This is a genomic window from Geobacillus lituanicus, from assembly GCF_050994965.1.
Taxonomy (GTDB): Bacteria; Bacillota; Bacilli; order Bacillales; family Anoxybacillaceae; genus Geobacillus; species Geobacillus stearothermophilus.
The window spans coordinates 2493762-2604979 of sequence record NZ_CP194773.1; the positions used below are offsets into that span (position 1 = coordinate 2493762).

120 protein-coding genes, 5 pseudogenes and 1 riboswitch (2 of these 126 cut by a window edge) are annotated in these 111218 nt (G+C 54.5%); of the genes and pseudogenes, 26 read left to right on the forward strand and 99 right to left on the reverse strand.

Annotated elements, in window-relative coordinates; all coding sequences use genetic code 11:
* The 3 genes in view from ACR1UW_RS12725 to mce are tightly spaced (at most 58 nt apart) and all read right to left on the reverse strand, a layout consistent with a single transcriptional unit that may run on beyond the window.
* Nucleotides 1–126, reverse strand: partial view of a hypothetical protein gene (locus ACR1UW_RS12725; protein WP_164977985.1) — the 5' portion only. The gene continues 45 nt to the left of window position 1, outside the view; 126 of the gene's 171 nt are visible here — the first part of the coding sequence; the start codon lies at nucleotides 124–126; the stop codon falls past the left edge of the window.
* A 58-nt stretch (nucleotides 127–184) separates the two neighbouring features.
* Entirely contained in the window at nucleotides 185–1735 is a 1551-nt protein-coding gene (locus tag ACR1UW_RS12730) for an acyl-CoA carboxylase subunit beta (protein WP_044741235.1), read from the reverse strand.
* A complete protein-coding gene (gene mce, locus ACR1UW_RS12735) occupies nucleotides 1732–2154 on the reverse strand; it encodes a methylmalonyl-CoA epimerase (RefSeq protein ID WP_044741234.1) in 423 nt (140 codons plus the stop codon). The genes ACR1UW_RS12730 and mce overlap by 4 nt, the downstream gene beginning before the upstream one ends.
* A 207-nt stretch (nucleotides 2155–2361) precedes the next feature.
* Here mce and prli42 point away from each other — a divergent pair, with 207 nt between their 5' ends.
* On the forward strand, nucleotides 2362–2454 hold the full coding sequence (prli42, locus tag ACR1UW_RS12740; protein ID WP_020755294.1) for a stressosome-associated protein Prli42: 93 nt from the start codon (nucleotides 2362–2364) through the stop codon (nucleotides 2452–2454).
* A 44-nt stretch (nucleotides 2455–2498) separates the two neighbouring features.
* On the opposite strand, the gene ACR1UW_RS12745 is transcribed toward prli42, so the two are convergent.
* The 8 genes and pseudogenes from ACR1UW_RS12745 to ACR1UW_RS12780 all read right to left on the reverse strand — a co-directional run bounded on the left by ACR1UW_RS12745 (nucleotide 2499) and on the right by ACR1UW_RS12780 (nucleotide 8316).
* On the reverse strand, nucleotides 2499–3005 hold the full coding sequence (locus ACR1UW_RS12745) for a L,D-transpeptidase (RefSeq protein WP_394606786.1): 507 nt from the start codon (nucleotides 3003–3005) through the stop codon (nucleotides 2499–2501).
* A 68-nt stretch (nucleotides 3006–3073) separates the two neighbouring features.
* Entirely contained in the window at nucleotides 3074–4048 is a 975-nt protein-coding gene (locus ACR1UW_RS12750; protein WP_081132528.1) for an aromatic acid exporter family protein, read from the reverse strand.
* Nucleotides 4049–4217: 169 nt separating this feature from the next.
* Nucleotides 4218–4505 (reverse strand): type VII toxin-antitoxin system MntA family adenylyltransferase antitoxin, encoded by a 288-nt coding sequence (mntA, locus tag ACR1UW_RS12755; RefSeq protein ID WP_081132527.1) that lies wholly within the window; start codon nucleotides 4503–4505, stop codon nucleotides 4218–4220.
* Complete coding sequence (locus tag ACR1UW_RS12760) at nucleotides 4486–4941, reverse strand: HI0074 family nucleotidyltransferase substrate-binding subunit (RefSeq protein WP_498933591.1); 456 nt, start codon at nucleotides 4939–4941, stop codon at nucleotides 4486–4488. Before ACR1UW_RS12760 ends, mntA begins: the two co-directional genes overlap by 20 nt.
* A gap of 42 nt (nucleotides 4942–4983) precedes the next feature.
* A complete protein-coding gene (locus ACR1UW_RS12765; RefSeq protein WP_050437062.1) occupies nucleotides 4984–5322 on the reverse strand; it encodes a type II toxin-antitoxin system RelE/ParE family toxin in 339 nt (112 codons plus the stop codon).
* Nucleotides 5309–5716: an AbrB/MazE/SpoVT family DNA-binding domain-containing protein gene (locus ACR1UW_RS12770; protein WP_429878915.1), complete on the reverse strand. Its 408-nt coding sequence runs from the start codon at nucleotides 5714–5716 to the stop codon at nucleotides 5309–5311. The genes ACR1UW_RS12765 and ACR1UW_RS12770 overlap by 14 nt, the downstream gene beginning before the upstream one ends.
* 470 nt (nucleotides 5717–6186) lie before the next feature.
* Nucleotides 6187–7844 (reverse strand): annotated as a pseudogene (locus ACR1UW_RS12775) (IS1634 family transposase).
* 219 nt (nucleotides 7845–8063) lie between these two features.
* Nucleotides 8064–8316: pseudogene (locus tag ACR1UW_RS12780) on the reverse strand (nucleotidyltransferase domain-containing protein).
* Between the two features lie 341 nt (nucleotides 8317–8657).
* Between ACR1UW_RS12780 and ACR1UW_RS12785 the strand changes: the two are divergent.
* The 3 genes from ACR1UW_RS12785 to ACR1UW_RS12795 all read left to right on the forward strand — a co-directional run bounded on the left by ACR1UW_RS12785 (nucleotide 8658) and on the right by ACR1UW_RS12795 (nucleotide 11402).
* Nucleotides 8658–9203 (forward strand): DUF6431 domain-containing protein, encoded by a 546-nt coding sequence (locus ACR1UW_RS12785; RefSeq protein WP_498933593.1) that lies wholly within the window; start codon nucleotides 8658–8660, stop codon nucleotides 9201–9203.
* 152 nt (nucleotides 9204–9355) lie between these two features.
* A complete protein-coding gene (locus ACR1UW_RS12790) occupies nucleotides 9356–10609 on the forward strand; it encodes an IS481 family transposase (RefSeq protein ID WP_033011707.1) in 1254 nt (417 codons plus the stop codon).
* Nucleotides 10602–11402, forward strand: a complete 801-nt coding sequence (locus ACR1UW_RS12795) for an ExeA family protein (RefSeq protein ID WP_064213564.1) — start codon at nucleotides 10602–10604, stop codon at nucleotides 11400–11402. Before ACR1UW_RS12790 ends, ACR1UW_RS12795 begins: the two co-directional genes overlap by 8 nt.
* Before the next feature lie 202 nt (nucleotides 11403–11604).
* Here the strand turns inward: ACR1UW_RS12795 and ACR1UW_RS12800 are convergent, their stop codons facing one another.
* The 5 genes from ACR1UW_RS12800 to ACR1UW_RS12820 all read right to left on the reverse strand — a co-directional run bounded on the left by ACR1UW_RS12800 (nucleotide 11605) and on the right by ACR1UW_RS12820 (nucleotide 18398).
* Nucleotides 11605–12315, reverse strand: a complete 711-nt coding sequence (locus ACR1UW_RS12800; protein ID WP_498933595.1) for an HIRAN domain-containing protein — start codon at nucleotides 12313–12315, stop codon at nucleotides 11605–11607.
* A 240-nt stretch (nucleotides 12316–12555) separates the two neighbouring features.
* Nucleotides 12556–12993, reverse strand: a complete 438-nt coding sequence (locus ACR1UW_RS12805; RefSeq protein ID WP_011231850.1) for a BrxA/BrxB family bacilliredoxin — start codon at nucleotides 12991–12993, stop codon at nucleotides 12556–12558.
* Nucleotides 12994–13025: 32 nt separating this feature from the next.
* On the reverse strand, nucleotides 13026–14174 hold the full coding sequence (gene meaB / locus ACR1UW_RS12810; protein ID WP_498933598.1) for a methylmalonyl Co-A mutase-associated GTPase MeaB: 1149 nt from the start codon (nucleotides 14172–14174) through the stop codon (nucleotides 13026–13028).
* Nucleotides 14171–16366, reverse strand: coding sequence for a methylmalonyl-CoA mutase (scpA, locus tag ACR1UW_RS12815; RefSeq protein WP_498933600.1), 2196 nt, complete (start codon nucleotides 16364–16366; stop codon nucleotides 14171–14173). The genes meaB and scpA overlap by 4 nt, the downstream gene beginning before the upstream one ends.
* Nucleotides 16350–18398 carry a methylmalonyl-CoA mutase family protein gene (locus ACR1UW_RS12820; protein ID WP_498933602.1) on the reverse strand — a complete coding sequence of 683 codons (2049 nt, stop codon included), beginning with the start codon at nucleotides 18396–18398 and terminating at the stop codon, nucleotides 16350–16352. The genes scpA and ACR1UW_RS12820 overlap by 17 nt, the downstream gene beginning before the upstream one ends.
* A 186-nt stretch (nucleotides 18399–18584) precedes the next feature.
* Between ACR1UW_RS12820 and ACR1UW_RS12825 the strand changes: the two are divergent.
* A pseudogene (locus tag ACR1UW_RS12825) lies at nucleotides 18585–18723 on the forward strand (type II toxin-antitoxin system HicB family antitoxin); the annotation flags it as partial.
* A 94-nt stretch (nucleotides 18724–18817) separates the two neighbouring features.
* On the opposite strand, the gene ACR1UW_RS12830 reads toward ACR1UW_RS12825, so the two are convergent.
* The 12 genes from ACR1UW_RS12830 to ACR1UW_RS12885 all read right to left on the reverse strand — a co-directional run bounded on the left by ACR1UW_RS12830 (nucleotide 18818) and on the right by ACR1UW_RS12885 (nucleotide 33025).
* The gene (locus ACR1UW_RS12830; protein ID WP_011231854.1) at nucleotides 18818–19402 is read right to left on the reverse strand and encodes a Uma2 family endonuclease; all 585 of its coding nucleotides are present in this window, start codon (nucleotides 19400–19402) and stop codon (nucleotides 18818–18820) included.
* 66 nt (nucleotides 19403–19468) lie between these two features.
* Nucleotides 19469–20875: a sensor histidine kinase gene (locus ACR1UW_RS12835; RefSeq protein ID WP_498933605.1), complete on the reverse strand. Its 1407-nt coding sequence runs from the start codon at nucleotides 20873–20875 to the stop codon at nucleotides 19469–19471.
* A 2-nt stretch (nucleotides 20876–20877) separates the two neighbouring features.
* Nucleotides 20878–21552, reverse strand: a complete 675-nt coding sequence (locus tag ACR1UW_RS12840) for a response regulator transcription factor (RefSeq protein WP_289666814.1) — start codon at nucleotides 21550–21552, stop codon at nucleotides 20878–20880.
* Nucleotides 21549–22526 (reverse strand): YncE family protein, encoded by a 978-nt coding sequence (locus ACR1UW_RS12845; RefSeq protein WP_498933607.1) that lies wholly within the window; start codon nucleotides 22524–22526, stop codon nucleotides 21549–21551. The genes ACR1UW_RS12840 and ACR1UW_RS12845 overlap by 4 nt, the downstream gene beginning before the upstream one ends.
* A gap of 119 nt (nucleotides 22527–22645) precedes the next feature.
* Entirely contained in the window at nucleotides 22646–23989 is a 1344-nt protein-coding gene (locus tag ACR1UW_RS12850; RefSeq protein ID WP_498933609.1) for a dihydrolipoamide acetyltransferase family protein, read from the reverse strand.
* Between the two features lie 124 nt (nucleotides 23990–24113).
* Nucleotides 24114–25097, reverse strand: coding sequence for an alpha-ketoacid dehydrogenase subunit beta (locus ACR1UW_RS12855; RefSeq protein WP_021322378.1), 984 nt, complete (start codon nucleotides 25095–25097; stop codon nucleotides 24114–24116).
* Nucleotides 25098–25110: 13 nt separating this feature from the next.
* Complete coding sequence (locus tag ACR1UW_RS12860) at nucleotides 25111–26106, reverse strand: thiamine pyrophosphate-dependent dehydrogenase E1 component subunit alpha (protein ID WP_033009435.1); 996 nt, start codon at nucleotides 26104–26106, stop codon at nucleotides 25111–25113.
* Nucleotides 26107–26175: 69 nt separating this feature from the next.
* Nucleotides 26176–27597 carry a dihydrolipoyl dehydrogenase gene (gene lpdA, locus ACR1UW_RS12865; protein WP_150825811.1) on the reverse strand — a complete coding sequence of 474 codons (1422 nt, stop codon included), beginning with the start codon at nucleotides 27595–27597 and terminating at the stop codon, nucleotides 26176–26178.
* 31 nt (nucleotides 27598–27628) lie between these two features.
* The gene (buk, locus tag ACR1UW_RS12870) at nucleotides 27629–28741 is read right to left on the reverse strand and encodes a butyrate kinase (protein WP_498933612.1); all 1113 of its coding nucleotides are present in this window, start codon (nucleotides 28739–28741) and stop codon (nucleotides 27629–27631) included.
* 55 nt (nucleotides 28742–28796) lie between these two features.
* A complete protein-coding gene (locus ACR1UW_RS12875; RefSeq protein WP_033009431.1) occupies nucleotides 28797–29900 on the reverse strand; it encodes a leucine dehydrogenase in 1104 nt (367 codons plus the stop codon).
* Nucleotides 29901–29920: 20 nt separating this feature from the next.
* Nucleotides 29921–30832 carry a phosphate butyryltransferase gene (gene yqiS / locus ACR1UW_RS12880; protein WP_498933614.1) on the reverse strand — a complete coding sequence of 304 codons (912 nt, stop codon included), beginning with the start codon at nucleotides 30830–30832 and terminating at the stop codon, nucleotides 29921–29923.
* A gap of 129 nt (nucleotides 30833–30961) precedes the next feature.
* On the reverse strand, nucleotides 30962–33025 hold the full coding sequence (locus ACR1UW_RS12885) for a sigma-54 interaction domain-containing protein (RefSeq protein WP_063329785.1): 2064 nt from the start codon (nucleotides 33023–33025) through the stop codon (nucleotides 30962–30964).
* Between the two features lie 139 nt (nucleotides 33026–33164).
* On the opposite strand from ACR1UW_RS12885, the gene ACR1UW_RS12890 reads away from it, so the two are divergent.
* Nucleotides 33165–33413: a DUF2627 domain-containing protein gene (locus tag ACR1UW_RS12890; protein ID WP_033009427.1), complete on the forward strand. Its 249-nt coding sequence runs from the start codon at nucleotides 33165–33167 to the stop codon at nucleotides 33411–33413.
* Between the two features lie 58 nt (nucleotides 33414–33471).
* Here ACR1UW_RS12890 and ACR1UW_RS12895 read toward each other — a convergent pair whose 3' ends face one another.
* On the reverse strand, nucleotides 33472–34200 hold the full coding sequence (locus ACR1UW_RS12895) for a glycerophosphodiester phosphodiesterase (RefSeq protein WP_033009425.1): 729 nt from the start codon (nucleotides 34198–34200) through the stop codon (nucleotides 33472–33474).
* 109 nt (nucleotides 34201–34309) lie between these two features.
* Between ACR1UW_RS12895 and ACR1UW_RS12900 the strand changes: the two genes are divergently transcribed.
* The gene (locus ACR1UW_RS12900) at nucleotides 34310–34462 is read left to right on the forward strand and encodes a YycC family protein (RefSeq protein ID WP_064502501.1); all 153 of its coding nucleotides are present in this window, start codon (nucleotides 34310–34312) and stop codon (nucleotides 34460–34462) included.
* Between the two features lie 128 nt (nucleotides 34463–34590).
* Here ACR1UW_RS12900 and spo0A read toward each other — a convergent pair whose 3' ends face one another.
* From spo0A to dxs, 6 genes are all read right to left on the reverse strand, one after another.
* Nucleotides 34591–35370 (reverse strand): sporulation transcription factor Spo0A, encoded by a 780-nt coding sequence (gene spo0A / locus ACR1UW_RS12905; protein WP_050367534.1) that lies wholly within the window; start codon nucleotides 35368–35370, stop codon nucleotides 34591–34593.
* Nucleotides 35371–35659: 289 nt separating this feature from the next.
* Nucleotides 35660–36955, reverse strand: coding sequence for a SpoIVB peptidase (gene spoIVB, locus ACR1UW_RS12910; protein WP_171698064.1), 1296 nt, complete (start codon nucleotides 36953–36955; stop codon nucleotides 35660–35662).
* A 188-nt stretch (nucleotides 36956–37143) separates the two neighbouring features.
* Entirely contained in the window at nucleotides 37144–38865 is a 1722-nt protein-coding gene (gene recN / locus ACR1UW_RS12915) for a DNA repair protein RecN (protein ID WP_033009423.1), read from the reverse strand.
* 141 nt (nucleotides 38866–39006) lie between these two features.
* Nucleotides 39007–39456, reverse strand: a complete 450-nt coding sequence (ahrC, locus tag ACR1UW_RS12920; protein WP_050367536.1) for a transcriptional regulator AhrC/ArgR — start codon at nucleotides 39454–39456, stop codon at nucleotides 39007–39009.
* Between the two features lie 80 nt (nucleotides 39457–39536).
* The gene (locus ACR1UW_RS12925) at nucleotides 39537–40385 is read right to left on the reverse strand and encodes a TlyA family RNA methyltransferase (protein ID WP_033009419.1); all 849 of its coding nucleotides are present in this window, start codon (nucleotides 40383–40385) and stop codon (nucleotides 39537–39539) included.
* 4 nt (nucleotides 40386–40389) lie between these two features.
* Nucleotides 40390–42282, reverse strand: coding sequence for a 1-deoxy-D-xylulose-5-phosphate synthase (gene dxs, locus ACR1UW_RS12930; RefSeq protein ID WP_498933619.1), 1893 nt, complete (start codon nucleotides 42280–42282; stop codon nucleotides 40390–40392).
* Between the two features lie 70 nt (nucleotides 42283–42352).
* On the opposite strand from dxs, the gene ACR1UW_RS12935 reads away from it, so the two are divergent.
* Nucleotides 42353–42508 carry a hypothetical protein gene (locus ACR1UW_RS12935; RefSeq protein ID WP_160331341.1) on the forward strand — a complete coding sequence of 52 codons (156 nt, stop codon included), beginning with the start codon at nucleotides 42353–42355 and terminating at the stop codon, nucleotides 42506–42508.
* On the opposite strand, the gene ACR1UW_RS12940 is transcribed toward ACR1UW_RS12935, so the two are convergent.
* The 20 genes from ACR1UW_RS12940 to ACR1UW_RS13035 form a co-directional block, all read right to left on the reverse strand.
* Nucleotides 42505–43398, reverse strand: coding sequence for a polyprenyl synthetase family protein (locus tag ACR1UW_RS12940; RefSeq protein ID WP_237420562.1), 894 nt, complete (start codon nucleotides 43396–43398; stop codon nucleotides 42505–42507). The genes ACR1UW_RS12935 and ACR1UW_RS12940 overlap by 4 nt on opposite strands.
* Nucleotides 43399–43401: 3 nt before the next feature.
* Nucleotides 43402–43632 (reverse strand): exodeoxyribonuclease VII small subunit, encoded by a 231-nt coding sequence (locus tag ACR1UW_RS12945; RefSeq protein WP_033009414.1) that lies wholly within the window; start codon nucleotides 43630–43632, stop codon nucleotides 43402–43404.
* Nucleotides 43629–44975 (reverse strand): exodeoxyribonuclease VII large subunit, encoded by a 1347-nt coding sequence (gene xseA, locus ACR1UW_RS12950; protein WP_498933622.1) that lies wholly within the window; start codon nucleotides 44973–44975, stop codon nucleotides 43629–43631. Before xseA ends, ACR1UW_RS12945 begins: the two co-directional genes overlap by 4 nt.
* Before the next feature lie 10 nt (nucleotides 44976–44985).
* Nucleotides 44986–45840: a bifunctional methylenetetrahydrofolate dehydrogenase/methenyltetrahydrofolate cyclohydrolase FolD gene (gene folD / locus ACR1UW_RS12955; RefSeq protein ID WP_498933624.1), complete on the reverse strand. Its 855-nt coding sequence runs from the start codon at nucleotides 45838–45840 to the stop codon at nucleotides 44986–44988.
* A gap of 86 nt (nucleotides 45841–45926) precedes the next feature.
* Nucleotides 45927–46319, reverse strand: coding sequence for a transcription antitermination factor NusB (nusB, locus tag ACR1UW_RS12960; protein WP_033016434.1), 393 nt, complete (start codon nucleotides 46317–46319; stop codon nucleotides 45927–45929).
* A gap of 201 nt (nucleotides 46320–46520) precedes the next feature.
* Complete coding sequence (locus ACR1UW_RS12965) at nucleotides 46521–46925, reverse strand: Asp23/Gls24 family envelope stress response protein (RefSeq protein ID WP_498933627.1); 405 nt, start codon at nucleotides 46923–46925, stop codon at nucleotides 46521–46523.
* Nucleotides 46926–46935: 10 nt separating this feature from the next.
* Nucleotides 46936–48291, reverse strand: a complete 1356-nt coding sequence (gene accC / locus ACR1UW_RS12970) for an acetyl-CoA carboxylase biotin carboxylase subunit (protein ID WP_094238955.1) — start codon at nucleotides 48289–48291, stop codon at nucleotides 46936–46938.
* A gap of 15 nt (nucleotides 48292–48306) precedes the next feature.
* Nucleotides 48307–48831 (reverse strand): acetyl-CoA carboxylase biotin carboxyl carrier protein, encoded by a 525-nt coding sequence (accB, locus tag ACR1UW_RS12975; RefSeq protein ID WP_033009403.1) that lies wholly within the window; start codon nucleotides 48829–48831, stop codon nucleotides 48307–48309.
* A gap of 141 nt (nucleotides 48832–48972) precedes the next feature.
* On the reverse strand, nucleotides 48973–49524 hold the full coding sequence (locus tag ACR1UW_RS12980) for a SpoIIIAH-like family protein (protein ID WP_160269852.1): 552 nt from the start codon (nucleotides 49522–49524) through the stop codon (nucleotides 48973–48975).
* 26 nt (nucleotides 49525–49550) lie between these two features.
* On the reverse strand, nucleotides 49551–50189 hold the full coding sequence (gene spoIIIAG, locus ACR1UW_RS12985; RefSeq protein ID WP_033009400.1) for a stage III sporulation protein AG: 639 nt from the start codon (nucleotides 50187–50189) through the stop codon (nucleotides 49551–49553).
* Between the two features lie 5 nt (nucleotides 50190–50194).
* Nucleotides 50195–50806 (reverse strand): stage III sporulation protein AF, encoded by a 612-nt coding sequence (gene spoIIIAF, locus ACR1UW_RS12990; protein ID WP_498933630.1) that lies wholly within the window; start codon nucleotides 50804–50806, stop codon nucleotides 50195–50197.
* A gap of 10 nt (nucleotides 50807–50816) precedes the next feature.
* Nucleotides 50817–51980, reverse strand: coding sequence for a stage III sporulation protein AE (gene spoIIIAE / locus ACR1UW_RS12995; protein ID WP_498933632.1), 1164 nt, complete (start codon nucleotides 51978–51980; stop codon nucleotides 50817–50819).
* A 12-nt stretch (nucleotides 51981–51992) separates the two neighbouring features.
* On the reverse strand, nucleotides 51993–52388 hold the full coding sequence (gene spoIIIAD / locus ACR1UW_RS13000) for a stage III sporulation protein AD (protein ID WP_236658894.1): 396 nt from the start codon (nucleotides 52386–52388) through the stop codon (nucleotides 51993–51995).
* Nucleotides 52389–52399: 11 nt separating this feature from the next.
* Nucleotides 52400–52606 carry a stage III sporulation protein AC gene (spoIIIAC, locus tag ACR1UW_RS13005; protein WP_020960538.1) on the reverse strand — a complete coding sequence of 69 codons (207 nt, stop codon included), beginning with the start codon at nucleotides 52604–52606 and terminating at the stop codon, nucleotides 52400–52402.
* A gap of 16 nt (nucleotides 52607–52622) precedes the next feature.
* A complete protein-coding gene (spoIIIAB, locus tag ACR1UW_RS13010; RefSeq protein ID WP_033009392.1) occupies nucleotides 52623–53135 on the reverse strand; it encodes a stage III sporulation protein SpoIIIAB in 513 nt (170 codons plus the stop codon).
* On the reverse strand, nucleotides 53132–54049 hold the full coding sequence (gene spoIIIAA, locus ACR1UW_RS13015) for a stage III sporulation protein AA (protein ID WP_033016424.1): 918 nt from the start codon (nucleotides 54047–54049) through the stop codon (nucleotides 53132–53134). The genes spoIIIAB and spoIIIAA overlap by 4 nt, the downstream gene beginning before the upstream one ends.
* Nucleotides 54050–54109: 60 nt before the next feature.
* Nucleotides 54110–54391 carry a YqhV family protein gene (locus ACR1UW_RS13020; RefSeq protein WP_033009388.1) on the reverse strand — a complete coding sequence of 94 codons (282 nt, stop codon included), beginning with the start codon at nucleotides 54389–54391 and terminating at the stop codon, nucleotides 54110–54112.
* A gap of 185 nt (nucleotides 54392–54576) precedes the next feature.
* The gene (gene efp, locus ACR1UW_RS13025) at nucleotides 54577–55134 is read right to left on the reverse strand and encodes an elongation factor P (RefSeq protein WP_033009386.1); all 558 of its coding nucleotides are present in this window, start codon (nucleotides 55132–55134) and stop codon (nucleotides 54577–54579) included.
* 27 nt (nucleotides 55135–55161) lie between these two features.
* Nucleotides 55162–56223 carry a M24 family metallopeptidase gene (locus tag ACR1UW_RS13030; RefSeq protein WP_033009385.1) on the reverse strand — a complete coding sequence of 354 codons (1062 nt, stop codon included), beginning with the start codon at nucleotides 56221–56223 and terminating at the stop codon, nucleotides 55162–55164.
* Nucleotides 56224–56386: 163 nt separating this feature from the next.
* On the reverse strand, nucleotides 56387–56917 hold the full coding sequence (locus ACR1UW_RS13035) for a YqhR family membrane protein (RefSeq protein WP_061580533.1): 531 nt from the start codon (nucleotides 56915–56917) through the stop codon (nucleotides 56387–56389).
* A 186-nt stretch (nucleotides 56918–57103) separates the two neighbouring features.
* Here ACR1UW_RS13035 and ACR1UW_RS13040 point away from each other — a divergent pair, with 186 nt between their 5' ends.
* Nucleotides 57104–58033 carry a DUF1385 domain-containing protein gene (locus ACR1UW_RS13040; RefSeq protein ID WP_033027765.1) on the forward strand — a complete coding sequence of 310 codons (930 nt, stop codon included), beginning with the start codon at nucleotides 57104–57106 and terminating at the stop codon, nucleotides 58031–58033.
* Nucleotides 58034–58053: 20 nt separating this feature from the next.
* The gene (locus ACR1UW_RS13045; RefSeq protein ID WP_033009672.1) at nucleotides 58054–58410 is read left to right on the forward strand and encodes an SA1362 family protein; all 357 of its coding nucleotides are present in this window, start codon (nucleotides 58054–58056) and stop codon (nucleotides 58408–58410) included.
* Between the two features lie 25 nt (nucleotides 58411–58435).
* On the opposite strand, the gene ACR1UW_RS13050 is transcribed toward ACR1UW_RS13045, so the two are convergent.
* The 5 genes and pseudogenes from ACR1UW_RS13050 to ACR1UW_RS13070 form a co-directional block, all read right to left on the reverse strand.
* Entirely contained in the window at nucleotides 58436–59317 is an 882-nt protein-coding gene (locus ACR1UW_RS13050) for a patatin-like phospholipase family protein (RefSeq protein ID WP_289651296.1), read from the reverse strand.
* 87 nt (nucleotides 59318–59404) lie between these two features.
* Entirely contained in the window at nucleotides 59405–59830 is a 426-nt protein-coding gene (gene mntR / locus ACR1UW_RS13055; RefSeq protein WP_033009676.1) for a transcriptional regulator MntR, read from the reverse strand.
* Nucleotides 59831–59957: 127 nt separating this feature from the next.
* Nucleotides 59958–60215 (reverse strand): annotated as a pseudogene (locus ACR1UW_RS13060) (spore photoproduct lyase family protein); the annotation flags it as partial.
* A 93-nt stretch (nucleotides 60216–60308) separates the two neighbouring features.
* On the reverse strand, nucleotides 60309–62882 hold the full coding sequence (locus tag ACR1UW_RS13065) for a vitamin B12-dependent ribonucleotide reductase (protein ID WP_237420571.1): 2574 nt from the start codon (nucleotides 62880–62882) through the stop codon (nucleotides 60309–60311).
* Nucleotides 62883–63135: 253 nt separating this feature from the next.
* Nucleotides 63136–63972, reverse strand: coding sequence for a lipoate--protein ligase family protein (locus ACR1UW_RS13070; RefSeq protein WP_061567612.1), 837 nt, complete (start codon nucleotides 63970–63972; stop codon nucleotides 63136–63138).
* Between the two features lie 209 nt (nucleotides 63973–64181).
* On the opposite strand from ACR1UW_RS13070, the gene ACR1UW_RS13075 reads away from it, so the two are divergent.
* Nucleotides 64182–64556: a rhodanese-like domain-containing protein gene (locus tag ACR1UW_RS13075; RefSeq protein WP_011231903.1), complete on the forward strand. Its 375-nt coding sequence runs from the start codon at nucleotides 64182–64184 to the stop codon at nucleotides 64554–64556.
* A 58-nt stretch (nucleotides 64557–64614) separates the two neighbouring features.
* Here the strand turns inward: ACR1UW_RS13075 and ACR1UW_RS13080 are convergent, their stop codons facing one another.
* From ACR1UW_RS13080 to gcvT, 4 genes are all read right to left on the reverse strand, one after another.
* Nucleotides 64615–65805, reverse strand: a complete 1191-nt coding sequence (locus ACR1UW_RS13080; RefSeq protein WP_498933640.1) for an ROK family protein — start codon at nucleotides 65803–65805, stop codon at nucleotides 64615–64617.
* A 422-nt stretch (nucleotides 65806–66227) separates the two neighbouring features.
* The gene (gene gcvPB / locus ACR1UW_RS13085; RefSeq protein WP_033010187.1) at nucleotides 66228–67694 is read right to left on the reverse strand and encodes an aminomethyl-transferring glycine dehydrogenase subunit GcvPB; all 1467 of its coding nucleotides are present in this window, start codon (nucleotides 67692–67694) and stop codon (nucleotides 66228–66230) included.
* Nucleotides 67687–69033: an aminomethyl-transferring glycine dehydrogenase subunit GcvPA gene (gcvPA, locus tag ACR1UW_RS13090; protein WP_033010188.1), complete on the reverse strand. Its 1347-nt coding sequence runs from the start codon at nucleotides 69031–69033 to the stop codon at nucleotides 67687–67689. Before gcvPA ends, gcvPB begins: the two co-directional genes overlap by 8 nt.
* Before the next feature lie 31 nt (nucleotides 69034–69064).
* On the reverse strand, nucleotides 69065–70162 hold the full coding sequence (gene gcvT / locus ACR1UW_RS13095) for a glycine cleavage system aminomethyltransferase GcvT (protein ID WP_498933643.1): 1098 nt from the start codon (nucleotides 70160–70162) through the stop codon (nucleotides 69065–69067).
* A 188-nt stretch (nucleotides 70163–70350) separates the two neighbouring features.
* Nucleotides 70351–70439: riboswitch (glycine riboswitch) on the reverse strand.
* 218 nt (nucleotides 70440–70657) lie between these two features.
* Between gcvT and ACR1UW_RS13100 the strand changes: the two genes are divergently transcribed.
* Both ACR1UW_RS13100 and ACR1UW_RS13105 read left to right on the forward strand, forming a co-directional pair.
* Complete coding sequence (locus ACR1UW_RS13100; RefSeq protein ID WP_055358002.1) at nucleotides 70658–72322, forward strand: DEAD/DEAH box helicase; 1665 nt, start codon at nucleotides 70658–70660, stop codon at nucleotides 72320–72322.
* Nucleotides 72309–73103: a YqhG family protein gene (locus ACR1UW_RS13105; protein WP_055358001.1), complete on the forward strand. Its 795-nt coding sequence runs from the start codon at nucleotides 72309–72311 to the stop codon at nucleotides 73101–73103. The genes ACR1UW_RS13100 and ACR1UW_RS13105 overlap by 14 nt, the downstream gene beginning before the upstream one ends.
* Before the next feature lie 96 nt (nucleotides 73104–73199).
* On the opposite strand, the gene ACR1UW_RS13110 is transcribed toward ACR1UW_RS13105, so the two are convergent.
* The 8 genes from ACR1UW_RS13110 to comGA all read right to left on the reverse strand — a co-directional run bounded on the left by ACR1UW_RS13110 (nucleotide 73200) and on the right by comGA (nucleotide 77603).
* The gene (locus tag ACR1UW_RS13110; protein ID WP_044743170.1) at nucleotides 73200–73379 is read right to left on the reverse strand and encodes a YqzE family protein; all 180 of its coding nucleotides are present in this window, start codon (nucleotides 73377–73379) and stop codon (nucleotides 73200–73202) included.
* Between the two features lie 139 nt (nucleotides 73380–73518).
* A complete protein-coding gene (gene comGG, locus ACR1UW_RS13115; protein WP_044743169.1) occupies nucleotides 73519–73908 on the reverse strand; it encodes a competence type IV pilus minor pilin ComGG in 390 nt (129 codons plus the stop codon).
* A gap of 108 nt (nucleotides 73909–74016) precedes the next feature.
* Nucleotides 74017–74418, reverse strand: coding sequence for a competence type IV pilus minor pilin ComGF (comGF, locus tag ACR1UW_RS13120; RefSeq protein WP_498933646.1), 402 nt, complete (start codon nucleotides 74416–74418; stop codon nucleotides 74017–74019).
* Nucleotides 74419–74441: 23 nt separating this feature from the next.
* Entirely contained in the window at nucleotides 74442–74768 is a 327-nt protein-coding gene (locus ACR1UW_RS13125) for a hypothetical protein (protein WP_047818694.1), read from the reverse strand.
* Nucleotides 74752–75189 carry a competence type IV pilus minor pilin ComGD gene (comGD, locus tag ACR1UW_RS13130; RefSeq protein WP_044743166.1) on the reverse strand — a complete coding sequence of 146 codons (438 nt, stop codon included), beginning with the start codon at nucleotides 75187–75189 and terminating at the stop codon, nucleotides 74752–74754. Before comGD ends, ACR1UW_RS13125 begins: the two co-directional genes overlap by 17 nt.
* On the reverse strand, nucleotides 75179–75475 hold the full coding sequence (gene comGC / locus ACR1UW_RS13135) for a competence type IV pilus major pilin ComGC (RefSeq protein WP_094238965.1): 297 nt from the start codon (nucleotides 75473–75475) through the stop codon (nucleotides 75179–75181). Before comGC ends, comGD begins: the two co-directional genes overlap by 11 nt.
* A 41-nt stretch (nucleotides 75476–75516) precedes the next feature.
* Complete coding sequence (gene comGB / locus ACR1UW_RS13140; protein ID WP_055357999.1) at nucleotides 75517–76545, reverse strand: competence type IV pilus assembly protein ComGB; 1029 nt, start codon at nucleotides 76543–76545, stop codon at nucleotides 75517–75519.
* A gap of 2 nt (nucleotides 76546–76547) precedes the next feature.
* Entirely contained in the window at nucleotides 76548–77603 is a 1056-nt protein-coding gene (comGA, locus tag ACR1UW_RS13145) for a competence type IV pilus ATPase ComGA (protein WP_498935313.1), read from the reverse strand.
* A 200-nt stretch (nucleotides 77604–77803) separates the two neighbouring features.
* On the opposite strand from comGA, the gene ACR1UW_RS13150 reads away from it, so the two are divergent.
* Both ACR1UW_RS13150 and ACR1UW_RS13155 read left to right on the forward strand, forming a co-directional pair.
* Nucleotides 77804–78502 carry a helix-turn-helix transcriptional regulator gene (locus tag ACR1UW_RS13150; protein WP_498933649.1) on the forward strand — a complete coding sequence of 233 codons (699 nt, stop codon included), beginning with the start codon at nucleotides 77804–77806 and terminating at the stop codon, nucleotides 78500–78502.
* A gap of 147 nt (nucleotides 78503–78649) precedes the next feature.
* Nucleotides 78650–78892 carry a DUF2626 domain-containing protein gene (locus ACR1UW_RS13155; RefSeq protein ID WP_033010198.1) on the forward strand — a complete coding sequence of 81 codons (243 nt, stop codon included), beginning with the start codon at nucleotides 78650–78652 and terminating at the stop codon, nucleotides 78890–78892.
* Between the two features lie 34 nt (nucleotides 78893–78926).
* On the opposite strand, the gene ACR1UW_RS13160 is transcribed toward ACR1UW_RS13155, so the two are convergent.
* Both ACR1UW_RS13160 and ACR1UW_RS13165 read right to left on the reverse strand, forming a co-directional pair.
* The gene (locus ACR1UW_RS13160; RefSeq protein WP_193442496.1) at nucleotides 78927–80054 is read right to left on the reverse strand and encodes a class I SAM-dependent methyltransferase; all 1128 of its coding nucleotides are present in this window, start codon (nucleotides 80052–80054) and stop codon (nucleotides 78927–78929) included.
* A gap of 241 nt (nucleotides 80055–80295) precedes the next feature.
* A complete protein-coding gene (locus ACR1UW_RS13165) occupies nucleotides 80296–80928 on the reverse strand; it encodes an MBL fold metallo-hydrolase (protein WP_094238969.1) in 633 nt (210 codons plus the stop codon).
* Between the two features lie 178 nt (nucleotides 80929–81106).
* On the opposite strand from ACR1UW_RS13165, the gene ACR1UW_RS13170 reads away from it, so the two are divergent.
* Entirely contained in the window at nucleotides 81107–81283 is a 177-nt protein-coding gene (locus ACR1UW_RS13170; RefSeq protein WP_033010201.1) for a DUF2759 domain-containing protein, read from the forward strand.
* 101 nt (nucleotides 81284–81384) lie between these two features.
* Here ACR1UW_RS13170 and ACR1UW_RS13175 read toward each other — a convergent pair whose 3' ends face one another.
* The 4 genes from ACR1UW_RS13175 to ACR1UW_RS13190 form a co-directional block, all read right to left on the reverse strand.
* A complete protein-coding gene (locus ACR1UW_RS13175; protein ID WP_094238970.1) occupies nucleotides 81385–82548 on the reverse strand; it encodes a M14 family metallopeptidase in 1164 nt (387 codons plus the stop codon).
* A 101-nt stretch (nucleotides 82549–82649) separates the two neighbouring features.
* Nucleotides 82650–83603, reverse strand: coding sequence for an ROK family glucokinase (locus tag ACR1UW_RS13180; RefSeq protein ID WP_498933653.1), 954 nt, complete (start codon nucleotides 83601–83603; stop codon nucleotides 82650–82652).
* A gap of 10 nt (nucleotides 83604–83613) precedes the next feature.
* Complete coding sequence (locus ACR1UW_RS13185) at nucleotides 83614–83826, reverse strand: YqgQ family protein (RefSeq protein ID WP_033010242.1); 213 nt, start codon at nucleotides 83824–83826, stop codon at nucleotides 83614–83616.
* Between the two features lie 96 nt (nucleotides 83827–83922).
* Nucleotides 83923–85386 carry a spore germination protein gene (locus tag ACR1UW_RS13190; RefSeq protein ID WP_094238971.1) on the reverse strand — a complete coding sequence of 488 codons (1464 nt, stop codon included), beginning with the start codon at nucleotides 85384–85386 and terminating at the stop codon, nucleotides 83923–83925.
* A gap of 125 nt (nucleotides 85387–85511) precedes the next feature.
* Between ACR1UW_RS13190 and ACR1UW_RS13195 the strand changes: the two genes are divergently transcribed.
* Nucleotides 85512–86381, forward strand: a complete 870-nt coding sequence (locus tag ACR1UW_RS13195; protein ID WP_033010205.1) for a hypothetical protein — start codon at nucleotides 85512–85514, stop codon at nucleotides 86379–86381.
* Here the strand turns inward: ACR1UW_RS13195 and ACR1UW_RS13200 are convergent.
* The 5 genes from ACR1UW_RS13200 to rpmG form a co-directional block, all read right to left on the reverse strand.
* Nucleotides 86378–87550 carry a rhomboid family intramembrane serine protease gene (locus tag ACR1UW_RS13200; protein WP_498933656.1) on the reverse strand — a complete coding sequence of 391 codons (1173 nt, stop codon included), beginning with the start codon at nucleotides 87548–87550 and terminating at the stop codon, nucleotides 86378–86380. The two genes, ACR1UW_RS13195 and ACR1UW_RS13200, sit on opposite strands and share 4 nt — an antisense overlap.
* Nucleotides 87551–87754: 204 nt before the next feature.
* Complete coding sequence (gene yqgO, locus ACR1UW_RS13205) at nucleotides 87755–87931, reverse strand: protein YqgO (protein WP_167438915.1); 177 nt, start codon at nucleotides 87929–87931, stop codon at nucleotides 87755–87757.
* 75 nt (nucleotides 87932–88006) lie between these two features.
* Nucleotides 88007–88783 carry a DUF92 domain-containing protein gene (locus tag ACR1UW_RS13210; protein WP_498933659.1) on the reverse strand — a complete coding sequence of 259 codons (777 nt, stop codon included), beginning with the start codon at nucleotides 88781–88783 and terminating at the stop codon, nucleotides 88007–88009.
* Nucleotides 88773–89342 carry a 5-formyltetrahydrofolate cyclo-ligase gene (locus ACR1UW_RS13215; protein ID WP_033010210.1) on the reverse strand — a complete coding sequence of 190 codons (570 nt, stop codon included), beginning with the start codon at nucleotides 89340–89342 and terminating at the stop codon, nucleotides 88773–88775. Before ACR1UW_RS13215 ends, ACR1UW_RS13210 begins: the two co-directional genes overlap by 11 nt.
* Nucleotides 89343–89400: 58 nt before the next feature.
* Entirely contained in the window at nucleotides 89401–89550 is a 150-nt protein-coding gene (rpmG, locus tag ACR1UW_RS13220) for a 50S ribosomal protein L33 (RefSeq protein ID WP_011231931.1), read from the reverse strand.
* 166 nt (nucleotides 89551–89716) lie between these two features.
* Between rpmG and ACR1UW_RS13225 the strand changes: the two genes are divergently transcribed.
* Both ACR1UW_RS13225 and ACR1UW_RS13230 read left to right on the forward strand, forming a co-directional pair.
* A complete protein-coding gene (locus tag ACR1UW_RS13225; protein ID WP_063330781.1) occupies nucleotides 89717–90058 on the forward strand; it encodes a hypothetical protein in 342 nt (113 codons plus the stop codon).
* Nucleotides 90055–90489 (forward strand): aminodeoxychorismate lyase, encoded by a 435-nt coding sequence (locus ACR1UW_RS13230; protein ID WP_498933662.1) that lies wholly within the window; start codon nucleotides 90055–90057, stop codon nucleotides 90487–90489. Before ACR1UW_RS13225 ends, ACR1UW_RS13230 begins: the two co-directional genes overlap by 4 nt.
* Nucleotides 90490–90541: 52 nt before the next feature.
* Here the strand turns inward: ACR1UW_RS13230 and phoU are convergent, their stop codons facing one another.
* From phoU to sodA, 8 genes are all read right to left on the reverse strand, one after another.
* Nucleotides 90542–91195: a phosphate signaling complex PhoU family protein gene (gene phoU / locus ACR1UW_RS13235; RefSeq protein WP_498933664.1), complete on the reverse strand. Its 654-nt coding sequence runs from the start codon at nucleotides 91193–91195 to the stop codon at nucleotides 90542–90544.
* 23 nt (nucleotides 91196–91218) lie between these two features.
* Nucleotides 91219–92061: a phosphate ABC transporter ATP-binding protein gene (gene pstB, locus ACR1UW_RS13240; RefSeq protein WP_498933666.1), complete on the reverse strand. Its 843-nt coding sequence runs from the start codon at nucleotides 92059–92061 to the stop codon at nucleotides 91219–91221.
* Between the two features lie 39 nt (nucleotides 92062–92100).
* Entirely contained in the window at nucleotides 92101–92982 is an 882-nt protein-coding gene (pstA, locus tag ACR1UW_RS13245) for a phosphate ABC transporter permease PstA (RefSeq protein WP_096224852.1), read from the reverse strand.
* 4 nt (nucleotides 92983–92986) lie between these two features.
* Complete coding sequence (gene pstC, locus ACR1UW_RS13250; protein WP_033014638.1) at nucleotides 92987–93940, reverse strand: phosphate ABC transporter permease subunit PstC; 954 nt, start codon at nucleotides 93938–93940, stop codon at nucleotides 92987–92989.
* Between the two features lie 85 nt (nucleotides 93941–94025).
* The gene (locus ACR1UW_RS13255; RefSeq protein ID WP_033010220.1) at nucleotides 94026–94991 is read right to left on the reverse strand and encodes a PstS family phosphate ABC transporter substrate-binding protein; all 966 of its coding nucleotides are present in this window, start codon (nucleotides 94989–94991) and stop codon (nucleotides 94026–94028) included.
* A gap of 221 nt (nucleotides 94992–95212) precedes the next feature.
* Nucleotides 95213–97324 carry a peptidoglycan D,D-transpeptidase FtsI family protein gene (locus ACR1UW_RS13260; protein ID WP_498933669.1) on the reverse strand — a complete coding sequence of 704 codons (2112 nt, stop codon included), beginning with the start codon at nucleotides 97322–97324 and terminating at the stop codon, nucleotides 95213–95215.
* Between the two features lie 72 nt (nucleotides 97325–97396).
* A complete protein-coding gene (locus ACR1UW_RS13265) occupies nucleotides 97397–98689 on the reverse strand; it encodes an MFS transporter (RefSeq protein ID WP_498933671.1) in 1293 nt (430 codons plus the stop codon).
* A gap of 141 nt (nucleotides 98690–98830) precedes the next feature.
* The gene (gene sodA / locus ACR1UW_RS13270) at nucleotides 98831–99445 is read right to left on the reverse strand and encodes a superoxide dismutase (RefSeq protein ID WP_498933673.1); all 615 of its coding nucleotides are present in this window, start codon (nucleotides 99443–99445) and stop codon (nucleotides 98831–98833) included.
* Between the two features lie 187 nt (nucleotides 99446–99632).
* On the opposite strand from sodA, the gene ACR1UW_RS13275 reads away from it, so the two are divergent.
* The gene (locus tag ACR1UW_RS13275; protein ID WP_498933675.1) at nucleotides 99633–100409 is read left to right on the forward strand and encodes a DUF1189 domain-containing protein; all 777 of its coding nucleotides are present in this window, start codon (nucleotides 99633–99635) and stop codon (nucleotides 100407–100409) included.
* Nucleotides 100410–100497: 88 nt separating this feature from the next.
* Here the strand turns inward: ACR1UW_RS13275 and ACR1UW_RS13280 are convergent.
* Nucleotides 100498–100752 (reverse strand): annotated as a pseudogene (locus tag ACR1UW_RS13280) (HAMP domain-containing protein); the annotation flags it as partial.
* Nucleotides 100753–101299: 547 nt separating this feature from the next.
* On the opposite strand from ACR1UW_RS13280, the gene yqfZ reads away from it, so the two are divergent.
* Together yqfZ and ispG are read left to right on the forward strand one after the other, a co-directional pair.
* The gene (gene yqfZ, locus ACR1UW_RS13285; RefSeq protein ID WP_033010227.1) at nucleotides 101300–101611 is read left to right on the forward strand and encodes a protein YqfZ; all 312 of its coding nucleotides are present in this window, start codon (nucleotides 101300–101302) and stop codon (nucleotides 101609–101611) included.
* An 83-nt stretch (nucleotides 101612–101694) separates the two neighbouring features.
* On the forward strand, nucleotides 101695–102819 hold the full coding sequence (gene ispG, locus ACR1UW_RS13290) for a flavodoxin-dependent (E)-4-hydroxy-3-methylbut-2-enyl-diphosphate synthase (RefSeq protein WP_498933677.1): 1125 nt from the start codon (nucleotides 101695–101697) through the stop codon (nucleotides 102817–102819).
* A gap of 67 nt (nucleotides 102820–102886) precedes the next feature.
* Here ispG and ACR1UW_RS13295 read toward each other — a convergent pair whose 3' ends face one another.
* Nucleotides 102887–103234, reverse strand: coding sequence for a hypothetical protein (locus ACR1UW_RS13295; protein WP_033010230.1), 348 nt, complete (start codon nucleotides 103232–103234; stop codon nucleotides 102887–102889).
* Nucleotides 103235–103331: 97 nt separating this feature from the next.
* Between ACR1UW_RS13295 and ACR1UW_RS13300 the strand changes: the two genes are divergently transcribed.
* The gene (locus tag ACR1UW_RS13300; protein ID WP_033010231.1) at nucleotides 103332–103898 is read left to right on the forward strand and encodes a nucleotidase; all 567 of its coding nucleotides are present in this window, start codon (nucleotides 103332–103334) and stop codon (nucleotides 103896–103898) included.
* Between the two features lie 17 nt (nucleotides 103899–103915).
* Here ACR1UW_RS13300 and ACR1UW_RS13305 read toward each other — a convergent pair whose 3' ends face one another.
* From ACR1UW_RS13305 to ACR1UW_RS13320, 4 genes are all read right to left on the reverse strand, one after another.
* Complete coding sequence (locus ACR1UW_RS13305) at nucleotides 103916–104341, reverse strand: Fur family transcriptional regulator (RefSeq protein ID WP_498933680.1); 426 nt, start codon at nucleotides 104339–104341, stop codon at nucleotides 103916–103918.
* Nucleotides 104338–105180, reverse strand: coding sequence for a metal ABC transporter permease (locus ACR1UW_RS13310; protein ID WP_033010233.1), 843 nt, complete (start codon nucleotides 105178–105180; stop codon nucleotides 104338–104340). The genes ACR1UW_RS13305 and ACR1UW_RS13310 overlap by 4 nt, the downstream gene beginning before the upstream one ends.
* A gap of 38 nt (nucleotides 105181–105218) precedes the next feature.
* Nucleotides 105219–105974: a metal ABC transporter ATP-binding protein gene (locus tag ACR1UW_RS13315; protein ID WP_498933682.1), complete on the reverse strand. Its 756-nt coding sequence runs from the start codon at nucleotides 105972–105974 to the stop codon at nucleotides 105219–105221.
* Nucleotides 105975–106056: 82 nt separating this feature from the next.
* Complete coding sequence (locus ACR1UW_RS13320) at nucleotides 106057–106938, reverse strand: YitT family protein (protein WP_094238977.1); 882 nt, start codon at nucleotides 106936–106938, stop codon at nucleotides 106057–106059.
* A 98-nt stretch (nucleotides 106939–107036) separates the two neighbouring features.
* Between ACR1UW_RS13320 and ACR1UW_RS13325 the strand changes: the two genes are divergently transcribed.
* On the forward strand, nucleotides 107037–107297 hold the full coding sequence (locus ACR1UW_RS13325; RefSeq protein WP_047818712.1) for a DUF2624 domain-containing protein: 261 nt from the start codon (nucleotides 107037–107039) through the stop codon (nucleotides 107295–107297).
* A gap of 21 nt (nucleotides 107298–107318) precedes the next feature.
* Here ACR1UW_RS13325 and ACR1UW_RS13330 read toward each other — a convergent pair whose 3' ends face one another.
* Nucleotides 107319–108218 (reverse strand): deoxyribonuclease IV, encoded by a 900-nt coding sequence (locus ACR1UW_RS13330; RefSeq protein WP_033014659.1) that lies wholly within the window; start codon nucleotides 108216–108218, stop codon nucleotides 107319–107321.
* A 37-nt stretch (nucleotides 108219–108255) separates the two neighbouring features.
* Complete coding sequence (locus ACR1UW_RS13335; RefSeq protein WP_033010238.1) at nucleotides 108256–109566, reverse strand: DEAD/DEAH box helicase; 1311 nt, start codon at nucleotides 109564–109566, stop codon at nucleotides 108256–108258.
* 175 nt (nucleotides 109567–109741) lie between these two features.
* On the opposite strand from ACR1UW_RS13335, the gene vrrA reads away from it, so the two are divergent.
* Both vrrA and ACR1UW_RS13345 read left to right on the forward strand, forming a co-directional pair.
* Nucleotides 109742–110290 carry a VrrA/YqfQ family protein gene (gene vrrA / locus ACR1UW_RS13340; RefSeq protein WP_289643047.1) on the forward strand — a complete coding sequence of 183 codons (549 nt, stop codon included), beginning with the start codon at nucleotides 109742–109744 and terminating at the stop codon, nucleotides 110288–110290.
* A 123-nt stretch (nucleotides 110291–110413) separates the two neighbouring features.
* On the forward strand, nucleotides 110414–111218 hold the 5' portion of the coding sequence (locus ACR1UW_RS13345; RefSeq protein ID WP_044743145.1) for a 4-hydroxy-3-methylbut-2-enyl diphosphate reductase. It continues 146 nt past the right edge of the window; only the first 805 of its 951 coding nucleotides appear in the window; the start codon lies at nucleotides 110414–110416; its stop codon lies off the right edge, out of view.

The window sequence follows — 111218 nt, forward strand, 5'->3', positions numbered from 1 at the left end:
AACGATCAAAACGCTGCAAACGTATAAGAACGCGCTTGAGATGTACCGATACGGGCTGCCTGACCGCCTCTCAACGAGCGAGCTTTCATCCGCTCCCGCTGCGGCAAACGGCCACGCCGCCCCCATCTAAAATATCGTTTGCCGCGAAAAAGGCTCCCGTTGCTTGCCGGACGCCTTCCATCGTTTACAGCGGAATGTTGCCATGTTTTTTCTTCGGCCGCTCCTCGTGCTTGTTTCGAAGCATCTCGAGCGCCTGAATGAGCTTGATTCTCGTATCGCGCGGGTCGATGACGTCATCGATCATGCCGTATTTGGCGGCGACGTACGGATTGGCGAATTTCTCGCGGTATTCGGCAATTTTTTGCGCCCGCGTTTCTTCCGGATTCGGACTTTTTTCAATTTCGCTCGCGAAAATGATGTTCGCCGCCCCTTGCGGCCCCATGACCGCCACTTCCGCGTTCGGCCACGCATAGACGACATCGGCGCCGATCGATTTGCTGTTTAAGGCGACATAGGCGCCGCCGTACGCTTTCCGCAAAATGACGGTGATTTTCGGCACGGTCGCTTCCGAGTAAGCGTACAAAATTTTCGCCCCATGGCGGATGATGCCGCCGTGCTCCTGCTTGACGCCTGGGAAAAAGCCGGTGACGTCCTCAAACGTAATGATCGGGATGTTGAACGAATCGCAAAAGCGGATAAACCGCGCCGCCTTATCGGACGAGTCGATGTCCAGCCCGCCGGCCATAAACTTCGGCTGGTTGCACACAAGCCCGACCACTTCGCCTTTAATGCGGGCAAAGCCGATCACGATGTTTTTCGCGAAATCTTTTTGCACCTCAAAAAACGACCCGTCATCGACGACTTGGGCGATGACGTGGCGCACATCGTACGGGCGGACGGCGTCAATCGGCACGACATCGGCCAAATCGGGGCGGTAGTCATCCCCATCCGGAATCGGGCCAAACGGCGGCTTTTCGTTGTTGTTGGACGGCAAATAGCCCAAGAGCCGCCGCACTTCAGCGAGCGCCTCCTCTTCATTCGCTGCCGCAAAGTGGGCGTTGCCGCTGATCGTGTTGTGCACGCGGGCGCCGCCTAAATCTTCAGCGCTGATTTTCTCCCCGGTCACCGCTTCAATCACTTTCGGACCGGTGATGAACATTTGGCTCGTTTTTTCGACCATGAACACAAAATCGGTGATGGCCGGCGAATAGACGGCCCCGCCGGCGCACGGCCCCATAATGACGGAAATTTGCGGGATGACGCCGGAATAAATGGCGTTGCGGTAAAAAATGTGTCCGTACCCGTCAAGCGACAAGACCCCTTCTTGAATGCGGGCGCCGCCCGAATCGTTCAAACCGATGACCGGCGCCCCGGTTTTCGCCGCTAAATCCATGATGTTCGCAATTTTTTTCGCGTGCATTTCCCCAAGCGCCCCGCCGAAGACGGTGAAATCTTGCGAAAACACAAACACGGTGCGGCCGTTGATCTTCCCGTAGCCGGTCACCACCCCGTCACCCGGCCCCTTCTTTTCCCCGAGGCCAAAATCGGTGCAGCGGTGCTCGATGAACGGATTGAGCTCGACAAACGTCCCTTCGTCCAAAAGCAAATCAATCCGCTCTCGCGCCGTCAGCTTCCCTTTCGCGTGCTGCTGTTCAATTTTCTCATCGCCCCCGCCCAGTTCAATCTCACGTCGGCGGTCATACAGTTCGTTGATTTTGTCGTACATGTCGCTCATTGGTGTCCCTCCGTTTTCGTCCGTTCACAAAGCTCATACAACACGCCGCCGGTCGATTTCGGGTGCATGAACGCGACCCATGCCCCGCCGGCGCCGCGTTTCGGCGCATCTTGAATCATACGGATGCCGTGCTCCTTCAGCTCGCGGATGCGCTCGGTGATGTCTTCCACCCCAAGCGCCACATGATGAATCCCTTCGCCGCGCTTCTCGATAAATATCGCCACCGCGCTCTCTGGCGACAGCGGCTCAAGAAGTTCAATTTTCGCCTCTCCCGCCTGCAAAAACGCCACTTTCACCTGTTCCGACTCGACTTCCTCGATGCCAAGAAACGGCAGGCCGAGCACATCCGTATAAAACGGAAGCGCTTTCTCGATCGAACGGACGGCAATGCCGATATGGTCGACTTTTTTCACTTCCATCGTCTGCATCCCCTTTGCCGCAAAATGATGAGGCCAACATTTTATCATTCGCCGTTTCGACAAAAAATCCTGCTTTTTTGTTTTTCTTTGTCCGCGCCACGGTCGAGCTTTGGATCGGTTCGCTTCGCATCGGGCATTTTTCCTTGTCCGCCCTGCGGTTTGCCGTTACAATAAACGTAGAACAGCGGACGGAAGGAGGACGGACCGTTGTCGCGGAAAACGCAAAAATTCATCGTGTACGTAATGCTTATTTGCATGCTGCTGACGACGCTCCTTGCCGGCATCAGCATGTGGTTTTAAACCTGCCCAAAAAAACGCAAGCTCCGAAACGGAGCTTGCGTTTTTCATCGGACAGCGCCGTGCCGTTTGGCGATGGCGTAAAACGATTCGTTGCTGCGGAGAATGAGCACGTTGGCGCCAATCGGCACCCGTTCATACAAATGCTCGACATCGCGGTTGTGCATGCGCACACAACCTTGCGACACATACCGGCCGATCGACGCCGGGTTGTTCGTGCCGTGAATGCCGTAGATGCGCCCGTCCGTCCCGCGCGCGTTAAAGCCGATCCACCTTGCGCCGAGCGGATTGTTCGGCGCCCCGCCTGGAATGTTCTTTTTCCGATAATACGGGTGTTTCGCCTTCACCGTCACCGTAAACATCCCCTCCGGCGTCAAATCGGCATTGACCCCGGTCGCCACCGGATAGACGGCTTCGATGCGGCCGTCGCGGACGAGCGCGAGCTTATTGATCGCTTTGTTCACAATGACAAGCGGCTTCGCCTCCGCCGCTGTCTGAAAAGGAGCCCCCAATACGGCGGCGATCACGAGACAAATGGCCAACCATACCCGCATATCCGTCCATCCTTTGCTTGAGCGTTTGGCTATAGTGTGCGCCAAAACGGATGGACATATGCCCTGCATCATGCCTTCAGCCGCTGCGGTTTTCGTTCGTTTCCGGGATGGAATTCGCTTTTGATGATTAAATATCGCTCCAATTCGCGCACTAAATGAAACAACGCCGCCCGCTCTTCAAACTGTTCGCGCGTCGTTGGCAGCGGCATCGCCTTAAACTGTTCGCGCATCTCGGCAAGGCGCCGCAAAAACCGATCGGCCGTATTTCCCGGGTGAATGGCGTCGCTTAATTCGTCGATAAAATCGGCGACCATCATCCGCTGCTCGACCGTGTAGACAAGCGATGTCACAAGCGGAAGCATATGCTCGATGATTTCCAACTGCCGCTCGCGCATGCGGAAGTAGCGGACATATTCATCCTCATTCCGCCATAATTGATTGTCGGCGTGGCGCATGGCGAGTTTTTTCGCTTTGTCGAGCGTCTCCGCCGCAAGCGGCAGCTCCTTCCCATCCCAATCAAGCTCATTTGTGCGCAAGTAGCGGACGATTTCTTTTAAAATAATGCGAAACAAATCTTCGACAATGCGCTGGTACTCTTTGAGCTCCTTCTCGGCGCTCGGCATATACATGTTCATCAGCAGCGCTACCCCAATGCCAACCGCCACCAGCAAGATCTCATTGGCGACCAATCCCCACGTGATGTCCCCGGCCGCATACAAATGCAAAATAATGACCGAGCTTGTCGCAATGCCTTCATTGATTTTCAAGCGAACCGTCACCGGAATGAACAACAAAAGCAACAGCCCGATCGTCCACGGATGATAGCCGAAGACGGTAAAAAACAACGCCGCAAACCCGATCGCGACAACGCACGCCGCAAAACGAGCCCGGGCGGTCTCAAGCGACCGCTTTTTCGTCACTTGGACGCATAAGATGACGATAATGCCAGCGGAAGCGAAATTATGCAGGCCGATCAGCTGAGCGATGGCAATCGCCAGCGCCGCCCCCACCGCCGTTTTCAATGTCCGATAGCCGATTTTCATCGCGAGTCTCCTTTGCCAATGGTTGCCGACTTCATTGTACCGATGACGGCGCTTTCGGTGCAAGGAAAAACGGACAATCCTGGCCTCCGCTCCGAAGCCGATCTGTCCCAACAGGCGCAAAAGGACAAAAAAGGCGGCTGTCCGCTCATGCAGGGCAAGCCGCCTAGGCTCACGACGGAGATTTCTCATAAATCGTCTTCCCGTCGCGCTCGATTTCCCGCCGGATCGCTTCGTTCAGCGCGTCGAAAAAAAGCACGTCACATGAGTAAATGCCGACAATCTCGTCAAGATCCTCTTTGATTTTCCACTTTTGTTTGCCGGTGTAGTCCACGCACAAGTCAATGTCCGAGTTGTAGCGGGCCGTGCCGCGCGCCCGCGAGCCGAACAAAATGACTTTTTGTATATCTTCTTCGCCCGCGAAATACGCCATCAACCGTTCAAACACGGTCGGGCTCATTCCATAGGTCACGATCGATCACTTCTCTTTTGATATGTTCGAGCAGCGCTTCGATTTCGTGGACATATTTTGATACAATTCGGTCTTTAATCTGTTCATAGTCTTCCTCGTTATACACATGGGCTGTAGCGTTTCGCGAGTGCAATATATCGTTCCATACGTCAATATTCTGAATCCACCCTTCCTTAAACGCTTGGCGATAACATGCCCTCGGGTTGTTCAATTCCAGGCCGGACGCTTTGAAAATTCGCGACAACAGCTTCCAGAGCTGGTCTTCCAAAATTTCATACTTTTTCACGATCGAATCGCAGTATACTTCCCTCAAGAGTTCATCCTCTTCCGCCACTTGTTCCGACGCGGCAATGACGTTTTTTAAATGAAGCAACAATCGAAACGCATGCTGGCACGATAACGCAATCGCTTTCTGCTCGTCCATGCCATCGTTCTCCTTTGCCCATTGTCCTAAATGGATCTACATCTATGCCTTCGAAAACGGCGCTCGCTTCGTCTTTATATAACGCTTCAGCTCTTCGTAAAAATTTTCACGCGTCCCCACCAAAACCACGACCACAACATGTCCGCTGTCATCTTGGTCGATCAAATAAGCAATCTCGTAATTGATGCCTCGATGATAAATGTCATAACCGTAAATTCCTGCCAAATCACCTGTTTTCGCTTCCCCTGCTTCGGCGGGATCGGTAAGAATCTGCCGCAAGGCTTCGATCAAACGCTGCTTCAGAGCTGCATCCTTTTTTGTCAATTTTTTAATGGCTTTTTCTGCTTTCGGAAGCAATTGCAGTCGATTATGGTTCATCATCTTCGCCAAATAACTCCCCTAACGTATCCGCCGTATACGTTTTTGCCTTTGGTCTTTCCTCAGCAATCATGGCATCTAAAGCAGGAGCGATTTGCGATTTACGATATACAAATTCTTTGTATAGTTCTTCACCTGCATACCCTTCCCTGATCAAGTCTTTTAAAATCAGATCGGAAAAGTCAAAGTGGTCCTCATGAATCGGATGAATAATTAACTTATTATCCGCTAACTCAATTAACACCTCGTTTCCAATTCCTAATTGCTCATAAAAATCCTTTGGGATCGTAATTTGTTTTTTGCTCGATACGGCAATTCGTTTCACAAGGTTTTTCTTACGGTTAGGGATATTGTCCATCGGTACCTTCTCCTTTGTCATCGAATCTGATGGTACCATATTATTCCCCTCCTTCCAAAAAAATAACCAAATTTCTTGGTTTCTTTACTAATGATCATAGCATGGTGGGGAAACAAACACAATGATTTTCCCATACCGTAGGGAGGAGAAGTGTTCAATGTTTGCGGAAGAGGAATAGATTGATGCAAACACTAACATCCTAGTGGAACAAAGCGGAGAATTCCTGAACAAAACGACGCTCAATTGATGGAGGCCAAGGTCCTCAAAGATAGCGATTATTATTTCAAATAGGAACTTTCATAAATGATACGAATTCGAACGTCCATGGTGTGGAAATTCCTTCACTTTCCTTGTATTTCAAGGATTCATTTGACATTGGAAATCACATTTCGCACCCCTACTAAGTAGAACGAAAGGATTTTTTATTTGTTTTTTTAGAATAACTTTTGAACCAACACAACGAGCGATGGCAATCCTTTTTTTACCATCGCTGGTCGTTCTTTATCCCATTAGACGTAAATGCTCTCGTCCAACCCCAACCCTTGCAGAATCCTTCGCTGCTCGTACGTGAGCGGTTGGCTTAACGCACGTTGGATTTGCCCGTCTGGCTGCTTGAGAAGCACCACTTTGACATACTGAAACAACTGAAAGATCGCTTGCCCCGTCGGCCGGGTCAGTTTGCGTCCTCCTGCGCCCTTTAGAGGCTGCTCCGGAGTAATGAATTGGCGCACCCGGCGCTGGAAGACGCGATAAATGGCCAACGCCAACAAAAACAAATACCCCAGCACCGCGACCCGTTCCGGTTTTTTACATAGATTTCATCCGTAAAGAACGGGTCTTTCAAAAAGGCAAAGTTCATTTCCACCGAGATGTGGCCTTTATACAGCTTCAAGATCTCTTTCGCGTCCATCGGTTGGCCCTTCCATTCCTCCGGAACGGTCGTGACCAAGACAAAACGGGACGCTTTCCGTCTCGCCCGCTCCCACGCCTCTTGGTCGAATGCCACGTTTAGGCGAAGGGCGAACCGCGTTTCCACCTCCGGTTCCGCCCCTTTTTTCGGCCGTCCGCGCCGTTTTTTCGGGCGAATGACCTCGTCAACGGACGCCTCGACGCGATGGAACCGAGGGCGAAGGGAAGCCTTGAGAGACGCCAGCGCTTGTTCGGCGTCTTCCCGGCAGGAAAACAGGCGGCTCTCCCATTGGGCTTGTTCTTGCGAAAGAAGCTCTGCTTCTTTTTTCCGTTCGTTTTCGAGTTTCTTCCCTTTTCGTTGGTCCAGCGCGCTGGATTCAGCGACGATCAGCCGAACCGGATGGCCTTCATACGTCGAGACGGTTTCCCACACTCGATACGCGGCGCCGTTTTTCTCTGCCAAGACGAACGGATCGCTCCACGGCGTGTCCTCGGCATCGGCTTGGGCCAGCGCCGTTTTGACGATCCGAAGCGAAGCCGGGCCGCGCGTGATCAAAAAGGCGTTGGCGGCTTTCGTTTGCGTCAAGGTGCCGCGCGTCATGGCGGCCGAATCGGCCACGTAAATCCATTCGTCTTCGATTCCCGCGCGTTCAAACTATTCTTTCATCCGTGCCAACACGAAAGGATTCCATGTCTTATCGGGCAGATGGCCGTCGTGCACATCTCCGTAAAACGGAAGGCCGTCTTGATTGCCGACCAACCCGAATCCCATCTGTTTTTGCCAACAATGATGCCGATTGTAGCCATAGGTGATTTCCAAGCCTTCGGTCGAGTTCGTTTCGTACGCACCATATACCGTCTTATCGGTCGTATCGGCATGAAACACCCAAAGAGGGAGGTCTTCCTTCTTGTAGATCTGCACAAGACAAGCCGACGTGACGTGATGGATGTCGGCCTCATACAGGCGATCCAGATGGCGCGCCAAAGCGTCGTCATTGAACCAAGAGGGGTGAAGTCCAGGACGGATCAGCTTGGGCAAATCGATCTCATGCGCCCATCGTTCCAAGTGAACGAGCGCTTGCCGGCCGTCAAAGATATTGTAGACGATGGCCTGAACGGCATGGCTCGTTCGGGTTTGGCATTGAGGATCGACCGAAACGAGATGGTCAATCAACTGGGGGAGGCCAAGCTTCTTGAATATGGCACTTATTATATTCAAATAGGAACTGTCATAGACCGCATCGATTGGAATGCCCATGGTGTGAAAACTCCTTCGCTTTCCTTGTGTTTCAAAGATTCATTCGACGCAAGGCGAAAAAAAATCCTCCCGATTTTTGTCGGGAGGGTGCGAAATGTGAGTTCCATTGTACCGATAACAGCGCTTTCGATGCAACTGAAAAACGGACAGCGCGCTTGCCCTAAGGCCGCCGGACACAAAAAAACAGCCGCCCGCTCATGCGAGGCAAGCCGCCTAGGCTCACGACGGAGATTTCTCATAAATCGTTTTCCCGTCGCGCTCGATTTGGCGCTTGATGGCTTCGTTCAGCGCGTCGAAAAAGAGCACATCACACGAATAAATGCCGACAATCTCGTCAATGTCATCTTTGATTTTCCACTTTTGCTTGCCGGTGTAATCGATGCACAAGTCAATGTCGGAATTGTAGCGGGCCGTGCCGCGAGCCGAACAAGATGACTTTTTGAATATCTTCCTCGCCGGCGAAATACGCCATCAGCCGCGCAAACACGGTCGGGCTAATTCCGTAGCTCACGGTCGATCACTTCTTCTTTGATGTTTTGCAGTAGCGTTTCGATTTCGTGGACATATTCATTCATCTGAAATCAAACATGCCTACTTCAGAAAACAGTGAACAGACTAAATCACTTCTAACGATATTTCATGTAGCATATCGAGATCTTGCTGTAAATTATCACTTTATTTCGGAACAAAAGAGACATTTTTTTGCACATTCCTTCAGAAAGCCCTCTCCCCTTTTCTGAAAGAATGTGCTAAATTTTTTGTGAATTATTTCGGAAGAGAAAATCCATCGGTTCATAGGAGGGGGAGGAGGACGTGATTCAATTTCATGACTTTGGCATTGACGTTCAAACGTATGCAGAGCGTGGAAAAGAAAACGACTTCCCTCTTCTGAAAAAGTGTCCGCATTGCCGGGCCAAGCGCCCGTTGCACCGCCACGGTTACTATGAGCGAAACGCATTGACCCCACATGGTGATTATCGCATTTGGATTGTCCGGTATCGCTGTTGGGAATGCTTGAAGACGGTGAGTGTGCTGCCTTCCTTTCTCCTCCCGTATTTTCAGTATACGTTGTCCGCCATATGGCAAGTCGTGAAAGAGCAGTTGGGATTGACCGAAAGGACGAACCAGGCTCCGTTTCTCCCGACAAAGGACGGCATCATCTTTTATGTCCGACGGTTCTACCGAAACCTATCAAGCCTTCATAGCTTTTTTGCGAGGCGGTGGAGGATCATAGGCCCTATCGTGAAAAAAGAAAAGGAACGGGCTTCTTGGTGGATCCAGACGTTAGAGGAACACGGTCTTGATTCGGCCATCAGAGAGATGTGGGAGGGCGGATTCCGACACCCTTTTGCGAATTAAATGGGATCCTGATTTTACATACATACCCTAAATTGGAAATAGTTTCGGTTCCCACAAACCTTTCCTATCGACGGAGAAAAAGCAATTCGGTACGATAAGGGCAGGAGGACCGGAACGGTCCTGATTCCAAGTGAGACCAGGAGGAGATTTGAATGAATGAGTCGATGAGACACGACATTGCCCTGTTTCGGTACGGGCTAATCGCTCCGTTGGTGAATGGGCAGGTGGAACCGAAGACGTATCTGAAAGAGGTGAGCGAGCGAGTGCACCATGTTCCCCATCAGGGAGACAAACGAATCGCAGCCAAGACGATCCTCGATTGGTGCACCCGATACAAAAAAGGGGGCTTTGACGCCTTAAAGCCGAAGCGCCGTTCGGACCGCGGCCACTCAAGGCGTCTGTCGCCCGATGATGAGGATCATATTTTAGCCCTAAGAAAAGAACATCCCACCATGCCCGTGACGGTGTTCTACGAACACCTGATCGAGCAGGGGGGAATCCCAAAAAACCATATCTCTTACTTTACTATATACCGATTATTGAAAAAACACAACCTTGTCGGGAAAGAAATCTTGCCGATGCCGGAGCGAAAGCGTTTTGCGTATGACCAGATCAATGAGCTATGGCAAGGGGACTTATCCCATGGACCCACGATTCGCGTCCATGGGAAAGCCCAGAAAACGTTTTTGATCGCGTATATCGATGACTGCTCGCGGTTAGTGCCATATGCCCAATTTTTCCCTTCGGAGAAGTTTGACGGGCTGCGGATCGTCACGAAGGAAGCGGTGCTTCGTTGCGGGAAGCCGAAACGCATTTACTCGGACAACGGGAAAATTTATCGGTCCGAGGTGCTGCAGTATGCGTGCGCCGAGATGGGGATTACGCTCATCCACACCCAGCCGTATGACCCGCAAAGCAAGGGAAAAATCGAACGGTTCTTCCGCACCGTACAGACACGGTTTTATCCACTGTTGGAGCTGAATCCGCCGAAATCGCTTGACGAGTTGAACGAGCGTTTTTGGAAGTGGCTTGAAGAGGAGTATCATCGAAAACCGCACGCCTCACTGGACGGAAAAACGCCGCATGAGGTGTTTCAATCGCAAGTGCATCTCGTGTCGTTCATCGAAGATGGCGATTGGCTGGATGCGATTTTTCTGAAACGGGAGCACCGCAAGGTGAAAGCCGATGGCACGATCACCCTGAATAAACAGCTATACGAAGTGCCGCCTCGGTTCATTGGGCAATCGATTGAGCTCCGCTATGACGAACGAGGCGTCTATGTGTACGAAGATGGCAAACGGGTGGCGGAAGCCATTCGGGTGCGTTTGGAGGACAATGCCTATGTAAAACGCCATCGGTCCCCGTTTGCGGCGATTCCGGCGAAGGAGGGAGAACACGGTGTATAAATCGTTTTACTCCCTTTCGCGGGAGCCGTTTGCGAAAGAAACAGACCCGTCCGAGGCGTATCAAGGGGCGTCATTTCAGGAAGCGTTGCGGGCGCTGGAGTACGTGAAACGAACCCGGGGGATCGGGCTGTTGATCGGAGAGCCGGGGGCGGGCAAGACGTTCGCCCTTCGGGCGCTGAAAGAGTCATTGAATCCATCATTGTATCATGTCGTCTACTTTCCGTTATCCACCGGAGGCGTGATGGATTTTTACCGTGGACTGGCCTTGGGATTAGGAGAGGAACCGAAGTACCGCAAGGTAGACCTCTTCCGCCAAATCCAGCAGGCGATCGAGCGATTGTATCATGAACGGCGGATCACGCCGGTGTTCATTTTGGATGAGATGCATTTAGCGAAGGATGCATTTTTACAGGACATCGCGATCTTGTTCAACTTTGAGATGGATTCGACCAACCCATTTGTCTTGATTTTGGCCGGGCTGCCCCATTTACAGGGGAAGCTGCGGCTCAATCAGCACCGCCCTCTCGACCAGCGGATCATCATGCGATACCGGATGGGGCCGCTGGAGAAGGAAGAGGTGGCGGGCTACATCGAGCATCGGATGAAACAGGCCGGGGCGAAGCACCCGATCTTCACCCCATCGGCGTTAGAGGCGATTGCCCTGCAGTCGCGGGGATGGCCTCGGGTGATCAACACGTTGGCCACGACGTGCCTGTTATACGGGTATCAGCTGAAAAAGGACGCCATTGACGAAGAAGTGGTGCGCATGGCCGCAGAGGAAATGGGGTATTAGCATGAAAGGGGCCGAATCGGCCTCTTTTGTGCTTTTTCTTTTCCATCGGTCCATCAGGCGCGCTGGAAATCTTCATCTGAAAGAGCGTGCAAACGTTCCGAAAGAATGTGCAAAATCCGAAACAATCCGCAAAAATTTTGCACATTATTTCCGAATCCGCCTGAAATAATTTGAAAAAGGGATTCTGAAATAATGTGCTAGTTTACACTTGCGTCTGGCAAGATGGAAGGAGCTCACCGTAGACACTTATATTTACTTTCCGCTGTGGAAAAGCCTCAACATGAATTGATTCAATTCTCGCCATATAACGCCCGTTATTTTGAATAAGGTTAAACATAAACTCGCTATAGAAAGCAGGAATATACCCTAGCTTACACCCTTCATCTGTTAACACTTCTACTGCTTTAGAATCTTGCCTATTCTCCGGCTCTAATCGAAAATGTACCTTATCCCCCACTTTAAGATATTGAATTACTCGATCTCCCTCGTAATATCTCCAACCCGCGACATAAAAATCAAAATCGAAATGATTTCCCGATACATAAATTGGCGCTACAAATTCATAAGAATCTGTCGCAAGTTTACCACCAGTCGCTCGCAGCATATCCATATCTGTACAATCGCGCGGCAAGCCGTATGTCCGCAAAATTTCTAAAAAATCCGGACGGCGCCGGTCAGGCAAACGCCGCTCAAAAGGCCCGAACAATCTGTTAGAAACGTATTTTTTTCCTATATCCGGAAACGACAAATGAGGTTGATAACCGTTTTCTAGTGCTTCGAACAGTCCTCTTCTCTTCCTGCTACGTTCATAATAAAATACATACTTATCCCCATCGTGTAATAAGTTTCCAATATGATATCGCTGCCGAGTACATTCATTTTGCCAAATTAACCAAAGCACAAAAGGGCGCATCGCTTATTTCACCTCCATATACCAATTTACGAGCCATTCTTTTCGATACAGTAATAATTTTAATACCCATTCTTTGTAAATTTTACTCATGACATTTTCTGAAACACCATCTAAAACAGTTGTGACTTGTTGCTCATTTATTTGACTGATACGATCAATTTCCTTCTTCATTTCTATTATCACAAACAATAATGGTCATGCAAAAACCCGAAGTCCCTTTTCGAACTTCGGGTTCTCCTTTCACACTTCCTCACAATATTCATCGAACAGCGCCTGCAGCTTTTGCACGACGGCGACCGGTTCGTGCCCTTCGATGTCGTGGCGGTGGAGCATGGCACACAGTTTTCCGTCTTTTAACAACGCGAACGACGGCGAGGATGGCGGCTCGCCGACAAAATATTCGCGCGCGCGGGCGGTTGCTTCTTTGTCTTGGCCGGCAAAGACGGTCACCAAATGGTCCGGGCGCTTGTCGTAATGAACCGCGTGGGCCGCTGCCGGACGGGCGATGCCGCCGGCGCAGCCGCACACCGAGTTGATGAGGACAAGCGTTGTGCCCGGACGGCGGAATGCCGCATCGACGTCTTCCGGCGTGCGCAGTTCTTCAAATCCGGCTTCGACCGCTTCGCGCCGCGCTTGTTCGACGATGTCGTTATAGAGCGGAAATTGAAATTGGAACATCGTGACACCTCCTTCGATTTGCCTTTATCATATCACAGTTCACCGCCTCGCTTCCGTTCATACGCCTCGATCAGCTCGCGGACGGCGGCGGTGACCGGCTTGGCGCCGGAAATGACGCTGTTCTCGAGCATCGGGAGCTTTTCTTTCACGACCGGATCGGCAAAAAAGCGCGTTTCCACATATTCTTTGATCATGGCGTGCATCCAGTCTTTTTGCTGCTGGCGGCGGCGGTCGAAAAAGACGCCGGATTGCTTTGTCGTCTTGACAAACGTTTGAATGACGCGCCACATGTCGGCGATCCCTTCTCCCAAAAGCGCCGAGCATGTGTACGCTTTCGTCTCCCAGCCGGGCGTGGCCGGGCGGAGGTAATGGAGAAACTGGTTGTATTCTTTTTGCGCCGCTTTTGCTTTTTCTTTATTATCGCCGTCCGCCTTGTTGATGACGATGGCGTCCACCAGCTCCATGATGCCGCGCTTCATGCCTTGCAGCTCGTCGCCGGCGCCGGTTAAGGCGAGCAACAAGAAAAAGTCAACCATCCCTCGGACGACAAACTCGCTTTGCCCGACGCCGACCGTCTCGACGAGGATGATGTCATAGCCGGCCGCCTCGCACAGCATCATCGTCTCGCGCGTTTTTCGGTGTACGCCGCCAAGCGCCCCACCGGATGGAGATGGACGGATGAAGGCGTGCGGATGGCGGGCAAGCGCCTCCATTCGCGTTTTGTCGCCGAGGATGCTGCCGCCGGTCAACGAACTCGTCGGGTCGACGGCCAAGACGGCGACGCGATGGCCCTGCTCGCACAAAAACGTGCCAAACGCTTCAATGAACGTGCTTTTCCCCGCCCCCGGCACGCCGGTGATGCCGATGCGAATCGAGCGGCCGACGTGCGGAAGCAGTTCATTGAGCACTTGCTGGGCGAGATCCATATGCCTGGCCGCATTGCTTTCGACAAGCGTAATCGCCTGCGCCAAAATGGTGCGGTCGCCGGCGAGCACTCCTTGGACGTATTCTTTAACCGATCGTTCTTTTCGCCGCACGAGCCGCTTCGGCGCCGGCGGGCGCTCGGCTTGCACGTACGACGACAGACCATTGCCGTCCGCCCATTCCGGGCGCCGCGGCTGTCCGTCCGAAACTGCGCTCTGGCCGCTTGCCTGTTCCCGCCGTTTCTCTTCGCCGTTCATTGGTTCACTTCCTCATAGCCAAGCCGGGCGTAAATTTCATCCAACACTTTTTCCGCCGCTTCCGGAATGACCGTGCCCGGTCCGAAAATGGCGGCGGCGCCGTGCTCATACAAAAACGCGTAGTCTTGCGGCGGAATGACGCCGCCGACGACGACCAAAATATCATCGCGGCCAAGTTTTTCAAGCTCCTCGACGAGCTGCGGCACAAGCGTTTTATGCCCGCCGGCGAGCGAACTGATGCCGACGGCGTGCACATCGTTTTCGACCGCCTGGCGCGCCGTTTCTTCCGGCGTCTGGAAGAGCGGGCCGATGTCGACGTCAAACCCTAAATCAGCAAACGCTGTGGCGATGACTTTCGCCCCGCGGTCATGGCCGTCCTGCCCCATTTTCGCGATCAAGATGCGCGGGCGGCGTCCTTCGAGTTCGGCGAACTGCTCAACCCGTCGCTTCACCCGCTCGAGCTGCGCTTCGTTTTTGTATTCCGAGCTGTAAACGCCGCTGATCGAGCGGATGGCGGCGCGATGGCGGCTCGCCACTTTTTCGATCGCGTACGAAATTTCCCCGAGCGTCGCCCGGACGCGCGCCGCTTGGACGGCAAGCTCGAGCAAATTCCCCTCGCCCGTTTCCGCCGCTTTTGTGATGGCGTCAAGCGCCGCTTCGACCTGCTCGTTGTCGCGCGTCGCCTTTAGCTCGTTCAGCCGCTCGATTTGCCGCTGGCGCACGGCGGTGTTGTCGACTTCCAAAATGTCGATCGGCTCTTCTTTTTCCGGGCGGTATTTGTTCACGCCGATGATCGTTTCCGCTCCTGAATCGATGCGCGCTTGGCGGCGGGCCGCCGCTTCTTCGATGCGCATTTTCGGGATGCCGGTTTCAATGGCTTTCGCCATCCCGCCTAAGCTTTCGATTTCTTCGATATGCGCCCACGCCCGCTTCATCAACTCGTTCGTCAACGTCTCGACGTAATACGAACCGGCCCACGGGTCGATCGTCCGACAAATGCCCGTTTCTTCCTGCAAGTACAGCTGCGTATTGCGGGCGATGCGCGCCGAGAAGTCGGTCGGCAAGGCGATCGCTTCATCCAAGGCGTTCGTATGGAGCGACTGCGTATGCCCCATCGCCGCCGCGTGCGCCTCGATGAGCGTGCGCACGACGTTGTTGAACGGATCTTGCTCGGTCAAGCTCCAGCCCGACGTTTGCGAATGCGTCCTTAGAGCGAGCGATTTTGGATTTTTCGGATTGAACGTTTTCATCATTTTCGCCCACATGAGGCGCGCCGCCCGCAGTTTCGCCACTTCCATAAAGTAGTTCATGCCGATTGCCCAGAAAAACGACAGCCTCGGCGCGAACGAGTCGATGTCAATGCCGGCTTTCAAGCCGGTGCGCACGTACTCAAGCCCGTCAGCGAGCGTGTACGCCAGCTCCAAATCGGCCGGCGCCCCGGCTTCTTGCATATGGTAGCCGGAAATGCTGATGCTGTTGAATTTTGGCATGTATTTGGCCGTATAGGCGAAAATGTCGGCGATGATGCGCATCGACATCTCCGGTGGATAAATGTACGTGTTGCGCACCATATATTCTTTCAAAATATCGTTTTGGATCGTGCCGGACAGCTTGTCTTGCGTCACTCCCTGCTCTTCGGCGGTGACGATGTAAAACGCCATAATCGGGAGCACCGCCCCGTTCATCGTCATCGACACTGACATTTGGTCGAGCGGGATGCCGTCAAACAAAATTTTCATATCGAGCACCGAGTCGATGGCCACCCCCGCTTTGCCGACGTCGCCGACGACGCGCGGATGGTCGGAGTCATAGCCGCGGTGCGTCGCCAAGTCAAAAGCGACCGACAACCCTTTTTGCCCCATCGCCAAGTTGCGCCGGTAAAAGGCGTTGCTCTCCTCGGCGGTCGAAAAGCCGGCGTATTGGCGGATCGTCCACGGCCGCACGACGTACATCGTCGGGTACGGCCCGCGCAAGTACGGCGGCAAGCCGGGCATATAATCAAGAAAATCAAGCCCATCGATGTCTTCCTTTGTATACAGCGGCTTCACCGCAATGTGCTCATTCGTCTGAACCAACAGCTCATCGATCGACGCTTGCACGCGCCGCTCGATGGCGTCTTTCCACTGTTTCTCCTCCACATCGGCCGCCGCCGTGGAAAGCGGCATGGTGGTAAAATCAACGTACTTCGCCATCCAACGCCACCCCTCTTTCCGTGAAAAACGCCACGATCACATCGTACGCGTTCGAACCGAGATGAATCGATCCGTCCACGCCCGCGGCCCCGTACGTGTTCTCGAGCTCTTCCGGCGGCTTTCCGGCGACATACAGCTTCGCGTTCGGCTTGGCTTGCTTGAACGCCCGAGCCAACGCCGGAACAAACGCCGGGTAATCGTCGTCGGCGCCGCACACGATATAATGCGTCCCGCTCGTGCTTTGCACCCATTCAACCGCTTCCGCGACCGAGGCAAAGCCGTCGCTCCGCTCAGCCGCCACCCCGCCGGCCGCAAACAGCCCGGCGATGAAATCGGCGCGCGCTTGATGGCGGACAAGCGGCCCGATATTGATCAAGTGAACGGAAAGCCGGCTTCCCGTACGCTCCGCATGCTTCTCGGCTGCCTTGCGCAGCCGCTCAAACGGCTCGGCCAAGCGCCATGCGCGAATCGGCGCAATGCGGATGGACGTGTTTCCGTCAGCGAGAGCCGCCGCGATTTCCCGAGCGGTTGCTCGACGGCGGGCCGCGCCAATTGCGGCTTCCACCCAATTCCCACTGACGAGCGTACTGCGAATGTCGGCCATCCGCTTTTCATCCAGCGGCGGCAACTCGTTCGCCGCGGCTTGCGTCGGCTTTTCGATCGGCGTTTCTTCTAAGTTCGCATACACGTTCGTGCCGACGATTTTTTCCTTCCGCATCTTGACCCGATCAAGCCGCCGCTTGGCGACCGCTTCCACTTCCGTCTGCACGAAGCCGGCTTCGAGCGCCTTCGCCATGCCGCCTTGTTCTTCGACGCGTTGGAACAGCTTCCACGCTTCTTCAGCGAGCTTGGCGGTCAACGTTTCCACATAATACGAGCCGCCCGCCGGGTCGATGACGTTTGCCATATGCGCCTCTTCAAGCAAAATGAGCTGCGTGTTGCGGGCGATGCGCCGTGAAAACTCATCAGCGAGTCCGATCGCTTCGTCAAACGGCGACACGTGCACGCCATCGGCGCCGCCGACAACGGCCGCAAACGCTTCCGCCGCCGCCCGCAGCATGTTCACATACGGGTCGTACACCGTTTTCGTAAAGGGCGACGTGCGCACATGCAGCTCGATCCGCCTTGCTGATTCACCGCCGCCAAACGCCTCCATCACTTGAGCAAACAAGCGCCGCGCCGCCCGCAGTTTTGCGATTTCCATGAAAAAGTCGGCTCCGACGGCGAGCGACACTTGCATCCTTGTCGCGATGTCATCAACCGTCAAGCCCCGGTCCAACCCGGCGCGGATGTACTCGACGGCTGCCGCCAACGAAAACGCGAGCTCCTGCACGGCGTTCGCCCCGCCGTTATGGTACGGCTCGCCGCGCACCAAAATCGTGCGAACGGCAGGCATCTGTTCCTTCGCCCACTTCGTTGCTTCCGCCATTTCATCATACAGCCGCTCAAGCGAACACGGGAGCGTCCCCTGCTCCGCCCACGCTCCGAGCGGATCCATGCCGATCGCGCCCCGTACGCTCGATAGCGGGACGCCCCGTTCCTCTAAATAAGCGGCCAACAGCGCCAAAAACGAAAGCGACCGCGCCCCGGCGTCCACACGGAGCGAATAGCGGTCCAGCGGCACGCCATCCAACATCGCCGCCACATCATCAACCGACTCGACGGCAAACGGCAGCCGGCCGAGAGCGAAATGGATTTCCGTCTGTCCCCGCTCCAAGTCGTGCTTGACCGCTTCGTTCCATTCCGACGGGCTCGCCGCCGAAATCTCCTGGCTCACCTTCCACGGCCCGCCCCGATACCCTTCCGGCCGCGCTCCGCGCACGTACTGGCCAAAGCCCGGGTACTGCTCCAGCGGGCCGAGCGCCTCCACATCGCAGCGCGTATAGAGCGGTTTCACCGCTATGTTTTCGTACGTCATCGTCACAAGCCGCTCGAGCGGCTTGCCTTTCAGCGACTTTTCCGCTTCCCGCTCCCACTCCTCCACCGTCGGAGCCGGAAACGCCGCTTCCTTCATCTTCGCGACATCGCTCATTCCGATCCCCCTTTGCCTTCCAGACATAAGAAACCGCTTTCTTTTCAAGCCGCACCTTTCCCTCTCGAACCCGTCTGCTCAGAACGAAGCGCTGATGACGCTTCGTGTGGGAAAAAACGGTTTCTATGTTTATTGTAGTACATCGGCCGCGTTTGGACAATGAACAAAAAGGCAAACAACTTGCTGATGCCACCATTTCGCCATGAAATGGAAAACAAAGCGGTCAAAAAAAAAAACATGAACGATCCCGAAATGGCTCGATGACTTGGCGAAACAACACCATCTCAACGATTCACAAATCCTCCAAGAAGCCCTGAAAAAACATGAAAGGAAGAGGGCGTTGTTGCATGCTCTCTTGGACGATGCTCCCTCGCCCCCCTCCAAATCACCGCTTAGCGAAAATCTCAACTGCCATTTATTCATTGGAAAATGTTTCGCAAATCGATCACGAAATCCTTCAATACATGAACCAAAACGGCGTCATCCCGGTTGTACACTCCATGAAGTTCCAATCTTCCTGTTTTTCCGCGCAAATACACTTCCACCACTTGATTCGCCGGGTCAACGATCCAATATTCCTTCACCCCGGCCCGCTCGTACGCGATCCGTTTGTCCATCCGGTCGATTTTGGCCGTGGCGGGGGACAAGATCTCGACGACCAAATCCGGAGCCCCGACAATGCGGTTTTTTTGAATTTTGTTTTTGTCGCAGATGACGACAAGATCGGGGCATACCCAGTTTCGGACGTTTTCATCCATCCATCCCTTGCGATGATCTTCGAAAAGATACACATCGATCGGGGCGGCCAACACGCGGCAATCCTTCCCACGAAGATGCATCCCGAATTCAATGGAAAGTTGAAGCGAAACTGATTGATGTTCCGGTGTCGGCGACGGCGCCATGCTAATGATGTTCCCGTCCAAGACCTCGCACCGTTTTCCTTCCGGCCATGTCGCATACTCTTTGTAGGTCATAGGGGCCTGTTCCTTTTCTGGTGAACCCATATCCTCCACCTGCCTCCTAATTTTATATTGATTATACATCATCCATTCCTGTGTCTTGAACGATGTTTACTCCTCTTCCCGAACGAGCGGCAGGCGAATCGATACAGTCGTCCCGCGTCCAAGGTCGCTGTCGAACAAAATCGCGCCGTCATGAAGGACGACGATTTGCCTAACGATGGCAAGCCCTAAGCCGGTGCCGCCTTCTTTGCGGGTGCGGGCGCGGTCGACGCGGAAAAAGCGCTGGCCGAGAAGCGGGAGCTGGTCTTTCGGAATTCCTTTTCCCGTGTCTTGGATGACAAGCTCGCCTTCCGCTTCCGACAAGCGGGAAAGCCGCACCGTCACCGCGCCGCCTTCCGGGGTGTAGCGGATGGCGTTGTCGAGCAAGTTGCGCACGACTTGTTCGAGCCGGTCGGCGTCGCCGTTGACGATGATGTCATAGTCCAACTCGCACGCCAACTCGATCCGCTTTTGCGCGGCGATCGGTTCGTACGTGGCGATGACATCTTCGATCACTTGGGCAAACGCCACCGGCGCGCGCTCGAGCGGCACGCTTTGCCCTTCAAGGCGCGCCAGGTCAAGAAGATCGCGCACCAGCCGCTCCATCCGCTCCGTTTCGCGGTGGATAAGGCGAAGGTACGCCTTTTCTTCTTCCTTCGTTTTCGCGAGGCCTGCAAGGAGCGCTTCGCTGTATCCTTTCATATAGCTGAGCGGCGTGCGCAGCTCATGCGAGACGTTCGCTAAAAACGCGCGTTTCCGCTCGTCTTCTTTGGCAATGGCGTCCGCCATTTGGTTGAACGCCTTCGCCAGGCGGCCGATTTCATCATCGCTCCGCACGGGAATGTCCGCCTCATAACGTCCTTCCGCCATGCGTTCTGCCGCTTGTTCCATCGCTTGGAGCGGCTCGGTCATCTGCCGCACCATCCGTCGGCCGACAACCAACAGCGCGCCCGCGAATATGGCGGCCAACGGCCAAAACGCGGTGGCCGCCCGCTTCGTTGCCGCCTGAACGTCGGCTAACGGCAAATACAAGTAAATCGCTCCTTCAAGCCGTCTGCCGTCCAAAAGCGGAACGACGACCGCCATCACGCGGCGGCCGAACCGCTTTTCGTATCCCGTTTTGACAACAGGCTTTCCATTTAACAGCGTTTCCCGGTCGCGGCCGCTGACTAACGCGTCATAGTGGACCGGAAACGGAAAGCAGGCGCTCAGTTCGCGCGGGTTGTCAATCAACAAGATCGTGGCCGTCGATTTTTCATCATACCATTTGATTTGACGGCGATATGCCTCCGTCACCGCCCCGCCGCGATAGTCGCGGGCGAGGCTCGTCCCTTCCGCGATCAATGTTCGCTCGACTTCTTTCATGTACACCGTCCGGTAAAAATAATTGAGAAGACCAAAAGAAAACGCCAGCGTCGCCACGACCGCGGCGCCGATCGAAAGCCATATTTTCTGTCCTAACCGAAGCCGCCTCATGTTCATCCCTCAAACTTGTAGCCGATGCCCCAGACGGTTTGGATGTGGCGGGCAGCGTCTTTCAGCTTCATACGCAGCGTTTTCACATGCGTATCGACCGTGCGGGCGTTTCCCGTGTAGTCGTAGCCCCACACTTTGACGAGCAAATCATCGCGGCTGAACACCTGTCCGCGGTGTTTCGCCAAAAACAGCAACAGCTCAAACTCTTTCAGCGTCAGCTTCACCGCCTCGCCGCCAACGGTCACGGTTCGTCCTTTTTCGTCGATGGCAAGGTCGCCAAATTGCAGCCGTCCGTCGTGCTCGCGGACGCGCTGCACCCGGCGCAGCACCGCCTCAAGGCGGGCGATGAGCTCTCCCGGGCTGAACGGTTTGACGATGTAATCGTCGCCGCCAAGCTTCAATCCTTTCACTTTATCCCATTCTTCGCCAAGCGCGGTCAAAAACAAAATCGGCACGTCCGACTGCTCGCGGATGCGGGCGCAGACGGCGAATCCGTCCTGTTTTGGCATCATGACGTCCAACAGCACAACATCAACCGGATGTTGCGAAAGCAGCACCAGCGCTTCTTCCCCGTCCCCTGCTTCGAGGCAGCGAAAGCCGGCGTTTTCCAAATACATGCCAACGAGCAGGCGCATGTCTTCCTCATCATCCACCATTAAAACAACGCGCTCCTTCATGTCCGTCCCTCCCGAATGAATAGCTGCAGCGGGCCGTCTCCCGTCTTCCAGCGGGCGAGCGGGCGCAGCGTCGCCTCATCGACCACGATCATTTCATCGCTGTCATAGCTCGCGATATACAAACGGCCCAACGCCGCTTCCATCGCAAATGGATTGGCGCCGACAGAGATGGAGCCGAGCCGCTTCCCGCTTGGCGAAAATTGATAGACCGTGTTCGAACCGTGGCTTAGCACAAACACGCCGCGGCCTGTTTCGACAAAATCAACCGGCATGACCGGGGCGGCAATCGTCCGCAACAAGCGGCCGTCTTGAAGCGAATAGACGTGAACATTCTTCTCCACCTTGTTTCCGCTTCCATGTCCGCCGACCCACAATTCCCCTTGCTGCTCGCGCATCAATCCACCTAACGCCATCTTCGGCACCGAAAATGAGCGAATGACGCGGAGGCGGCTTGCATCAATGACAAAGGCGCGGCCGTCTTGAAAGTCGATGGCATACAGCTCCGTTCCTTGGCGATTGACAAGCAGCGTCATCGGAGAGCGTCCGACCAAAAGGCGGGCGATCTCTTTCCCGCCCCGGCTCACAACGCGCACCGCGTGATGTTCGCTGTCGCCGAAAAACCACGTACGGCCATCCGGGGACGGGGCCGCGCTGACGATGCCGCTTCCCGTTTTCCACTCTGAAAGCGGCTTTCCCGTCGCCAAATCATACCGATATACGCCGTCAAGCTCCCGTCCGTACAAAAGAAGCGTCCGGCCGTCTGGGCTCAACGCCCCTCCTTGAAACGGTTCATTGATGTTCCAACGGGCGATTTTGCTGCCATTTTTCGCGTTCAAAAAGGTGACCGTTCCCGCTTTGACATCGAGGCTGATGACGACTGAACGCGAAGCAGCCACCGGGGGAAACGACGGATGGACGCAGCCGCTTAGCAGAAAGAACCAGCACAACAGCACCGACACACTCGCTCGTTTCATCTCGTTTTTCTCCTTCTTACGTTCGTTTATGCCCACATTATACCTCACATTTGTGAAAGAAGTTTGAAATCGCGCCATGCAAAAACCCCACCGCCAACTCGATGGCGATGGGGGAATCGTTAATAAATCGGCGTGTTGTCTTTGTTCATGTTTTCCAAAATCGCTTTGACGCGGGCGAGGAAGCGGCCGCAAATGAGGCCGTCCAAGACGCGATGGTCAAGCGACAAGCATAAGTTGACCATGTCGCGGATGGCGATCATGCCGTTTTTGACGACGGGTCGTTTGACGATCGTTTCCACTTGCAAAATGGCCGCTTGCGGGTAGTTGATAATGCCCATCGACTGCACCGAGCCGAACGCACCGGTGTTGTTGACGGTGAACGTACCGCCTTGCATGTCTTCCGGGCGCAGTTTGCCGGCGCGCGTTTTTGCCGCCAGTTCAGCGATTTCGCGGGCGATGCCTTTGATCGTTTTTTCATCGGCGTGCTTGATGACGGGCACGAACAAGGCGTCATCGGTCGCGACGGCGATCGAGATGTTGATGTCTTTGCGCTGAATGATCTTATCGCCCGCCCACGTCGAGTTCAGCTGTGGAAATTCTTTCAGCGCTTGGGCGACTGCCTTGACGAAGAAGGCGAAATACGTCAAATTGAAGCCTTCACGCCGCTTGAACTCGTCTTTGATCGCATCGCGGTAGGCGACCAGGTCGGTGACGTCGACTTCGACCATCGTCCACGCGTGCGGCGCTTCGTGTTTGCTGCGGAGCATGTTCGCCGCAATCGCCTTGCGCACCGGGGTGACCGGAATTTCGATGTCGCCCGCTCCGGCTTCGACGTTCGGGGCCGCTAGTTTGATCGGCGCTGCCTGCGGCGCGGTTGGCGCGGCCGCGGCAGACGGTTGAGCCGCCGCGGCGGCCGGGGCCGGCTGCTCCGTTCTCGGTTCCGCTTTTGGCGCCGCTTGTTCCGCCGCCGGTGCCGCTCCCGCTTTCGGAATTTGGCCGGACTCAATGAGTTTGAGCAAATCTTTGCGCGTCACCCGCCCGCCAAGACCGGTGCCTTGGACTTGTTCGAGGTCAATGCCGTGTTCCTGAGCCAAGCGGAGCACGGCCGGCGAATAGCGGCCGTTGTTTGCCCGGCCGGCCTTTTTCGGAGCGGCTGGCTTGGCGTTGTCTTCTGCTTTCGGCGCTTCATCCGCCGGCTTCGCTTCCGGCGCCGGTGCAGCGCCTTCGACTTCGATCGTGCAAATCGGCGCGCCGACCGGGAGCGTCTCCCCTTCTTTGGCGATCAGCTCGCGGATGACGCCGGCAAACGACGACGGAATTTCCGCGCTCACTTTATCGGTGATGACTTCGGCAACTGGGTCATATTTGTTCACTTTGTCGCCCGGGGAGACAAGCCATTTGCTGATCGTGCCTTCCGTGACGCTCTCCCCAAGCTGAGGCATCGTCAATTGTTCGATGGCCACATCGATACCCTCCTATCTTGGCTGCAATGTCTTCGCCGCGGCGCCCCGGCCGCCTGCGGTTCGCCTCAAAACTTGAGAAGCTCCGCTGCGGACCGGGGTTCTCCGCTCCTCCACTGCTCCTACATTAAAACGCCGCGAGTTCACGCATCGCTTTTTCGACTTTTTCCGGGTTGACCATAAAGAACTTCTCCATCGTCGGCGCATACGGCATGGCCGGAACGTCTGGACCGGCAAGGCGCATAATCGGCGCGTCGAGATCAAACAAACAATGCTCCGCGATAATGGCGGCGACTTCGCTCATGACGCTGCCTTCTTTATTGTCTTCCGTAATGAGCAGCACTTTCCCCGTTTTGCTCGCCGCTTCGATGATCGCTTCTTTGTCAAGCGGGTAGACGGTGCGCAAATCGAGCAGATGGACGGAAATGCCGTCTTGTGCGACGCGTTCGGCCGCCTGCAAGGCAAAATGGACGCACAGCCCGTACGTGATGACCGTGATGTCCTCTCCTTCACGCTTGACATCAGCTTTGCCGATCGGCAATACGTAGTCGTCTTCCGGCACTTCTCCTTTAATGAGGCGGTAGGCGCGTTTATGCTCGAAAAAGAGCACCGGATCTTCATCGCGAATCGCCGCTTTCAATAATCCTTTTACATCATACGGCGTCGACGGCATGACGATTTTCAGCCCCGGCTGGTTGGCGAAAATCGCTTCCACCGATTGAGAATGGTACAGAGCACCGTGAACACCGCCGCCGTATGGGGCGCGGATGACGATCGGGCAGTTCCAGTCGTTGTTCGAGCGGTAGCGAATGCGCGCCGCCTCCGAAATGATTTGGTTGACCGCCGGCATGATGAAGTCGGCAAACTGAATTTCCGCGATCGGGCGCAGACCGTACATCGCCGCGCCGATGCCGACGCCGACGATCGCCGATTCGGCAAGCGGCGTATCAATCACGCGCTCTTCGCCAAACTGCTCGTACAATCCTTGCGTCGCTTTGAACACTCCGCCTTTTCGGCCGACGTCTTCTCCTAACACAAACACGCGCGGGTCGCGCTCCATCTCTTCGCGAATTGCCATCGTGACCGCATCAATATAGGAAATAACAGGCATCGTCGATTCCCCCTTACTCCTCGGCATACACGTAGCGAAGCGCATGCTCCGGCTCGGCGTACGGCGCCTTCTCCGCGTAGTCGGTCGCTTCGTTCACTTCCTTCATGACGCGCGCTTGAATTTCTTCATCCCGTTCATCGGTCAAAACGCCCGTTTCTTTCAAATAGTTGGCAAATGTGATGATCGGGTCTTTGGCGCGCGCCTCGGCGAGCTCTTCTTCCGTCCGGTAGACGCGATGGTCGTCATCCGACGAGTGCGACGTCAGCCGATACGTCACCGCTTCAATCAACGTTGGCCCTTCGCCGCGGCGGGCGCGGTCGGCCGCTTCCTTGACGACGCGGTATACTTCAAGCGGATCGGTGCCGTCGACCGTATAGCCCGGCATGCCGTAACCGACAGCGCGGTCGGACACTTTTTCGCACGCGAGTTGTTTCGAAATCGGCACGGAAATGGCGTACTTGTTGTTTTCGCACATGAAGATGACCGGAAGCTTGTGAACACCGGCGAAGTTTGCCCCTTCATGGAAGTCGCCTTGGTTCGACGACCCTTCGCCAAAGGTGACAAAAGCGACAAAATCTTTCTTTTCCATTTTCGCCGCTAACGCAAAGCCGACCGCATGCGGCACTTGCGTCGTCACGGGCGAGGAGCCGGTGACGATCCGGTTTTTCTTTTGCCCGAAATGGCCAGGCATTTGCCGGCCTCCGGAGTTCGGGTCTTCCGCCTTGGCAAACGCCGCCAGCATCAATTCTCTCGCCGTCATGCCGAATGTCAACACAACCCCCATATCGCGGTAGTACGGCAGTACATAGTCCTTCGTCCGATCGAGGGCGAACGCCGCGCCGACTTGCGCCGCTTCCTGCCCTTGGCACGAGATGACGAACGGAATTTTTCCGGCGCGGTTTAACAGCCACATCCGCTCATCGAGCTTGCGGGCGAGAAGCATTGTTTCATACATTTCCAACACCGTGTCATCGCTTAATCCGAGCGCTTGATGACGGTTTTGCGCCATCACAACAACCTCCCTTAGATTCACATAGTCAACCAATGATCACGCGCCGCGCGCATACGGCGAAATCGGTTAAAAATGAATAGCTTTGCCATCGACCGCCAGCGCCGCTTCCGCCATGGCCTCTGACAGCGTCGGATGCGGGTGGATCGCATGGGCCACTTCCCACGGAGCCGCATCAAGCACGCGGGCGAGCCCGGCTTCGGAAATCAAATCGGTCACGTGCGGCCCGACCATATGGACGCCAAGCAGATCGTCCGTGTTCCGGTCGGCGATGAGTTTCACAAACCCTTCCGCCTCACCGAACACAAGCGCCTTGCCAATGGCTTTAAACGGAAATTTGCCGATCTTGACATCATAGCCTTTCGCTTTCGCCTCTTGTTCGGTTAAGCCGACCGCCGCCGCTTCCGGACGGGTGTAAATGCAGCGGGGCACCATCGAATAGTCAATCGGCGCTGGATTGCGCCCGGCCAAATGCTCAATGGCGACAATCCCTTCATGGGCAGCGACATGGGCCAGCTGCAGGCCGCCGATGACATCACCGATTGCGTAAATGTGCGATTCTTTCGTTTGGCCGAACTCGTTTGTTTGAATATATCCCTTCTCCACAACAATTTCGGTGTTTTCAAGACCAATTCCTTCAATGTTCGCCTGACGCCCGACGGAAACGAGCATCTTGTCGGCCGCAAACGTTTTCCGCTCGCCTTGATGCTCCGCTTGGATCGTGACGCCGTTTCCTTTCTCGAGCGTTTCCGCGAGCACCCGCGCTCCTGTGACGATGTTGACGCCGCGGCGGCGGAGCAGTTTTTCCATTTCTTTTGAGACATCTTCATCTTCTGTCGGCAAAATGCGATCGGCATACTCAAGCACGGTGACCTCCACACCGAAATCGTTGAGCATCGACGCCCATTCCATGCCGATGACGCCGCCCCCGACGATCAAGATAGACGACGGAAGCACCTCCATTTGTAGCGCCTCATCCGATGTCATCACGAATTCGCCGTCCGGCTCAAGCCCCGGTAGCGTGCGCGGCCGCGAACCAGTGGCAATGACGACGAATTTCGGGACAAGCATTTCGTTTTCGCTGCCGTCGTTCATCTCAACCGACACCGTCCCCGGCAGCGGGGAAAAGATCGACGGGCCGAGCAGGCGGCCGATGCCGGCGTACACATCGATCTTCCCTTTTTTCATCAAATGCTGCACACCTTTATGGAGCTGGTCGACAATCGTCGCTTTGCGCGCCTGCACTTTCGCGAAATCAAGGCGCACATCACCGGCGATGACGCCAAACGCCTCGCTATTTTTCGTTTGCGCGTACACTTCCGCACTGCGGAGCAGCGCTTTGGACGGAATGCAGCCGGCGTGCAGGCACGTGCCGCCGAGCTTCCCTTTTTCGACAACCGCCGTTTTCAAGCCGAGCTGCGAGGCGCGAATAGCGGCCACATAGCCACCCGTGCCGCCGCCGAGAATGACGACATCGTATTCTTTTGCCATCTTGTCTTCCCCTTTCTCATCCGTTGCCGCATCAACGCCGGGCTGGAACCGGCGAAACGGCCTTGCCTGGATACACTTTTTCCTCTTCTTCGCCGCGCAGGACGCGAAGCGCGCCTTCAGCGAGCGCCTGCAGTTCGTTTTCGCCCGGATGGACGATGACATCGGCGATCCATTGCACGCGGCGAGTGATCTGTTCGACAAACGATTTGCCATACGCCAACCCGCCGGTCAAAATGATGGCGTCGACTTTGCCGGAAAGCACGGCGCTTGCCGCACCGATTTCTTTCGCCACTTGGTACGCCATCGCCTCATACACGAGCTTGGCCTTTTCATCGCCGGCTTCGATCATGTTCTCGACTTTCACCGCATCGTTCGTGCCCAAATACCCGACAAGTCCGCCTTGACCGACGAGCATGCGCATCACTTCCTCGCGATAGTAGTCGCCCGAGAAGCATAGCGCCACCAAATCGCCGGCCGGCACCGTCCCGGCGCGCTCCGGGCTGAACGGGCCTTCGCCGTCAAGGCCGTTGTTGACATCGACGACCCTTCCTTGCTTGTGGGCGCCGACCGTGATGCCGCCGCCCATATGGGCGACGATCAAGTTCAGTTCGTCATACCGTTTCCCAAGCTGCTTGGCGACGCGGCGCGCGACCGCTTTTTGGTTTAGGGCGTGGAAAATGCTGCGCCGCTCAATGAGCGGAAAGCCGCTGATCCGGGCGATTGGCTCAAGCTCATCGACGACGACCGGGTCGACGATAAACGCCGGGATGTTTAAGGCCGAGGCGATCTCATGCGCCAAAATGCCGCCGAGATTGGAGGCGTGCTGTCCCGAATAACCGCGGCGCAAATCTTCAAGCATCGCCTCATTGACGCGGTACGTCCCGCCTTCGATCGGGCGGAGGAGCCCACCGCGGCCGCAGACGGCGTTCAACTTCGATAAATTGATCCCTTCTTCATCGAGAGCTTGCAAAATCGTTTGTTTGCGGAACTCATACTGATCCGCAATCGTTTTATATTGCCGAAGCACCTCCGCCTCGTGGCGGATCGTTTTTTCGAGCAATGGCCGTTCGTTTTCAAAGACGCCGATTTTCGTTGACGTCGAACCTGGATTGATCGTTAAAATGCGGAACTTCTGCTCTTGCATCGTTGTCGTCCCTCCGTCATCCGCCGGCGGGGCGGAAGGCCGCCCCGCGCCGCTGTTAGCGGGCGCGACGGCGGCTTAAAATATGGTGACCATTTTGCAAAAATTGACTGCGCGCTTTGCGCATCGTTTCAATCCGTTCTTCCGCCATCCGGTCGGCGGCCACATACGTTGGAATGTTGTCGCGCTTGGCGATGGCAAACACTTTTTCGATGTTGTCATAAATTTGCTCGATTTTTTTCATCGCCCGTTCCCGATTGTAGCCGTACAGTTCGTCCGCGACATTGATGACGCCGCCGGCGTTGATCACATAATCCGGGGCATAGACGATGCCCATTTCATGGATGATGTCGCCATGGCGCGGCTCTTTCAGCTGGTTGTTCGCCGATCCGGCGATCACTTTCGCTTTCAGTTGCGGAATCGTTTGATCGTTGATGATGCCGCCGAGCGCGCATGGAGCAAAAATGTCGCACTCCACGCCGTAAATGTCGTTCGGGTCGACCGCTTTCGCTCCGAATTCCTCGACCGCGCGCGCCACCGCTTCCTTGTTGATGTCAGTCACGATGAGTTTCGCTCCTTCTTCGTGCAAATGGCGGCACAAATGATACGCGACATTGCCGACTCCTTGGACGGCGACGACTTTTCCTTCGAGCGAATCGCTGCCGAACGCCTCTTTTGCCGCCGCCTTCATGCCGCGGTATACGCCGTAGGCGGTCGCCGGCGATGGGTTGCCGGATGAGCCGAATTCGGGCGAAATGCCGGTGACATAGTCGGTTTCTTGATAGATGATATCCATATCGGCGACGGTCGTGCCGACGTCTTCCGCCGTGATGTAGCGGCCGTTCAGCCCTTGAATGAAGCGGCCGAACGCCCGGAACATCGCTTCGTTTTTATCTTTGCGCGGGTCGCCGATGATGACCGTTTTGCCCCCGCCCAAGTTGAGGCCGGCGGCCGCGTTTTTGTACGTCATGCCGCGGGCGAGGCGCAAGGCGTCTTCAAGCGCTTCTTCTTCCGAATTGTACATCCACATGCGCGTCCCGCCGAGCGCCGGGCCGAGCGTTGTGTCATGAATGGCAATGATCGCTTTCAAACCCGATTCTTTATCTTGGCAAAACAGCACTTGCTCATAATCGTAAGTTTCCATATATTTGAACAATTCCATCTCAGATGGCCTCCTTCTTTTCATTTCGCTGCCGAACAGATGGCGAGCGCCAACGAATACAGTTTGCTTTCCGCCGAGTCGGCGCGCGACGTCAAGACGATCGGCGCCTTCGCCCCGGCGATGACCGCGCCGACTTTGGCTTTTGCAAAGTAGACGAGCGACTTGTACAACATGTTGCCGGATTCAATGTCCGGCACGAGCAAAATATCAGCCTGTCCAGCCACTTCGCTTTCAATTCGTTTATGCTTCGCCGCCGTCATGGACACTGCATTGTCCAAGGCAAGCGGCCCGTCAAGCAGGCAATGTTCGATTTGCCCCCGCTTTTGCATCATCGCGAGCGCCGCTGCATCGACGGTTGCCGGCATGGCCGGATTGACCGTCTCCACCGCCGCCAGCGCCGCGACTTTCGGACGCTCGATGCCGATGGAACGCGCCACGCTGACGGCATTGTTCACAATTTGCACTTTTTGCTCGAGATCGGGGGCGATGTTCATGGCCGCGTCGGTCACGATGACCAGCCGTTCGAACTCCGGCACGTCAAACACCGCGACATGGGACAACACCTTTCCTGTGCGCAGCCCGTATTCTTTGTTCAAGACGGCTTTCAGCAAGGTTGCCGTCGGTACGTGCCCTTTCATTAAGGCATCTGCTTCATTCAAATGAACGGCGCGCACCGCCAGTTCGGCCGCTTGGGCGACCGAATTGGCGTGAACGATGTCGACATCGGCAAAACGCGCCCCCCCTTTTTCTTTGAGCAACCGTCCGATTCGCTCCCGGTCTCCGTACAGCACAAACCGGCCGAGGCGATGCTCGAGCGCCATCGCCACCGCTTCGATCACTTCCTCATCCTCGGCGGCGGCCACGGCCACCGTCCGACCTTGACATTGACTTGCTTCCTCGATTAATGTGTTCAACTTCATCGTCTGCACCAACCTTTTCTGCCAATCCGTCGAGGCACTTCTTTCTATGCAAAAACCATGCCAATCACCAATACGTGAAAGCGCTTTATGAAATAAAGGCTGTTGAAGTTCGTTTGTGCAATCTTTTTCACTATACGCAAATTATTGCACGCTGTTTTTGTCAATGTTGTATTTTTCAAGCTTGTAGTATAAATTGCGCACCGAAATGCCGAGCGCGCGGGCCGCTGCTGTTTTATTGCCGCGATGACGCCGGAGCGCCTCTTCGAGCAATTGGGCTTCATACCGGCCAAGCATCTCGTCAAGCGGCCGGAACTCCCCTTCCGTTTCGGGGCGAACCGACGGCGCGGCCGACGGCGCGGAAAGCGGCGGCAAATGCGAAATATCGATCATCACTTCATGAAACTTCATGAAAATCATCGCCCGCCCGAGCACGTTTTCGAGCTCGCGGACATTTCCTGGCCAATCATAGGCAAGAAGCTTCACCATCGCTTCATCCGTGACACCTTCGACGTTGCGCCCGTAATCTTGGTTCAGCTTTTGGATCAAATGCCGGCAAAGCGCTGGAATGTCTTCCTTGCGGGCGCGCAGCGGCGGGATGTAAATCGGCATCCGATTGAGCCGATAGTATAAGTCTTCGCGAAAGGCTCCTTCGGCAATCGCTTTTTCAAGGTTGACGTTCGTGGCGGCGATGACGCGGACGTTGATCGGAATCGGCTTCGTCCCGCCGACGCGAACGATCTCCCGCTCCTGCAAAACGCGGAGCAGCTTCGCCTGCGTGCTGGCCGACAGCTCGCCGATTTCATCGAGGAAAATGCTGCCGTTGTTCGCCTCTTCAAACAGCCCGCGCTTGCCGCCGCGCCGCGCACCAGAAAACGCTCCTTCCTCATAGCCAAACAGTTCACTTTCTAATAATGTTTCCGGAATCGCGGCGCAATTGACACGGATAAACTTGTTATACTTCCGGTCGCTCGCGTTGTGAATGGCGTGGGCGAACAGCTCCTTGCCTGTGCCCGATTCCCCTCGCAGCAAAATCGTCGCCGGTGTTTTCGCCGCCAGTTTCGCCTGTTCAATGGCCACTTTCATTTCTTCCGATTCGCCGATAATATCCGCAAATGAATATTTCGCTTCAAGCGTGCGGATGATTTGCCGCGCCCGGTTGAGTTCAGCCGTCAGCCGCTGGATTTCCGATACATCATGAATGACACCGACGCTTCCTTTGAGCACTCCGTCAACGATAATCGGAGCGACATTGACGATGACATCGCGGTTTTTGGGGCCGACTTTCATGCGCGCGCCGCGCACCGGACGGCGCGTTTTGAGCACTTGCATATGCATGCTTTCCCCTTCCGCGATGTCGGCGGTCGCCGGTTTGCCGATGACATCCTCTTCCGTCAAACCGGTCAGCCTTGTATACGCCGGATTGATTAAAATGCCGTTGCCGTTTTCATCAACGACAGAGATCGCTTCTTCTGATGAATGGATGATCGCCTCAAGCATCATGCGGATTTCCTTTAGGTCGGTGATTTCTTCCGCCAATGCGACGAGTTCGGTAATATCTTTGAACACCGCCAACGCCCCGAACAATTTGCCGCTGTCGTCAATAATCGGGATGCGGGTGGCGATAATTTTTTTCCCGTTGGCCAGCTCCACCTCTTGATGAAATTCCGTCTGCCTCGTTTTCAGCACGCGCGGCAAGCCGCTTGACGGCAAGACGGATAAAATATGGCGGCCGATCACCTCGTCCTTGTCCACTCCGAGAAGCTGGGCGGCGCTTTCATTCATATCGGTAATGTAAGCATATTCATCAATGACAATCATGCCATCGTGGGACGAGTGAAAGATGAGAGCGCGCCGGGCCGCCTCGCTTTTCAACTTGGCGATGAGCGCTTCCTTTTCCTCGACGAGCTCCGCCATCATTCGCGCGACGGCGCTTGGAACGATATTCGCCCCCTTGGGCGCCTGCTGGCGGATTGACTCAAGAACGTCTGCCCTCCCGGTCGTTTCAATAATCAAATCAAGCGGCTCATCCATCCATGGGCGCCAGTCGCGGCCAACCGCAATGCCCCATTTGCGCGCCAATTGCAGCCCCGGGGCGTTGTCATCAACATCAATGACGGCCACGACGTCAAACCCTGACGCTTCATGGAGCAGTTTCAGCAACGAGGTTCCCCGCGAATCCGCCCCGATGATGATCACGTTTTTCATCCTGTTCCCCCACATTTCGTCCTATGCCAAATTTTGCAGACAGTTTTATCATACCCGCTTTTTCGTTCCTTGACAAATGACGGATAACGGTTATGATAATCGGTGAAGTGATTTCTGCTGGGAAAGGGACGCGATCGCGATGGGACGAATGATTGCGCTGTTCATTTTAGTCGTTCCGGGGCTGGCGGCGGCGCTCGGCATTAAATGGATGCGCGATGCGTTGTTTGGCATCATGCAGCCGCCGTTTGCCGCCTTATGGCTGCAATTTCTCGCCGGGCTTGTGCTGTTTGCAGCCGGGTTGGCGTTTATCGGCGGGTTTTTGCTGCACCGCGACCGAAAACGGAACAAAGTGCAGGCGCGTTTTCAACGAAAACGAAAAACGCCTTGATTCGGAATTAGAAACCATCCATTTCAAGGCAAGCCAAAAAACGCCTTAACGGTTTTCGTTAAGGCGTTTTCTCCTTCCATTCCTTCGCTTGACGCGGATAGTCGGTGAAAATCGCATCCACTTTATAGGCGAACATCGTCTTCGCCGTTTTCGGCTTGTTCACCGTAAAGGGCCGGACTGCGACGCCGCGGCGCCGCGCATCCGCGGCGAAGTCCGCCGTCACCGTTCGGTGGTACGGATGCACCCCGCCTGCGTTCATCGCCTGCACATACGTCCACGGGTCATAGAGCGGCTCCATATAAAGAAGCGCCGTTTCGATCTCCGGCGCCAACTGGCGGCAAAGACGCATGCTGTTATGGTTAAACGACGAGAAAATCGTCCGGTTCTCGAGCCCATAGCGGCGCACAACGGCGATCACCTTTTGCTCAAGCCTTTCATAAGCCACGAGGCTGTTTTTCAGCTCAATGTTGACTAAAAGCCGTGTCGGCGCCAGCCAGGCGAGCACTTCCTCGAGATGGGGAATCGGGCAATGGCCGTAACGGCCGTCCCATTTCGCTGCTGCGTTGAACTTGCGGAGTTCGCGGTATAGGATGTCTTTGACCCAGCCGCTGCCGTCCGTCGTCCGGTCGACCGTTTCGTCATGAATGACGACCGGTTCGCCGTCTTTCGTCAGCTGCACATCGAGCTCAATGCCATCCGCCCCCGCCTTCAGCGCTTCTTCAAACGCTGCCATCGTATTTTCCGGATGGGTTCCCGCCGCTCCGCGGTGGGCAAAAATATATGTCATACCGTTTCTTCCTTTCCCATATATTCGCCATTTGGCCGACAAAGCTGGCCGAATGCGGCAGTGATCGGTTATACTAAAAGTAATGTATGAAGCACCGGAGGGGAAGATGATGCAGCCGCTGAAAATTTCCTTGGAGACGGCGCAAAAGCTGGCAAAAGCGCTCGGCGTGCCGATCGAGCAAGTGATGCACATGCCGCCGCATATTTTGATGAAAAAATTGCTCGAACTTGAGAAAAAGGAAACAGAGCATGACGAACCGTAGCGGCCCGCCCTCATCAACGGGTGGCTTGGCGTTTCGAGTAGGCGCCCGGCCGCAAAAAAGGCCGGCGCCAAAAAGCCGGTCAACCGCTTTTTCGGCCCGCCTCTTTTGCCTTCACCGCGTTCCGCCCTTTATGACGCTTTATGCTCAAGCCGCAGTTTGTCGGCCACCATGGCGATGAATTCGGAGTTGGTCGGTTTGGCTTTCGAGACGCTGACCGTATAGCCGAACAGCGATGAGATCGATTCGAGATTGCCGCGGCTCCAGGCGACTTCGATCGCATGGCGGATCGCCCGTTCGACCCGGCTTGCCGTTGTGTTGTATTTTTTGGCGATGTCCGGGTACAGCACTTTCGTGATCGAGCCGAGCAGCTCGATGTCGTGATAGACCATGGCGATGGCCTCGCGCAAATACAAATAGCCTTTAATGTGGGCTGGAACGCCGATTTCATGGATGATGCTCGTAATGCTCGCGTCCAAGTTTTTCGGCTTGTTGTCGCGCACTTGGGGCGCCGTGGCTGCTTTCCTCACAACCGGCGTCGTTTTGCCGTAAACTTGCCGAATATGGTGGACTAAGTTTTCCATGTCAAACGGCTTTAAAATGAAATAGGAAGCCCCGAGTTCAACCGCCTTTTTCGTCACGTCTTCCTGGCCAAACGCCGTCAGCATAATGACATTGGGCTGATGTTCGAAGCCGGCGCGGATTCTCTCCAAAACAGCCAGTCCGTCCAAATGCGGCATAATGATGTCCAACAGCAAAATATCCGGCCGCTTTTCCTCAAGCATCTGCAGGCAGTCCTGGCCATTGTACGCCGTGCCGATCACCTCCATGTCCGGCTGGCTCGAAATATATTCATCAAGCAATGACACCAATTCACGATTATCGTCGGCAATGCACACTTTAATGCTCAACCTGATCGTCCTCCCCCACATTTTCTTCCTATGTAACTTTCCGTTAACGTACATTCGACAGCAGCAGCAAAAAATCCTTTTCTTTTTCACAAATTAACGGAAAATAAAAATTATAGCAAAAGATGAGCTTTTTAGACAATATTCGTTTTTTTAACCATGTATTTGTCGAAAAATCTTTACACGTTCCATTTTAACGGATGTTTCACCAAATATCTATGCCCAATCGGCAAAATATTTGCCGTCTTTTTTGAAAAATTTTTGGGCTGCAAAAAAGCGAGCTGACTCGCGGTCAGCTCGCCTTTTTTTGACGGCCATATAGATCGATTCCTGCTTCTTGTAGCATCCATTCAATATGGACGCCGTATCCCGATGTCGGATCGTTGACAAACACATGCGTCACCGCACCGACAAGTTTGCCGTCTTGAATGATCGGGCTGCCGCTCATGCCTTGAACGATGCCGCCCGTTTTCTTGAGCAGGCGCGGATCGGTGACGCGGATGACGAGTCCTTTTGTGGCTGGAAACTTTTGTGGAACGTTGCTGACAATTTCAACGTCAAATTGCTCCACCTTGTCGTTTTCGACCACTGTCAATATTTTCGCCGGTCCTTCTTTCACCTGGCTGGCCAAAGCGATCGGAATCGGTTTCGTGAACGGGCTGTCCGGCAATGGCTTTGTCAGTTTGCCAAAAATGCCAAACGGACTGTTATTCATCACCGTGCCGATCACCTCTTCGCCATCGGAGAAGCGGGCTAACTTTTCGCCTGGGTTGCCGCTCGTCCCTTTTTCAATGGAGGTGACAGTCGAGCGCATAATTTGCCCATTTTGCACCAAAATCGGCTTTTTCGTATCCATGTCGGAAATAACATGGCCGAGCGCACCGTACGTTTTCGATTTTGGGTCATAGAACGTCATCGTCCCGATGCCGGCGGCGGAATCACGAATATACAAGCCGATGCGGTACACGTCGTCATGCTTGTCTTTCAGCGGAACGAGCTTCGCTGTGACGGAGTGCTGATCGCGCAGAATGGTGAGATGAAGCGGTTTTCCGGTTTTGCCGGCTTCCTCAATGAAAGGGGAGAGATCGCTCATGTTTTCAATTTTTTGCCCGTTAATGGCGGTGATCACGTCGCCGATTTGGATGCCGGCCGCCTCCCCCGGGGACTTCTTTCCGTTTTCTGTTTCGACTAAGTGGTAGCCGACCACAAGCACCCCAACTGTATTGAGTTTGACGCCGATCGATTGCCCGCCGGGGATGACTTTCAGCGTCGGCAACACATTGACATCCACTTGTTTAATCGGCATTCCGGCGACCTGCAAAACCAACGTTTCTTCTCCGCGCTGTTTCGCTTTTACAGACAACGAACCGTTTTTTTGCTCAACATTGAGCGTTTCGGGAGCGTTTCGGTCATGGACGGCCGCTTGCACTGGAAGGGATGACGCCCGAAATTCGACCGTATCGCCTTCAAACAGCACAAGCTGCTTTGGAATTTGCCAATATTCTTTCATCGGTTTGGCAAAACCGATCGCCATCAGCATGCCTAGGAGAAGCACTCCTGCTATGTTTCGGGCCATTTCTTTCTTCAATGTCGTTCACTCTCCTCGCTCCCGCCTACACCATACAAAAACGGTTACAGTTTTAATTTTGCCTGAACAGGGGAAAATATAATCGCAACGCTTATAAAAAAAGCTGCCCGGATTGGATGGACTTTCATCCGGGCAGCCCATTGCCTCGCAGCGAGGGCAACGGCCCGACGGGGGGGCGGACAGCAAGGCTATCGCTTCATTTTCGCCGCCAGCTCGAGCAGCTCTTTGGCATGCTGCTTCGTCAGTTCGGTCATCTCCACGCCGGAAATCATCCGTCCGATTTCCTTCACCTTCTCCTCCTCATCGAGCTTTTTCACGGCCGTTTTGGTCCGCGTTCCGTCCGTTTCCTTCACGATCAACAGATGCGTGTCCGCCATGGCGGCGACTTGCGGCAGGTGGGAAATGCAAAGCACTTGCGACTGGCTGGCGATGCGGTAAATTTTTTCGGCGATCGCCTGGGCGACCCGGCCGCTGACGCCGGTGTCGACTTCATCAAAAATAATCGATGTCACGCCTTGGTGTTTCGAAAAAATCGTCTTCAATGCGAGCATAATGCGCGACAGCTCGCCGCCTGAAGCAGTTTTGGCAAGCGGCTTCAGCGGCTCGCCGACGTTCGTCGACAGGTAAAATTCGACAACATCGATGCCGTCTTCCGCAAATTTGACCGGCACGCCGTCGACCAGCGGGGCGTCGAGCGGACCTTCGCGTTTGGCGAAGACGATGTCAAACTGCGTTTTTTCCATGTACAAATCTTTCAATTCTTGCTGAATGCGCTCAATCAGCTGCCGGGCGTACGCCTGGCGGATGCTGGTCACCTTTTTCGCCTCGGCAAGCAATTTGCCGGTCACGTCGGCAAGCTGCCGCTCGAGGTCGTGCACATGCATGTCGCGGTTTTCAATCGTCTCGATTTCTTCGGCGATCGCTTCGGCATACTGCAAAATATCGGCGATCGTCGCTCCGTACTTCCGTTTTAATTGCTGGATTTCCGCGAGGCGGCTTTCAATGGCGTCAAGCCGCATCGGGTCGTATTCAAGCTCCTCAAGTTGGTCGCGCAGCCTATACATGACTTCCTCGAGCAAATAGTAGCTGTTGGCCACCATTTCATGCGCCTCTTTAAGTTCCGCGTCCATCGCAGCGACGTCCTCGAGATGGCCCATCGCCTGGCCGACCGAATCCAAGCCGCGTCCTTCGCCGGCGAGCGCTTCGTAGCTATGCTGAATGGCTTGATAAATTTTCTGGAAATTCACAATCCGCACTTTTTCTTCCATCAGCCGCTCGTCTTCGCCAATCTCGAGCCCGGCTTGTTCGATTTCGCGCAGCTGAAACGTCAACAAATCGAGCCGATGCGCCATTTGCTGCTCATTTTCACTCAGCTTTTTCAACTTTTTTACCAACGCTTCACGCTCTTCATACAGAGCGCGATAACGCGCCAGCGCCGCCGCCGTTTCCGCGCCGCCAAACTCATCGAGAAGCGGCAGATGACGGGATGGATCCATCAGCTCTTGATGCTCATGCTGACCGTGAATATCGACGAGCGTCGAACCGATGTCGCGCAGCACGGCGGTGGTGACGAGCTTGCCGTTGATGCGGCAGATGCTTTTGCCGCTCGCCAAAATGTCGCGGCGGAGCACCACCATCCCATCACTGACATCAACGCCAATGTCCGCACATTTTTGGCAGCATGGATGGCGGTCGTCATCAAGCAAAAACAGCCCTTCGATTTCGGCCTTCTCTGCGCCGAAACGGACGAACTCAGACGAACCGCGCCCGCCGATGAGCAAATGAATGGCGTCGATGATGATCGATTTGCCGGCCCCTGTTTCGCCCGTCAACACCGTCAGCCCTTTATCAAACGACAACGAGAGCGATTCGATAATCGCGAAATTTTTAATCGACAGTTCAGCGAGCATTCCATCCTCCCCTTGAACGCTGGAATGGCGCCTGCCTTGTCCAGGCTGCCTTAATGATAAAACACGTGTTCACATCCCAACAAAGGACCGTCCCCGTTTGTTCCTCTCTCTGACGCAGAGGAAAGTCGGGCCGGTCCTCGGTTAAAGCATGGACAGCAGCTGGTCGGACACTTTTTCCGCATCTTTCGGAGTACGGCAGATGATCAGGCACGTATCGTCGCCGCAAATCGTACCGACGATTTCGTCCCAGTCCAAGTTATCGAGCAGAACGCCGATGGCATGGGCGTTGCCCGGCAGCGTCCGCAGCACGAGCAAGTTTCCGGTTCCGTCAAGCTTAATGAACACGTCAACGAGCGCCCGCTTCAGTTTTTGCAGCGGGTTGAAGCGCTGATCGGACGGAAGGCTGTACTTATAGCGGCCGTTGGCCATCGGCACTTTGACAAGCTGCATCTCCTTAATGTCGCGCGAGACGGTCGCCTGTGTGACGTTGAAGCCGGCTTCCCTCAGCCGGTCGACCAGCTCGTCTTGCGTCTCGATGTCGTTGTTCATGATAATCTCGCGAATTTTAATATGCCTTTGCCCTTTGTTCAAATCGAGCCACCTCCTCGTTCCCTAAGATGCGCAGTCGCGGCTCCGTCCGGCTGGGGGCGGGACTTCTTTCCGACGGTTGCTTAGGCGCCGTTTTCTTCCCCCTCTTTAAGGCTGAGGCGGGCGTGCGCTTCGCTGACGACGTCTGCAATCGGCTTGGCGAGCCGGTTTTCGCCTTCCCGCTCTTCGCCGGAATAGACGGCATGAAGCAAAAACTCGATATTGCCGTCGCCGCCGGTGATCGGCGAGTACGACAAATGAAGAACATCGAACCGTTCCGCGCAGGCAAACTGAACGATCGACTCCAGCACGTCGCGATGAACGGCCGGATCGCGGACGATTCCTTTTTTGCCAACCTTTTCTTTCCCTGCTTCAAACTGCGGTTTGACAAGCGCAATAACATCGCCGCCTGGAACGATGACCGTCTTGACGACCGGCAAAATGAGCCGAAGTGAAATAAACGACACATCGATGACCGCCACTTCCGGCAGCCCTTTTGTAAACAAATCCGGCGTCGCGTAGCGGAAGTTCGTCCGCTCCATGACGACGACGCGCTCATCTTGACGCAGCTTCCAGGCAAGCTGGTTGTAGCCGACATCGACCGCATAGGACAGTTTCGCCCCATGCTGCAAGGCGCAATCGGTGAAGCCGCCGGTCGAGGCGCCGATATCGAGGACAATTTTTCCTTTAACGCTGATCTGAAATTCGCGCAACGCTTTTTCGAGCTTCAAGCCGCCGCGGCTGACGTACGGGAGCGGGTTGCCTTTCACTTCAAGCGGGATATCCGTTGGCACTTTCTCTCCGGGCTTGTCGAGCCGGATGTCGTTCGAGTAGACGAGGCCGGCCATGATCGCCCGCTTCGCTTTTTCACGCGTTTCCGCCAGCCCGCGTTCAACAAGCAGCACATCGAGCCGTTCTTTTTTCCCTTTCATCGTCTCAAGCCCTTTTCTGTTTTCTTGGCGCCATCGTTTTAATGCGGTCAACGATATGCGCGGCTGTCAGCCCAATTTCGCGCAGCAGCTCGCTGACGCTTCCGTGCTCAATAAACCGGTCAGGGATGCCCATCCGCTCGATCACCGCCTGATGGTAGCCGCGGTCATGGGCAAATTCAAGCACGGCGCTGCCAAAGCCGCCCTGCAGCACAGCTTCCTCGATCGTCAAAATCGGCAGGCGGCTTTCGAGCAGTTCAAGCAGCACCGCTTCGTCCATCGGCTTAATAAAGCGGGCGTTGACGACTTTGACCGAGACGCCTTCTTTCGCCAATTGGTCGGCAGCCTCAAGCGCCATGGAGATCGTTGTCCCAAACGTCAAGATCGCCGCATCGCGGCCATCGCGCAGCACTTCCCACGTGCCGATCGGAATCTCTTTCAGCTCCTCGTCAAGCGGAACGCCCAGGCCGTTTCCGCGCGGGAAACGCATGGCAATCGGCCCGTCATCGTAGCGGATAGCCGTATACACCATGTGCTGGCCTTCATTTTCATCTTTTGGCATCATCAGCACCAAGTTCGGCACATGGCGCAAAAAGGCGATGTCAAACACCCCCTGGTGCGTTTCGCCGTCGGCGCCGACAAGCCCGGCGCGGTCAATGGCGAAAAAGACGTTTAAGTTTTGCCGGCATACGTCATGGACGACTTGGTCGTACGCGCGCTGCAAAAACGTCGAATAAATGGCCAAAAACGGTTTCATCCCTTGCGTCGCCAGCCCGGCCGCCAGCGTCGTCGCATGCTGTTCGGCAATGCCGACATCAAACATCCGATCCGGAAATTCGCTTGCAAACCCTTCCAGCTTCGATCCGACCGGCATCGCCGGCGTAATGGCCACGATGCGCGGATCCGTGCGCGCGAGCCGGCGCACCGTTTCGCTGACAAGCGCGCTCCACGACGGCCCGGCTTCCTTCGTTTTCACAAACGCACCAGTTTCAATTTTGTACGGGCCGGTGCCGTGCCACGTTCCCACTTTGTCGTTTTCCGCCGGACTGTAGCCTTTCCCTTTTTTCGTGATCACATGCACGAGCACCGGACCTTTCATTTTCTTCGCATAACGCAAATTTTCAAACAGATCATCAAAATCATGACCGTCCACCGGTCCTAAATACGTAAACCCGAGCTCTTCGAAAAACACGCCGGAAACGAGCAAGTATTTTAAACTGTCTTTCAAACGTTCGGCCGTGGCCGCCAGCTTGCCGCCGACCGCCGGGATGCGCTTGAGCAACAATTCAAGCTCATCTTTCACCCACTGATATTTGCCGGCTGTTCGCAATCGTCCGAGGATGTTGTGCAGCGCCCCGACGTTCGGGGCGATCGACATTTCGTTGTCATTTAAAATGACAATCATATCCGTTTTTTCATGGCCGATATGGTTGAGCGCCTCGAGCGCCATGCCGCCGGTGAGCGCCCCGTCGCCGATGATCGGCACGATGTATTCATCCGTCCCTTTTAAATCGCGGGCGATCGCCATGCCCATCGCTGCCGACAGCGACGTTGAGCTATGGCCTGTTTCCCAGACATCGTGCTCGCTTTCGCTCCGCTTCGGGAAGCCGGACAACCCCTTGTACTGGCGGAGCGTGTCGAACTCAGCGGCGCGCCCCGTCAAAATTTTATGCACATACGTTTGATGCCCGACATCCCAAATGAGTTTGTCTTTCGGGCTGTCAAACTCCCGGTGCAGGGCGATCGTCAGCTCGACGACCCCTAAATTTGGGCCGATGTGTCCTCCCGTTTTGGACAGCTTTTCAATTAAAAACCGCCGAATCTCGGCGCTTAACTGTTTCAGTTCCGGAATGGACATCGTTTTTAACACGCGCGGATGTTCAATTTTCGTCAAATCCAAATGAGATCACTCGCTTTCATTCGGTCATTCTCCGAGCCGATTCCCTAGAATACATGTAGTATTATTATACATGATTCGCCGCGAAAAATCGACTTTTGCCGCCAACGCCGGCCTTGGCGCCACTGTATGGCCGCGGCGCGAAGATGAAAGACCCATCATGGGGCGGAAGCAAAAAAGCAACACAGCCGCCCTTGCTCCGAAGCAAGGGCGGCCGTTCCGCTTTTAATGGTCGCGGGCGGCGACCAGTTCGCAAATATAGGCGAGCGCGGCGCCGTCAACGTCGGCGTGCCGTAAATGGCGCTGCGCCGCCTCGATATGGAACGCCAACTTTTCCTTCGCGCCGGCAAGCGACAGCAACGCTGGATACGTCGCTTTGTTGTTGCTTTGGTCGCTGCCGACCGGCTTGCCGATTTTTTCTTCTGCCCCTTCAATATCGAGAATATCATCGCGAATTTGAAAGGCAAGGCCTAGATGGGCGGCGAATTCGTCAAGCTCCCGCGTTTGCCGGGCATCAGCGCCGCCGATCAAGGCGCCGGCGTGCACGCTGTATTGCAGCATTTTCCCGGTTTTATGCCGATGGATGTATTCGAGCTCCGAAAGCGTCAACGTTTTCTCCTCTCCTTCCATATCGGCTGCCTGACCGGCGACCATCCCTTCCGGACCGGCCGCTTTCGCCAGCCGTTCGATGAGCCGAAGCCGGACGGAAGGAGGGATGCGCTCATCGTCGATTTCGGCGATCAATTGAAACGCGTACGTCAACAACCCGTCCCCCGCCAAGATGGCCATCGCCTCGCCGAACACTTTATGGTTCGTCGGCTTGCCGCGCCGCAAATCATCGTTGTCCATGCTCGGCAAATCATCATGGATCAAAGAGTACGTATGGATCATTTCAATCGCGCAGGCGACGGGCAATCCGACCGCCGGGTCTTTGCCGAGCGCCCGAACGGTGGACAGAAGCAGCAACGGACGGATTCGTTTGCCGCCGGCCTCCAATGAGTACGCCATCGCCTTTTTCAGCTTCGCCGGCCCTTCTAAGCGCTCTATATAACGGGAGAGCGCTGTTTCCACCGCCTGTTTTTGCTCGTTGAGAAACTGTTCAACTGAAAGCTGCGCCACCGCTTACTCCTCCTCCGGCGAAAAAGGCACGAGCTGACCGTCTTCGCGCAACATATACTCGAGCTGTTTTTCGACGTGCTGCAGTTTATCATGGCAAAGTTTCGACAGCTTCATGCCTTCTTGAAAAAAGACGATCGCCTCTTCAAGCGGCACATTTCCTTCCTCGAGCCGTTCGACGATTTCCTCAAGCTTTTTCATCGCTTCTTCAAACGTCAGCTCTTTTTCTTCGCTCATATTGTTTTCTCCTCCACTCCCGTCACTTGACAATCGACTTGTCCGTCTTGAAACCGGATGGACAGGCGCTCGCCGACCTGAAGCTGGCCGATTCGTTTGACAAGCTCGCGCCGCTCATTGTACACCAAACTGTAGCCGCGCTCCATGATGCGGAGCGGACTGAGCGCCTCAAGCCGCACGACATGGGAACGAAAGCGGAGCGCATGGCGCTCTAAGGCGGTGCGCATCGCTTTTTCAAGCGCGCCGGCAGCCGCTTTTTGCCGCTCCTTCGTCCGCTCAAGCTCGGCCGCCGGGTGATGGCGCCACAGCCGCAGGCGCAGCTCACGCCATTGTTGGCGCTTCTTGTCGAGCAACCGTTCGCGCTGGCGGGCGAGCCGGTCGAGCAACACGTCAAGCTGCTGCTCTTTTTGTTCGTACAGCCGCCTTGGATAGCGGAAAGCGTACGATGCTTGAAGCCGCCGCAACCGTTCCTGGCTGGCAGCGAGCTGTTCTTTCATGGCGCGGATCATCCGCCATTTCCGCTCGGCGAGCCGCTCAGTCAGCTCCCCGACGTGCGGCGCAGCCAGTTCTGCTGCCGCCGTCGGTGTCGGCGCCCGCAAATCGGCGACAAAATCGGCGATCGTAAAATCGGTCTCATGGCCGACGGCGGAAATGACCGGCACGCGCGAAGCAAAGATGGCGCGGGCGACGATTTCTTCGTTAAACGCCCACAATTCTTCAATCGAACCGCCGCCGCGGCCGACAATGAGCACGTCAACCCCGCCGAACTCATTTGCCCGCTCGATGGCGCGCACGATTGACAGCGCCGCCCCGTCGCCTTGGACGAGCGCTGGAAACAAAATGATTTTCGCAAGCGGATAGCGGCGGCGGATCGTCGTCATAATGTCGCGCACCGCCGCTCCGGTCGGCGATGTAACAACGCCGATGCAGCGCGGAAACGCCGGAAGCGGCTTTTTATGGACGGGAGAAAACAGCCCCTCCGCCTCGAGCCGCTGCTTCAGCTGCTCATACGCCAAATACAGGCGGCCGATGCCTTCCGGCTGCATTTCTTTTACATATAGCTGGTAGTTCCCATTCGGCTCATAGACGGAAATTTCCCCACGCACAAGCACGTTCATCCCATCTTCGGGACGGAACGGCAAATGTTGATTGTAGCCGGCAAACATGACCGCGGCAATGCGCGCCTGGCTGTCTTTTAAGGTAAAATACATATGGCCGCGCGAATGCTGCTTAAAGTTGGAAATTTCACCTTTCACCCATAAATCGCGCAAATGCGGGTCGACGTCAAATTTGCGCTTAATGTATTTCGTCAGCGCCCCGACGGTGACGTATTTCACTTCCATCGAAACCGCCTCACTTCACGGCGAGCTGCCGGGCCGCTTCGATCGTGTTGTGCAACAGCATCGTAATCGTCATCGGACCGACCCCTTTTGGCACCGGCGTGATATAGCCCGCCACTTCTTTGACGGCGTCAAAATCAACATCGCCGCACAGTTTGCCGCTCTCCAAACGGTTGACGCCGACATCAATGACGACAGCTCCCGGTTTGACGTGGTCCGGACCGATGAGACGCGCCTTGCCAACCGCGACGATCAAAATGTCCGCCTGCCGAGTGATGGCGGCCAAATCCGGCGTTTTCGAATGGGCGTAGGTGACGGTCGCATGCTCGCGCAAAAACAGCTGGCCGACCGGTTTGCCGACGATGTTGCTCCGGCCGACGACGACGACATGCTTCCCGGCAATGTCGATGCCGGCAGATTTGACCATCACGAGAACGCCATGCGGAGTGCACGGAAGAAACGCCGGCTGGCCGATCATCATTTTCCCGACGTTGATCGGGTGGAAGCCATCGACATCTTTTTCCGGGGCGATCGTTTCAATGACCGACCATTCGCGGATATGCTCCGGCAACGGCAGCTGCACTAAAATGCCGTGCACCGCCGGATCGCCGTTCAGTTCGCGGATTTTCGCCAACAGCTCCTCTTCGCTGATGGACGCCGGAAATGTGTAAAGAAATGAACGAATGCCCACTTCAGCGCACGCTTTTTGCTTCCCTTTCACATACGAATGCGACGCCGGATCGTCGCCGACAAGAATGACGGCCAGCCCCGGCTCAACGCCGCTTTCCTTCAACTTCGCTGTTTCTTCCGCCAACCCGGCGCGAATCGTTGCGGCCAGTTCTGCTCCGCTGATGATTTGTGCTGTCATCGTATCTCGTTCCCCTCTCCTTGTTCGTCCATCCATATCGGTTTGCCTGACTTGACGCCGAAAGCTTGCGCAGCCGGCGGCCTGTCCTATTTTTGCAGCGCCGCCTTCACTTTCGAAAGCACGCCGTTGACAAAACTCCCGGATTTCCAATCGCCGAATTTTTTCGCCAGCTCGACCGCTTCATCGAGGCTGACGCTCACCGGCACATCGTCGACATACTTCATCTCATACGTCGCCATGCGCAAGATGGCGCGGTCCACATTGGCCACCCGCTCAAGCGTCCACTTTTCCAAATTGGCACGCAACAGCTCGTCAATTTCCTCCTGGTGCTCGACGACGCCTAGTACAAGCTGGCGCAAAAATGGATCCGCTTCGCTGCTTCCTGCCACATTGGCCAGCGCCTCCTCCGGCGGAATGTGCCCGACGTCGATTTGAAACAGCGCCTGCAGCGCTTTTTCCCGCGCTTCATGCCGCTTCATTGCCTTCCCCCCTCTCTAAATACGAACATTTATATTAAAATCTTATCATATTTTTCGGAAAAAGCCAGCCCCTTCCCGTCGCCCGTCTTGCTGCCGATTTTACACCGCCGGCTCCGCTGATGGCCTCGTTCATTACAATAACAGACTTTGACGAAAAAAACAAAAGGCGGCTGCTCCGAAAGCAGCTGCCTTCTGTTTTTGTCACCGTTGTTCGACGGTGTCGTGCTCCTGTTTTCCGCTTTCAAACTGAATGCCGACGATGTGCACGTTTACTTCGCTCGTTTCCAAGCCGGTCATGTTCCAAAGCGCCTGGCGCACGTTTTCCTGCACCTTTTTCGCCACGTTCGGGATCGACGCGCCGAACTGGACGAAGCAATAAAGGTCAATGACAACCCCGTCATCGCGCAAATCGACTTTGACGCCTTTGCCGTGATGCTTTTTGCCGAACCGCTCGGCAACGCCGGCGGCGAAATTGCCGCGCATTTGCGCAACGCCATCGACTTCGCTGGCCGCGATGCCGGCGATCACCTCGATCACTTCCGGTGCAATTTCGACTTTGCCAAGCCCGGTGTACTCCTGTTCGGAGTCAAACATATGTTCAGACATGGGGCACCTCCTATTCCGTCTTCATAATATCATATAACTCCAAAAACTTCGTATTAAACTCGCCGCTTTGGAATTTCTCATGTTCCATTAATTTTATGTGAAACGGGATCGTCGTATGAATGCCTTCAATGACAAACTCCGAAAGAGCCCGTCTCATGCGGGCGATCGCCTCCTCACGCGTCGGCGCGTGAACGATCAGTTTGGCGATCATCGAATCGTAATACGGCGGAATCGTATAGCCCGGGTAGGCGGCGGAATCGACGCGCACGCCCGGACCACCCGGCGGCAAGTACATGGCGATTTTCCCCGGCGACGGCATAAAGTTTTTCGCTGGGTTTTCCGCATTGATGCGGCATTCGATCGCCCAACCGTTAAAGGAGACGTCCTCTTGGGTGAGCGACAGCTTTTCACCGGCAGCGACGCGGATCTGTTCTTTTACTAAATCGACACCGGTAATGAGCTCGGTGACCGGGTGCTCCACCTGAATGCGCGTATTCATTTCCATGAAATAAAACTGTTTGTTCCGGTGGTCATAAATAAATTCGACCGTGCCGGCGCCCGTGTAGTTGACCGCCTTGGCCGCCTTGACCGCCGCCTCGCCCATCCTCCGGCGCATGTCGTCGTCAAGGGCCGGCGACGGCGCTTCTTCGACAAGCTTTTGCAGCCGGCGCTGGATCGAGCAGTCGCGCTCTCCTAAATGAATGGTGTTGCCATATGAATCGGCGAGCACTTGAATTTCGACATGGCGGAAATCTTCGATATACTTTTCAATATAAACGCCAGGGTTGCCGAACGCCGTCGCCGCTTCTTGCTGGGTGATGTTGATGCCTTTGACGAGCTCTTCTTCGTTGCGGGCGACGCGAATTCCTTTCCCACCGCCGCCGGCCGTCGCTTTGATGATGACCGGGTAACCGATTTCAGCGGCGATCGCCCGCGCCTCCTCAAGACTTTCAATAACGCCGCGCGAGCCCGGCACAATCGGCACGCCCGCTTCCCTCATCGTCTCGCGGGCGATGTCTTTAATCCCCATTTTGGCGATCGCTTCCGGGCTCGGGCCGATGAACGTGACATTGCATTCGCGGCACAGCTCGGCAAACGCCTCGTTCTCCGCCAAAAAGCCATAGCCCGGGTGAATGGCGTCACAGCCGGTCAACGTGGCAACGCTCATGATGTTGGTGAAATTCAAATAGCTGTCTTTCGAGGCGGTCGGCCCGATGCAGTACGCCTCATCCGCCAGCTGCACATGCAAGGCGTCGCGGTCAGCCTGCGAAAAGACGGCGACCGTCTCAATGTCGAGCTCCCGGCAGGCGCGAATAATGCGGACGGCGATTTCCCCGCGGTTCGCCACCAACACTTTTTTGATCATCGTCCGTTCTCTCCCTTATTCAGGCTTGACCAAAAACAACGGCTGGCCGTATTCGACGAGCTGGCCGTTTTGCACGAGCACCTCGACAATTTCGCCATCGACTTCCGCTTCAATTTCATTAAACAGCTTCATCGCCTCGATGATGCAAACAACCGTATCTTTTTTCACTTTGTCGCCCGGCTTCACATACGGCGGCTTGTCCGGCGCCGGCGCTGCGTAGAACGTGCCGACCATCGGCGATGTAATTTGATGCAAGTTGCCTTCCACAGCTGGCTTTGCTTCTTTGGCCGCCGGCGGTTCCGTTTCCGGCGCCGGCTTCACTTCCGAAGCCGCCACTTGGACAGGCGCAGGCGCCGGGGCCGCCGGCGGTTCGACCGCTGCCACTGCCTGTGCGGGCGCCGCCGGTGCGGCTGCCGGTGCAACGGCGACAGCAACCGCTTTTTTCATATGTACTTTCGTTTCTCCTTGCTCATATACAAATTCATCGATTGAGGATTGATCGACCAACCGAATCAATTCGCGGATTTCTTGAATTTTCATCGCTCTCACACCTTTCTCCAAGTGTCAGCCCGTCTTTCGCAGGCGGTGATCAAACGTATTCATAACGATTATACACACAACTGCAGGGCAAACGAAAGGTTTTTATTGCAAAAAAAACTGCTCTGGCAAAGAGCAGCGCGTTCATCCGGCCGGCTGGAACTCGACGGTGACATATTGGGCATCCGGAATTTCTTTTTTCACCATATGAATGACTTCATTCGCCGATTTAGCTGAGCTTTGTTTCGCTTTGATCGTCACGCGCACTTGGTTGTCATCGGCGCGCACGAGCACGTCTTCATAACCGCCTTTCGATTTGATGAGCGTCTCCAACGTTGCTTCTCTTTCGGACAATGCTTGCAATTTTTCAATTTTGTCGAGCGCTTCACTTTTTTCTTCCTCCGTCGCGTTCGCTGAAGCGACAATGGCGTTCAGCTCATCGCGCAGCCGGCTCCGTTCATCCTCAATTTTCATGCGCAGCGCTGTAAACAAATCATCGCCTGCGGTTGACGGCTCCTCTTTCGCTCTAGTCTCTTCCACCGCTACGCTTGGTTGTTTGGCCGGCTTTTCTGTTTTCTCATTCGCGGTGAGCGCCGGGCTGTTGCCCATCTCTTTCGGCGCCGTGACATAATACACCGACAGTACGACTACTAAGCTTAGCATCGTCAACAGCCATACCGTTTGTTTTTTCAACATGGCGATCTCCTCTCCCCTTACTTGAGTCATTTTTTCGGCAAGACCGCGACGCGGTAGCTCGGAACGTTTAACACGCGCGTCACCGCCTCGACGATCCATTTTTTAATTTGCAAGTTGTCGGCCCCTTTGGCGACGACAAGCACACCGCGAATATCCGGCTTTTTCGTGGCGACAACAAGCGGCGTTTCCTCGTCGCCATTGCGGATGATGATCACTTCTTCGTTTGTCGACTGATTTTCAATCGTCCGTTTTCCGCCTTCCTTGTCGCTTTCTTCGGTCGTTTGCTGCTGGGTCGAGCGTTTTTTCTCAAACAGCTTCAGCTCGGTTGAGTCAAGGTTGACGACAACGGTGACATCCTCAACCCCTTCAATTGCTTCGAGGGCGGCTTTCAACTCCTTCTCGTACCGTTCCTCATAGGCGGCGATCACTTTATCCTTTGTCTCCTTGCTCGACAAAAACGCCGGCTCGGACGGGGATTCCGGCTGATTGGCGGAAGGCTTGGCTTCGGCATCGTCTGCGCTACCCGCAAAGTGACTCGCCGCCATGAGCGCCACACCGGCCAGCAGCAGGACAACGACATATGAGAACGGCATGTGTTTTCGCGCCCCTTCCCCGTTCCCGTCTTTGGGCGGGGAAGAAAGAAACCGTTTGAAAAACGAGAGCATCCCCCCTATTCCCTCCCTCTAAATTGCACGGCAATTTTATTTTCATCGACTTCCCATTTGCCGGCGAGAAAGGCGCGCACCTCTTCAGCCAGCGAGGCATCGCTCTCGGGCAAAGCCGGCGGCTTTGTTGTATTGATGACAACCGGCTCCACCGCGCCGGCAGGGCGTTGTTTCAAAAGCGCCACTTCAATCTTCTTGATGTCCTCTGGCACGCGCCAATTTTCGTTGTGATCGGCGTAAACTTTGATATCAGCCTTCAATCCATACTTTTCCATCAACTCCCCGTTTACGTCGTTTTCGAGCTGGACAGCCATTTGTTCTAAAATATATGCGCGTTGTGAAGCTTGTATTTCTTTTTTCTGTTGTTCCATTTGATTTTTTATCGCCTCTTCCCCCTTGAAGCCGTCGGAAAAACGGGCAAGTGCTGAAGCGACAAGCTGATCCGGATCCGCCGAAGCCATCCGGAGCACCGGCGTCAACATAATTAGGAGAAGCAAAAGTCCGACGACCATTTTGACATATTTTTGCATCGTCCCGGACGGCAGCAAAAAATCGATGATGATGGCAAACAACAAAAACAAAATGATGTTCGTCACCCATTCAATCACAAGCTGCATAACGTTCCTCCTAGCGGACCATCATCGTAATATTCCCTGCCATAACCATGACGGTGAGGCTGAAGAAAAACATGAGCGAGACGATCAAAAGCGCCGCGAGCACATAGGCGATGCTTTTGCCGATAATGTTGAGGCAAGACAGCACCGGACTGCCGCCAAGCGGCTGCAACAGCGCGGCTGATAGTTTGTAGATGATGACGATGGCGAAAATTTTCACCGCCGGAAAGATGGCAATCATCAACAACACAGCCACCCCGACCAATCCGACCGCATTTTTGAGCAGCATCGAAGCGGCAACGACCGTATCGGCTGCATCAGTAAACAGCTTGCCGACGACCGGGATGAAGTTGCCGGTGACAAATTTCGCCGCCCGCAGCGCCACCCCGTCCGCCACCGCCGCTGTTGCCCCCCGCACCGACATAACGCCAAGGAAAACCGTCAAAATGAGGCCGAGCAAACCGAGGGCGGCCTTGTTCAACAAATCGGCAAGCTGGGTCGCCTTGTACCGGTCGCTGAGCGTGCTGACGATGCTTAAAAGCGCCGCTAGCAACAGAAGCGGGAGCGTGACATATTCCACGACAACGCCGGTTGTGTTCATCAAAAACAAAATGATCGGATGGAAAAACGCCGCCGATACGACGCCGCCGGAGGAGGCGAGCAAGGCGAGCAAAAGCGGAACGAGGGCGATGATAAAATGGCTCATCGTCCGCACCGCCTCGAGCGCATAGCCGGTTGCGAGGCGGAAGCTGTTTAAGGCGAGCAACAACAGCACCATGTAGACGACGGCGTGGGCGATTTTGCTTACCTCCTGCTGGGCGAACGCGTTTTGCAGCGATTGCAGCACGGTGCTGAAGACAGCGAGCAAAATGAGCGTCCCAAGCAGCTTCCCGTTGACTTTCAGTTCATAAAATAAATAACGGGCGAGCGCTTTCAGCCACTCGACGGGCGACCATTGCCGGTCGCCGCTTAAAAAATCGGAGAGCGGCCCTTTTTCGCTTTCCGGCAAAAAGCCCCCATACTCATGGACGATCGTTTCCCAATAACGGCGGATGTCGCTGACATCCAAATGAGCGAGCTGCTCGCTGACGGACGGCCCATCGCTCGCAGCTTGTACGACGAACGGGCAAAAAAAGAGAGAGAGCAGCCCCGCAATGAGGAACGCTGTCCGCTTCAATCCGTTCCCTCCTTATCGCGCCGCCGGAATGAGGCTGATGACCGCTTCAATGATGGCAGTCAAAATCGGGACGGCGAGCGCCAAAATGACGATTTTGCCGCCGAGCTCAATTTTAGCGGCGATCGCCCCTTGGCCGGCGTCTTTGGAAATTTGCGCGGCAAACTCGGCGATGTAGGCAATGCCGATAATTTTCAACATCGTTTCCAAGTACACCATTTGAATGTGGGCGCCTTCCGCCATCTCCCGCAGCGTCAGCAAAATATCGCTGATTTGGTCAACAAGCAGCAAAAAAATGGTGCAGCCGACAAAAACGGTCAATAAAAAGGAGAGGTTTGATTTTTGTTCTTGCAGCAGCACAACGAGGAATGTCGCCACCAACCCGAGGCCGACGATTTGCAAAATGTCCATGGCCTCTCCCCCTATCCGCGGAACAAAAAGACATCTTTAATTTTTTGAAACAAATCGCTTACAATCGAAGCGACCATAAACAAAATATAAATAAAGCCGAGCAGCGTCACCCACTGGGCGTATTCTTTCCTTCCCATCTGGTCGAGCACCGTATGCAAAAACGCGATGACGATGCCGACGCCGGCGATTTTTAAAATGATATCGACATCGATGCCCATTCGTCCTGCCTCCTGTCTACATGAGTAAAATGACGAGCAGCAGCCCGGCTAACACGCCTAAACTTTTCGCCATTTTGCCATAGCGCGCCTGATCGTCCAGCGCCTCCGCTTCCTCCCGCTCAAGATGGGCGAGCGCCAAGGCGATTTGCTGTTGCTGGGTGAGCCGGTCATACTGGCCGAGCGTGGCGCCAAACTGTTTCATCACTTCCCACTCTCCTTGTTTGAGCGCGGTCTTCCCCCATACAGCCCGCAAGCTTTTTTCCCATGCTTCGGCCACGCTCGTTTCACACGCATGCAACGCCGCCGCAAACTGGGCAAACAGCTCGCCAATCGGAGCGGCCGTCTGGCGGGCGATATGCTGAGATGCCTCGGCAAGCGGCGTATGTCCGTACATCACTTCCGCTTCGAACGCCCTGAGCGCCGCTTTCAGCTGGCGAAGCTGGCGCGGCCGTTCGTACAAGGCGCGGGCGGCTGCCATCCCCATCCAAGTGGAGGCGGCAAGAATCAACAAGGCGCCCAGCCACTTCATCGGCCCGCCACCGCCCGCTCGTACAGCACGGCGCCGTTGGCGTCAACAATGCGCCGGATGAAGCCGGGATGCGGGACGTTCGTCAGCTCAATAAACCGTTCAAACACCCGTTGCTCCATGACCGGACGCAACGTCGGCCGCTGCCAAACATCTCGAACGGTGCGCCCGTGCACGGTTGTCCATATCGAAACGCCGGCATTCGCCGCCTCCAGCACCGCTTCGCTGTCTTCCTCGCGCCCAATTTCATCCACAATCATGACATCCGGACTCATCGAGCGAATCATCATCATCATCCCTTCTGCTTTCGGACAAGCGTCCAACACATCAAGGCGTGGGCCGAACGAAAATTGCGGAATGCCTTTCACGCAGCCGGCGATTTCCGACCGCTCGTCAACGATCGCCACCTTTTGCGCCGGAATGCGCCCAGTTCCGCTGCTGATCAGGCGCGCCGCGTCGCGCAACAGCGTCGTTTTGCCGGTCTGCGGGGAACCGATGATCATCGTATGGCGCCAGCGCCCATCATACACATACGGAATCAGCGGATCGGCAATGCCGATTTGCTCTTTGGCAATGCGGATGTTAAAGGAGGCGACATCGCGGATGGCTTTCACCTTGCCCCCTTCTGTAACGACTTTGCCGGCGAGCCCGACGCGATGGCCGCCTTCAATCGTCATAAATCCACGCCTCAGCTCCTCTTCGACGGCATAAATCGAATAATGGCTCAACTTGTTGAGCAAGTACACGCCGTCCTCTTTCGTCACTTCATATGGCAGCAAGCGGGCCTTCCCATCGACGATCACTTCAAGCGGCCGGGAAATACGGATGCGGATTTCTTCGATGCTGCGCCCCCAGGAAGGCATCTGCTGCAGCACAGCGGCGATCGTTTTCGGCAAAATTCCCCATACCGCTTCCATGGCCCTCCCCCTTTTTGGTGGACTAGTCTATATGTATGGGCGGAAGATGCTGTTTATGCCTTACTTGTAAATGCCGAACAAAATGAGCGCCACCCCGAGCGCGATGAACGCGAGCCGAGAAAACGAAAGCTCGTCCGCCAGCGAAAGCAGACCGATCGCCATCGTTACGATCAGCACAGTCGGGCCGACAGCAGCGAGCACGGCGTTAATGGCGAGCGCCTTTCTTACATCATTAAAGACCAACATCAGCAGCGCTGCACTCAGTTCAATAAGCGCCGACAACATCCGCATGCCCGCCATCGCCAAAACGGACGAATCGATCGATCGCAGCCAATGTTTCATGTGTCCCTCCTCATTTAGCGAATAGAGATGGATTAGTACAAACGTATGCGGGAACAAGCCGTTTCAGAAGAAGTTTTTGCCGGTGAAAACGGGGATGGACAACGAAGCAGGACGGGGCACCTTTGGCGCATAAAAACAGCACCGGCCCGGAACATTCCGGATCGGTGCTGCCCTTGTTCAGGTTCTTACGCCCGTGACACGTATGTGCCGTCAGCCGTATTGATGATGAGGGTGTCGCCTTCGTTGACGAAAAATGGCACTTGAACGACAAGACCGGTTTCAAGCTTGGCCGGTTTCGAACCGCCGGAAGCGGTGTCGCCTTTAATGCCCGGCTCGGTTTCAACAACTTTCAGCTCAACGGTATTCGGCAGCTCGATGCCGATCGTTTCGCCCTGGTACATCATGATGAACACTTCCATGTTTTCTTTCAAAAACTTGAGCTCATGTTCGATTTGCTTTGCCGGCAGCTCAATTTGCTCGTACGTTTCCATGTCCATAAAGACGTGTTGATCGCCGTTGGCGTACAAATATTGCATTTTGCGCGTGTCAATTTGCGCCCGGTTCACTTTTTCGCCGGCGCGGAACGTCCGCTCTTGAATGGCGCCGGTGCGCAAATTTCGCAGTTTCGAACGGACGAACGCCGCACCCTTGCCCGGCTTGACGTGCTGAAACTCAAGGACGCGCCAAATCTCGCCGTCGACCTCGATGGTAAGTCCTGTGCGAAAATCGTTGACTGAAATCATTGCCCGAAATCCTCCTCACGCTATCCGTTATAAAATGATCAGTTCTTTCGGCGAATGAGTGAGCGCTTCGTTCCCATCGGCGGTAATGACCGCATCATCCTCAATGCGCACCCCGCCGAGCCCCGGGATGTAAATGCCGGGCTCGACCGTCACAACCATGCCCGGCTCCAGCACCGCATCGGAGCGGGCCGAAAGCGTCGGCCCTTCGTGAATTTCAAGGCCGATGCCGTGGCCGGTTGAATGTCCGAAATAATCGCCATACCCTTGTTCGCGAATATAATCGCGCGTCAGTGCGTCAGCCTCTTTGCCGGTCATGCCCGCTTTGATCCCGCGCATGCCGCGCCGCTGCGCTTCAAGGACAATGCCATAAATCGTTTGCAGCTCAGCGCTGACTTGGCCGACGGCGACCGTCCTTGTCAGGTCGGAACAATATCCCTTGTAGTAAGCCCCGAAATCAAGCGTGACGAGTTCGCCGCGCTCGATCGTTTTTTCGGACGCCACCCCGTGCGGCAGCGCCGAACGGTAGCCAGAGGCGACGATCGTATCGAAGGAGGACGAAGACGCCCCTTGCTTGCGCATAAAAAATTCAAGCTCATTCGCCACTTCAATTTCTTTGACGCCCGGACGAATGAACGACAAAATATGAGCAAATGCGGCATCGGCAATTTCCGCTGCTTCCTTTAATATCTTAATCTCTGCTTCCGACTTAATCAAGCGCAACTTTTCCACGACATGGGATGTCGGCGCAAGCTCGGCATCAATCGCCTCTTCATACGCCTTGTACGCCGCATACGTCACATGCTCCTGCTCAAAGCCGAGCGTTTTGATCCCGAGCCGCTTCACTTGTTTCGCGATTTCATCGACGATCGGTCCGCTGTGCTGGACGATTTCAAATCCTTCAACTTGCTTGGCCGCCTGCTCGACATAGCGAAAATCCGTAATAAAGACCGCCCCTTGGCGGCTGACAAGCGCAACGCCGGCGGTGCCAGTGAATCCGGTAATGTAGCGGCGGTTGCAGCCGTTTGTCACCAACAGCCCGTCAAGATGCTGCTCTTCAAGCAACGCTCGAAGCCTTTCCAGCTTTTCCATGTTTCATTCTCCTCTGCCCATGAATATTGTAATACAAAGGCGATGTGATACGTTGGCGGTTGCCGATGCGCGAGATCGGCTGCGCCTAAAAAATATGGAAACCTTCTTTATTTTACCATGATCGCAGCAGTTTCCGCCATATGCGCCTGCTTTGGCCGACAGCTTAGCTTCCTTCCTTGGCCGCCTGCGGTTCAGCGCTTGGCGACGGCCGGTTCATTTCCTGCACCTCGAAAGAAACCGAATACCCGACAAACACGCCGTACAAAATGTACAAGCAGAGCGTTGTAATGACCGTATTCGTCTCTAAATCCGCAACCGGCTTCACGTTCGGAAACAGCGGATTGAGCAAATAAAACACCACTACCCAAAGCGCAGCGCCATACAACATTCCCGCCCACATGCCGCGGATGTTCCTTAGCAGTGCATAGTAAAGAAGCGCCGCCGCAATGGAAATGATGCCGATCAACACAATAGCCGCATAATTGCCGGCTTTGCCGTATTTCCAATCGCCGGCGACCCACGGGATGAGAACCATGTTCGGACTGATTTCGCTGAAGTTGAAAAAGTAAGCCAAATAGCCCATCAAGCTCCAAAACACCCCGCCGACAAATCCGGTGATAATCGTTTTTTGCACGAGCGTCATCGGCCGTTCCGTTTTTTCTTGCTCCAGTTTTCCTTTCTGTTCCGCCATCATGCTACACCTCCTTGTCTGTTAGTATGACCTGCAATTTGCCGCCCCATGAATCAAGCAAAAAAATGACCGCCTCTGTGTAAATAATGGATTTTTTGGAAATCATAACAGTAACATCAACCTAGAGGTTTCCGGACGTTTCTTGTAGAATAAAATAATAAACATAAAAAATAGGTTGGTGTTTGCCCGATGAAACAAGAGAAACCGTTATACGGCGGCCAGGCGGTTGTCGAAGGGGTCATGTTTGCCGGCAAAACGCATTCTGTCACCGCCATTCGCCGCACCGATGGAACGATCGAGTACTTTTCCGCACCGCGCCGCGCCAATCCGACGCTGGCCGCCTTCAAAAAAATCCCGTTTGTCCGCGGCATCGTCGCCATTATTGAAGCGAGCGCAACCGGGGCCAAACATTTGCAGTTTGCAAGCGAACGGTATGACGTCGCCCCAGGGGAAGAACAGACGGAGGCCGAAAGCAGTTCCAACCTGACGCTGATTCTCGGCGCCGCCGCGATCGGCGTGCTCTCGTTTTTGTTCGCCAAAACGGTGTTCACGCTCATCCCAGCGTTGCTCGCCGCCGCTTTCAAGCCGCTCATCCCGGGAAAAACGGGGCAAATTTTGCTTGAAGGGGCTTTTAAGCTCGCCTTATTGCTCGGCTACATTTACTTTATTTCCTTGACGCCGCTTGTAAAACGCGTCTTTCAATACCACGGGGCGGAACATAAAGTGATCAACGCCTATGAAGCGGGCTGGCCGCTCACTGTCGAACATGTCCAACGCGCCTCGCGCCTTCACTACCGGTGCGGCAGCAGCTTCATTTTATTTACCGTCATCGTCGGCTTGTTTCTGTATTTGTTCGTGCCGACCGATCCGCTTTGGCTGCGGATTGTGAACCGGCTCGCCTTAATTCCGGTCGTGCTCGGCGTTTCGTTTGAGGTGCTGCAGTTTACAAATAAATGGAGGGACATTCCGTTGCTGCGCTGGCTGGGCTATCCCGGTCTATGGCTGCAGCGGCTGACGACAAAAGAGCCGGACGACGACCAAGTGGAAGTGGCCATCGCTTCGTTCCAGCAGCTTCTTCGTTTAGAGGCGGAAGCGGAAGCGAAAAAAGCGGTGCAGTAATCGTAAAGGGGGTGGATTCATTGCGGCGCAGGGCTGTTCACCCGCTCGCCGGACTTATGATTTTGCTTGGGACGCTTGGCATTGTGTATACCCTTTTTGCCCATCCGACGGTGCTGTTTCGCCAGCTGTTGTTTGTTGCGCTGTTTGCAGCCGCGATTTATCTCTTTTACCGTTTCGTCTACCAACGCCGCACTAACAAAGAACGATTGTCGTATCTAAAAGCGGTGCGGCAGTCGAAAAAGCTTCATCCCCGCTCCGCGCGCAAGCAGCCGAAGCCGGCGAAACTAAAACGGCCGTTGAAAAAGCGAACGGCGACTCCGCATTTGACCGTCATCGAGGGCAAAAAAGGCAAAAAAAAGAATCGGGCTTCCTTTTAGCTTGATTCTTTTTTGTTTTGGGCGCTCAAAACGCCCACCGCCGCAAAAACTGCCGCGCCCGCTCGCGCCCATAGTCAATGAGACGCCGGCGCGCTTCCAGGTCGATGGAAAACTCGGTCGCAAGAACGTTTTCCACCGGCAAAAAGATGATGTTTTTTTCATGGCGGCGCGAAATATAGCGGGCGTCATGCGCCTCTCTCATGGCCGCAAACAGCGCCTCATACAAATCGAGCGCATTGGTGATCGTTCGTTTCGGCCGCTCCCCTGGTTTTGGGCTCAGCTGAACGCCCAGCACCGGCCGTTTTTTCTTCTTTTCTTCATCGAACAAAAACAGCGGAAAGTTGCTCAACACCCCTCCGTCGACAATGAAAGCCACACCGTTTCGCCCGCGAAGGCGGACCGGCTCAAAGAAATAAGGAATGCTGATGCTCATCCGCACTGCTTTGGCGATGGAAAACGACCCAGGGTCAATGCCGTATATGGCTAAATCGTCCGGCAGCACGACGATGCGCCCGTTCGTCACATCGGAAGCGACGATATACAAACTGCCGGCCGGCACATCTTGAAACGTCCGCACGCCGCGGGCGGCGAGCGCCGCCTCGAGCCACCGCTCAAACGCCTTTCCTTGATACAGCCCAAGATGCCAATACAAGCACACCCATTTCCAAAGCGAAAACGGAATCCATAGCGGCCGTTCATCCAAAAACTGCTCCAACTCCAACTCCTCAAGCAGTCGGGCGATGTCGCGGGCGCTGTAGCCTGCCGATAGCAACGCCGAAAGCAACGCTCCCGCACTCGTGCCGGCAAGCCGCTTCCAGCGCAGACCTTTTTCCTCAATCGCTTCATACGCTCCAAGCAACGCAAACCCTTTCACCCCGCCGCCGGAAAAGACAAGATCAATGTCCACCGCCGCCTCCCCCTTTTTGCCGTTTATACATATGTAAGAAAAAAGGAGGGCATTTAGTACGGCAAACAAAAAAGAGCAAGCAGTCGCTTACTCCCCTTGCTCATTGCGCTTTTGCACGTCGCGCAACGCCTCAAGACGGCGTTCGTCCTCTTGAAAATATTGCACCAAATCGCCAATCCGGTCGATGGCGTTCCAACTCAAATGGTGTTCAATCCCTTCCACATCGCGGTAAATGTTTTCTTCGTTGACGCCAATGAGGCGAAGAAACTGCTCAAGCAGCTCATGGCGGTACACAAGCCGTTGGCCGATTTTTTTTCCTTTCGGCGTCAAGACAAGGCCGCGGTACTTTTCATACACCAAATATTCATCTTTATCGAGCTTTTGCACCATTTTCGTCACTGAAGAAGGGTGAACGGACAACGCTTCCGCGATGTCCGAAACGCGGGCATAGCCTTTTTCTTCAATCAACATGTAAATTTGCTCAATATAATCTTCCATGCTCGGTGTCGGCAACGTTTGTCCCCTCCTGCAACGTTTGCCTGCCGCCAGCAAATCCCCCGGCCTATACCGTCACTCCGATGCGTCGGCCCTTTTGGCAGACAAAAATAGCAATCATTTCTATTGTACCATAAAAGGGGCATTACGTAAAATACTGCACCTCAGCCGCCGGGAAAAAGCGGGCAATGTACGAACGCATCGTTTCCTCCAGCTCCTGCGCCTCCTCGTCACGATACACGTATTTGCCGATGCCGTACCGCCCCCACTTATACTTGCGCTTCGATTCGTCCAAATCGAGCTTGGTTTTCGGGTAACGCTGCTCGATGACCCGCTTGGCCGGCCTGGTAAACCGATGCTGGATGAGCTCAAACGTCAAACTAGATAAATCCACTCCTTTCACCACTATATTTTGGCTTTTGCCTTTTATGTAAAAAAACGCCGGTTCCTCTACGGAAACCAGCGTTTCATCCATCCAAACCCATCCGTATCACCATTACAGGCCGCACTTCAGCTGGGCGCCGCAGTTCGTGCACGTGTTGCAGCCGCCGATCTCTTCGACCGTTCCTTCGCGGCAAATCGGGCAAATGTTGCCGATTTCGGAGCCGATCGTCACATCGGTGGCGCGCACATCTTGAATCGTATCGACAAGCACGACGGCGCGTTTCGTTTCTTTTTCCTCTTGTTCTTCTGGAAGCAGTTCTAGCTGTTCTTCGATCCGGTTTTCTTCCGCTTTCAACGTCAACACTTGCTCATCGCGGCTGCCGTCGACGTAGACGGTGCCGCCTTTCGCGCCGCCGCGCCATAAACGCTCGTACACTTTTTGCACTTGCTCGACGGTGTAGCCTCTCGGCGCGTTGACCGTTTTCGACAAGCTCGAGTCGACCCAGCGCTGAATGATGCATTGCACATCGGCGTGCGCTTCCGGCGGCAAGTCCATCGCCGTCACAAACCAAGGCGGCAAATGGTTCGGGTCGGCTTCCGGATGTTTGTCCAAATATTCTTGGACAATGTCCGCTTTCACTTCGATAAATTTGCCCAAGCGCCCGCTCCGGTAGTACGAGAACGAGAAGTACGGCTCCAGCCCGGTTGAGACGCCAACCATCGTTCCCGTCGATCCTGTCGGCGCCACCGTCAGCAAGTGTGAGTTGCGGATGCCGTATTTCAAAATATCTTGGCGAATGTCATCCGGCATCCGTTTCATGTAACCGGTGTTGATGAACGCTTCGCGCAGCTTTTGCGTTTCTTCTTCCGTTTCGCCGACCAAAAACGGGAAGCTGCCTTTTTCTTTCGCCAGCTCGATCGAGGCCCGGTAAGCGGTCGTGGCGATCGTGCGGAACAGTTCGTCCACAAGTTGATTTCCTTCCTCGGAGCCGTACGCTTTTTCGCAGTAAATGAGCAAGTCGGCAAGCCCCATGACGCCAAGGCCGATGCGGCGCTCGCCGAGCGCCTGTTTTTTGTTTTCCTCAAGGAAGTATGGCGTAGCATCAATGACGTTGTCTTGCATCCGCACCCCGATTTCAACCGTACGCTTCAGTTTTTCATAGTCCACGACTTTCCGCTCTTTGTCCACCATGTTCGCCAAGTTAATGGCGGCCAAGTTGCAGACTGAATATGGCGCAAGGGGCTGTTCCCCGCACGGATTGGTCGCCACGACTTTTTGTCCGTACGCGCGAGCGTTCGTCATTTCATTGGCATTGTCGATGAAGAAAATGCCCGGCTCGGCTGAATACGTCGCACAAATGTTGATCAACTTCCAAAGCTCGCGGGCGCGGATTTTCCGGTAGACGCGGACGCGGTAGCCCATTTGTTCCCATTCGCGCACATCGCCGACTTCATGCCATTTTTCATTGTAAATGCGCATTTCTTCTTCAGAATACGTTTCTACGTCCGGGAAGCGCAGCGCGTATTCTTCGTCCTTTTCGACCGCTTCCATGAATTCTTTCGTCAAGCAGACGGAAATGTTCGCACCGGTCAAAAAGTCCGGGTTGTGCACCGTGTATGTACCGCCGGTGCGCAGTTTTTCTTCGGCATCTTTGATAATTTCCTCTGTGAAGCCGCCGTAGTCAGGCGCGTTTTTATACCGGACGATCGCTTCGTACATCGTCCGCTCCCGCTCGGTGAGCGGCGTGAATTTCAGTTTGTCGCGCGCTGCTTTTTTGATGCCCTCGTCTTCCATATTTTCAAGCAGGTAGCGCAAAATTCGCGGGTTTTGCATTTTCGAGACGATGAATTCGATAATGTCCGGGTGCCAGTCGGCCAGCATAATCATTTGGGCGCCGCGGCGGGAGCCACCTTGCTCGACAAGGTGGGTCAGCTTCGCAATGTCGTCAAGCCATGAGACCGACCCGGACGATTTGCCGTTCACCCCGCGCGCAAGCGTATGGCGCGGCCGCAATGTCGAGCCGTTCGTCCCAACGCCGCCGCCGCGGCTCATAATTTCCATCACCTGCTTCCGATGTTCGGAAATGCCTTCGCGCGAATCTTTCACAAACGGCATCACATAGCAGTTGAAATACGTCACTTCCTTGCCTGAACCCGCCCCGTACAACACGCGGCCGGCCGGAACAAAATTCAAGCTGGCGAGCTCTTGATAAAACTTTTCGAACCACTCTTTCCGCTTTTCTTCGGTCTTTTCCACCGCCGCCAGCCCGGTCGCATTGCGCTTGGCGATTTGCTCATAGAAAATCTCGAGCGGCTTGTCGATAATGTCGAGCGATCGAAGGACAATGCCGGTTTCCGCCTCCTCGCCTTCGAGCACGTGCCGGTATTCGTCTTCAATCAACACGCGCGCTTTTTTCGCCTCCCAGTCAATATCGATGATAAAACCGAGACCGCGGGCTGGGAATTTCGGGTCCTCCTTGATCGTCAACACAACGAAATCGCCCGGTGTGAGCGTCAGCTTTTCCGTATCCTTAAACGAATAACGGTCCAACATGACCAAACGGGATACGCCTTTATGGGTGATGTGCATATCCGGCGTAATCGGATGCACTTGCGGAAATAGGCGGATATCCTCGTTCAGCTTGTCAATATTGATTTTCATTTTTTCGGACGACGCCACCGTCATTCTCCTATCTCTCCTCTTTTATATAATTATATAATCTCTCATGTTTTTGCCAATGTTGCCCTGTCTTCTCTACCTTACCATATCAAACAGAAAAAAACAATATATAGTATGATTTTTTACGAAAATCATACTATATATTGTGATTTAGAACAAATCATTTCGTTTTTGTCAAGCAAAAAAAGACAAAAAACGGCGAAAAACGGACCAGCCATGCCGTTTTTGCCAAAACAGGAGCGATGTTCCATATTGCCGCCTAACGCTTAAAGTTCCATTCATCGCTTTCGTATTTCGTCCGCGCCAGCTCTTCGACGTACGCCAACTCTTCGGCGGTGAGCGTGTACGGTTCCAATACGATGTTCAATCCTTTTTCAAATCCTTTGTAAAACGCCTCTTTCGCTTCCTCGATCGTCACCGTGCGGCTCGTCAACTCATTGATCGCGACGGCTTTCTTTTTAAAATCGCGCTGCAGACGCTCTTTCACCCGCTCGTTTGGATATTTAAACAAGCTGAACAGCAAGTCTTCGTCCAAATCGAGCAAAATCGAACCATGCTGCAAAATGACGCCTTTTTGCCGCGTTTGCGCACTGCCGGCGATTTTCCGCCCCTCAACGACAAGTTCGTACCACGACGGTGCGTCAAAGCAAACAGCCGAGCGCGGGCTGCGCAAATCCGCTTTTTCTTCTTCTGTTTTCGGCACGGCGAAATACGCGTCAAGCCCAAGGAAGCGAAATCCTTCCAAAATGCCCTGGGAGATGACGCGGTATGCTTCCGTCACCGTCTTCGGCATCGCCGGGTGCGACTCAGAGACGATGACGCTGTATGTCAATTCTTTATCGTGCAGGACGCCGCGCCCGCCGGTCGGCCGACGGACAAAGCCGAGGCCGTGCCGTTTGACCGCGTCTAAATCAATTTCTTTCTCCACTTTTTGAAAATAGCCGATCGACAACGTCGGCGGATTCCAGCCGTAAAAGCGGATCGTCGGCGGAATTTTTCCTTCGCTGTGCCAATCGAGAAGCGCCTCATCGAGCGCCATATTGAACGCCGGCGGGCAATAGCCGGAATCGATAAAGCGCCATACTTCTTTTGCCATCGTTCCACCTTCTCTATTGTTCCATACTCTAAACGCTGCGGCGGCTTGTCGACCACCGTCAAGGGGCGGGACGCTTTTGGCCGCCTTTATTAGTTTAGCAAACAACGCCGGTGAAGGAAAGAAAAATGGCATCGCGAAAACCTCTTTGCTTCCCGGCGGCGACTTTATATAATAGGAAATAGCAGACGAAGCGAAAGGAGGCATGACGGGTGGAAGCATTGCTCATTATTCTCGGCGCAATCATCGTGTATTCCGTCATTACGTACTTCTGGCAGAAGAGAATTGTCAAAGCATTGACAGAGGAAGAGTTCCGCGCCGGTTATCGAAAAGCGCAACTCGTCGACGTCCGCGAACCGGATGAGTTTGCGGCTGGACATATTTTAGGGGCGCGCAACATCCCGCTGACCCAACTGCGCATGCGCATGAAAGAATTGCGCAAAGACCAGCCGATTTATTTATATTGCCAAAACGGACTGCGCAGCGGGCGAGCCGCGCAAATGCTTTACCGGAAAGGGTATCGCGATTTGTACCATTTAAAAGGCGGATTTAAAACGTGGACCGGGAAAGTGAAGAAAAAAGCGTAGCGATCAGCAAAAAGAGGCGCGCTGCCGGACTAGGCAGGCGCCTTTGCTGTTGCAGCCGTCAAGGAGCCGTCTCAAATTCCGGCGGCAGGACGACCGCCTCAAGCACCGAAGCAGCCGCACCGATGGCGCAGCTTTTCTCTTTCAGCTTCGAGGCGATGATGGACGGCTCGCTTTCTTTTTTGACGAGAATTCGCTTTCTCACTTCTTGGCGCGCCGGACCGATCACATACTCGCCCGCTTGGGCCAGCGGGCCGCCGATAATGATCGCCTCCGGATTGTACGCGTAGATCACCTGCAACAGTCCGATGCCGAGATAACGCCCCGTTTCCGCCAAAATGCCGGCCAACGGTTCATCGCTTTCCGCCGCCAGCGCCATCGCGGCGATGGAAAAGCGGTCGTCCAGCCACTCCGAACGGCCTTCTTCGGCCAAACGGCGTTCAATATATTTTTGTGAAGCGTACATTTCCCAGCAGCCGGTATTGCCGCAAGTACAGCGGACGCCGTTGACATCGATCGTATGATGGCCGATTTCACCAGCTAGGCCGCTGACACCCCGATAGAGCTGATGGTGAAGAACGACGCCGGCGCCAATGCCGATGCCGGCGCTGATGTAAACAAAGTGGGCGAACTCGTTGCCGACGCCGAACCATTTTTCGCCAAGCGCCGCCAGTTTCGCCTCGTTTTCCACAATAACCGGATATTGCGGCCATCGCTTTTGCAAGGCCGATGCCAACGCCACATCGCCCCAACGCAAGTTCGGCGCAAAAATCACCGTCCCGCTTTCCGTATGGACAACGCCCGGCACCCCGATGCCGATTCCCATTACGCCGTACGGCGTCGTCGGCGCCCGGCGGACCGCGGCTTCAACCAATTCGGCCATCTCGCCGACAATCGCCTCCTGCCCTTCGGACGGGCGGAACGAACGCCGCTGCTCCCAAAGAATGTCCGCGTTTAAATTGGTCAACACGGCATACAAATAGTTCACCCCCAGCTCAACGCCGATAAGCGAGCCGGCGTCGGCGTTGAAGCGAAGCATGAGCGGCCGGCGCCCGCCGGTTGACTCGCCGATTCCGCTTTCATGGACGAAATGCTCGGCGATCAGCTCATCGACGAGCGCTGAAACCGTCGCTTTATTCAGTCCGGTCGTTTTCGCAATATCGGCGCGTGAAATCGGGTGTTGGTCGCGGATCAATTTCAGGACGAGCTGTTTATTCATTTTTTTGACAAGAGTGATGTTCCCTGTCCTCATGTTTTCGGTCATCCTTTTCGTCATGACTTTTAATAGATGCAACAAAGAAGTTTAACATATCCTTGACAGAAAAGTGGTTTGCCCATTTTCGACTGTCGAAGGCAAGCGTGTGGCTTGCCTCCGTCACGCCTTAGCGTGACGGAAGACCGAACAACGACTCGCTTCACAGACCCATTCATGGGTCTTTAAGCGGCGTTGTTCGGTCACTCGACAGTCGGATGCAATGACCGGCAAAGACGAAAAATGTTAAAGCTTTAAATTGCATCTATATAGTATGCACCGCGAATGATGGATCAGCCATTGTTATTAGTTTATATAATAAACTAACTAGACTTTTCTGTCAATGCCGCCATAGCAATGCAGCTGTCCCCAAACGAAACGGCCCGCCCACTGTCGGGCGAGCCGTTTGTCGGTATCACGGATCAGTTTGTCGGCTTTTGATAGCGCAAAATCGGCTTGCGCGCTGCGGTCGTTTCATCAAGCCGCTTGACGACCGTCGTATGCGGCGCTTCTTGAACGATTTCCGGAGTTTCTTCCGCTTCCTTGGCAATTTGAATCATCGCATCGATGAACGCATCGAGCGTCTCTTTCGACTCCGTCTCGGTCGGCTCAATCATCATGCACTCTTCGACGATGAGCGGGAAGTAAATGGTCGGCGGATGGAAGCCGAAATCAAGCAGCCGTTTCGCGATGTCAAGCGTTCTGACGCCAAGTTTCTTTTGCCGCTTGCCGGATAAGACAAACTCATGCTTGCAATGGCGGTCATACGGCAAATCGTAATACTCGGCAAGACGGCGCATCATATAGTTGGCGTTTAAAACGGCGTATTCGCTCACCGCTTTCAAACCGTCCGGCCCCATCGAGCGGATGTACGTGTACGCCCGGACGTTGATGCCGAAATTGCCGTAAAACGGCTTGACGCGGCCGATTGACTGTGGACGGTCGTAGTCAAGGTAGCAACGGCCGTTTTCCCCTTTGGCGATGACCGGTTTCGGCAAAAACGGCACAAGGTCAGCTTTCACCCCGACCGGGCCCGATCCTGGCCCTCCGCCGCCGTGCGGGCCGGTGAACGTTTTATGCAAGTTCAAATGGACGACGTCAAAGCCCATATCGCCAGGGCGCGCCTTGCCGAGGATGGCGTTTAAGTTCGCGCCGTCATAGTACAGCTTGCCGCCCGCTGCATGGACGATTTCCGCCATTTCGACGATTTGCTCTTCAAACAGCCCGAGCGTGTTCGGGTTCGTGAGCATGAGCGCCGCTGTGTCAGGGCCGACGACGCGCCGCAAATCCTCCAAATCAACAAGGCCGGCGGCAGTCGATTTGACCGTCACTGTCTCAAACCCCGCAACGGTTGCCGACGCCGGATTCGTACCGTGCGCCGAATCCGGGACGATTACCTTCGTCCGGTTGAAATCGCCGTTGGCCTCATGGTAAGCGCGGATCATCATGAGCCCGGTCCACTCGCCATGGGCGCCGGCGGCCGGCTGCAAGGTGACCGCATCCATGCCCGTGATTTCTTTTAAATGCTCCTGCAAGTCGTACATCAACTCAAGCGCCCCTTGCACCGTTTCTTCCGGCTGCAGCGGGTGGATGTGGGCAAACCCGGCGAGACGGGCGACGTTTTCATTGATTTTCGGATTGTATTTCATCGTGCACGATCCAAGCGGGTAAAACCCGGAATCAACGCCGTGGTTTCGCTTGGAAAGCGCCGTGTAATGGCGCATCAAATCGAGCTCCGATACTTCCGGCAGCTCCGGTTCTTCAGAACGCAAATAATCGGGCGGCACAAGCTCGCTGACATCGACAGCCGGAACATCGAGCGCCGGCAGGCTGTAGGCGATCCGTCCCGGCTTGCTTCGTTCGAAAATAAGCGGTTGATCGTTATGCATGGCAATCCCCCAATTCATTGACGAACCGATCGATTTCTTCTTTCGTGCGCAGTTCGGTGACAGCAACAAGCATATGATTGGAAAGTTCCGGATAATCACCGCCAAGGTCGTAGCCGCCGATGATCCCCTTTTCGAGCAGGCGGGCGTTCACCTCAGAAACCGGACGGTTGAGCCGGATGACGAATTCATTGAAAAATGGACCGGCAAACGGCGACACAACCCCGTGCTGTTCGAATGCCTGTTTCGCATAATGCGCCTTTTGCATGTTCATCGTCGCCATCTCTTTTACGCCCCGTTTTCCGAGCGCCGAGAGCGCCACCGAGGCGGCGAGGGCATTCAGCGCCTGGTTCGAGCAAATATTGGATGTCGCTTTATCGCGGCGGATATGCTGCTCGCGCGCCTGCAGCGTCAACACAAACCCGCGGCGCCCGTCTTCATCTTTCGTTTGCCCGACGAGCCGGCCTGGAATTTTCCGCATCAGCGGCGCTTTGACAGCGAAATACCCGCAATGTGGGCCGCCGAACTGCATCGGGATGCCAAACGGCTGCATATCGCCGACGACGATGTCCGCCCCCAATGCGCCGGGCGGGGTCAAAATGCCAAGGGCAAGCGGATTGCTCGCGACAATGAACAGGCTTTTCTTTTCATGGACGAGCGGCTCCATCGCTTTGAGCGGCTCGATTTGCCCGAAGAAGTTCGGGTATTGGACGACCACACACGCCACGTCATCCCCCATTTCCGCTTCAAGCGCTTGAAGATCGGTAACACCGCCGTCGTACGCAATTTCTTTTACCTCTAATCTCTGCCCTTTCGCATACGTGCGCACGACATCGCGGTATTGCGGGTGAACGGCCGCGGAAATAAGCACTTTCGTCCGCTTCGTATGAGCAGCAGCAAGCAGCACCGCTTCCGCGAGCGCCGTGCCGCCGTCGTACATCGACGAATTGGCGACATCCATGCCTGTCAGCTCGCATACCATCGTTTGGAACTCAAAAATGGCTTGCAGTTCGCCTTGGGAAATCTCCGGCTGGTACGGCGTATACGCCGTATAAAATTCGGAGCGCGACAGGACGTGGTCGACCACGGCCGGAATATAGTGGTCATACACGCCCGCTCCTAAAAAGGAAACATATTGCTTGGCGTTGGCGTTTTTGTCCGCTAACGCGCTTAACTCTTTCCATAGCTCCGGCTCCGACTTCGCCGGTTTCACGTTCAACTCGCCGCGAAAACGCACTTGTTCTGGAATGTCGGCGAACAGCTCATCAATGGATGCAACGCCGATCGTTCGCAACATTTCCTGCTTGTCTTCTTCCGTCATCGGCAAATAACGATGGAGCACCGTATTTTCCTCCTTGCTTATGACTTCTTGCTTATGACTTCGTCCGCTTGTAAAACGGGATCGGTACAATCTTCGCCTTCAAGCGCTTGCCGCGAATGTCCACCTCCACGACCTGACCGGCTGCGGCAACATCCGCTGTCACGAGCGCCAACCCGATGTTTTTCTTCAGCGTCGGCGACTGCGTGCCGGTCGTAATGAATCCGACTTCAGCGCTCCCGGCAAATACCCGGTAGCCATGGCGCGGAATGCCGCGGTCCATCATCTCGATGCCGACAAGCTGCCGCGGCGGTCCGGCTTCTTTTTGCCGCTTTAACGCGGCCTGGCCGATAAACGGCGATTCTTTTTCCGTTTTGACGGCAAACCCGAGCCCGGCTTCAAGCGGGGAGATCGTTTCGGACAATTCTTGGCCGTAAAGCGGCAGACACGCCTCAAACCGGAGCGTATTGCGCGCTCCCAGTCCGCATGGGAGGACGCCGTCTTCGGCCCCGGCTGTTAAAATGGCCTCCCATAACGTGATGGCATCCTCTGCCCGGCAATAGATCTCGAACCCGTCTTCGCCCGTATAGCCGGTGCGTGAGACGAGCGCCTTTACGCCGGCCACTTCCACATTGTCTTGGAACGAAAACGGACGCATCGCCGGCAAATCCAGATTGGTTAATTTTTGCAGCACGCGTTCGGCCGCTGGTCCTTGCAGAGCAAGCTGCGCCGTTTGCGCAGAAACGTTGTCAAGCTCGACATCCGCATCGATGTGCTTATTCAGCCAGGCAAAATCTTTTTCCGTATTGGCGGCGTTGACAACAAGCAAATAGTCGCTCTCTCCTTTTTGATAAATAAGCAAATCATCGACCGTGCCGCCATCTTCGTTGCACATGAGCGTGTATTGCGCCCGCCCTGGACGAAGCTTGGCGACATCGTTCGTCATCAGTTTTTGCAAAAAGGCAAGGCTTCCGCGGCCGCGGACCGCAATTTCCCCCATGTGGGAGACGTCAAACAGTCCGGCGCGCGTCCTTACCGCTTCATGCTCTTCCTTGATGCTTGAAAACTGCACCGGCATTTCCCAGCCGCCAAATTCGACTGTTTTGGCGTTGTAACGGGCGTATACCGGAAATAGCGGCGTGCGCTTTAACAAGGCGATTCCCTCCCTCATCGAAATGCATGACGCAAAAAAGGACAGACTCCCCCCTTTGCGAAAAAGAGAGGCTCTGTCCTGGCACCTGAAAGTTTCCCGTCGGCCGCTTGCCTGCGCCTTGGCGGCAGCGAGGTCCCGACGGTTTCCCCTTGGGTGGCCCGCCGATAGGCAGGCGCTCTCCAGAGCTGCGTCAAGCAAGAGTCTTTTTGCCTGAGAGATTCGCGTTTCCGCTTGCTCCTTCGGCGCTACATTCCGTAGTCTCTCCCCTTGCCGTCATCCGCCGATCAATAAAATTTTCCAAAGCGGGCATACTAAGAAACGCCCTTGACCGCCATTCATGCGAATGTTCTAAATTTATACTACCATTAACCACTCAAAAAGGGCAATAGGAAATGATCGAACTTTTATAGAAATTATCCGTCAAAATGTTCTTGTTTTGTCTAACAAAGAGGATTTTTACGGAATAAACATTCGTCAAAAGGGAAGGGGATGGACATGAACATTGCGATCGAAATGGACGAGACGTGGAAAAAGGAATTTCTTGAGCGCATTGAAAAAGACGGACCGTGGGCAAGCTGGGAAATGTATGAGCTGGCGTTAGAGGCGGCCCATCATTTAAGCGTGCCGGAATTTGACGGCCTGCAGGCGCCTAAGCACTTGCCGCATTTGACGATCCTCCCGCACCAGCTCGAAGTGGCGCGCCGCGTCGTTGAAGAGATGAACGGCAAAGCGATTTTGGCCGATGAAGTCGGACTTGGCAAAACGATTGAAGCCGGGCTCGTCCTAAAAGAGTATATGATTCGCGGCCTTGTGAAAAAAGCGCTCATTCTCGTTCCCGCCTCCCTTGTTTCACAATGGGTGAAAGAATTGAATGAAAAGTTTTTCATCCCGGCCGTCCAGCAAAAAAAGAGCTACGTCTGGGAACAGTGCGACATTGTGGTTTCTTCGATCGATACAGCGAAAAAGGAGCCGCACCGCTCCATCATTTACGAACAGCCATACGATATGATCATCATCGACGAGGCGCACAAACTGAAAAACAACAAAACGAAAAACTACGAGTTTGTGCAAAATTTAAAAAAGAAGTTTTGTTTGTTGCTGACGGCGACGCCGATTCAAAACCGGATTGAGGAAATCTTCAACCTCGTCTCACTTTTGAAGCCCGGCCATTTAGGCAACGCCGAGCAGTTTGCCAAAACATACGGCAAAACAAGGGCGGTGCAGGTGAACGAGCATTTAAAAGCGCTCGTCAACAAAGTAATGATCCGCAACCGCCGCGCCGATACACCGATCGAATGGTCGAAGCGCCATGTCGAGCCGGTGTTGATCGAGTTTACGGATGAAGAGCGCGAACTGTACGAAGCAGTGAGGGCGCTCCGCCATGAGCCGTTCGCCGGTTCGTTTTCGCTCATCACGCTGCTTCGCGAGGCGTGCAGCAGCCGTGAAGCGCTGTTTTTAACCATAAAAAATATGATGGAGAAATGCGAAGGAGCCATTCCTGAAGCGCTTGAGCAGGTGCTGGAAAAAATCAACGCCGTCACGACGAATTCAAAGGCGGAAAAAGCGCTTGAACTGATCCGCTCCATTAACGATAAGGTGATTATTTTTACGGAATACCGGGCGACACAGCTGTATTTGCAATGGTTTTTAAAACAGCATGGCATTTCATCCGTCCCGTTTCGCGGCGGCTTCCGGCGCGGCAAAAAAGACTGGATGCAGGAACTGTTTAAACACCACGCCCAAGTGTTCATCGCCACCGAAGCGGGCGGCGAGGGCATCAACTTGCAATTTTGCCGCTATGTCATCAACTACGACTTGCCGTGGAACCCGATGCGCCTTGAGCAGCGGATCGGCCGCGTCCATCGCCTCGGACAGACAGATGACGTTTACATTTACAACTTCGCCGTCAAACAGACGGTCGAAGAGCATATTTTAACGCTTCTCTATGAGAAAATCCGCTTGTTCGAGCGGGTAGTCGGCGAGCTGGACGACATTTTGGCGAAAATGAACCTCGCCAACTTGGAACGCTACTTCGAAGACGCCTTCGTTCATTCACGGAGCGAAGGGGAGATGAAAATCAAAATGGAAAACATCATCGCGATGATCGAGCTGGCGGAGCAGCTCGGAAAGGAAGGAGGCAAACGGCATGCAGCAACATGAAATCCGTCGTTTTGTGGAGCGTTATTTTGCCGCCAACGGGTGCACGTTGTTGGAAGCGAATGACGACTATATGACGGTCCAGCTGACGCCAGAAATGGATAAAGAGCTGATGAACCGGCCGTTTTACTGGCATTACATCGAACGGACGGGCGGCGTCCCGCAGCCGATGCAGCTCACACTGATTACCCGCCCAAGCGAACGGACGGAAAAGCTGAAAGGCGACCGGCTTCATTTCGGGGCGCCGCGGCTACACCAGCTGTTCCGCTCGGCGCAAAAACGCGGCAGCTTCATTCGTTTGTACGAAGAGCCGGACGCCCCGCTCGCCGGCCATGCCGCCCTTCATCCATGGCTTGGGATGAACGTTGTCATTTCCTACGAATGCGACCGAAAAAAAGACGCCGTCGTCTCTCTCGGCCTTCATCTCATCAGCGGCACGATCATCGAATCGTTCCACGAGCGGCTCCGCGCGCGCCGGCTGACGCCGAAAATCCCGGACTATTGTTTTACAATTTCGCCGCTCATTAAGCCGCCAAGTGGCATCGCCCGCCTCGAGCAATATATCCGCGGCCGCATTGCCGCCGACGATCATGCATGGGCCGAGGAAGCGCGCCGGCGCTGGGCCGACGATTTAGCTTTGCTTGATGAGTTTTACAAAGAGGCGGAAGAAAAGCCGGAGTGTTATTATATCGAGAAAGAAGCGCTTGAAAAACAGTACAAGCCGCGCATCACCGTTTCCGTCATTAACGGCGGGCTGTTTTACTTGCTGCCTCGCACATCGTGAGCTGCCGTGCGGAAAGCCTGCAGCCTGAGCCCGGCGCGGATTCCGCCATCCCTCTCCATCAAAAACGCCCGCCGGCTGCAAGCCAGCGGGCGCCCATTACGGGCGGCGCCGAAACAACAAACGGAGTGAAAGCGGCACGATGCCGAACAAGCGGTAAGAGAGCGGCGGCCGCTCTTGTTTGCGCGCGCTCCGCCGCCGCGCCCGCTCCTCTTTTGGCATATCCATATACGTGACGAACCGCTGGGTGACAAATTTGACATAGTCGTTGACTGCCATCGAAGCCCCCCTTTTTTCTTTTAGTTTTTCCTCATCTTTCCTTTTTTAACCGTTTTCCGAAAGAAGTCCCCTCCTCAAGAAACGTAAATGGCACAGCCCGATGAGTAGGCGGGAGATGAATTTCGGCCGGCGGAGCAGTTCACCCGTTTTGCTCCGTCCATTCCGTAATATCGAGCGATGGAAGGGCAACGGTGAAGGCGACCGTCCGCTGCAGTCCGGCCGCCGAGCGAACCGTCAAGAAAACCCGGACGCTCGCCTCCGTTTCCTTTTGCCACCGGCAGACCGCCTCCCCGCGCGGATACGTCCACTTTCCTTCCTGTTTCGTTGTCACAGCAGCCGTTGCTGCAATTTGTTCCTTTACATCAAACACCGCCATTTGCACGAGCTCATCCGCCTCAGCCGCCTGCCGGACGGCGTGCGCCGCCTGCTGCTCCGCCTCGTATAAAAGTGCGGCATTCGTCATAAAAAACGCTAGCAGCAACGCGACGACCGCGACAAGCGGGAAAATCACCCCATCTTGGCGGCCCATTTGTCCTCCCCCCTTGCGTCTTTTCCTCCTTGCCGACACCGCGCAAAGCATGAGGCCATAAAGCCTCAATGATGCGCTCGCCTCGTTCCAGGCTTAGCGCCGCCTTGCCTAAAACATCCGCGCCACAAACGCGTCGCACACCTTGCCGTCATCGGCTGTCACTTGCAAAAACAAGCCATGGGCGCCGATGCGATAGGACACCGCCCGCACATGGCGGAGCGCCGTCTCGTAGCCTGCTCCGTTCACTTGACGAATCAGTTCCGCTTTTGGTGCAACCAACGAGAAACTGACCGTCTCGCCATTCCATTTGTGTAAGTACAGCACATGGCCATCCGTCGACCATTTTTTCGCTTCATTCAACTCGATTTGCAGCTGCTGCAAAAACAGCCTCCATTCCAAGCGCGCAAACCCGTCGCTCGGCTCTGCGGCGAGCGGGCGGACAGCAAGCAGCGCCGGGATGACCGCGGCCACCGCTAAAGCAACAGCCAAGGCCATCAATGCCTCAAGCAATGCAAACCCGCCTTCCTTACTTCCTATCGCTTGCTGTACCCGCACTGCTCCTTTTCGCGGCCGGCATAATCGTTCCAACGCACACAGACTTTCCACATCCGCCCTCCTTCCTCATACGCCCGAAGCCGAAACACCGTCCGCCCAATCGATGCCTTCGTTTCACCGACAAGCGGCTCCTCATACAGCGCAATGGCCAGCAGCCGCTGCGCTTGTTCTTCAAGAGCGAGGTTGTTCCGTTCAAGCTCCATTTGCATCAACATAGGCAGAAAAACGGCGGCCGCCGTCCATAACAGCGCCAACGCGAACAACGCTTCCATGAGCAAAAATCCGCGGCTACATTTTTTGCACATAAAACCGCCCCTTCCCGAGCAAAAACGTCACCTTGTAGCTGCCCCGGCCGCTTTTCACCCAAACAGTTCCCGCTTGCTCGATATTGCCATTATCGGTAAAGATGAGCGGATTACGGAGCGTGCTGAGCTGAAACCGCCAAGGCGCAGGAAGCGAGCGGACGACGACCGTCCGGCCGCTTCCTCCTTCGACCGCCCTATACTCACCGCGTCCATTGCTGAAAAAGACGGACACCTTCCTCCGATGGGCGATGGCGTGCTGCTGCGCGCTGTACAAGTCGGCGCGCAGCACGGCCAGCATATGCGCTTCCTCCTGCTGGCGCACCGCCCCGCCGAACGCCGGAACAGCCAACACCGACAGCAAAAGGACGACCGATAAAACGACCAGCATTTCAAGCAGCGTAAATCCGCCGTTACGAGCCACTTTCGCTCACATCGCCGCTCTCGCTAATTTGAATCGCGTGGCCGTTCGGGCACTTGCCCGATTTAATGTAGCGGCCATCAAGCAGCTCCTGAACGGTCGGAATTTTGTTATGTTCCATCTCGTATGCCTTCACTTGCGCCCGCACGGTGTTCAGAAACGCTTCGCACCCTTTTTCGTTAATCATGCTGTTATGTTTCGCAATGTTCGGAATCGCAATGAGCAGCAGCACGGAAATGACCATCAGGACGATCAACATTTCAATGAGCGTAAACCCTTTTTGGTTCACAACTATTCCTCCTCGCTCGATAAATGTAGTTATCGCTTGTTTTACAAGCTGTTCAACATCGAAAACATTGGCAGCAAAATGGCCAAATACATGCCGACAATCAGCGCCCCGACAACCGACAGCAAAAGCGGCTGCACGAGCTTCAGCGCAGCCTCGGCCCGTTTTTCGATCATCTGCAGCAAAAACTCGCCGTAATGTTCAAGCTCCTTGCCAAGTTCGCCGTTCGACTGGCCGTGGCGGATGACAAGCGCCAGCTCCGGCTCATAATAGCGGGCGGCGCCGACAAGGACATCGAGCGCCATGCCGCCTACGAGCCCATCGCGGATACGCCGGCCTTCCACTTGCAGAAACGGCCCAGAGGCAGGCTCGCTAAACACTTCGAGCGCCTCATAAACCGACAAACCCGCTTGCAGCAGGCAACCGAGTTGGCGAGCCATGACACATGTGGCAAACATCCTTACAAATGAAGCGCACCACGGGATGTACAAGGCGAAGTGAAGCTGGCGGGCGACCGGCCAGCGGCGGAAACAACCGAAGTAAAACAAGGCGGAGAAGGCGGCGAGAAGAGCGATCACGCCCAACGCCATGGGGACATGGGCAATGAGAGACATAAGCAAAGAGACGGACTGATTTCCAGAAGATAACGTTGCCGCCGCCCGCTCGAATTGCGGAAGCAGCCACCGCTCCATGCCAACAAGCATAACGGCGAGCAAAATGAGGAGAAAAAGCGGGTAGCGGCCCAACCGGCGCAGCTGTTCGCCAAAACGCGCTTTTTGTGCAAGCGCCGCGCCGGCTTCCGCCATGCCGCGCGGCAAGTCGCCATGCCGTTCGGCAAAAAAGAGCAAACTGACAGCCGAACGGTCAACAGACAGCGCTTCGACCGCCGCAGACACCGGCAGGCCGGCCCGCAGCTGCTGCAAGCAGCGCTCAAACTCCGGACGGCGCTTTGCCGGCGCCTGAATGGCCAAAAATTCAAGCGCTTGCCCGAGCGGGTAGCCGCGCTCGAGCAGCCGGCCGAGCCGGACAAAAAACAACGACTGTTCAGCGAGCGGCCATCGTTTCCTCTTCATCCTCATCCCCCTCCGGCCAGCTCAAGCGCCCGTGCCGGCAAATAGCCGAGGGCGATTCCTTTGCGGATTAAGCGCGCCAATGTTACGTGGCGCCGCCGCTGTCCGCCCGCCGGCGAATGGATGGTGTCAAGAAGCGCCGGCCCATACAACAGTTCGTGAACGGCGGCGCGTCGGCTGCGCCCAAGGCGGCGGCATGACGGATGGCAGTCGTCGCCGCACAGCGGGCAGCACAGCTCGACGAGCCGCTGGGCCGAAACGGCTAGCAGCGTTTCAGCCAGGTCGCCTGGCGGTATGCCGAATTCACGGAGCCGGTGCACCGCGCCGACGGCGTCAGCGGCATGCATCGTTGAGACGACCAAATGCCCCGTCAACGACGATTGGACCGCAATCGCCGCCGTATCATGGTCGCGGATCTCGCCGACCATCAAGACATCCGGATCATGACGGAGCGCGGCTTTTAAGCTGGCGGCATAAGTAACGCCCGCTTTTTCATTGATTTGCACTTGCAAAAACCGATCGTTCCGTTTTTCAATCGGGTCTTCGAGCGTAATGATGTTGCGCTGCCTTTCCGCTTGGCATACGTCAAGAAGCGTGTACAACGTCGTCGTCTTTCCCGATCCGGTTGGACCGGTCAGCAGGACGAGTCCTTGCGGCTGTTGCATAAAGGAAAACAGAAGCGCGGTGGAGCGGGAAAATAAGGATAATTTACGAAGCGGCAGCGAAAAAGACTGTGGCAAGAGGCGGATGACGAGGCTTTCATCATACAGCGTCGGCAATGTTGACAAGCGCAAATGCACCGTCTCGCCGGACTCATTCACTTCCATCGCGCCGCTTTGCGGACGGCGGCGTTCTCCGATATCCATTCCCGCCAAAAACTTGAAGTGGACAATGACGCGTTCAGCGGTTTCTTTTGGGAGCGTGCCGGCATCGACGAGCATGCCGTCAAGGCGGAGGCGGACAACCGCATCATGGCGGCGCGGGATGAGGTGAAGGTCGGAAGCGCGGCGTTGCACCGCTTCGGCGAGGAGACGGTCCGCTACTTGTTCAATCCCATTCAGCGCACATTCCCTCCTTTCGACAAGCTGCTTTTTATTTCGACAGGTATGGAGCGTTTTCCTGCTGCTGTCGAAAAAAAATGTTCCGTGAACATTTTTTGAATTTTCCTTCAGCCGCTGCCAATAGTGACAAAAATCATTCCTTGCCTTGGCCAATTTCCTTATAATGACCGTATCAATGATTGATTTAGGAGGGAACCGTCATGGAACAAACGTTAAAAATTACAAATGTGCTATCCGACCGGACAAGATTCCATATTTACGAATACATGGCCAAAGTTCATCGCAAAGTTTCGGTGCAGGAGATCGCGGAAAAGTTTCATATTCATCCGAACGTCGCCCGCCTCCATTTAACGAAGCTCGAAGATATCCGCATGGTCGTATCGGATACACAAAAGACAGGAAAAGGCGGACGGCCGAGCCGGCTGTACCGGCTGTCTGACGAAGTCGTCGGTTTGTATTTTCCGTTCCGTGACTACCAGCTTCTCGCCCGCATCGCCATTCAGACGATGGCTCAACTCGGCGCGGTCGGGCAGGAAGCGCTTCGCGAAACAGGAAAACAGTTTGGCTATGAACTCGTCGCCAACCGCCTGCCGCATAACGGTTCAACGGGCGCGCTTGCCCTCGAGGAAAAGATCCGCATTATGGAAGAAGCAGCGGAAGCGGCCGGATTTCTGCCGCAATTTCGCTATGAGGAAGACAAAGGCGTGCTTTGCCTCGACATTTTCAACTGTCCGTTCAAAGAAATCGCCGCACAGCAGCCTGATGTCGTTTGCAGCCTGCATCATGCCTTTTTAGAAGGAATGGTGGAAGCGTTGTTTGCCGATGCGAAAGTAGCGGAAACAGAAAATATGATGAACGGCAGCCGCCGCTGCGCTTACCGCATCGCCATTCGCCCGTGACGGCGGCCCCCTTTTCGTTTTACACGGGCGGTGCGATCCGCCCGCTTTTTTTCTTTCACCTTGTCCGAAAGCGTTATTTACATTCACAATCATTGTACATTATAATAAGTAAAGACCAATGGATTGCTCAAAAAGGAGGGATACATAATGGATCGCATGTTCCGCGTCTTGGCTTTTTGGACTGGCATTTTTGCCGTCATGTTTTATCTTGGCCATATGCATACAACATCGCTCATCTTCTTTGGCCAAACCGTGTTTTTCCTTTTCGTCGGCTTTTTGAAACTGACCGAGCGAATGTACATTTACATTTTCGGGGCGTATTTGACGATTTTCTTTGCCGCTTTTACATACTGGACGACGTTCATGATGGTGCCCGGCATGGGCGAATGAAAACAGGCAGAGCCCGTTCTCTGCCTGTTTGTCTTTATGGCAAAAATTCCGGCGCCGCCCAAATGTCCGGGATGGGAAGCTTCACGCCTTTTTGTCCGATGAGCACATCGAAAAAACGGCTGATGCCGTCATCGGCGACCAACGCGCGAAGCATCCGGTCTTCCCGGCTCGGCGGGGCAAACAACTCCGCGCTTTTGGAAACTGCCCATTCGTCCAAGAGACCGGCAGCAAGCAAAAACCGATCTTGGCGGAGAAACGCCACCTCCTCCCACCCGGTCTGCCGGGCGTACAAGCGGATGGCATCCCATTGTACATGGGCCGTCAAATCCATCTCCCCAGGACGGTGAAGCGGGTCGGGGACGAGCCGATGGCGGAAATAACCCCGCAAGCTGCCGTGCCGCCGCGCCGGCGCCCGCAGCTGTTCGTCCGTATAACCATAATCAATCGTCACCATCACCGCCTGGCGAAACTGCGGCCCGATGTCAAGCCAAAATGATCTTGCCGCGAGCGGCACTTCCAAGCGCTGCCCTTCGGCAAGCGAGAGGCCGCGCTCAGCCAAGTAGCGGGCAATATCCAAGTTGCAAAGCGGCTCCTTTTCCTCGACGAGCCGACCGTCACGGGCGGCGACGAAACATTCATAAAGAATCCCTTGTTCCTTTGCAATCACATGAACCGGGAGTGCGTCAAAAAATTCATTGCTGAATACGATCCCAGAAAACGGCCCACGCTCGGCGAGCCAGCGGGAGACGTTGTCATATTGCTCCACTTTATCGGCAGCCGCGCGAAGCGTTTCCCGCTGCCTTTGACGGTGGAACAGGCTTTGATCGATGATCGTATACGACAACTCACGGTATGTATCAGGGCTTTTTTTCTCCCATTCTTCCAATATCGCCAGCGCCAAACGTCCATCCCCGCCCCCCCACTCGCAAATCGCCGGCGGCAGGCCGCCCCGCTCGACAATCCGAATGAAAAACGAAGCAAGCGCTTTTCCGAATACGGCAGCGAACGAGCTGTTCGTAATGAAATCTCCCTTCCTGCCGATTTTCGTCCGCTCGCGCATATAATAGCCCGCCTGTGCGTCATAAAGCGCCATGTTCATATAATCGGCGTATGACACCCGCCCTCCCGGCGCCGCGGCAATTTGTTCGTACAGTTGTCCCATGATGGTTTCCTTCCTTAAATTTTTTATTTTTACTATTGACATAGTGAAAACAATGGTATATGGTTATAGTAGTAGCTTAACTATATCCCCTCCCATTATTATGGATAGAACATCCCCCAAAAACCCTTCTTGGCGCGGCTGAGAGGGGTTTTTTCTATTTTGCAGGCTTCACAGGCAGACGCCTGTCTGCCTGTTTCCATGTCCTCTCCGGAAGCCCTGCCGTGCGGCGGCTGCCGGGAAATCAAGAAAACCCGTGCAAAAATGGATTGGTGTCCATTTCCATGCCGATCGTCGTCTCCGGTCCATGCCCGGACAAAACCAACGTCTCTTCAGGCAGCGTCAACAGCTCGCGGTGAATGCTTGCCAACAGCTGCTGGTGGTTGCCGCCCGGCAAATCGGTGCGCCCGATGCTGCCGGCAAACAGCGCATCGCCTGAAAATACGAGCTGCGCGGCTTCACAGTAATACGAGACGCTGCCCGGCGAATGGCCAGGCGTTTCCCGCACGTCAAACACAAACGGACCGATCGTCAACGTCGTCCGCCCTGTAAGGCATGTCGGCTCGCAACGGACAACGACCGGACCGCCGAAATAAAGCGAACCGTTGAGCGCCGGATCTTGCAGCCATGATTTTTCGTTTTCATGCACATACACGGGAATATCCCAGCGGGCGAGCACATCAGAAATGCCGCCGATATGGTCAAAATGGGCATGCGTCAGCAAAATCGCCAGCGGGGTCAATTTCTTTTCTTCAATTCGGCGCACGATCGTTGCTCCTTCCGCTCCAGGGTCAATGATGACACATGCACCGTCCGCGGCCGACAACAAGTAGGCGTTCGCCTGAATCGGGCCGACAGGAATGCGCGTCCATTCCATCACCGTCTCCTCCTTATCGTTGGCATGGTCAGCGTTATCCTTATTTTACCGTTTTTCTCCCGCCGATGAAAGAGAAACATGCAAATGCGGAACAGACCTCGACAAAAGAAAAAAAAAAGATTACAATGAAAAAGAATGAGCTCGCTTGTACATACTGTTTCACAAGGGGGTAAAACGGATGGGTACAGTCATTATTTTTGCGCTCGTGACGTTGCTCGCCCTTTACGGCATGCTCCGCACGCTGCGCGAGAAAAATGTGCTCGGATTTTTATTTGGGCTTGGCACAGCGGCGGTTTTCGGCTGGTTTACAGTGATGACGATTTTGCACCACGGCATTCCGACAGGCACACACTGAAAACGCAAGAGGCGGACGGAGCCTCTTGCGTTTTTTCACGCCTTTCAGAGCATTGCGATGCAATTGGCAGCCCATGCGGCATTTCTCCGCAAACGCCGCCTTCAAGCCATTTCGAGCGCAGCCAAAAACAAACCGAGGCTGTCGCGGTATATTTGCGCAAATTGCGAGAGCGGCAGCGGGTTGACCCCTTCTCCGAGTTCGACCGTATAGCCTCTGCGCCGCCATGTCTGAATGAACCAGTCGCGGTAGCCGGCGTGGCTGTCAATATAGCGAATCGCTTGGTATCCGCTCGCTTCGGCCATCGCCTTGACGGCCGCCTCCGCTTCTGGCGGCTCCAATCCTTCGTACCCCCAATAAATCTCCTTTCCTTGTGTATGAAACGCAACAACCATTGCAAAATCCCCTTCTTCAGCCAGCGCTGCCATCGCTTTCGCCTCCGGCTCGGTGAGCGGGGCGAAGCCGGGAAAATCACGCGGCGCCGGTCCCTTTGGCGGTTTGCGCGCCTGTTCAATTTCCCAGCGGGCCGGAAACTGGTTGTTTAAGTCGATGCCACGAATGTTCGCTTTCCACTGGGAAAAATCAGCGGACCCACCGTTAATGCGGATGGCTTCACTCCGGTGCGGCTCCTTCTCGGGAGGACCGTTCAACACAAGATTGACGCCATCGGGATTGACCATCGGCACGACGGAAAGAGTCGTTTTATGGTAATACTCGAGAACCCGGCGGCCGGCCAACATGTCGTCATTGACAAGCGCCCGCACATAGTCGTCGATGAGCGCCATTAATACTGCCGTTGTAATCCATTCGTTGGCATGGAACGATCCGTTCATATGGACGCGCACCGGGCCGCGGCCGATTTGCAGCTCAACAAGCGGCAAACCGAGCACGCTGTATCCGATCGTCCGCTGGCGCACAAACGGGTAATGGCGGACGATCGCATCAATATCCTCCGTCAAAGCGGCAAAATCGTACGGCCGGACGCTGCGAACGACAGGAGCGGCGATCCGCATAGGCAGCGGCGCTGTTCCGTCAATGACCGCCATCGCCCCCGGCATCCGCCGCAGCGCCTCGATCGGCAGCGATAGACTGCGGGAGAGTGTTTCCCATGACTCGATGACGCCATATCCCGGAATAGCGACTGTCTGTCCGGGACGCAGCCTTCCTTTGTCGACATGTGGATTGGCGTCTACAATCAACTCCGTCGGCACTGAAAACCATTGCCCGTATTTTTCAAGCGTATCGCCAGGCCATGCTTGGACGCGCATGCGCCGTCTCCCCTTCCCTTTCTTCTACCTTCAACATATGCGGCAGGCGCCAAAAAATGAAAACAACGGCTTGCTCCCTTGCTGGAGCAAGCCGTTGCGGTTTAGGCGCCGATGAGCGATTTCGCCAACCAGGCGCCGCCGATGACTCCGGCGTCATTGCCGAGCGTTGCCAGCACGATCTCCGCTCCGGCGGCGACACGCGGAAAAGCATAGCGGCGGAAATGGGCGGCGACATGCTCAACGAGCAGTGCCCCCGCCTTCGAGACACCGCCGCCGATCACAATTTTCTCCGGATTGGTCACATTAGCCGCATTCGCCAACGCCAAACCGAGATAGCGCGTCACCTCCTCAACAACCTCAAGCGCGAGCGCATCCCCCGTTTTGGCGGCGTCAAACACAGCTTTGGCGGTGACATCGCCGCCGCGGAGCGCGCTCGGACGCTCGCTGGCAGCCAGCTTTTCGCCGGCAATCCGCACAATGCCGGTCGCCGACGCAATCGTTTCCAAACAGCCCGTTTTGCCGCAGTTGCACGGCGCGCCGCCGTCTGCAACCATCGTCATATGGCCGATTTCTCCACCGGCGCCGTTCGTCCCGCGCACGATGGCCCCGTTGGCGATTACGCCGCCGCCAACGCCGGTGCCGAGCGTCACAAACAGCAAATGGCGCGCCCCTCCCCCGGCCCCTTTCCACATTTCGCCGAGGGCGGCGATATTCGCGTCATTGTCGACGGCCACCGGCAGCCCTGTCTCTTCTTCGAGCTTTCGTTTTAAGGGGTAGTGTTTCCATCCTAGATTGACCGCTTCATACAGCATTCCTGTTTCTTCCTGAACCGGCCCGGGGGCGCCGATTCCGATGGCGAGCAGCTGTTCTTTCGTTCCGCCAAGCCGGGCGAGCGTTTCATCCAACGACCGGGCGATATGGGCGACGATCCGTTCGCCGCGGTTGGACGTGTCTGTTGGGATTTCCCATTTGTGTACAATGATTCCGTCTTCTGTAATAAACGCCATCTTCGTCGTCGTGCCGCCAAGATCGATGCCTGCCAACCATTGTTCCATCGCCATTCCCTCATCCTTTTCTCATTCGTTTTTCCCGCTCGATTTGCGCTTCCTGCCGCAAAACAAATAACGCAGCCTGCAATTGTTTGACATCGATGAGCTGAGACTCGTACAGCTCTTTCACTTCCTCCTCCATCAGCTCCAAATCGGCGAGCCGGTCGCCGACATAAATGATCGTGCCAAACTGTTTGAGCAGCTGTTGCACATCGTATACTGTCTTCATCGTCATCGATTCTCCTTTTCTCCCTTTTTAATGTATCGGCAAATATCCGCAGTCGTCAAGACAAAAAAGCAGGCGCCGGGAAATAGAGCGCCTGCATCAACGGTCAGGGTCGCGCGGATGAAGAATGGCCGGCCGCCGGTTTTTCAGCGGCATCGGCGAGCGGATGAGCACATCGCGCATCGCCCGATAAGAAAACGGAATAAACGGCCATAAATACGGGATGCCAAACGACGACATCCGGGCCAAGGAGATGATCCAAACGGTAAGGCCGAGCACATAGCCGTACAGGCCGAACAGGCCGGACAAGATCAGCAAAGCAATGCGGACGAGCCGGTTCGCCAAGCTCATCTCATAGCTTGGCGTCGCAAACGTGCCGATGGCGGCAACCGAGAAATATAAAATCACTTCGTTGGAAAAGAGGCCGACCTCCACGGCAATGCCGCCGATCATAAGCGCCGCCACCAAACCGAGCGCTGTCGCCAGCGAGGACGGCGTATGAATGGCGGCCATTCGCAGCATATCCATGCCGATTTCGATCATCAAAATTTGAGCAAAAAGCGGAATATCGCCTAATTTCGCCTTTCCTAAAAACTGCAGCGGCCCCGGCAGCAGTTCCGGCTCCGTCATCAATAAATACCAAAGCGGCAACAAAAACACCGACGCCCAGACAGCCAAAAAGCGAACGAGCCGCAAATACGCCCCGACGATCGGCTTGTTCCGGTATTCTTCGGCATGCTGCAAATGATGCCAAAACGTTGCCGGGGTGATAATGACGCTTGGCGACCCGTCAACGATGACGAGCACATGCCCTTCGTACAAATGGGCGGCCGCCGTATCAGGACGCTCCGTATAACGAACGACCGGGTACGGGTTCCAATGCCGCCCGGAAATAAACTCTTCAACCGTCTTTTCCGCCATCACGAGCCCGTCCGTATCGATGGCGGAAATCGACTGCCGGACGCGGCGGACAAGTTCCGGGTCGGCAATTTCTTCAATATAGCAAATGCAAATGTCCGTTTTCGAGCGGCGCGCCACCTGTACATATTCCATCCGCAGCGACGGGTCGCGGACGCGGCGGCGGATGAGAGCCGTATTAAAGATGATCGTTTCCACAAACCCGTCGCGCGCCCCGCGCACTACCCGCTCAGTGTCCGGCTCCTGCGGGCCGCGCACTGGATAGGTGCGGGCGTCAATTAAAAGGATGCGATCCACGCCATCAACGACGAGTGCCGTCGGTCCGGCAAGCACGGCGGCGACCGCCTCCTCGAGATCGTTCGTTTGCCCGATTTCTACATAAGGAAGATGCCTTTTTAACAGTTTTTCGAGCGGATCAGCGTCCAGTTCGCCCTCGTCTAGATGGGACAAATTTCTCATTAAATAATGCAAAATATCGTCTTTCACAAACCCGTCAATCATAAACAATGCCATCGCCCGGCCGCCATACTCGACGTCGAGGCGGATGACATCAAAGCTTTTGCCGACCCCAAGCCGCTCGGCTAAGTAAGCCGCATTGTCTTGGAGACGGCATGAAGCTGGCCGTTTCGGCACACGTTTGTCCATCGCCATCCCCCTGCATCTCGTGTCACTGTATACTCCCCATCATAGACAACCAGCAGGAAATTCATACATAAATGTCCCTTTCTATGCATATATTGGTGGAAACTTGTCCGCTCAGGGAGGATGCCATGAGACGATGGTTGTTGGCCGCCGTAGGAGCAGCGTTTTTTCTCGCCGCTATAGCTGCGCTGTTTTCGTGGTGGGAGCGTCAGCGCACCGAGGAAACGATTAAATTTTTCCCGCTTGACCGCGAGGCGGTGTTCACCGAAGCGAAAACCACTCTTGCGCTTGCAACAAACAAAGAGCGCGGGCGCTATTCGCTGCGTTGGTCCACTGTCTCCACGCTGAACCGCCGCGCCTATTTGCGGCAAGACGTTTCATTGCTGTTTGCTGACGGCCGATTGGTTGATGTATTGTCCCGATGGGAGACGAACACCGGAACGATCGCCATGGAAAAAACAGCAATTATGCATGACAGCCGTTTTTTCCAAGCCATTTCGTTCCATCATGGTGAACTGCACAGGGGCGAAACGATCACAAGCAGCCAAACGATGTCAAGCGCGTATTTGTATGTCATCGACTCGCCATACCATCCGCTCGCATCATTCCGCCGGCCGAAAACGGACGCCGAGCGCGAATGGCAGCGCGTCTTGAACAAGGCAACGAACGAATTTCTCCGCCATAAGGCGGACGAGCTGCTTTCCCATTTTTCGCTATCGAAAGAAGACTACTACGCCCTTTATTTGCCGGAGCTTGTCGCTTATACGGAACAACCGCTGCCCGGCTTGTCGATGACAAAAACACAGACGATCATCGGCCGCCTATGGGAGGGGATCTATAAGTCGTACGTTCTCGGCATAAAAAAAGAGGATGGCTCCATCCTCTCGCCGATCGGCAGCACGGTGCCGCTTATTTTGATCCGGAAAGATTACGGTCAAATCCTTGTTTTGCTTGAAGCGAAAAATGGAGACAAAGTCATGCTCATCCAAGTTCCTTAGCGGAAACCAAGCCATAAGCCGGACACTGCCAATAACAACGCGGCGGCCAATGCGCCGGCCTGCCGCCCCGAAGCGGTCTGCTTCGGCAAATGGACAGCACCCGCTGCCAGAAAGCCGCCGACAAGCCCGCCGATATGGCCGGCGTTGTCAATGCCGGGAACAAGCAGGCCAAACAGCAGGTTGACGACGATTAAGCTGATTACGTTCATGCCCATCGTCCGAAAAAATAGATGCCGGTAAACCGTCCCAAAATAAAGAAGCGCCCCAAACAATCCGAAAATGGCGCCGGACGCCCCGGCCGAAATCGATGGAGTGAACAAAAAGCTCGACAGCGTTCCGAAAAAACCAGCCGTTGCATAAATGATCAAAAAGCGAAGCGAACCGTACAACCGCTCTGTCGTCGTCCCTAAATAATACAGCGCAAACGTGTTCGTCAACAAATGCAAAAACCCGATATGCAAAAACATCGGCGTCAAAAATCGCCACCATTCCCCCGCCTCAATGAGCGGATTGAATTTGGCGCCATACCGGATCAAGACGTTGGGGTCCGTGCTGCCGCCGCTCCACTCGAGAACAAAAAACATAGCGACTTGCACGATCATCAGCAGCCGAGTGAACACCGGCCTGCCGTATTCAAAAATGCGCCGCTCTTCCTCCCGTTGGCGGCGCCATTCCGTCAGCACTTGATGTTTGAAACGCTCGGCGGCGGCGAACGGGTCTTCCTCTTCCGCAGATGGAGCCGGGCGGAGCGCCGCCCCGGTCATCTCCTCGAGCCGCGGCAGCATGTCATTGATGTTGCCGCTATGAATGAGAAGCGTATGAAACGCGCCATCGCCCGTCCCTAAAAGCGGCAGCGGTTCGTCAATGAGAAACTCCCAGTCATCAACCGGCGGATACGCCATGATGTATACGTTGACAACCTGGCCTCCTCTGCCGGTTGCCCGTCCGTCCATCCGCCGAATGAATTGCCACGTATATTCCATATCAAGACGCAGCGACCGACTCCAGTCGAAATCGGCGCGGACGAGGCGGATGAGTGTCGGCCGCCGCCAGCGGGCCGATTCGAGCCATACTTCATCCCCGCGTTCGGCCATCCGCGCGATGCGGTAACCGCCGCGAAGCAAAAGATGAACAAGCTGCCAAAACAATACATCCATCGTTCCAACCATGTTCTCCTCTCCCTTTCTCCGGCAGGCCGAACCCGGCGGACAGCAAAGCTCCGGCTGTCTGGATGATCCAGCGCAATCCAGAGGGAGGCTGTGCCGTTCCCGCCCCAGGCGCGCTTTTTCCACCCGCCCGCTTTGAAATCGACGATAAGGGTGGCCAGCTTCCCGTTCGCGGCATCATAAAACGGCCAGCCGGCCACCGCCTCTCTAGCGCAACATTTGCGACACAACCGCGTTGCGCACCGCCGGAATGTTGAGCGCAAAGCGAACAAGCTGCTTTCGCAGCGGCGGAATGCGCAACGCCCAGTCAGCCATTCGGTAACGATAACGATAGGCGAGCCATCCGGCTGCGACCGCCAACAGCGAGTACGACCATTTGTTCATTGGTGTTCCCCCTTCATCATATGACATGCTCGTTATTCTTTTTCCCTTTTTCCCCTTAATTATGAAGCAGACGGCCTAACGCCCCAGCACAAGGGCGGCGGCAAGCACCGCACCGGCAGCCGACAAGACGTTGACGGCATCGTTGTCAAGCCAGCGCCATCCTTTCACCTGAACGGTCATCCGCCCGCAATGCTGTTTTCGCTCGGTGGCGATCCCGCATACCGGACAGCGGTAAACGGTCTGCCAGGTGGCGCCAAGCCATGTATCCAGCCAGCTGCCAAACCAGCCGAACAGTGCAAGGGGGAGCCACGGTGCAGCGGGAAGGAGCAACGCGCCGCTGGCGGCGATGAACAGCGCCCCAGCAAGGGAAGCGGCCGTGCCAAGGAGCGTCACCGCTCCGGAAGTGCCGGCCTCGACCGGCTGAAAACTCGGCCATGTCCGCGGCGGACGCCGGCTCAAGGCACCGATTTCCGACGCCCATGTATCGGCGTTCGCCGCCGCGACCGCGACGACGAACAGCTCGTTCCAAACCGGGTCAGGGAGCAGCGCCGCCAGCAGTCCGAGCGCAGCCGGCACTCCACCGTTGGCCAGCACTTGGACCGCATCGCGCCGCCCCCCTTTTGCCACCTTTTCGGCGAGTTTCTCCTTTTTCCGCCTCCCGATATGGCTGAAAAAGCTGGAGCTGGCAAAAAATAATCCCAGCAACCATAGCCCGCTCCATGAAAAACCATACCCAACCAAGGCGCCGACAACAACGGTCGCCGCCGCTCCCGAGGCGGACAGCAAGCGTAGCAGCCACCCGCCGCCGGCTGCGATGGCGGATGCAGCAATATACGCCCATTCACCGCTCACAGCGAATGACCCCTTTATCGGTAATAATGAACTCTACCGGCACGTCATGTTCTTCTGCTGGGATGTCGTCCACCACTTGAAACGAATAGGCAAGCGCCGCCGTCACTGCCGCCGCCCCCGGCAAGTACCGGTCATAATACCCGCCGCCGTAGCCGATCCGAAAGCCATTTTTGGCAAAACACACTCCTGGAACAATAATGAGATCAAACTCCTCGCGATCCATCGCCGTCGTTTGTTCCTCGATCGGCTCAAGCAGCCCGGCATACGCCTCTTCAAGCTGGGCAAACGACACGATCCGCCGAAACGTCATCGTTTTCGCCGCTGGGTCGCATTTTGGCACGCCGACTTTTTTTCCTTCCCTCCAAGCTTGTTCAATGATCGGCGCCGTATCCACTTCCGTCTCCCGCGCCACCGTGATGGCGATCGCCCGGGCTTGTTTCCACGGCGTCCATTGATATAAATAACCGGCAATTTGCCGGTCGCAAACTCGTTTTTCAGGCGCCGGAAGCTGCCGAAGCCGGCTGAGCATATGACGGCGCAGTTCCCGTTTGCGGTCCATCGTCGCTCCCCTCTCTGCCCGAAAGATAAAAAAGCAGCAGGAATGGCGTTCCTACTGCTTACTTCGTTTCGCGGTGCAACGTAACTTTGCGGTCCCGCGGGCAATATTTTTTCAGTTCAAGACGTTCCGGGTTGTTGCGTTTATTTTTGGACGTAATATAGTTGCGTTCGCCGCATTCTGTGCATGCCAGTGTAATGTTCACACGCATCCTTTTTCCCTCCAAACGTGCTTTATATAATCAGACCTTTCTATGATAGCATTTTTCTGCGACGATTTCCACCTCTAAATTTCATTTCCCTCCATTTTATCTTTTTCCACAAGACCGGCCACAAATAGAATGCGATATGATATAGTGAAAAGAGGAGGGATTCATGATGGTAGAATACATGATCATCGCCTTGGCGGCCTTATCGATTCTTTTGCTTGTCCTTTCCTTTTTCGCCAAAGACGAATGGAAGCCGCTCGAAGAACAAATTGACCAGCTGGCTGTCTCGTTGGCGCAAGAAACGTATCAAATGAAAAAACGGCTGCAAGTCATCGAGGAGGAACTGCTCATCCCTGAGCGCCGGCGCCCGCCCCGCCGCGGTCCTTTTTCCGACACCGAGCGGCGCATCTTCTTTTTGCATAAACAAGGATTTCCGCTCGAAGAGATTGCGCAAGAGACCGGTTTGACGGTTGCCGAGGTCGAGCGGATCGTGAGGAGATTGCTGCGATGAAGAAACGGACGATGCGCGCCTTTGCTCTCGGCCTGCTTGTTGCCACGTCATTCATCGGTGTCTCGTATTATCATTCCGCCCCCGATGCGCCGACGGAAGCGGAAGTGCAAGCGTTTCTCGAACAACGCGGGCTTGTTGCCATTGCGAAAAGCGAATACGATCAACTTCGCCGCGGCCGGCAAACGTCGGCTGAACAGCCGGCTGCGCAACCGGCGAAAACGGTATACATATACCGCCTTGTCATCCAAACAGGCGACACTCCGGAAACGTTCGCCAAAGAGCTTGAGGCTGCCGGCATTATTCAAAGCGCTCGCACGTTTCGCGAGTATTTGCAACAGCACGGGCTGACGCGCTCGATCCGCCCCGGCGTCTACAATGTGCGAAGCGATATGGACTACGCGGCAATCGGCCGCTTGATTGCTAAACCATAACGGAAAGAAGGAGGCAAATGATGAAAAGACTGCCTCCTTCTTTGTATTTGCATCAATCATTCAAATCATAATGCTTCCCTTTGACGAGATAAAGGAGATGCTCGGCGATGTTGGTCGCATGATCCGCCGTCCGTTCAATATACCGGGCGACGAGAGCCAGCACGTTCATTTGCGCCAGCGCCTCTTTATCTGTTTTCTCCATCTCAAGCAGCGCTTTCATCATCTCCCCGTACCGCTCGTCAACCTGACGATCCATATCGGCAATTTGTGCAGCCAGCGATGCATCTTCCCGATCGTACGCCGTCATAGCCGCCGATACCATGTCTGCCGCCAATTGGTGCATCGACACTAGCGGGCGGATGTCGATGACGAACGGCTCGCCGCCGATGCGGATGCACGCCTTGGCGACATTAACGGCAAAATCGGCGATCCGCTCGATATCGCCCGCGATTTTGATCGCGGCGATGATGCGGCGCAAGTCGGTCGCGACCGGCTGCTGTTTCGCAATGAGCCACAACGCAAAGTCGTTCACTTCTTCTTCGAGCTTGTCAATCGAGCCGTCTCCGTCAATGACGGCCATCGCCAAATGTTTGTTTTGTGTTTGAAACGCGTCAATCGCCTGTTGCAATGCCACTTCTGTTAACCGCCCCATCTCAACCAGCTTGTTGTGCAGCGCTCGCAAGTCATCAGCAAACGTTTCACGCATTTCAGGCTTTCCTCCCTTGTTTTTTATCCGAAACGGCCGGTAATGTAGTCTTCTGTACGCTGGTCGGCCGGATTGGAAAACAGCTTGTTCGTCTCTGCGTATTCAATCACTTCTCCGTTCAAGAAAAACGCTGTTTTGTCCGAAATGCGGGCCGCTTGCTGCATGTTATGGGTCACGATAATGATGCTGTATTGTTTTTTCAATTCTTGAATAAGTTCCTCGATTTTCAACGTGGAAATCGGATCGAGCGCCGACGTCGGTTCATCCATTAAAATAACGTCCGGCTCAATCGCCAAACAGCGGGCGATGCACAATCGCTGCTGCTGTCCGCCTGATAACCCGTAGGCATGATCGTGCAGCCGATCTTTTACCTCATCCCAAAGCGCCGCCCTTCGCAAACTTTTTTCGACAATTTCGTCGAGCACTTTTTTATTGCGGATGCCATGAATGCGGGGACCGTACGCAATATTGTCGTAAATCGATTTCGGGAACGGGTTCGGCTTTTGAAACACCATGCCGACTTGTGTCCGCAATTGTTCAACCGGATAGGAAGGGTCAAAAATGTTGCGCCCGCGGTAGACGAGCTGGCCGGCAATGCGGACGTTCGGCACGAGCTCGACCATTCGGTTCAACGTTTTAATATAGGTCGATTTTCCACATCCTGACGGCCCGATAATTGCCGTCACCTCATTTTCATAAATTGTTAAATGAATGTGCTTCAGCGCATGATGTTCACCATACCATAAGTTTAAATCTGTTGTCTCGTACACAACGCCTTTTGTTGCAACATCTTCGACCGCCGGCGTTGCCGCAGACGGTTCGACCAACGGTGAGAGTTTTGTTTTCTTTGTTTTTGTTGCCATCATCTGATTGGTCTCCTTTCGCTCTTCCCCGAAATTTTTGCGTTAAAACCGCTTTTGAAACTTGTTGCGAATCAATACCGCGACCGAATTCATCAAAATTAAAAAGACGAGCAGGACGACAATCCCGGCAGCCGCTACATGCTGAAACTCCTCTTGCGGCCGCCCTGTCCAGTTGTAAATTTGCAACGGCATAGCGGTAAACGTATCAAGTACGCTGCCCGGCAGGTAGGCGATAAACGTCGGGATGCCGAGCACCACAAGCGGAGCTGTCTCCCCAATAGCGCGGGAAAATGCCAAAATGGCCCCCGTCAGCATTCCCGGCAGCGCCGCCGGCAACACCACCCGACAAATCGTTTGCCATTTCGTCGCCCCCATGGCATACGACGCTTCCCGCAACTGCTGAGGAACCGCACGAATCGCTTCTTGGGCCGCGACGACGATCACCGGAAGAACGAGCAAGCTCATCGTCAACCCGGCCGCCAAGACACTGCGCCCAAGCCCAAGCTCACGGACAAAAACCGTAAGCCCCAGCAGGCCAAACACGATCGACGGCACGCCGGCCAGATTGGAAATATTCGTTTGAATCAACGCGGTGAAACGGTTTTTGCGCGCGTATTCTTCCAAATAAATGGCCGTCCCAACCCCCAAAATAAACGAAACCGGTGCGACAATCATCATCAGCCAAAGGGAGCCAACCAGTCCGGATTTAATCCCAGCTTCCTCCGGACGGCGCGAAGGAAAGCTGTTTAAGAAATCACCATCGAGCCAGCCGATCGCCTGCATGATGACACGGGATAATAATAATGCGAGAACAATGAGTCCAAAAATCGTAGCAGCAAAAAAAATGGCTTGCAAGACGGCGTTTTGCACCAGCCTTCCTTTCATTCGTCTCCAAACGAGCGGTTTGTCCAATTTGTTTTCCATGTGTTCAATACTCCTCCCTCAATCGGCGGGAAATGTATTGCGCCAATATATTCATCAGCAGCGTGAAAATAAAGAGCGTCATCCCGACAGCGTAAATGCTGTAATAAATCGTCGTCCCATAGCCGGCGTCGCCGGTTGTCACCTGGACGATGTAAGCGGTCAATGTTTGAATCGATTGCGTAACATCAAACGTAAACTCCGGCGATGATCCGCCAGCCACCGCGACGATCATCGTTTCACCGACCGCCCGGGAAATGCCTAAAATAAATGAGGCAATCACTCCGGAAGCGGCGGCAGGAAGCACGACCTTAAGCGCTACTTCAAACTTTGTCGCGCCAAGGGCCAAGGCGCCTTCGCGAATGGAGTTTGGCACTGCGCTCATCGCGTCTTCTGACAGCGAGGCGATCATCGGAATGATCATAATCCCCATGACGAGCCCCGGGCTGAGCGCATTAAAAATCTCTAGATCCGGGATGACCTTTTGCAATAACGGCGTCACGATCGTCAACGCAAAAAACCCGTACACGATCGTCGGAATGCCGGCAAGCACTTCGAGCGCCGGCTTGATGATTCGGCGCGTCCGCTCCGACGCATACTCGCTCAAGTAAATGGCCGAAGCGAGCCCAATCGGAACAGCCAAAAGCATAGCGATACCGGTCGTCAGCAGCGTGCCGGTCACAAGCGGAGCGACTCCGAACGATCCGTGTTCCTCATTCCACGGAAGCCACTCTTTGCTTGTGACAAACTCAACAATCGATACACGGCGGAAAAATTCGATCGTCTCAAAAAGAAGGGTAAACAAAATGCCGAGCATTACGAGCACGGAGAGTGCCGCCAATGTAAAAAGGAACTTCGGCGCGAGCTTTTCCATCCTTTTCGTCCAATGTTGCCGCGCTTGGTTTTCAACGATCATCTCCCGCACCGAGAACTGCTGTTCTTTCTTCGTTGGAACCCCCATAAAACGAAAACTCCTTTCCGACTTATTCCAACCACAGTCACAAGTCTAGGCCGACAGACATCCCTTGTCGCCGGCCTAACGAAACCTATTTCAATCCTTCCAATGTTTCAAGCTGTTCTTTATACTTTTCCTCCGGCAGGCGGACGTAACCGACCTCTTCCGCCAAGTCCCCGGCTGTTTCCAGCAAAAATTCCATATAGTCATACACTTGCGGCTTTTCTTTCAACGATTTGACGTTCACATACGTAAACAGCGGCCGCGAAAGCGGGGTGTATTTCCCGGTTTCAATCGTCTCGTTTGTCGGCTCGACTGGCCCGTTGCCGCCATCGATCGGAACCACTTTCAGCTTATCTTTATTTTCCAAGTAATACGCATAACCGAAGTAGCCGATCGCATATTGATCCCCTTCAACCCCACGAACGAGGATATTGTCGTCTTCCGAAAGTTGAGCCGTTTTGACCAGTTCTTTTCCTTCCAGAATCACTTCATCAAAGTAGTCATATGTCCCAGAATCATGACCAGGCGAGAAAAACTTGATTTCCTCATCCGGCCAGCCCGGACGGATATCCGACCATTTTTTCACCGTGCCGTCTTCCGTCCACATTTTTTTCAACTCATCCACCGTCAAGTAATCAACCCAATCGTTTTCTTTATTGACCACAACAGAAAGACCGTCATAGGCAAGCTGAAACTCTTGGAACTCGATGCCGTTGTCGGCAGCTGCCTGTTTTTCTTCCTCTTTGATTGGACGAGAGGCGTTCGAAAAATCGGTTTCCCCTTTCGTGAACTTCTCAAATCCCCCTCCCGTTCCAGAAGCACCAACGGAAACTTTGACGTTTGGCTGTTCCATCATATATTCTTCAGCAGCTGCTTCCGCAATTGGATATACCGTCGAGGAACCGTCCATGATCACTTCACCGGACAGCTCTTTCGTTGCGGATCCACTGTCCGCCTCGTTTTCCTGCGCTCCATTTCCTCCTCCACAGGCGGCAGCAATCATCATTGTTCCGCCAAGCAAACTCGACAACATCAGCCGTTTCCATTTGCTCATCGCTTTTCCCCCTGACTGTTTTCTTTTACATGTCCTAGTTTTTCCTTACATGCCCTATCATAAATGGACGCTGTTAATAAGGTTTAAACAGAATGTTAAGATTGTGTAAACTCCAGAATATCCAATATCCATTATTTTTCATCAATAGCTTCTCTTTCCGCTAAAAAATAAAAAGAGCTGATCCGACAAAAGGAGCTCTCCCTATCGAATCAGCTTCAGCATCAAGATTGTTCTGTTGTTTCGGTGCCGTCGGCTGGCGGTTGAACAGGCTCTCCAGCCATTCGTTTCGCCTTCAATTCAAAATAGGCGTCCAAAATACGGCGGCCGATGCGGTTGTTAATGCCGTCGCTTTCCCCTTGCGTCGCCCATGGGACCACAACGGCGAACGATACTTGCGGATCATTATACGGCGCATAGCCGACAAGCGTCAAATTGTAGGTCGAGTCATTGCGGCGGCTTTTGATCGGCCCGTCGTAAAACGCTTCAGCCGTCCCTGTTTTTCCGGCCGGCTTGTACGGGGCATTGGCGAAATACGCATACGCCGTTCCGCCCGGCTCTTGCATAACGCGGCGGAACCCTTCCTGCACGCGCTCAATGTATTCCGTCTTCATATCGACGCGGTTTAACACGACCGGCTCGAACCGTTTGATGACGCGGCTAGGTTCTTTTCCGTCAATGGACGGCTCACGAATTTCTTTGACGAGCTGCGGCTTCATCCGATAGCCGCCGTTGGCGATCGTCGAGACGTACTGCGCCAGCTGCATCGGCGTATACATATCATACTGGCCGATGGCTAAGTCAAGCAAAAATCCGCCGAGCGTGCCTTGGCCTTGGAAGCCGCTAAGTTCGTTCGGCAAATCGATGCCTGTTTTCACGCCAAGGCCGAATTGGCTGAAATAGTGGCGAATCGTCGTAAATGCCTCTAGATTGATGCGAAGCGGCGCGTGCGGACGATACACACCGTCCCCAATGGCGATCGCTGTTTTGAACATATAGACGTTCGATGACTGCTTGAGCGCCGTCAGTTCATTGATCGTCCCCATCGTTTTCCACGATTTTTTCACCGGGGTATCTTTAATATACAGCGGCTCGTCCTTGATATACGTATTCGGATGGAGCACTCCCGTTTGAAAACCGGTAAGGATGGTCGCCCCCTTCACCGCCGATCCCATCGCATAAGCAGACGTAATGTTGCCGATGGCAAAGTCGACAAACTCGCCATCGCGAAGCAGTTTTCCAGCCATCGCCAACACTTCGCCCGTCTTCGGGTTCATCATGACGACAAATGCCCGGTCCAAGAGCGGCGACCGGCCTTTGCGCTTCGTCGCCAAAATTTCTTGTTGGATGATTTGTTCGACTTTTTGCTGCAGTTCGGCATCGATCGTCAGCACAAGGTCTTTGCCGCGCTCGCCCGGGTACACTTCCTCAACCGAAACGACACGGCCCGATTTGTCGACCACGTTTTTCACTTTCGCCTTTTTGCCGCGCAGCACTTCTTCATACTGCATTTCCAAATAGCTTTTGCCGACGCGGTCGTTGCGGCTGTAGTCGCGGGCCAAAAAGTAATCAAGCCGTTCGCGCGGAACGCCTTCGTCTTCTTCCGTCACACTGCCGAGCACGGAGCGGAATGTGTTGTCATACACGTATTTCCGATCCCAGTCAACGGTCGTATTGACGCCGGGCAGCTCGCCCAAATGCTCACTGACAACCGCATATTCGCGGTCAGTCACCCCTTTGCTTTTGACCGTTTGCGGCGTCAGCGCATAGCCGCTTTCCATCTCATGCTTAATGGCAATGACCTCAAGCTCCTGTTTCGGGATTTGCGCCAACTCTTCTTCAGTAATGCGGTCAAGCGTCCATTCGTACACCTTTTTGTCGATCTCTTTTTGTGTCAGCCCTTGGTCAGCGAGCTTTTTCCGTTCTTGTTCGCTCACTTTCTTTTTGGCTTCTTCCGGATGGGTCAAAATCCAATAATCTTTCATATCGCGCTCCGTCACTTTTTTCTCTGCATCCGGGATATCGATATATTGGGCGAGCTTTTTGGCTACTTCCAATATTTCTTCTGGTTGGGTCGATTTTGAGCGCGTATACGTAATCGTCTTTTTCGGCGTGTTGTCGACGATCACCTGACCGAACCGGTCGTAAATTTTGCCGCGCGGCACCGGTGTGCTGACAATCTCATCCTGCGTCCGCTCGACTTCGCGCCGGTAGTCCTCCCCATACACGATTTGCACGACCCCAAGGCGCAAAATCAGCGCCGAAAACAACAAGAAGACAAAGAAAAACAAAATGTTCAACCGAATCGGCACTTGTGCCCGTTTCTTCCGTTTCATCCCCCGGCCCTCCTTTCCCCCCTATTGTAAAAGAAAAAGAAGGGGTTGGCTAGGGAAAAACATGGGCGACTTTTATGCTGTCGGGCCGCCCCGTTCATTGGCCAGCTTCGGCCGAAGCAAAAGCCGCCCTTGCCGCTCCCGCTCCGGATGGCCATCAGTCAAGCGGATGCGGCGGACGAACCAATAAATGATCAAATGCCCGGCGCCGCACACAAACATCAGCACACGAATGCCCGTCTGCTCGTTAAAGAGCTCCACCGCCGCCAAAAAGGCAAGAATCGACGCCACCCGTCCGGCGTTTAAAAACAGCTCGCGGACGACGATATATTCGACGCGCGCTTCCGCTGATTTCCAGCTTTTCCCGATCACGTCAAACGTCAACGATGAGTACGGAACAAGCAAAATCGGATAAGCGATGGCAATCGTGACGGCATAAAGAAGAAGGCGCGGGTACGAAGGATGAAAGACGATGAGAAAAATGGCTGCATACAGCAAAAGACCGCCCAACAAAATGGCTTTCATCCGGTATTCCCGCTTCATCAACCGGGAGACGACGTAATAAGCGATAAACGATGTGAAGGAATTGACCAATCCGTACTTGCCAAGCGCCCATTCGCTATGGGAGCTGACGTAGACAAGCACGGAAATGACAAAAACGAACGAGCCTTCACGCAGTCCTTGAAAAAAATGGGCGTTCGTAATGAGCCGCCAGTTCCGGTTTTCATTCCGTTCCTTTAAAATGCGGAAAAATAAATATTTCCCCGCTGCCGGACGGCGCTTAAGGAAAAAGCTGAGCAGCACCGCAACAATAAACAAACCGAGCGACAACGAAAACGTCACCGTGTACCCCTTTGCCCCGGCCAGCGACGAAATGATGTAGCCGGCGGCAATCGGCCCGATCATGCCGGCTGATGAGGTCAACACCCCGAAAAAACCGTTAAAAAAGTCGCGCGTCTCCGGTTCGGTAATTTCAAATGTCAGCACGTTAAAAGCGAGCCAGTAAAAACCGTAGCCGACGCCGAGCAGCGCGCCGAGAACGAGCAAATATTGATGGGCGCGGGAGCCGACCAGCAAAACCGTGACAAAAAAAACGGCTAAACATGACACGCCAAGCCGCAAAACGAGAATGCGGTCGATCTGTTTCGCCAGACGGCCGGCAACGATAAACGTCAGCGGCTGCATCGTGACGACCGCCAAGTTGTACAATGCCAAATCGCGAAAATCGCCGGTCTGTTTCCACAAATAAATGTTGACAAACGTGTTCGACAGCGACACGCCGAGCGCATAAAATCCTCCAATGCAAAGCAGCAGCAGTAAATCACGGCCTACTTGTTCTTGGCCGGTCAATTTTTCGAAAAATGCCATTGCAAACTCCCCTTTTCATCTATCCGGTAGTGTGGCCATTTCTGCCGCCTCTATGCACCCGGCGCAACGAAAACCGCTCCCTTTGCCTGCCCCCTTCGTCGAAAAAAAAGCGGAGCGTTTTGTTTCGCCCCGCTTTGTTCATTATTTTGCTTTCGCTTCGCTGTACCGTTTCGCCACTTCGTCCCAGTTGACGACGTTCCAGAATGCGGCAATGTATTCCGGACGGCGGTTTTGGTATTTCAAGTAGTACGCATGCTCCCAAACGTCCAAGCCGAGAATCGGCGTTTTGCCTTCCATAATCGGCGAATCTTGGTTCGGCGTGCTTGTGATTTCCAGCTCGCCGTTGTTCACGACAAGCCATGCCCAACCGGAACCGAAACGGCCGGCCGCTGCTTTCGAAAACTCGTCTTTGAACGCGGTGAAGCTGCCGAATTTTTTGTTGATGGCGTCAGCCAGCTCACCCGTCGGCTCGCCGCCGCCATTTGGCGACAAAATCGTCCAGAAAAGCGAGTGGTTCGCATGGCCGCCGCCGTTGTTGCGCACCGCCGTGCGGATGCTTTCCGGAAGGGCTTCCAAATTGCTGAGCAGTTCTTCGAGCGATTTGTTTTGCAAGTCAGCATGCCCTTCAAGCGCCGCATTCAAATTTGTAACGTATGTGTTATGGTGCTTCGTGTGGTGAATGTTCATCGTTTCTTTGTCGATGTGCGGCTCCAGGGCATCATACGGATACGGCAATGCTGGCAATTCAAATGGCATCTAAATCTCCTCCTTCTTTCGCATTATGTAAGCGGACGCTGCACGTCCGTTCAAAATCAGCTTACCAAAATTGCCACAATGTTTCAATGAATTTGCTTGCCTGCCGATTTCCAAAAGACGCTCAAAGTTGAATTCCCTTGGCGTCGCATATACAATAGAAGTGGAGAAAAAGAAAGGTGTGTCCATAATGAACATATTCATCCAAATTTGGAAAAGTTTATATTCTCCGGAAGATATCTCCCGCTTTCGTTTTCAAGGGATCGGCAAAACGATCGGATATGTGTTTTTGCTAACGCTGTTGTCCCTTCTTCCGACATTTTATTATTTCTCCACATCGCTCATGGAAGGCGTCCGCACAACGGGCGCTTTATTGAATAACGAGTTGCCGCCATTTTCGATTGAAAAAGGCGAACTTCACTCGGAGGCGGCTACGCCGATTCATGTCGATCAAGGCGGGTTTACGATTATCTTTGACAGCACAGGCACGGTAACGGAAGAGGAAGTGGAACGGTTTCCGACTGCCGTTGCCCTGTTAAAACACGAAGCCGTACTTGTTGTGAACCATCAAGCACAGCGCTACAGCTATGCAACGTTTCCTGATATCAAAATTACCGATCAGGATGTACGCGCCTTTGTTGCGGATCTAGAGTCTCTTTTGCCCGTTCTCATTCCGCTTTTTGGACTCGTGTTATACGTGCTCGCTTGCGCCGGAAAATTCCTCAGCGTATGCGTGCTCGCCTTTTTCGGTCTTGTTTTTGCCGGCGTGCTGGACAAAAAGCTTCGCTACCGCCATACATGGGTGATGTCGGCGTATGCCATTACGTTGTCCACCGTTTTCTTTACTTTAATGGAATCCATGCAAACGGTCGTGCCATACGGCGTGTTGATTCATTGGTTCGTTTCGCTCGCCGTTCTCTTTTTGGCGGTGAAAGAAGTTCCCTCCTCAGCCCAACGAAACAGCTAGCCGCCAAGGAGCCCCTTGGCGGCTTTTTCATATTGCGAACCATCTGTTGGAAACTGGCGGACAATGATTGGATTTCTCGGGTGTGGGAAATGATGGACAGGTCACTGCTCAAATCTCCATTCGCCACCTTTTTCATTGCTCTCTGAAGACTGACAATAGGTGCTGTCACCGTTCGGACAAACGCAATGATAACCAATGATGCTCCACATGCGCTGATCAATGTTGCCGCCAAAATAAAAACAGCCATTTGATGCAAAGCTGTCATGTATGAACTTGTAGGCACAGTAATGACGTAGATTCCTTTTAATTCCTGTATATTCCGGTAAGTAACTGTATTTTCCATTTATAACGGTATAGGAAACCCCATTTCTGTTCTTTTTCATATGTTCGATGAGCGTCTCCGGAATCAAAAGCGACGAGCGCCGGCTTACGTAGAATGGGCGAACCGTTTCAGCAACGAGAAAAAACTCAGCCGGCATCCCATCTTGCATCAATTCGGCTTGTTGCTTGCGGACTCCCTCGTTCACGCGCTCCATAAACTGTTCTTGATCCCCTATGTACATAAATAAAAGATTTTGCACCAGTTCATACATCATATCCGTTTCCCGCTCAAGACGTTGCTCAATCGCTTGCATTGCCTCCTTTTTGGCTTTCGCATACGATACTGCGCCAACCAGCCCAACTGAGATGGCTACAATACCGACAAATAAAATGATTAACTGGTTTTGTAACTTCATCTCTCTTCGTGTTTTTTTCATGATTGTCTTCCTTCTTCTCCCATTATGTCGGTCAACTATTAAGCTCGCGTAAATATTTTGTAATTTTTTTGAATTGTTATCATATTCCGCGCGGACAAGCATACATTTCATAAAAAAAGCGGTGGAGGAATCATGAAAAAGTGGCTGCTTGTTTGTGTCGCCATCCTTGTCGGCTGCATCGCCTACCGGGATTTGACAACCGGAACGCTTCCGACGTCATCGAACCCGCTGATCGTCGACGAGACGATCGGCAGCCTTGCTTACAAAACGATTAAAATTAAAGCCGGAGACACCCTTTTGTCCATTGCCGAGCGTGAACAGCAAGGGCCGCTTCCCGTTTCAATCGACACGTTGATCCGCGACTTTGAGAAGCTGAATCCCGGCACAAAGGCGAACGCTCTTCAAATTGGAAAAGTATATAAAATCCCAGTATATAAAAAATAAGCGTAGTGTATTTCTTGCTAACGTGTTGTCACTACTGATAAACTTAGGGCAGGACAGCATTTGGTTTAAAGGAGCGAATGTTCGTGGGTGACATAATCCATCGTTCAAAAACGCGGCCGGTCCGCGTCGGTCCGCTGACGATCGGCGGCAGCAACGAAGTCATCATTCAAAGCATGACGACGACGAAAACGCACGATGTCGAGGCGACGGTGGCGCAAATCCGCCTGCTTGAGGAGGCGGGCTGTCAAGTCGTCCGCGTCGCCTGCCCGGACGAACGGGCCGCCGCGGCGATACCGGAAATTAAAAAGCGAATCAACATCCCGCTTGTCGCCGACATCCACTTTGACTACAAACTGGCGCTGAAAGCGATCGAAGGCGGCGTTGATAAAATCCGCATCAATCCAGGCAACATCGGGCGCCGCGAAAAAGTCGAAGCGGTCGTGAAAGCGGCGAAAGAGCGCGGTGTGCCGATCCGCATCGGCGTCAACGCCGGATCGCTGGAAAAACGCATTTTAGAAAAATACGGATATCCAACAGCCGACGGCATGGTCGAGAGCGCCTTATACCATATCCGCATCTTGGAAGAACTCGATTTTCACGACATTATCGTTTCGTTGAAAGCGTCCGATGTGCGCCTCGCCATTGAAGCGTACGAAAAAGCGGCGCGCACGTTCGACTATCCGCTCCATGTTGGCATCACCGAGGCGGGAACGCTTTTCTCCGGCACGATCAAAAGCGCCGTCGGGCTTGGCGCCATTTTAAGCAAAGGGATCGGCAACACGATCCGCGTTTCGCTAAGCGCCGACCCGGTTGAAGAAGTGAAAGTAGCGCGCGAAATTTTAAAAACGTTCGGGCTCGCCTCCAATGCGGCGACGCTCATTTCCTGCCCGACGTGCGGGCGGATTGAGATCGATTTGATCAGCATCGCCAATGAAATCGAGGACTATATCGCCAAAATTAAGGCGCCGATCAAAGTCGCCGTGCTCGGTTGCGCGGTCAACGGCCCGGGCGAAGCGCGCGAGGCGGATATCGGCATCGCCGGCGCCCGCGGCGAAGGCTTGTTGTTCCGCCACGGCAAAATTGTCCGCAAAGTACCGGAAGAACAAATGGTAGAAGAGCTGAAAAAAGAAATCGACAAGCTGGCGGAAGAATATTTTGCGAAACAAAAGGAAAAAGAAGCCGCCCTGAAAAGCGGCGCCCCGGAATAAACGGGGCGCGCCAACGGGCGGACGCCGAAAATAGGGCGTCCCCGCCTTGGGGACACCCTCGCTTTTTTTACGTATAAAACGGCATAATAAACAGGCGGACGAGAATGGCGATGACGCCGATTCCAATGGCCCAAGCCCCAAGCGTTTCCGCCCCGCGCCGGCGCGCAATAAAACCGACGATGATGCCGGCGGCTCCTAACAAAATCGGCCAAATAAACAAGGCGATGATCGACAACGCCAGGGCGAGCCATCCAAGCCCGGCGCCGCCTGCGCGTTCTTCATCCCGCTCGTCGCGGCGGCGAATCGGTTCAGCGACTTCCGCCGCTGTTTCTTCCATGAAAGTGCGTTCTGGTTCCTCTTTTCCGATCGATTGCACGTAACTTCCATTATACGTGCGCTCGCGGTCATCTGCCATATGCTTCCCTCGCTTTCCTAAAGTAAGGAGCATTCTTAGTATGAGAAACCGGTGTTATTTTATCAGTGTGAATATTTTCTAAAAGGGGGATGCGACGATGAAACACCGGCTCGGGATCGACATTGACGGCACGGTTACGTGTCCGAGCACATTTATTCCGTATTTAAACGAGGCATTTGGCAAACCACTCACATTAGGCGACATTACACAATATAATTTGGCGCCGCTGTACGGGACAACGGAGGAAGAAATGGACCGGTGGCTTGCGGAAAATGAGGCGGGCATTTACGAACGTGCGCCGCTGGCTCGCTACGCGCTTGAGGTGATTGACAGCTGGAAAGACAAATACGAGCTGTATTACATCAGCGCCCGCGGCCGCCATTTGTACGAGCTCACCGAACGCTGGTTTCAACGGCACGGCATCCATTACCACCATATTGAGCTGATCGGGTCCCACGATAAAATCGCCGCCGTCCGCCAATACAGGCTGGCCGCCTTTTTTGAAGATAAATACGATAACGCTTGTGAGATCGCGGAAGCATGCGGCATCCCGGTCATTTTGTTTGACACGCCATACAACCAAGGCCCGCTTCCTGACAATGTCATCCGCGTCCGGCATTGGCTCGAGGCCAAGCGTGAAGTCGAGCTGCGCTTGGCGCCATAAGAAAAACATCTCCCGTCTTATATCGGGAGATGTTTTTGGCATTGCGGACATGTTCCGTAAATTTCAAATTTATGGTCGGCGATTTCGTAGCCGTCAAGCTGCGTGGCCAGCCTGTCCATTGGACATATATCGATTTCTTTTGTTTTCCCGCACTCGGTGCAAATGAAATGATGGTGATGGCGGCGGGCGTCGCAGGCGAACCGAAACCGTTTCTCTCCTGACAACTCGGTCATCTCCAAAATGCCGAGCGCAGCAAAGAGCGACAAATTGCGGTACACCGTGTCAACGCTTAAGCCCGGATAAGCGGGACGAAGCGCCTCAAGCACTTCTTTTGCCGTCAAATATTTGTCGCGGCCGGCAAACAGCTCGAGCATTTGTTTCCGTTTTTCCGTATATTTAAACCCTTTTTCCTTCATTAACTGCAACGCTTCGCCGACGTTCATCGCGACCGCCCCCTTCTCCATTTTTTCCATCCTAATACGAGAAGCAAAATGGCCACGGCCATCATGACAATCGTTCCGCCCGGCGCCCAATCGAGTTCGTATGCCGCCAGCAAGCCGACGATGACGGAAAGCTCCCCGAAGAAAACGGAATATGCGATGGCTTGTTTAAAGCTTTTGGCGATGCGGATGCTCGCGGCCACCGGCAGCGTCATGAGCGAAGAAACGAGCAGCACGCCAACGATGCGCATCGACGCCGCGATGACGAGAGCGACAAGCACGATAAACAAAAAATGAATGAGCTTGGCGCGGACGCCGGAGACGCGGGCATATTCCTCATCAAACGAGAGAAGAAACAATTCCTTGTAAAAAGCGAAAATGACGGCGGCAGCAACAATCGCGACGCCGAGCGCCGTTCCGACATCAGAGCGGCTGACAGCGCTCACGCTGCCGAACAAGTACGAAAACAAATCAGTTGTAAATCCGTTGGCCGCTGAAATCAAAATCACACTTAAGCCGATGCCGGCCGATAAAATGATCGGAATGGCAAGCTCCTCATAATGCCGGTACACAGCACGCAGCTTTTCGATAAACAGCGAGCCGATGACGGAAAAGCCCATGCCGATGTACAGTGGGTTCCATCCGGCTGCCGCCGGCACGGACTTCCCGAGCAGCAGCCCGGCGGCAATGCCGGCAAGCGTGACATGGCTCAACGCATCCGCGATGAGCGAGAGCCGCCGAACAACGATAAACACGCCAAGCAGCGGCGCGGCAAATCCGGTCAATACCCCGGCCCAGAAGGCGTTGCGCAAAAACTCGTACTGCCATAAGGCTTCCCACACGTGTCATTCCTCCAACGTCAATCGTTTATATGGCCCCTCTAGTGCTCGTGGGAGAGAACGTGAAGCGGATGCCCGTAAAACTGCGAAATGGCTTCGTCGCCAAGCTGTTCAAACTCCTCCGCTTTTCCATGGAAATAGAGGCGTCTGTTCAAACAGGCGATATGGGTGACCCGCTCCGTAATCGTCCCGATGTCGTGCGTCACTAAGATAAGCGTCAAACCGCGGCGGTTCAAATTGCCAAGCAGCTCATAAAACTCGTGCACATGGCGGGCATCCACGCCGACCGTCGGCTCGTCTAAAATGAGCAAATCCGGTTGGCTCGCCAACGCCCGGGCGATAAACACCCGCTGCTGCTGGCCGCCGGACAGCTCGCCGATATTGCGCTTCGCCAACTCGCTCAGCCCAACAGCCTCAAGCGCCGCCGTGACCGCCCGCCGGTCTTCTTTCGTCAACAGGCGGAACAAGCCGCGTTTCGCCGTCAATCCGCTCGCCGCCACTTCCTCAACCGTCGCCGGGAAACCGCGGTTAAAACTGTTGGCTTTTTGCGATACAAAGCCGATTCGATGCCATGCCCGGAACGATTCAACCGGTTCACCGAACAACAAAATGCGGCCATGCGACGGCTTGAGCAAACCGAGCACGCATTTCAGCAGCGTCGATTTTCCCGAGCCGTTCGGGCCGACCAATCCTAAAAATGCTCCTTTCGGCACCGTTAAACTAACATGCTCAAGCACGTTCTCGTTTTCATAGCGGAACGACACATCCTCAATTTGCAAAACAAGCCCACTCTCCATGGCGGTTCTCCCTTGCTAATTCAGAATCATTCTGATTTGCTTCACTATGCAAGTATACTCCGCCATCCGCGTTTTGTAAACCTCAATGAATCGCTGATTTAAAGCGGGCGCCGCGCACTTCATGCGTCGGCATAATGGTGATGAACGCATCCGGGTCGATTTCATTGACGATCGATTTTAGTTTTGTCACTTCCAAGCGCGTGACGACCGCATAAATAATTTCTTTTTCTTCATCGGTGTAGCCGCCTTTGCCGATCAATTTCGTCGTTCCGCGGCCGAGGCGGTGCAAAATGGCGTCCGAAATCTCCGCATAATAATCAGTGACAATAAAAGCGGCCCGCGTCTCATCAAGCCCTTCGATGACTGCGTCGATCGTCTTGGAAGCAATATAGTACGTCATGACCGAATACATCGCCGCCTCGACCCCGAGCACAAACGCCGCCCAGCCGAAAATAAAGACGTTGACAAACATGACGAACTCCCCGACGGAAAACGGGATTTTTTTCGTCAACAAAATTCCTAAAATTTCCGTCCCATCGAGCGACCCACCATGGCGAATGACCAACCCGACGCCAAGCCCAAGCGCCAAACCACCAAACACCGTTGCCAAAATCGGCTCGGCCGTCAGCGGGGAAAAATGATGAAATGCCCGTTCAGCGGCTCCGAGAATGACGACGCCTAAAATCGTCGACAACATAAACGTTTTGCCGATGTGCTTGTAGCCGAAATACATAAACGGGGCGTTTAAGAGGATGACAAGCGTGGCAAAATTGAGCAGCCGCCATTCATCTGGGATCAAGTAATCGAGGATGAGCGAAACACCGATAATGCCGCCATCGATCATTTTATTCGGAACAAGCAGCCGCTCGATCGCGAAGGCAGCCAATGCCGCGCCGATGGCGATCATGACCACCCGGTACAACACATGGTTCAACGGTTCCTTTTTATGCTGTTTTGCCGCCAAATTACCACCCTTTCTCCCTTTGCTTTCATTTCCATTATATCATACACCCCTTTTCTGTTCACGCCATATGATGGAAGAGAACGAAGGAGGCGGTGGCAATGAATTTTTATCAACAGCTTGTCAAGCAAAAGTTGAAAACGATCACCCCAGAGGAATTGGCGGCCTACAGCCGGGACTACGGCCTGCCGATTACCGTCAGCCAGGCGAAAAAAATTCTCCATCTGGCCCGGACGAATGATATCAACGTTTTCGATCCGCAAGAACGGAAAAAATGGGTGCGCGAGCTGGCGAAAATCACCTCGCCGGAGATCGCCAAAAAAGCGAACGAACTGTTTTTGCAATTTGTGCAAAAAAAGTAAAAAAGGGCGGAACGCCCTTTTTTATTGCTCGTCAGCTGCAATTTTCTCAAGCAATCGATCATCAAAGGTCTTTGCCCGCAGCATCGCAATTTCATGCTTGTACGGTGGTTTTTTGTTGTTTTTCTCCTCACCGACATACGGCGTTTCTAAAATTTTTGGAATATCCTCCAGTTGTGGATGATGGACGATATAATTGAGCGCAGCAAATCCGATATGGCCGAACCCGATGTTTTCATGGCGGTCTTTTCGGCTGCCGCGCGGGTTTTTGCTGTCGTTAATGTGCAGTACTTTCAACCGCTCAAGACCGATGATGCGGTCAAATTCATCAAGCACGCCGTCAAAATCATTGACAATGTCATAGCCGGCGTCATGCGTATGGCACGTGTCAAAACAGACGGACAACTTGTCGTTATAGGCGACGCCATCAATGATGTACGCCAGCTCTTCGAACGTGCGCCCACATTCCGATCCTTTGCCGGCCATCGTCTCAAGCGCGATTTGCACGGTCTGCCCGCGCGTCAACACTTCATTCAGCCCGCGGATGATTTGCCGGAGCCCCGCCTCCGCCCCGGCACCGACATGAGCACCCGGGTGCAGCACAAGCTGGCTCGCCCCTATCGCTTCTGTCCGCTCGATTTCAGCGCGCAAAAAATCAACGCCAAGCGCAAACGTATCAAGGTTGACCGTGTTCCCGATGTTGATGATGTACGGGGCGTGAACGACGATCTCCTCAATGCCATGCGCCGCCATATGTTTTCGCCCGGCTTCGATATTGAGTTCCTCGATCGCCTTGCGCCTTGTGTTTTGCGGCGCCCCCGTGTAAATCATAAACGTATTCGCGCCGTAGGAAACGGCTTCCTCACTGGCGGCGAGCAGCATGTTTTTGCCGCTCATCGACACGTGTGAACCGATTTTTAGCATCCTCTTCTCTCCCTTTTCGTTTCATTCCGGGCCAAGACTACAATTGTTTGAAACGGCCAAGCCGCTTTTTCTTCTTTTCGAGCTCGGCGCGCAGCTTTTTCTTATAGCCCGGCTTCACTTTCTTCGCCTTTTTCAGCTTGGCGATCACCGGCGCGAGTTCGTCTTTCTTTTCGCCGGCCCGCTTGCTCCGCCGGTTCCATGGCGGGAGCTCTTTCCATTCGCCGCGCACAAGATCGCGGTGGACGAACGAAATGCCCATTTTCTCCAGGCGGGCGATCGCATCCTGGTCGGACGGCTCGTAAATCGTCGCCGCAATGCCGTTGTAGCCGGCGCGCGCCGTCCTTCCAGCGCGGTGGATGTAAAACTGCAAATCATCCGGCAGTTCGTAGTTGACAACATGGCTGACTCCTTCGATGTCGATGCCGCGCGCCGCCAAATCGGTGGCGACCACGTATTGAAACTCGAGATCGCGGATTTGGTTCATCACTTTTTTTCGTTCGCGCGGCGTCAAATCGCCGTGCAGCACGCCGACTTTCAGCCCTTGTTCCGCAAGAAGGTCGGCGACTTCATCCGCCATCTTTCTCGTGTTGACGAACACGATGGCCAAATACGGGTTGTAGCTGACAAGCACATCATGAAGCAGCCTAGCCTTCTCGCGCCCACGCAGCGGAATGAGCACATGCTCGATGTTTTCGTTTGCCGCCTGTCTCGGCTTGACCTGGACGAATGTTGGATTTTCCATATATTTTTTCAAAAACGGCTTCAGCTTTTCCGGAATGGTCGCCGAAAACACAAGCATTTGCAACTCTTTCGGCATGCGGGCGGCGATTTGGTCCACATCGACGAGAAAGCCCATATCCAGCATCAAATCGGCCTCATCAACAACAAGAGTGCGCGCCGTATGCACATCAAGCGCCTGCTCGCGGATGAAATCGTTGATGCGCCCCGGCGTGCCGATGACGATGTGCGGCTGCACCGTCAATTTCTCGAGCGCTTTTTGCTTATCCGTCCCGCCGATGAAACAGCGGGCGATGATCATGCGGTCTTTCGGGCAAAATTTTGTAATCTTCAATGTCTCATGATAAATTTGCGTCGCCAGCTCGCGCGTCGGCGCCGTGATGACAGCCTGCACTTCCGCACGCTCCGGATCGATCTTTTCGATGATCGGCAACAAATAGGCATGCGTTTTCCCTGTCCCGGTTTGCGACTGGCCGACCATGCTTTCGCCGCGCAACGCCCCCGGAATGATGCGTTCTTGAATTTCCGTCGGTTTATAAAAACGAAGCGCCTTAATGGCTTCGATGACAAACGGTTGAAACGAAAAACGGGCAAACTGCGTCTCCGTCATTCCACCACAACTCCCTTCTGCCTGAGCCGCTCCATTCGCTTCACCATTATAGCGAATGTCGGAGGTCGGCCGCAACTAAAGACCACGGCAGCGGGAAAAACCTTTCCCGCCTCGCCCGCATATTGTATGAACGAGGACGATTGTTCATCCGCACAGTGGAAAGGAGGCAACTGTCATGAGTGCCATGAGATACAGCCGGCCCCCGATGATGCCTTCTCCATTCATCGGTGCCCCGCCCGCCCCGTTCGCCCGCATGCCGGCCCCGTTCCCTCGCCCCGGCGGCGCAGGCGGCCTGCTAGCCCGTTTATTTTCCCGCGGGCAGCCGCCAACGGCGGTCCCATCTCCATGGGGGATGCCGCTATTGCAAAACACAGCCGCCAACGCCGCCACAACAGCCAACACAGGCAGCGGGTTTATCGGCATGTTAAACAACGTGCAAAAAATGCTCGGCATCGCACAAAACGTTGTGCCAATGGTGCAGCAGTACGGGCCGCTCATCCGCAATCTTCCGGCGATGATCCGCATTTTTCGTGAGCTGAAACCAGCTGATAAAAAAGAGGAGAACCCCACCCAACCGGAGCGCGCACCGGCTGAAGAGGAGAAACGAAAATCAGGAGGGCAGGCGGCCAAGAAACGCCCCGTTCCGCGGCCAAAGCGCGAAGAGCTAGCAGAAAAGCGCACGCCAGCCGCACCCAAACCATCAACCCCCAAGCTGTATATATAGCCATTTTCCGCCCCAGCGCTGCTTGTTGCCGTTTGGGGCGATTATTCTTTGTCTTCCCTTCCGCTCTCCGATATAATGAAAGGTGAACAACCGCCGCACGGTCGGCGGCAGGGAGGGAAAACGATGGAAGTCATTAAAATCACCCCGCGCGGATATTGCTACGGGGTTGTCGATGCGATGGTGATCGCCCGCAATGCGGCTTTGGATCCGTCATTGCCAAGGCCCATTTATATTCTTGGAATGATCGTCCATAACAAACACGTCACCGATGCGTTTGCCGAAGAAGGCATTATTACACTCGATGGAGAAAACCGGCTTGAGATTTTGGAAAAAATCGACCGCGGCACGGTCATTTTCACCGCCCACGGCGTATCGCCGGAAGTGAAAAAGCGGGCGCTCGAAAAAGGGCTGGTCACGATCGATGCAACGTGCCCGGATGTGACGAAAACACACCGCTTGATCGAACAAAAGCTCGCGGATGGCTATGACATCATTTACATCGGCAAAAAAGGGCACCCGGAGCCGGAAGGAGCGGTCGGCATCAATCCGGAGCGCATTCACCTTGTGGAAACGGTCGACGATGTCGAACGGCTCGCGTTGGAAAACAAGCGCCTTATGGTGACGAACCAAACGACAATGAGCCAGTGGGACGTCGCCGATATTATGGCGAAAGTGAAGGAAAAGTACCCGCACGTGGAAATGCATAAAGAAATTTGCCTCGCGACCCAGCTCCGGCAAGAAGCGGTCGCCGAACAGGCAAAGGACGCCGACGTGACGATCGTTGTCGGCGACCCGCGCAGCAACAACTCCAATCGCCTCGCCCAAGTGTCGGAAGAAATTGCCGGCACGAAAGCGTACCGCGTCGCGGATGTCACGGAAATCGACATCAATTGGATAAAAAATGCCAAAAAAGTCGCCGTCACCGCCG

Coding starts and splice junctions, on each gene's coding strand:
- ACR1UW_RS12730 (WP_044741235.1), bottom strand. CDS start 1,735: ATGAGCGACATGTACGACAAAATCAACGAACTGTATGACCGCCGACGT.
- mce (WP_044741234.1), bottom strand. CDS start 2,154: ATGGAAGTGAAAAAAGTCGACCATATCGGCATTGCCGTCCGTTCGATC.
- ACR1UW_RS12745 (WP_394606786.1), bottom strand. CDS start 3,005: ATGCGGGTATGGTTGGCCATTTGTCTCGTGATCGCCGCCGTATTGGGG.
- ACR1UW_RS12750 (WP_081132528.1), bottom strand. CDS start 4,048: ATGAAAATCGGCTATCGGACATTGAAAACGGCGGTGGGGGCGGCGCTG.
- mntA (WP_081132527.1), bottom strand. CDS start 4,505: ATGAGCCCGACCGTGTTTGAACGGTTGATGGCGTATTTCGCGGGCGAA.
- ACR1UW_RS12760 (WP_498933591.1), bottom strand. CDS start 4,941: ATGGACGAGCAGAAAGCGATTGCGTTATCGTGCCAGCATGCGTTTCGA.
- ACR1UW_RS12765 (WP_050437062.1), bottom strand. CDS start 5,322: ATGATGAACCATAATCGACTGCAATTGCTTCCGAAAGCAGAAAAAGCC.
- ACR1UW_RS12770 (WP_429878915.1), bottom strand. CDS start 5,716: ATGGTACCATCAGATTCGATGACAAAGGAGAAGGTACCGATGGACAAT.
- ACR1UW_RS12790 (WP_033011707.1), top strand. CDS start 9,356: ATGAATGAGTCGATGAGACACGACATTGCCCTGTTTCGGTACGGGCTA.
- ACR1UW_RS12800 (WP_498933595.1), bottom strand. CDS start 12,315: ATGCGCCCTTTTGTGCTTTGGTTAATTTGGCAAAATGAATGTACTCGG.
- ACR1UW_RS12805 (WP_011231850.1), bottom strand. CDS start 12,993: ATGTTCCAATTTCAATTTCCGCTCTATAACGACATCGTCGAACAAGCG.
- meaB (WP_498933598.1), bottom strand. CDS start 14,174: ATGAACGGCGAAGAGAAACGGCGGGAACAGGCAAGCGGCCAGAGCGCA.
- scpA (WP_498933600.1), bottom strand. CDS start 16,366: ATGGCGAAGTACGTTGATTTTACCACCATGCCGCTTTCCACGGCGGCG.
- ACR1UW_RS12820 (WP_498933602.1), bottom strand. CDS start 18,398: ATGAGCGATGTCGCGAAGATGAAGGAAGCGGCGTTTCCGGCTCCGACG.
- ACR1UW_RS12830 (WP_011231854.1), bottom strand. CDS start 19,402: ATGGGTTCACCAGAAAAGGAACAGGCCCCTATGACCTACAAAGAGTAT.
- ACR1UW_RS12835 (WP_498933605.1), bottom strand. CDS start 20,875: ATGAGGCGGCTTCGGTTAGGACAGAAAATATGGCTTTCGATCGGCGCC.
- ACR1UW_RS12840 (WP_289666814.1), bottom strand. CDS start 21,552: ATGAAGGAGCGCGTTGTTTTAATGGTGGATGATGAGGAAGACATGCGC.
- ACR1UW_RS12845 (WP_498933607.1), bottom strand. CDS start 22,526: ATGAAACGAGCGAGTGTGTCGGTGCTGTTGTGCTGGTTCTTTCTGCTA.
- ACR1UW_RS12855 (WP_021322378.1), bottom strand. CDS start 25,097: ATGCCTGTTATTTCCTATATTGATGCGGTCACGATGGCAATTCGCGAA.
- ACR1UW_RS12860 (WP_033009435.1), bottom strand. CDS start 26,106: ATGGCGCAAAACCGTCATCAAGCGCTCGGATTAAGCGATGACACGGTG.
- lpdA (WP_150825811.1), bottom strand. CDS start 27,597: ATGGCAAAAGAATACGATGTCGTCATTCTCGGCGGCGGCACGGGTGGC.
- buk (WP_498933612.1), bottom strand. CDS start 28,741: ATGCAAGAGCAGAAGTTCCGCATTTTAACGATCAATCCAGGTTCGACG.
- ACR1UW_RS12875 (WP_033009431.1), bottom strand. CDS start 29,900: ATGGAATTGTTCAAATATATGGAAACTTACGATTATGAGCAAGTGCTG.
- ACR1UW_RS12885 (WP_063329785.1), bottom strand. CDS start 33,025: ATGAAAAACGTGATCATCATCGGGGCGGATTCGCGGGGAACCTCGTTG.
- ACR1UW_RS12890 (WP_033009427.1), top strand. CDS start 33,165: ATGGGACGAATGATTGCGCTGTTCATTTTAGTCGTTCCGGGGCTGGCG.
- ACR1UW_RS12895 (WP_033009425.1), bottom strand. CDS start 34,200: ATGACATATATTTTTGCCCACCGCGGAGCGGCGGGAACCCATCCGGAA.
- ACR1UW_RS12900 (WP_064502501.1), top strand. CDS start 34,310: ATGCAGCCGCTGAAAATTTCCTTGGAGACGGCGCAAAAGCTGGCAAAA.
- recN (WP_033009423.1), bottom strand. CDS start 38,865: ATGCTCGCTGAACTGTCGATTAAAAATTTCGCGATTATCGAATCGCTC.
- ACR1UW_RS12925 (WP_033009419.1), bottom strand. CDS start 40,385: ATGAAAGGGAAAAAAGAACGGCTCGATGTGCTGCTTGTTGAACGCGGG.
- ACR1UW_RS12935 (WP_160331341.1), top strand. CDS start 42,353: ATGATTCGCCGCGAAAAATCGACTTTTGCCGCCAACGCCGGCCTTGGC.
- ACR1UW_RS12945 (WP_033009414.1), bottom strand. CDS start 43,632: ATGAGCGAAGAAAAAGAGCTGACGTTTGAAGAAGCGATGAAAAAGCTT.
- xseA (WP_498933622.1), bottom strand. CDS start 44,975: ATGGAAGTGAAATACGTCACCGTCGGGGCGCTGACGAAATACATTAAG.
- folD (WP_498933624.1), bottom strand. CDS start 45,840: ATGACAGCACAAATCATCAGCGGAGCAGAACTGGCCGCAACGATTCGC.
- nusB (WP_033016434.1), bottom strand. CDS start 46,319: ATGAAGCGGCATGAAGCGCGGGAAAAAGCGCTGCAGGCGCTGTTTCAA.
- ACR1UW_RS12965 (WP_498933627.1), bottom strand. CDS start 46,925: ATGTCTGAACATATGTTTGACTCCGAACAGGAGTACACCGGGCTTGGC.
- accC (WP_094238955.1), bottom strand. CDS start 48,291: ATGATCAAAAAAGTGTTGGTGGCGAACCGCGGGGAAATCGCCGTCCGC.
- accB (WP_033009403.1), bottom strand. CDS start 48,831: ATGAAAATTCAAGAAATCCGCGAATTGATTCGGTTGGTCGATCAATCC.
- ACR1UW_RS12980 (WP_160269852.1), bottom strand. CDS start 49,524: ATGTTGAAAAAACAAACGGTATGGCTGTTGACGATGCTAAGCTTAGTA.
- spoIIIAG (WP_033009400.1), bottom strand. CDS start 50,189: ATGCTCTCGTTTTTCAAACGGTTTCTTTCTTCCCCGCCCAAAGACGGG.
- spoIIIAF (WP_498933630.1), bottom strand. CDS start 50,806: ATGCAGCTTGTGATTGAATGGGTGACGAACATCATTTTGTTTTTGTTG.
- spoIIIAD (WP_236658894.1), bottom strand. CDS start 52,388: ATGGACATTTTGCAAATCGTCGGCCTCGGGTTGGTGGCGACATTCCTC.
- spoIIIAC (WP_020960538.1), bottom strand. CDS start 52,606: ATGGGCATCGATGTCGATATCATTTTAAAAATCGCCGGCGTCGGCATC.
- spoIIIAB (WP_033009392.1), bottom strand. CDS start 53,135: ATGAAGTGGCTGGGCGCCTTGTTGATTCTTGCCGCCTCCACTTGGATG.
- spoIIIAA (WP_033016424.1), bottom strand. CDS start 54,049: ATGGAAGCGGTATGGGGAATTTTGCCGAAAACGATCGCCGCTGTGCTG.
- ACR1UW_RS13020 (WP_033009388.1), bottom strand. CDS start 54,391: ATGAAACATTGGCTGCGATCGATCGATTCGTCCGTTTTGGCGATGGCG.
- efp (WP_033009386.1), bottom strand. CDS start 55,134: ATGATTTCAGTCAACGATTTTCGCACAGGACTTACCATCGAGGTCGAC.
- ACR1UW_RS13030 (WP_033009385.1), bottom strand. CDS start 56,223: ATGGAAAAGCTGGAAAGGCTTCGAGCGTTGCTTGAAGAGCAGCATCTT.
- ACR1UW_RS13035 (WP_061580533.1), bottom strand. CDS start 56,917: ATGATGGCGGAACAGAAAGGAAAACTGGAGCAAGAAAAAACGGAACGG.
- ACR1UW_RS13040 (WP_033027765.1), top strand. CDS start 57,104: ATGAAACAAGAGAAACCGTTATACGGCGGCCAGGCGGTTGTCGAAGGG.
- ACR1UW_RS13065 (WP_237420571.1), bottom strand. CDS start 62,882: ATGACGGTGGCGTCGTCCGAAAAAATGAAAATCAATATTGACAAGCTG.
- ACR1UW_RS13070 (WP_061567612.1), bottom strand. CDS start 63,972: ATGGCAAAAGAAGTATGGCGCTTTATCGATTCCGGCTATTGCCCGCCG.
- ACR1UW_RS13080 (WP_498933640.1), bottom strand. CDS start 65,805: ATGAGGACAGGGAACATCACTCTTGTCAAAAAAATGAATAAACAGCTC.
- gcvPB (WP_033010187.1), bottom strand. CDS start 67,694: ATGCATAACGATCAACCGCTTATTTTCGAACGAAGCAAGCCGGGACGG.
- ACR1UW_RS13100 (WP_055358002.1), top strand. CDS start 70,658: ATGAACATTGCGATCGAAATGGACGAGACGTGGAAAAAGGAATTTCTT.
- ACR1UW_RS13105 (WP_055358001.1), top strand. CDS start 72,309: ATGCAGCAACATGAAATCCGTCGTTTTGTGGAGCGTTATTTTGCCGCC.
- ACR1UW_RS13110 (WP_044743170.1), bottom strand. CDS start 73,379: ATGGCAGTCAACGACTATGTCAAATTTGTCACCCAGCGGTTCGTCACG.
- comGG (WP_044743169.1), bottom strand. CDS start 73,908: ATGGGCCGCCAAGATGGGGTGATTTTCCCGCTTGTCGCGGTCGTCGCG.
- ACR1UW_RS13125 (WP_047818694.1), bottom strand. CDS start 74,768: ATGTGCAAAAAATGTAGCCGCGGATTTTTGCTCATGGAAGCGTTGTTC.
- comGB (WP_055357999.1), bottom strand. CDS start 76,545: ATGAAGAGGAAACGATGGCCGCTCGCTGAACAGTCGTTGTTTTTTGTC.
- ACR1UW_RS13150 (WP_498933649.1), top strand. CDS start 77,804: ATGGAACAAACGTTAAAAATTACAAATGTGCTATCCGACCGGACAAGA.
- ACR1UW_RS13155 (WP_033010198.1), top strand. CDS start 78,650: ATGGATCGCATGTTCCGCGTCTTGGCTTTTTGGACTGGCATTTTTGCC.
- ACR1UW_RS13160 (WP_193442496.1), bottom strand. CDS start 80,054: ATGGGACAACTGTACGAACAAATTGCCGCGGCGCCGGGAGGGCGGGTG.
- ACR1UW_RS13165 (WP_094238969.1), bottom strand. CDS start 80,928: ATGGAATGGACGCGCATTCCTGTCGGCCCGATTCAGGCGAACGCCTAC.
- ACR1UW_RS13170 (WP_033010201.1), top strand. CDS start 81,107: ATGGGTACAGTCATTATTTTTGCGCTCGTGACGTTGCTCGCCCTTTAC.
- ACR1UW_RS13175 (WP_094238970.1), bottom strand. CDS start 82,548: ATGCGCGTCCAAGCATGGCCTGGCGATACGCTTGAAAAATACGGGCAA.
- ACR1UW_RS13180 (WP_498933653.1), bottom strand. CDS start 83,603: ATGGAACAATGGTTGGCAGGCATCGATCTTGGCGGCACGACGACGAAG.
- ACR1UW_RS13185 (WP_033010242.1), bottom strand. CDS start 83,826: ATGAAGACAGTATACGATGTGCAACAGCTGCTCAAACAGTTTGGCACG.
- ACR1UW_RS13190 (WP_094238971.1), bottom strand. CDS start 85,386: ATGGACAAACGTGTGCCGAAACGGCCAGCTTCATGCCGTCTCCAAGAC.
- ACR1UW_RS13195 (WP_033010205.1), top strand. CDS start 85,512: ATGAGACGATGGTTGTTGGCCGCCGTAGGAGCAGCGTTTTTTCTCGCC.
- ACR1UW_RS13200 (WP_498933656.1), bottom strand. CDS start 87,550: ATGGTTGGAACGATGGATGTATTGTTTTGGCAGCTTGTTCATCTTTTG.
- yqgO (WP_167438915.1), bottom strand. CDS start 87,931: ATGAACAAATGGTCGTACTCGCTGTTGGCGGTCGCAGCCGGATGGCTC.
- ACR1UW_RS13215 (WP_033010210.1), bottom strand. CDS start 89,342: ATGGACCGCAAACGGGAACTGCGCCGTCATATGCTCAGCCGGCTTCGG.
- rpmG (WP_011231931.1), bottom strand. CDS start 89,550: ATGCGTGTGAACATTACACTGGCATGCACAGAATGCGGCGAACGCAAC.
- ACR1UW_RS13225 (WP_063330781.1), top strand. CDS start 89,717: ATGGTAGAATACATGATCATCGCCTTGGCGGCCTTATCGATTCTTTTG.
- ACR1UW_RS13230 (WP_498933662.1), top strand. CDS start 90,055: ATGAAGAAACGGACGATGCGCGCCTTTGCTCTCGGCCTGCTTGTTGCC.
- phoU (WP_498933664.1), bottom strand. CDS start 91,195: ATGCGTGAAACGTTTGCTGATGACTTGCGAGCGCTGCACAACAAGCTG.
- pstB (WP_498933666.1), bottom strand. CDS start 92,061: ATGATGGCAACAAAAACAAAGAAAACAAAACTCTCACCGTTGGTCGAA.
- pstA (WP_096224852.1), bottom strand. CDS start 92,982: ATGGAAAACAAATTGGACAAACCGCTCGTTTGGAGACGAATGAAAGGA.
- pstC (WP_033014638.1), bottom strand. CDS start 93,940: ATGGGGGTTCCAACGAAGAAAGAACAGCAGTTCTCGGTGCGGGAGATG.
- ACR1UW_RS13255 (WP_033010220.1), bottom strand. CDS start 94,991: ATGAGCAAATGGAAACGGCTGATGTTGTCGAGTTTGCTTGGCGGAACA.
- ACR1UW_RS13260 (WP_498933669.1), bottom strand. CDS start 97,324: ATGAAACGGAAGAAACGGGCACAAGTGCCGATTCGGTTGAACATTTTG.
- ACR1UW_RS13265 (WP_498933671.1), bottom strand. CDS start 98,689: ATGGCATTTTTCGAAAAATTGACCGGCCAAGAACAAGTAGGCCGTGAT.
- sodA (WP_498933673.1), bottom strand. CDS start 99,445: ATGCCATTTGAATTGCCAGCATTGCCGTATCCGTATGATGCCCTGGAG.
- ACR1UW_RS13275 (WP_498933675.1), top strand. CDS start 99,633: ATGAACATATTCATCCAAATTTGGAAAAGTTTATATTCTCCGGAAGAT.
- yqfZ (WP_033010227.1), top strand. CDS start 101,300: ATGAAAAAGTGGCTGCTTGTTTGTGTCGCCATCCTTGTCGGCTGCATC.
- ACR1UW_RS13295 (WP_033010230.1), bottom strand. CDS start 103,234: ATGGCAGATGACCGCGAGCGCACGTATAATGGAAGTTACGTGCAATCG.
- ACR1UW_RS13300 (WP_033010231.1), top strand. CDS start 103,332: ATGAAACACCGGCTCGGGATCGACATTGACGGCACGGTTACGTGTCCG.
- ACR1UW_RS13305 (WP_498933680.1), bottom strand. CDS start 104,341: ATGAACGTCGGCGAAGCGTTGCAGTTAATGAAGGAAAAAGGGTTTAAA.
- ACR1UW_RS13315 (WP_498933682.1), bottom strand. CDS start 105,974: ATGGAGAGTGGGCTTGTTTTGCAAATTGAGGATGTGTCGTTCCGCTAT.
- ACR1UW_RS13325 (WP_047818712.1), top strand. CDS start 107,037: ATGAATTTTTATCAACAGCTTGTCAAGCAAAAGTTGAAAACGATCACC.
- ACR1UW_RS13330 (WP_033014659.1), bottom strand. CDS start 108,218: ATGCTAAAAATCGGTTCACACGTGTCGATGAGCGGCAAAAACATGCTG.
- ACR1UW_RS13335 (WP_033010238.1), bottom strand. CDS start 109,566: ATGACGGAGACGCAGTTTGCCCGTTTTTCGTTTCAACCGTTTGTCATC.
- vrrA (WP_289643047.1), top strand. CDS start 109,742: ATGAGTGCCATGAGATACAGCCGGCCCCCGATGATGCCTTCTCCATTC.